This is a genomic window from Thermoactinomyces sp. DSM 45891, assembly GCF_900119485.1.
Taxonomy (GTDB): Bacteria; Bacillota; Bacilli; order Thermoactinomycetales; family Thermoactinomycetaceae; genus Baia.
Genome location: NZ_FPJZ01000001.1, coordinates 461,067 through 576,409, shown reverse-complemented (window position 1 = coordinate 576,409; position 115,343 = coordinate 461,067). Strand labels below are relative to the sequence as shown.

The window sequence follows — 115,343 nt, the reverse complement described above, 5'->3', positions numbered from 1 at the left end:
TGATATTGTTTTACCCATAGTTATTCACCTCACAATATAAAATGTAACACACATATATATGTCTGTCAAAGTAATTTTCCTATCCAAGTTTAGATAAGATGAATATAAATTCATTCCCCTTTCGATTCAGTTCAGATAAAATAATAAATAAATCTACCAAAGGAGCGGGTCGAATGAATAAGGCGATCATATTCCACGACATTATTGATGCGGTCGAACGACTCCGTGGAGTAGCAAATCGTACACCAGTATTAACTTCTAGAGTTCTAAATGAATTGTCTAGGCAACAAGTCTATTTAAAATGTGAAAATTTCCAACGGGGTGGAGCTTTTAAATTTCGGGGTGCTTATAATGCGTTAAGTAAATTGTCAGAGGAGGAAAGAAAGCGGGGTGTAATTGCGTTTTCTTCAGGGAATCATGCCCAAGGACTAGCTCTTGCATGTAAGATCCTGGATGTACAAGCCACCATTGTGATGCCAGATGATACCCCAGAGGTAAAGATTGAGGCTGTGCAAAATTATGGAGGGAATGTACTTTTTTATGATCGACATAAGGAAAGTCGAGAAATGATTGCCGCTAGGTATTCGGAGGAACACGGAATGGCCATTATTCCACCGTTTGATCATCCTGATATTATTGCAGGCGCTGGAACAGCGGCATATGAGTTGATGCAAGAGCATCCATTTCTGGAGCATTTGGTTACTCCAGTAGGGGGAGGAGGGCTTATATCGGGAACAGCTCTTGCAGGAAAAGGCATGAATCCACGTGTGAAGATTTATGGTGTGGAGCCTGAAGGAGCTGATGATGTAAGGAGATCGATACTGCAAGGGGAAAGAGTTCGAATTGATCCGCCGGATACGATCGCAGATGGACTGAGAACCCAGCAGGTAGGGGAGAGGAATTTTCCGATTATCCAGCAAATGGTTCACGAAGTGGTGACAGTATCGGAAGAAGAGATTGAAGTTGCCATGCGATTTGCAATGGTTCGCTTAAAGATCGTAATTGAGCCATCAAGTGCAGTTGCTCTAGCGGCTGTTATGTTCCGCAAATTTCAAATTGAGAAAGGAAGTTGTATTGGGGTCATTCTCAGTGGTGGGAATGTGGAATTATAAGAGTAGGAATGGAACCAATATAAAAAAGACGTACTCTCTAAATGAATGGATATTCCCCTAGGTAGGCTACCTTTTGGGGTCATATCATATCACAGGAGTTCGTCTTTTTATTTTTAGATGGACGATCTTTTTACGATTCGGCGGTAGAGAAGTTAATGGAGATGTTGTTGATTGTATTAAGTAGCACAGCTTGGAAAGCAAAAGCGGCTACATTGTTATAGTTATTGTAGTAATCGGATAAATCGTCATTGGGAAATTGGACTATTTCTGGTTCAAAAATAGGAAAGACAGCAACAGGACCTAATGGAGGTGTAATGGAGCGAACTCGGACAAGGGAGAAGAGATTGTTTGTAGAAAAAGCTCGTCGATACAGACGTGCGATTTGTTGAGGGGTGATGGCAATAGTACTATTTGGTGTTACTGTTTGTCCGTTGTTTGTTTGAATCTGGATGGTTACGGTAGTCCCTCCAAATTGCACATTATTTTGGATAAGAGTAGCGATAGCCCTTGCTCTTCCTAAGTTACGAACGACAATAGGTAAGGTATAGTTCGATCCATTAGCGCGTAGATTACGAACTCGGACATTTGGATCTGCCCCTACTGTATTTTGAACAAGGTTAGCGAAAGTTATCCAAGGAGGGGAAAGGGCGATTTGATACGATGGTGACTTTTTCTTTGTTTTCAAATCATAAACCCCCTATAACATGTATTCTCTATAAGATATGAAGATAGGTTATCAGAAGTGTGGGTATTCAAAATAGAAATGCCTGATGGAGTGATAATCCATCAGGCGAGGTAGGTGTTCTATTCAATCGAAGGTACCAAGTGCAACTGATTGGTGTAACGAAGATCGACATCTGCCCTCATAGAATGAATCGAATCTTTGTTTAGGGGGACTTTTCCATTCCGTGCAATTCTTTTCCATGATTTTACATCTGATCGATACAGTTTTTCAGAAAGTCGATAAATATCTGTATCTTGCTTGATCGATTCATTGTAGGTAAGCATTACTTCTTCTTCTATCTTTTTAGAGATCTCTTTATTTAGAAACGCGAGATCTATTTTTTGATAGAGTGCACTTACAACAGCAGATCCCTTGATTTTAATATCAAATTGGACCTTATTTCCTTGAACCGATGGAACAATATCAGTGTTCAACTTTTGGACGATAATGGATGCGGCTGGTTTTCCATCTTTGTGTATGGAAATTTGTCCACGTTTTGTTTTATCTGTTAACCATCTAAGGCCAACTCCTTCCGACTCTGTTAAGAATCCTTTATACGCATGATTGGTGATGATAGTAACTCCGTGAAGGCGGATACCCGATGTAACTTCTTCTTTCTCTTCAATCCGATTAGGTGTAATACTAACGGTTGGGATAACTGCTTCATGCCCAGGTTCATCTAGTTTAATAATCACTTCTCTCATCGTAACGGGTTTCACAAATGAACCCTGCTCGAAGATCGTTTTAGGATTATCTAAACTAGATGGATAGTTAGATGCTACGAGAAGGTCCCTAAGCGGTGCATGGCTAACATAAAACCAAAGGTGGTAGCGAATTTCTACGAAACGATCCAACATATCTAAAATCTGCTGTTGCCCTCCATTCTTGATAGCCGCTTCTGTCATAATGACAAAAGAGAGATGACCCCAAAATATTTTTCGATCACTTGATTTATAGACATTAAAAACGGCTTCATCCACATCCCGTCCCTCCCCCCAGATGATTTCCCCGTGAGGGCTGGTGGGGCGGCCTTGTTCAGATTTTCCAGATGTTCCGAGATCAAACAGTTGAGAGTAGACTGTATAAACACCATCTTTAAAATCAACACCGAGTCCATTTGCATACACCATTTGTTCAGGTTCATTCAGATCCCAACAACCCGTAATCGTTAGTGGGAACAGTAAGAGGAGGACTATTGTGAGCCATAATTTCTTTTTCATCCTTTGTCGCTTCCTTTTCTTGTCGGGTCTTTGGGATGAAATTCCTGTGGACGACTAATGTATCTATTGGTAGGGAGACGGAATAACGATTTCATGAAATGGGAAAAGCTCGCTCTAGTAGCAATTTCCAAATAAGGGTAGCCAAACGTATGTAGACTGGCTAAGTAAATCAAAATGAAGAAGAACGAGAGACAAAAGCCAAATAGACCGAAAATGGATGCCAAGATGAGAGACAGGAAGCGCAGAATACTGATCGCACCGATGATGGACTGATTAACAAGGGTAAAGGTAGCAATAGTGGAAACGGCAATGACCACGACTGTTACCGGACTTGTTAGCCCTGCTTGAATAGCGGCATCCCCGATGATGAGTCCACCTACTACACTTAATGTTTGACCAATCGCAATCGGAAGTCGTAAGCCGGCCTCTCGAAATAGTTCAAACAGAACTAACATCAAGAGAGCTTCTAGAGGGATCGGTAAAGGAACGCCCATTCGCGATTCAATAACGGTAGTCAATAGAGCAAAAGGGATTTGATTTTGATGGAATCCAGTAACAGCCACCCAAAATGCCGGGAGGAGCGTGGCTATGAAGACCCCTATAAATCGAAGAAATCTTGCTAAGGAGCTGTAGATTGCTGTGTATTCACTATCCTCTGCCGCCTTTAACTGTAATAAGATATTAGAAGGAATAATGATGGCATACGCAACCCCATCGAGAAGAATTGTAATTCTCCCGCTCAAAAGAGATTGAACGACAAAGTCAGGTCTACCTGTGTAGTTATGCAGGGGGAAGAGGTTCCCATTTTCTTCGATTAACTCCATGAGCTGGTTTCCACCATATATGGCATCAATGTCGATTGCTTCGATTTTTTTTCGGGCTTTTTCGAGTAAGTCTGGATTAGCGATATCATCCATGTATAGAAGAGAAATGGTTGTTTTACTACGTCTTCCAACCTCGAAAAATTCGACACACATCGAATTTGTTTTGAGGCGTTTGCGAATGAGTGAGATATTGGTCGTGAGATCTTCAATAAAGTTATCACGGGGCCCCTTAATCGTAACTTCCATCTTGCTTTCTTCGGGGGTTCGTTGCGGTCGCTTAGATAGATTGGTCGAAACAAGGTAACCTGTATTTTCAAAGTAGATGAGTGTTTTTCCAGAAAATACATCAGATATGACTTCATTTGCAAGATGGACTTCTTGAACATTCGGTAGGTGTAACTGTTCTTGTATAAGGGAGTACGTCATTTCATCGCAAGGATCTAGGGCATCTAAAAATTGATGGATGCGGTCTTGCAGTAGACGATTCATTGTATCTTGATCGACCATGCCTGAACAAAAGATGAATAGAACTCGCTGGACTGGATCCCCAGATTGGTATTCTTGAAAGTAAACATCGGGGCATTTTTGAAACAAATTACGTAAAATGCCTTCATTTAGGGGCTCCTGTTTTGGATGGGAGTACGTTAATTCATCGCTAAGGGCTTTATTTTTCATTTTCTTTTTTCTAAGGCTAAATTTCATACGAAATCACCCCTGCGCTTTGTTCGCTTTTTTCTTAGACTTTTTACTACCAAACCACACACATATGGCCAATATGATAGAGATGGAGGAAAATATATAGGCTGTAAGTGGTAAAAACAAGATTTTTTCCCATTTATAAAATATGGTATCGCTTGCCCCTATACAAACTAAAATAGTAGAGAGTGTGATGATACCAAGCATGATATATTTTCTTGTAGCTTTTTTCTGCAATGGGAAAAGCTCGCCAATGATGATTAAATATAATGAGATTCGGATAAACGCCCCTGATAGCCACTGATAAATAGATAAAAAATCAAGATGCCCGACGAATTCAGAAAGCTGAACAAGTCCCCATTCCTCAAATGCTGGATAGCGTTGTCGTGCGGCTTCTTTCGGACCAAATTCAATAATGGCTCCCAGAAGAGGGCCTAGTGCTAAGGAGGACAAGATGAGGATATTCCAAGCAAGATGTTTGTATTTTAAGGGTTTTTTGACCTTGTGTTGAAGCAGAATAAAGATAACCATTTCGACTATGCCAGAAGCTGGATAGATGGACCCTTGTATAACAGGTTTCATGCCATTTTCTAAAAAAGGCAGAAGTAATGAGTAGTTTTTTACTTGTAGATTACTAATACCGGCAAAAAAGCCAAATGCGACAATGGCAAAGATCAACACAAAATTAACGATAGCCAGAGTTCGGAGGCCCTTGAGAGCTAAGTAAAAGGCGGTACTAGCTAGTATCACGGTAATAAAATATTTAGGTGTGGACGGAAGGTAGGATATACTAGTCCAAACAATCGTATCGTTTAAAGCAAAAGAAACAATGGCTGTACATTCTAGAAGAATCAGGAACGAAATAATGTAGGTAGGAGTTTTTCCGATATGATCTCTAAGCCAAAGGATCAACGATTGGTTCTCCTCTTGCGTTTTTTTATTTATATAAATTAATAGAGGGGCCCATAGTAAGGCGACAATCAGGATAATGATAGGAGTCATCCAGGAGTCTCTGCCTGCTGTTTGAATAAGGGGTGGGATTACAAGGACATGACTTTTGAATCCGATTGCAACCATACCGATCATGGAAATATGAATGATAGAAATGGATTTTGTATGATTCATGTGTGACATCTCCTAATTGATGATGCCCTTATCATTTGTTAAAATGGTAAATTTTATTTATATGTAAAAAAACCTTCGCTTTCGGATTTGCCGAACGAAGGTTTTGTGTATGTATGGTCTTATTTTGGTTCATCTACTAATTTTTGAATGTCACGTAGCTCTTGCTCAATGTAAAGTAATTGTTTCATTAGATCCTTGTTTCCTGTTTCATCTTTTACATATAATTGTACACTTGTTCCAAAGCTTTGATCGATGAGAGCTAAGGCATGCTTAATCTTTTCATGGATCTTCTCTTTTGTATCACCCTTGGATAGAAGTTCTACGGATTGATTGGGCTTCATCACCATCTCCTCCTCAGGCTCATCTTGTAGAAGAGTGAGCTCTAGATCTACTGTTTCAAAGTTAGATGTGGGTTTGTTAGATGTGCGTTTGATAGAAATTACTCCTTTTCAACTAAATTATCTACTTAGTTCATATACATTCATTATACTACTAAGTTAAAGGTTTCAGAGTGAAAATTTTTCGAAATTCGACTAAGAAACCATCTGTTACTCTGCCTTCTCAGGGCTTAGTTTCTGTAGTAGAATAGATTCACTATGAGAGAGTAAGGGGATGGCCATCAGATTCTGTTGCAAAAAAGGGCTCTCGTGCCATATAATATAGTGGTTGCGTTGCATACAGAAGCGGCATGCCAAGGAAAAAGTGATTCCTTACTTAATAGATTGCAGGAGGTTGCTAATAATGAAAGCAAGTTTTGAAAAAGTAGAAGCCAATAAGGTAGTGCTTACAGTAGAAGTAGATTCTACAAAGGTTGCAGAAGGTCTTGACCAAGCTTTTAAAAAAGTAGTAAAGAAAGTAAATGTACCTGGATTCCGTAAGGGAAAGGTACCTCGTGCCATTTTCGAACAACGTTTTGGTGTAGAATCTCTCTATCAAGATGCTCTTGATATTTTATTGCCAGAAGCATATGAAGCAGCAGTAGCAGAAACAGGAATTGAACCAGTAGATCGTCCAGAAGTGGATATCGAACAATTGGAACAAGGCCAAGTTCTTATCTTTAAAGCAACCGTTGTTGTGAAACCAGAAGTAAAGCTAGGAGACTATAAAGGTCTTGAAATAGCAGAAAAAGACTTCTCTGTAAAAGCAGAAGCTATATCAGAAGAATTGACTCGTATGCAAAAACAACAAGCGGTTTGGGAGCCAGTTGAAGAAGGCTCTGTAGGACAAGGAGACCGTACTGTCATTGATTTTGAAGGTTTTGTAGATGGTGTTGCTTTCGAAGGCGGTAAAGGAGAGCAGTACTCTCTTGATATCGGTTCAAACTCTTTCATCCCAGGATTCGAAGATCAAGTTGTGGGCATGAGTGTAGGCGAGGAAAAAGATGTTGAAGTTACGTTCCCAGAAGAGTACCATGCTGTTGATTTAGCTGGAAAAGCGGCTACTTTCCGTGTGAAACTACACGAAATCAAACGCCAAAACTTACCAGCACTTGATGATGACTTTGCACAAGATGTAAGCGACTTCGAAACACTTGCTGAACTACAAGCAGATGTAGAGAAAAACATGGCGGAGCGTGCGGAGAAGGATAAAGAAAACTATATCCGTACTTCTGTAGTAGACTTAGCTTCTGAAAAAGCAGAAGTAGAAGTTCCATCTGTTATGGTTGATGGTGAAGTGGAACAAATGCTTCGTAACTTCGAACAAAATCTTTCCTATCAAGGGTTGAATTTGGAGCTTTACACTCAGTTCACTGGACAATCAGTAGAGACGTTGAAAGAGCAATTTAAAGCGGATGCTGAGAAGAAAGTGCGTGCTGATCTCGTTGTAGAAGCAGTAGCAAAAGCGGAGAATGTCGAAGTAAGTGAAGAAGATATCGATCAAGAGATTGCAATCATGGCGGAAGAAATGAAGCGTGATGCAGCAGAAATCCGTACACTTTTAGAAGCTCAAGGTAGCATCGAACAAGTTCGCTCACAGTTGCGTTTGAAGAAAGCTGTGGACCTACTTGTATTGAACAGCAAAGTTACGGCATAATGGAGTTAGGGAGAGAAAAACAAGGCGCGGTGCATACGTGCCTTGTTTTCTAAATAAGAATACATATAAGAGAGGTGGACACTGTGCCTGTCGTACCGATGGTTGTAGAGCAATCGAACCGTGGTGAACGTTCTTATGACATATACTCTCGTCTCCTCAAAGATCGAATTGTCTTTTTGGGTACGGAGATTGACGACGATGTATCAAATCTGGTAGTAGCTCAACTCCTATTTTTAGCAGCAGAAGATCCAGACAAAGACATTCATTTGTACATAAACTCTCCTGGTGGTTCGATAACCGCTGGAATGGCAATTTTTGACACAATGAACTTCATCAAGCCCGATGTATCTACTATGTGCATTGGACTCGCGGCAAGTATGGGTGCATTTCTTCTCACAGCCGGGGCGAAGGGAAAACGTTTTGCTCTCCCGAATAGTGAAGTCATGATTCATCAGCCTCTTGGTGGAGCGCGTGGTCAAGCTTCAGACATAAAGATTCATGCAGACTGGATTATGCGGTCACGGAGGCAAATTAACCAGATCTTGTCGGTTCAAACCGGACAACCAATCGAACGAATCGCACGGGATACCGACCGCGATTACTTCATGGATGCTAGGGAAGCCAAAGAATATGGCTTGGTAGACGAGGTAATCACCCGGTAATCATCAGAAAGGGGTGATCTGGATGTTTAAGTTTAACGAAGAAAAAGGACAGTTAAAGTGTTCCTTTTGTGGGAAATCTCAAGATCAAGTGCGTAAGCTGGTAGCAGGTCCAGGTGTTTATATCTGCGACGAGTGTATCGAACTTTGCAATGAGATCGTAGAGGAAGAGCTTGGAAGTGAAGAAGAAGTTGACCTGAAGAATCTTCCTAAGCCCCTAGAAATTCGTGAGATTCTAGATCAATACGTAATTGGGCAAGATCAAGCGAAAAAAGCTCTCTCTGTAGCGGTTTATAACCATTACAAGCGAGTAAATAGTTCTCAGAAGTCAGATGATGTAGAGCTATCGAAGAGTAACATTTTGATGATCGGACCTACAGGAAGCGGCAAAACCTTGCTAGCTCAAACATTGGCTCGTATTCTCAATGTGCCTTTTGCGATTGCGGATGCAACTTCACTTACGGAAGCGGGATATGTTGGGGAAGATGTGGAAAATATCTTGCTCAAGTTAATTCAGGCTGCCGATTATGATGTGGAGAAGGCAGAACGGGGTATTATCTACATAGATGAGATTGATAAAGTGGCTCGTAAGTCTGAGAATCCTTCTATTACACGAGATGTATCAGGTGAAGGTGTTCAGCAGGCACTTTTGAAAATTTTAGAAGGTACAGTTGCTAGCGTACCTCCTCAAGGAGGCCGGAAGCATCCTCATCAGGAGTTCATCCAGATTGATACAAGCAATGTATTATTTATTTGTGGTGGTGCTTTTGATGGCTTAGAGCAGATTATTAAACGTCGGATCGGGAAGAAAGTAATTGGCTTTGGAACAGATCAAGAGAAAGTAGAAGATTTGAAGCCAGGCGAATACTTGCGTTTATCCCTTCCGGAGGATCTGCTAAAGTTCGGACTCATTCCTGAGTTTGTAGGTCGCTTGCCCATGATCTCTACCTTAGAGCCGTTAGACGAGGGTGCTTTGGTTCAAATTTTAACAGAGCCTAAAAATGCTTTAGTGAAGCAGTATTCGAAGTTACTAGAGCTGGATCAGGTGAAATTAGAGTTTGATCAAGATGCACTTCAAGCGATCGCGGAAGAAGCGATTAAGCGGAAAACAGGTGCGCGGGGTCTTCGAGCTATCATTGAGTCGATCATGCTTGATGTGATGTTCGAATTACCGTCTCGTGAGGATGTTGAGAAGTGTACCATCACCAAAGAGACGGTTATCAATAAGACAAAACCTACCTTATACACACTTAAGGATGGGAAGTCTAGCAAGAAGAAAGAAGAAAGTGCATAATAAGTGATGAAAAGCATCTACCTCTGGGTGGGTGCTTTCTTTCTGACATCTTTCTTTTTATTTATGTTAAAATAGTTTACATAAATAAATATAGTTCACTAATTTGGCAAATGAATCTATAAAAGTTACTATTCTTTGAAAGGACGGTACCTCGTGTTATTAAAGATTTCGTTAGTCGATCGGAAGCGATTTGTGACGTTTGCAGATAGACATCCATATCGAAACTTTTTGCAGTACCCGTCATGGGCTGATTTAAAGACAGAGATGAGATGGTCCAGCGAATTGTTAGGATGGTATTCGCAAGACGCGCACATGGTAGGCGCTACTGTTGTTTTGTATCGTAAAGTTCCTGGAATCAATAAGTATTTAGCATACATACCTCGCGGGCCACTCATTGATTGGTTCTCACAGGATTATAAGTTAGAGGATTGGTTCACTCCTTTATTTGCCCATTTAAAAAATCGGCATGTTTTTAGTGTGAAGATGGACCCTCCTTTGATTAAGCGAACCTGGTCAAGTCATTCCATTAAAGAAGGAATATTCGAGTACCAAACTCATGGCATAAAAAATAAGCGACTTACAGACTTGGTTTCAGATACCACTTTTAACAGTGTTGAATTTATCCAACAAGAGCTAAGTGAAATGGGATGGCACCAAAATGCTGTGGTGGATAGTTTTGATTCGGTTCAACCGCAGTATGTATTTCGTTTGCGGCTGTCTGGCAAATCATTGGACGACCTGTTTTCTGAATTTGATCCCATTTGGCAGAAAAAGATTAACCAAGCTGAGTGGGAGGGGGTAGAAGTACGGATTGGAACGGAGCAAGATTTTGATGATTTTTATCACCTTTTGGCACATACTGCACAACAAGAACAAACGCAAGCAAGGGAAAGTACATACTTCGAAAAAATGTTTCGAACGCTGAGGCAAGAGGGACCAGAACGTATTCGCTTGTATCTGGCAGTTCAAGACAAACAATTATTGGCCGCCTGTTTAGCAATTCATGTAAAGGGTCATACGGAAGAGTTATACAGTGCTAAGTTAGGTAAATCAGATCATCCAGCTAGTTATTTATTACGTTGGAAGATGATTGCAGATAGCTATGAGCGAGGCGATCAAATGTATGATTTCCGCGGGGTTAGCACGACGCTCAACGATAAAGATCCTCTATTTGAAATGTTACGTTTCCGATTAGGCTATGCAGGTGACGTATGTGAGCTGATGGGTGAGTGGGATTATCCAGTAATTCCAATGCTTCACTGGGCTTTTGATATGTATATGAAAAAAAGGTAAATATCCCTTTCCTTCCACGGTCATACTAGCTATATGCAAATAGGGAAGGAATGGACGAGTATGAGTTTTACTGCTTTGTTGATGGTATTACAAATTGTCTTTTCGATTATTATTGGTGTTTACTTTTGGAACTTGTTACGGAATCAGCAAACGAGTAAAAGTGCGGTTGATCGTGAGTCGCGAAAGGAACTGGAGAAGCTGTCAAAGTTACGTAGAATGAAGCTTACGGTTCCTCTAGCAGAGAAAACAAGACCTGCTAATTTGGAAGAGATTGTGGGGCAAACAGATGGAGTAAAAGCACTAAAAGCGGCTATTTGTGGACCGAATCCCCAACATGTTATTATTTATGGCCCCCCAGGGGTAGGAAAGACGGCTGCCGCCCGTGTGATATTGGAAGCAGCGAAGGGAATCGCCTGCTCCCCTTTTGGAGAACAATCTAAATTTGTTGAGATTGATGCAACAACCGCCCGTTTCGATGAGAGAGGAATTGCGGATCCACTCATCGGCAGTGTTCATGATCCGATTTATCAAGGCGCAGGAGCCATGGGAATGGCGGGGATTCCTCAGCCTAAACCGGGTGCTGTAACCAAGGCACATGGTGGACTGTTGTTTATTGATGAGATCGGGGAGCTTCATCCTGTTCAGATGAATAAGCTATTAAAGGTGTTAGAAGATCGCAAGGTGTTTTTAGAGAGTGCATACTATAGCTCAGAAGATTCTAACACGCCGAGTCATATTCATGATATCTTTCAAAATGGACTGCCAGCTGATTTTCGATTAATTGGTGCAACAACTCGTACCCCACAAGAGATTCCGGCTGCGATTCGCTCTCGTTGTGTGGAAATATTTTTCCGACCTCTGCTCGCAGGTGAGATTGAAAGGGTGGCAACTCAAGCATTAGAACGTGTTCACTTCTCATATCATCCAGATGCCGTTCATGTTATTACTCGTTATGCCATGAACGGTCGTGATGCTGTCAATCTGGTGCAAACAGCAGTTAGTGTCGCGATGACAGAAGGACGTGGTATGATAACAAAAGCGGATGTGGAGTGGGTCGTTCACAGTAGTCAATTAAGTCCACGCCCAGATGGTCGGATGCCCGAAAGTTCAAAAGTGGGTCTTGCGACGGGTCTTGCGGTACATGGACCGAATATGGGGTTGACTCTAGAAGTAGAAGTTACCTCAACTCCAGTAGCTCTGGGGGAAAAGGGCTCTCTTCAAATTACGGGTGTAGTGGATGAAGAGGAAATGGGCGGTGGCGGAAGAACGATAAGGCGTAAAAGTATGGCTCGGGGATCTGTGGAGAATGTGATTACGGTTTTACGAGGTACAGATGTTAATCCGGATGAATATCACCTCCATATTAACTTTCCAGGTGGAACGCCTATTGATGGGCCATCGGCAGGTATTACCATCGCAACTGCCATATACTCGGCCATAAAGGAAATTCCTATTAGTAATGAAGTAGCCATGACAGGAGAGATCTCCATTCATGGGAAGGTAAAACCGATTGGCGGTGTGATTGCGAAGGTAGAGGCAGCGATGCATGCAGGGGCGAAAAAAGTAATCATTCCTTTGGAGAATATGCAGGATATTTTAGAGAATATGGAAGGGGTTGAGGTAATCCCTGTCCAACTCTTAGAAGAGGTATTCCAGCATGCACTTGTGCCTGCTGCTCAAGAAAAAACAGAACCCTTGATTCTGCCCAATTCTCAAGGGGTTTGGACAACGTCTGCCTTTTAGAATCAATGGGGTATAAAGTCGGTGCTAAGAAATACTTGCGAGTACCGGCTTTTGCTTTGTCATAGACAAAAGAAATCGAATAGGATAAAATCGTACAAAGTTTGGTTCCTTGTACAGACAGCAAGTGGAGGTGCATTTATGGCTGGAAAAGAAGAGGAACGTAACCTGCCGCTTCTACCACTCCGGGGATTACTTGTATATCCAAGTATGGTAATTCATTTGGATGTGGGAAGGGAGAAATCAATCCAAGCTTTAGAGCAGGCTATGGTGGAAGATAGTCAAATCCTCCTTATTACCCAAAAAGATGCTCAATTAGAGGACCCTACTCGTGAGGATCTTTATGATATTGGTACGGTTGCCAAAGTTAGACAGATGTTAAAGCTACCCAATGGTACCATTCGTGTGTTAGTTGAGGGATTAGAACGGGCTCGCCTCATGAGCTTCGAAGATGGAGATGAGTATTTAGAGGCATCTGTCATCACTGTAAAAGACGAGGTAGAAGAGAGTGTGGATTTACAGGCTCTCATGAGATCGGTGCTCGATTATTTTGAACAATACTTACGTTTAACAAAGAAAATATCCGCTGAGACCCATTCGGTTGTGTCGGATATTGAAGAACCAGGCCGCTTGGCTGATCTGGTTGCTTCGCATCTTCCGATTCGAATGGCTGATAAACAAGAAATTTTACAAGAAGCCAATGTAAAAGCTCGTTTAGAGAAATTACTTGGGTTCCTTCATAATGAAAAAGAAGTTCTGGAATTAGAGAAGAAAATAAGTAGTCGCGTAAAACGTCAAATGGAGAAAACGCAAAAAGAATACTATCTCCGTGAGCAGATGAAAGCCATCCAGAAAGAGTTAGGTGAAAAAGAGGGCCGCGCTGGGGAGATTGAAGGGCTTCGTGACCAGATGGAAGAAGTCGATCTTCCTCCTGACGTTTTAGAAAAAGTGGAGAAGGAATTAGATCGGCTTGAAAAAGTTCCTACTTCTTCTGCAGAAGGCGGTGTGATCCGCACTTATATCGAATGGTTATTAGACGTCCCGTGGAATTCATTCACAGAAGATGATTTGGATTTGTTAAAAGCAGAAAAAGTGTTAGATGAAGATCATTATGGATTAGAAAAAGTGAAGGAACGTGTTTTAGAGTACCTAGCTGTTCAGAAGATGGTAAATGAGATGAAGGGGCCGATTCTTTGTCTAGTTGGACCACCTGGGGTAGGGAAAACATCACTTGCTAGATCCGTAGCGAGAGCTCTAGATCGCAAATTTGTCCGTATTTCCTTAGGAGGAGTTCGCGACGAAGCTGAGATCCGTGGACATCGTCGCACCTATGTAGGAGCAATGCCGGGCAGGATCATTCAAGGGATGAAGACTGCAGGTTCGAGCAACCCTGTGTTTCTCCTGGATGAAATTGATAAGATGGCCATGGACTTCCGTGGAGACCCAGGAGCCGCTTTATTGGAGGTTCTTGATCCAAACCAAAATTCTACTTTTAGTGATCACTATTTGGAAGTTCCTTATGACTTATCAAAAGTCATGTTTATCACAACTGCCAATTCGATCAGCACTATTCCCAGGCCTTTATTAGATCGGATGGAGCTTCTCACTATATCGGGCTACACGGAAGTAGAAAAGGAACAAATAGCAAAAAAATATTTGTATCCAAAGCAATTGAAAGAACACGGACTATCTAGGGAGAAGATGCAGCTCCATGGTGATACGATTCTAAAACTGATTCGTAATTATACGAGAGAAGCCGGTGTACGTAGTTTAGAGCGGACAGTGGGTACGCTTTGTCGTAAGGCTGCGAAGCAACTTGTAGCAGGTGAGAAGAAAAAAGTGATCGTTACACCCAAAAACTTAGAACAGTATTTGGGAACAGAGAAGTTCCGCTTCGGGCGAGCAGAGGATACGAACCAAGTTGGAGTGGTAACGGGTCTTGCGTGGACAGAAGTAGGCGGAGACACATTAGCAGTAGAGGTTTCTTTGTTCCCCGGAAAAGGTCGTCTCACTCTGACTGGTCAATTAGGTGATGTGATGAAAGAGTCCGCTCAAGCTGCATTTAGCTACATCCGCTCACGGTCGAGCGAGCTAGGTGTGGAAGCTGATTTTCATGAGAAAAATGATATCCATATCCATGTGCCTGAAGGAGCGATTCCCAAAGACGGTCCGTCTGCTGGGATTACGATGGCGACTGCTTTGGTGTCCGCATTAACCAACATCCCTGTGTCACGATTTGTAGCAATGACGGGTGAAGTAACCTTACGTGGTCGGGTGCTACCGATTGGTGGTTTAAAAGAGAAGGCCTTAGGTGCACACCGAGCAGGAATTACCCATATCGTCATTCCTAAAGATAATGAAAAAGATATTGCCGAAATACCAGAGAGCGTTAAGAAGGGTTTAACGTTTACTGCGGTTTCACACATGGATGAAGTGTTGGAAATCGCGCTTGTGAGGGATCCTAATGAAGATAACTGAAGTTAATTTTATAACAAGTGGAGTTAAATTAAGTCAATATCCAGAAGACGCCCTGCCAGAAATTGCTCTGGCTGGGCGTTCCAACGTGGGCAAATCATCTCTGATTAATGCCATGATTAATCGAAAGAAACTGGCTCATACCAGCTCGAGGCCAGGAAAAACACAAACGATTAACTTTTTCTCTGTGAATAATAAGGTGATGTTTGCAGATGTACCTGGCTATGGATATGCAAAAGTTTCCAAGGTACAACGTGCCGCGTGGGGACGAATGTTGGAGGCTTATTTCACGAACCGGGAGCCGCTACGATCGGTCATCCAGATCGTTGATTTGCGCCATGCCCCATCGCAAGATGATGTCTCGATGTATCGATTTTTAAAGCATCATAATATACCAGTGATCATCGTTGCGACGAAAGCAGATAAGATTACGAAGGGGCATTGGCAAAGGCATTTAAAAGTGGTTAAGCAAACGTTACATGTTTTGCCAAGTGATCCGGTTATTCTTTTCTCTTCGGAGACGAAGGTGGGAAGGGACGAGCTTTGGGGAGAGATCATGCGGCGTGTGGATGATGGTTCGGTTGAGGGTGTAGATGGTGCAGATAGATAAATGAAGGCTATCAGAAAGGCTGGGGAATGATGCAGAAGAAGCTACGTGTTGCTGTCATCTACGGCGGTAAATCTGGAGAACACGAGGTGTCGTTGATCAGTGCGGCTTCCGTGATGAAGGCGATGGACCTGGAGAAATACGAAGTTCTGCCTATCGGGATTACGAAAGAAGGAGAATGGCAAGTGGGTACGCAGTCGTTCCCTGCGCTAGAAGGAAGTCTAGGTGCTGAGAAACTGGATCAGCTTCAATCTCAACTACCATCTGTTAGTAATGTGACAAACGGAAAACAACTCCCCGCATTAACAAGTGAGTTTGTGGATGTTGTATTTCCCGTTTTACACGGTACATACGGAGAAGATGGAACCATTCAAGGGATGTTTGAGATGGCAAATGTGCCTTATGTAGGAGCAGGTGTGCTCGCATCAGCGGTGGCGATGGATAAGGTAATGGCGAAGATGGTTTGTGCTTCAGCGGGTTTGCCGCAAGGTGAGTTTGTACATTATCTACGTGCTCACTTCTTTAATCAGAAGGAAGAAGTACTTGATGATGTAGAAGAGAAACTAGGATATCCATGTTTTGTAAAGCCTGCAAATTTGGGTTCGAGTGTAGGGATCTCGAAAGCAAATCATCGTAGCGAATTAGAGCAAGCGATGGATTTGGCTTATCGTTATGACCGTAAGGTACTAGTCGAAGAGTTTATCCCTGCTCGTGAAATCGAAGTAGCTGTTCTTGGAAATGATGATCCGCAAGCCTCTCTCCCAGGCGAAATCATCTCATCTAGCGATTTCTATGACTATCAAGCAAAGTACGTAGATGGTAAGTCTGCGATGGAGGTTCCAGCGAAACTGACTCAAGAGCAGACGAAGCAAGTTCGAGAAATGGCGATTAAATCATACCAAGCGTTAGATTGCACAGGTTTAGCTCGTGTAGATTTCTTCCTGAGGAAAGATAACGAGAAAATTCTAATCAACGAGGTGAATACGCTACCCGGATTTACACCATTTAGTATGTATCCCGTGATGTGGAAAGAGACAGGCCTTCCATACTCAGAGTTAATAGACCGTTTGATTCGATTAGCGATTGAGCGTTATGATGAGAAGCAATCTTTGATAACCAGTCTGGAAAGTTAAAATGATAAAAAGGCGATAAAGATGAACGTCGTTCGTCTTTATCGCCTTTGTCTTTAGCCTTGATCTGTTAAAATAATAGGCCCATTAGCCGTAATAGCAAGGGTGTGCTCATACTGAGCAGATAAACTACCATCTACGGTTTTAGCTGTCCAGCCATCACTCATGAGCTGTACATGATGTTTCCCTAAATTCAGCATAGGTTCAATCGTAAAGGTCATGCCTTCTTGGATGATGGGGCCTTTTCCAGCAGGACCAAAGTGTGGAACTTCGGGTGCCTCGTGCATCTTACTTCCGATTCCATGGCCGATAAAAGGACGTACTACAGATAAACCATTTGCTTCCGCGAATGTTTGGATGGCATGGGAGATGTCCCCGATTCGATTGCCAATTTGTGCTTTTTCAATTCCTTGATAAAGGGATTCCTTTGTCAACTTAAGAAGTCGCTTTGCATCCGGTGAAATTTTACCTACTGCATAGGACCAAGCCGAGTCGGCAAGCCATCCGTTAAGGTTTACCACCATATCAATGGTAACAATGTCCCCTTCTAGAAGCTGTGCTTTTCGTGGAAATCCATGACACACTTCATCGTTTATGGATGCGCAGGTAGCGTATTTGTAACCCATATATCCCTTTTGTTCAGGAATAGCACTGTGTTCAGCGAGGTATTGTTCTACAAATTCATCGATCTCCCAAGTGCTAATTCCTGGCTTGATTAATTTAGCAATCTCTCTATGGCAAGAGGCAAGTATGACGCCCGCGCGCCGCATTCGCTCAATTTGCTCAGGATTTTTTATTTTGATGAGTTGGTTCAATATCAATCACATCCTTATCTCTTCATGATAAACGTGAGTCCCAATCCCACGATCAGTATCGGCCAGTATGTATTTAGTGTATGCGCAATCGGCGTAAATAGAGAAATATCGGCAACAACAGGATTAGCAAAGAAACCTGCTAAACATAGGACCAAGGAAATAATGAGCGTCATATTATTCTTATTCTGCATGTATTGTAAAAAAACCACAACCCCGATCATCAACATCAAAATGCTCCAATGTCTGGGCCAGCTTGGAATATATCGGAATCCCCATACGGATAAGCCGATTGCAGCAATAATTCCGCCAATTACAGTTAATTGGGATTGTTTCTGCAAAAAAGAAATAAATACCAAGATGGAACCTAGAAGGAATAAAAGAAAAGGCCATGTAATCAAGGTGTTAAGCGTAGCTGTTCTCGTTTCGATGACGAGTGATAACCCGCCAGCTAAAACCAAGACGAACCCAATGGCTTTTTTTTGCATGAAAAAACTCTCCTCTGAAGTATTAGAATTTATCTTTCCTATTTTATCACAAATTTTTACTTGCTAGAGTATAAGAGGAGGCTTCGCGCTCAGAGATTGCATAGAATTAGTATTTATTGGAAAAATAAGCGATAGCAAGGATGGATATCAAAAAGGCAAAAGAGGGTATCTACCCTATTGCAAGGGGTTTGTAAGACTACTTGTTGTTATGCTTCAAAATGTGTTCACAGGAAATGAAGAGAGATTTAAAGCGCTGTATGTTATAATATGTCTTGGTTTTTATGAACGTTTTGAATGGTTTTATGATCTCTTCTTCCGTTAAATGGGAAGTTGTAGAGATTGGGGTGAAATAGATCATGCATATACTGACAATTGGATTTAGTCATAAGACAGCTTCTGTGGAGTTACGAGAGCGACTCGTTTTTCAGGAAGATCGTCTTGCTATGGCTTTAAGAAGCTTGCGAGATATGAAAAGTATTCTAGAATGTGTGATCGTTAGTACATGTAACCGCATGGAGTTATATGTAGTAGTGGATCAACTTCATACGGGTGAGTACTACTCCAAGGCGTTTTTGGAGAGCTGGTTTCGCATACCGAAAGAAGAATTTCAAGAACATCTATATATAAAACAAGATCAAGAGGCTGTACATCATCTATTTCGCGTTGTGTGTGGATTAGATTCTCTCGTGATTGGTGAAACACAGATCTTAGGTCAAACGAAAACAGCTTTTCTACAAGCTCAAGAGATAGGTACGACAGGTACGGTATTTAATATGCTCTTTAAACAAGCAGTTACATTTGGCAAGAAAGTGCACTCTGAAACCGAAATAGGCCAAAATGCAGTTTCGGTTAGCTATGCAGCAGTAGAATTAGGTAAAAAATTATTTTCCTCTTTTCAAAATCAGACGATTTTATTAATAGGTGCTGGAAAGATGACCGAACTAACTGCAAAGCATTTTGCTTCCAATGGAGCCGCACGTGTAATTGTGATTAATCGCACGTTAGCAAAAGCGGAGGAGCTGGCGAGTCGGTTCCACGGTGAGGCACGTTCGTGGGAACAACTTCTTCCCTCTTTAGCAGAGGCGGATATCGTTGTCTCTTCCACAGGAGCTAAGCAGGCTGTCATTACGAAGGAGTTAATCGCGCCTGTGTTAGAGAATCGGCGCACTCCTGTATTTATCATCGATATCGCGGTTCCACGTGATATTGAACCGAGTGTTCATGAGTTAGATCAAGTCTTCCTCTACGACATTGATGATTTACATGGTATTGTGGAGGCAAATATGAAATTACGCCATCAAGAAGCTGAAAAAGTGTTGGAATGGATTCAGCACGAGTGTGATAAATTTCACGAATGGTTACAAACACTTGGCGTTGTTCCACTCATTACAGCCTTGCGTGAAAAAGCGATTTCTATTCAAGAAGAGGCTTTGTTACGGATTGAACGGAAGCTTCCTGAGTTGACAGAGCATCAGCGTCGAGTGCTGAATAAGCACACCAAAAGCATTATTAATCAGATGCTACGGGATCCCATTGTGAGAATGAAAGAACTAGCAGCAAGTCCTCAGAAAGAAGAGGCGTTAGACTTGTTTGTACATCTCTTTGCATTAGAAAATGAGCTTCAAAAAACAGGGGATACATGCGAGAAAAAGGCAGAAACGGATGTAGCGAAGACTCTCAAAACAACGATTTCGATCTCCTGATAGACAGGAAAGGGGATGAGGGGATTTGCTTGCTGAACGTTGGTTATACGACTTTCTGATCTATGCCTATATGCTCAGTTTGCTATTTGGATTTGCGGGGTTAATTAAGCCGAATCCAAGGGCAACGATCGCTTCATCTGTGCTGTTATTTATGGTTTGGGGGATTGAGTTGTCCCTGATTGGGATGGAAATGTGGCGGACATGGCCACAGATTTCGGAGATTGATCCGATTCTTCTCTATACGTGGGCTCTCATTTCCTTCGCCTTATATTATCAACACATCGTAAAACTCGATATATTTTTTATGGCGATTAGCTCTGTCGGTCTGATCGTATTAGCGATTCAGTTGTTTTTTGTACGAGGTGTGCCATTTCAAAAAGAAGTGATCATGGTTTCTGAACTGATTTTTGTCCATATATCACTTGCGATCATTGGCTATGTTGCCTTTTCACTATCAAGTATTAGTGCATTTTTATACTATATAGCAAGTTTTTTATTGAAGAAGAAACAATGGAATCGTTTCCTTACGCAACTACCGAGTCTAGGAAGTTTACAGCGTTTTTCAACAGGTTCTCTTATTGTAGGGCTTCCTTGCCTTGCTGTTTCGCTTCTACTCGGTGGAATTTGGGCTATTCAGATCATCCAGCCATCTGTATGGATAGACCCTAAAATGATCTCTTCCCTTCTGACTTTGGTTGTATATAGCCTGATTTTATGGCAGTGGCGTCGGATTGGCTGGCAGGGAAAACGATTGGCTTGGTGGAATGTAGTTGCCATACTGGTTATGATCGGGAATGTATTACTCTCTAGATGGAGTTTTCACCATTGGGTATAGAGGGTTTGAAACAGGAGGCTTGCGCGTTATGAGAACCATCGTGGTCGGAACAAGAAAAAGTAAACTTGCGATGACCCAGACTAACTGGGTGATGGATCGTTTAAAAGAGATGGAACCGAATCTTACTGTTGAATTAGAAACAATCGTTACTAAAGGGGATAAAATCCTCGATGTGACCCTATCCAAAGTAGGCGGGAAGGGTCTATTTGTCAAGGAGATCGAAAGTGCTCTTCTAAGCGGTGAGATTGACTTAGCTGTACATAGTATGAAGGACTTACCTGCTGAAATGCCAAAAGGATTACTGATTGGAGCGATTCCAATTCGAGAAGATGTGAGGGACTGCTTCTTATCCCGGGATGGATCAACACTAGAAGAATTGCCTTCGGGAGCTGTAGTTGGGACGAGCAGTTTGCGTAGACAAGCCCAAATTTTAGCGATTCGTCCTGACCTGCGAGTAGAGCCGATTCGTGGCAATATTGATACTCGCGTACAGAAGATGAACGACGGTCAGTTTGATGCGATTATCCTAGCGACGGCTGGTTTGAATCGAATTTCTTGGCAGGAGGACATCGCGGAATTGATTTCCGTTAAGACGATGTTACCAGCAGTGGGTCAGGGAGCACTTGCGATTCAATGTCGAGAAGATGATCGTGAAATTCGAGCCTTATTAGCGAAAATCAATCATGAAGAGACGGCTAGAGCAGTACGTGCAGAGAGGGCATTCCTACAAGCTTTCCATGGTGGTTGTCATTTGCCGATTGCAGCATATGCCCAGATTTGCGAGGATCAAATACATTTAAAAGGATTAGTAGGCGATCCTAGCGGTAAGCAGATGATCGCTGATACCATTATTGGAAAAAATGAAATCAAGATGGGTCAAGAGCTTGCAAATCGATTAATTGAATTAGGGGCAGATGAATTATTGGCTTCCGTTTCTGTGTGAGAGGGGTAGCTCACGGTGAATGATTCGATTCAAAAATATCTATCTCAGCTGGAGCAGAAACCACTCTTTGGACATCGAGTTCTCGTAACACGTGCTCGTAGTCAGAGTAGCGAGCTGGTGAAAAGATTAGCTGACTTGGGGGGTGAACCCATCGAGATGCCGGTGATTCGAACCGTCATGCCCTCCGATTTAAGTCAAATTGATACTGCTTTGCAGGAAATCGCTCATTTTGATTGGATTGTACTGACCAGTGTGAATGGAGCCGAGTTTTTCTTCCAACGACTTGGCGAGTTACAACTGGATATTGGAGAGATTGAACAGGTGAAAATCGCCGCAGTTGGTCCTAAAACCGTTCAAGTTATTGAAGCCAAAGGAGTTCAAGTGGATCTAGTACCCCTTTCGTTTCGAGCGGAAGACTTGATAGAGCAACTATTGCGGATGGTGGAGCCTGGCCAGAAGGTGTTACTACCACGAAGCAACCTTGCCCGGGAAATACTACCGATTGCGCTTAGACAAGTGGGATGTATAGTCGTAGAGGTCGATTTGTACGAGACTCAGTTAGACACTGGAGATGCTGAGAGAGTTGCTCATTATCTTGAACAAGGAACACTCGATATGATCACATTCACTAGCTCCTCCACCGTCCAAAACTTCGTCAAAGTCATGAAGTCCATACATCCAGATATACAAGCTTTACTATCTACTACCCAACTTGTCTGTATCGGCCCCGTTACAGCAGATGCAGCGATAAAACGAGGGCTAAACGTTGCTGCCATTGCGGACCCATATACGATGGAAGGGTTAATTCAAGCAGTGTTGAGAGTGGCAAAACAATCTAGCAAAAAGCTTTAGCCAGTCTAACAGATTAGGTTTGTGAAAGAATGATAAAAATGCCACGGGAGGATCCACATATGAATACCTTTTTACGTCACCGTCGTCTTCGTACGAGCCGACAAATTCGCCGCATGATCCGCGAAAACCATGTACATACAAGCGACCTAATCTATCCGATCTTTATCGTAGAAGGCGAAAACATTAAACAAGAAATTCCTTCTATGCCTGGTGTATTTCACTTTTCTCTCGATCAATTGAAAAATGAATTAAACGAAATCGTTGAATTGGGTCTCCCTTCTGTGATCGTCTTTGGAGTGCCTGGTACAAAAGATTCTTGTGGGAGCCAGGCCTATCATGAACATGGAATCGTACAAAAAGCGATCCGCTTGATTAAACGAGAAGCTCCAGAACTGTATGTGATTGCCGATACTTGTTTATGCCAATATACAGATCATGGTCATTGTGGACCAGTGGAAGATGGCGAGATCGTAAATGATAAAGCACTGGAACTATTAGTGCAAACAGCAGTTTCCCAAGCAGAAGCGGGTGCTGATATGATTGCCCCATCTAATATGATGGATGGTTTTGTGGCGGCGATTCGTCAAGGGTTAGATGAAACAGGTCTTTCTCATATTCCGATTCTGTCTTATGCGGTAAAATATGCTTCTAGTTTTTACGGCCCATTCCGAGATGCGGCCCACTCTACTCCTTCTTTTGGAGATCGCCACACCTATCAAATGGACCCTGCCAATGCACGTGAAGCGATGAGAGAAGCTACGTCCGATGTGATGGAGGGCGCAGATTTATTAATGGTGAAACCAGGGCTTGCCTACTTGGATGTGATTTATCGGGTAAAAGAAAACTTTGATCTACCTGTAGTTGCTTACAATGTAAGTGGGGAATACTCCATGATTAAGGCTGCCTCACAAAATGGCTGGATTGACGAGCAAAAAGTGGTAATGGAGATGTTAGTCGGTTTTAAACGTGCTGGAGCTGAAATGATTCTAACGTACCATGCTAAGGATGTAGCGCGTTGGATTAAAGAAGGAAGCTATACCGTCTAGGTGTTCTCGTAATGAGAAGAAGCCCCGAGGTCAATACCTTGGGGCTTCGTTTTATGCGAAAAATCTTTTTTTCATGTGCAGGATATCTGTATCATGTGAAAATATTTTCTGAGCGAGCATCTGTTGGCTTACTTCGTGGCGTTCTAGTCGAACTTGGTGCTCGTTAAAATCATTTTTGAGACCTGATACACTTTCTTCCACATTCGTCAAGCGTATCCCGAGTCCGTCAATTTTGCCCTCCATCCTAGCCATGCGAAGCTCTAAACTATCGAACTTCGCATGGTGAATTTGCACAGCTTCTAAGATTCTATTTGATATGGATTCGTACTCATCCATCGTTGTTGACTCCTTCCAATCTGCTGTAACGTGCTAAATTCGACTCAAAAACAAAATAACCTCCTATTGAATTCCAATTTATTACAAAAAACTTGGGCAAAATGACGAAATCATAGTGAATAGGTGTGTTTTTATTCTATTTGCGTTACAATACTAAAGAAGTAAGGTTCGACATAAGACAACAAGAGAGGGAGTGAAGAAGATAAAGAAGAAATTTGAACGCTCCATCCGTCACTTTCAGGAAGCAGTTACGATTATCCCAGGTGGTGTAAACAGTCCTGTTCGTGCCTTTAAATCAGTGAAGATGAATCCTGTATACATTGGACAAGGAAAAGGGTCAAGGGTTACTGATGTAGATGGAAATGAGTATATCGATTACATCTGCTCTTGGGGTCCGCTCATCTTAGGACATGCTAATCCCACTGTTGTACAAGCCATTAAAGATACAGCAGAAAAAGGGACTAGTTTCGGTGCTCCGACGGAACTAGAGACTCAGATGGCTCAGATGGTTGTCGAACGGATGCCTTCTGTAGAAGTGGTTCGTATGGTGAATTCGGGTACAGAAGCAACCATGAGTGCCTTGCGTCTGGCTCGTGCTTATACGAAACGAAGTAAGATCTTGAAGTTTGAAGGTAGTTACCATGGACATTCAGATAGTTTGCTTATTAAGGCTGGATCTGGAGTAGCCACACTGGGTCTTCCAGATAGCCCAGGCGTGCTGGAGCAAACGGCTGAACATACACTTACGGTGCCTTATAATGACTTAGAGAGCGTAGCATTGGCTTGTGAAAAATTTGGTGATGATATTGCGGCCATTATTTTAGAGCCGATTGCAGGTAATATGGGTGTAGTTCCACCTGCTCCGGGTTTTTTAGAGGGGCTACGTTCCTTGAGTGATCAATACGGCATCGTACTGATTTTTGATGAAGTGATGACGGGATTCCGGGTAGGATACCATTCTGCACAAGGACTCTACCAAATCACCCCTGATCTAACCACGATGGGGAAAGTGATTGGCGGTGGCTTGCCAGTTGGTGCATATGGTGGGAAGCGCGAGATCATGGAGATGGTGGCTCCAGTAGGTCCTGTCTATCAAGCGGGAACGCTGTCTGGAAATCCTCTTGCAATGGCAGCAGGGGTCGCTACACTTGAGCAGATGACACCAGAAGCATACGATGAGCTAGATAAAAAGGGAGCTCGCCTAGCGGAAGGAATCCGTAAAAATGCAGAAGAGATCGGCATCCCGTACCATATTAACCGCGTTGGTTCCATGGTATGTCTGTTCTTTACAGGAGAAAAAGTAACCTCTTATGATCAAGCGAAGATGGCTGATACGGAGCGATTTGCCAAGTACTTCCGCTTGATGTTAGAGGAAGGTGTATTTTTACCACCTTCCCAGTTTGAAGGGATGTTTGTCTCTACAGCTCACTCGGATGAAGAAATTGCCCGTACTATTGAGGCAAATCGCAATGCGTTAAAACAACTCTAGTTAAAATAGAAAAGCAAGTTGTCATAGACTAGGAACCCAATCCTAGTCTATTTTCTATGAAAATAACTCCCCATCCGAAAATCGGTATATAGCAAAGAGTGTCGCATATAGATACAGTAACATTCCATTCTTGGTATGGACAGATCGTTTGGGGAGGGAATTTAGAAAAGTGGAAAATCAATATAACCAACTTCGTTTTGATATCTCAGAAAAGGTGAGCCTTCATCCACAACAACTCGGCATTGTTCGTGTACTTGAATTGGACTTATTTCCAGATGTACAGATATTAGATGAAGGTCATCATGTTAGGATCCAAGGCTATCTGCGTTTAAACGGAAGTTATGTAGGAGAGTTAGGTGATTCGGAAGTCTCGATGGCTGATGAACCAGAGGGTATCTCGTATGTGATTCCTGTGGAAATTACGTTACCGGCAGATCGAGCTGATATTAGCAATGTATCAGCAGAAGTAGAATCATTTGATTACCAATTAGTCTCTCCATTTGAATTGCAGATTGAAGCGATTCTATTCATTGACGGAGTCGCATCCGGAAAACATTCAACGCAATCGCTTGAAGAAGATTCGATGGTAGAAGATAGCCAACCGTTCTTCCAGGCACAACCTGGACAATCAGAGAGTGAATTGTCAGAGGAAGGTGATCATTTCTCTGCACAAGAATTATTTACCCACTATCATCCAGACATAGAAGAGCATCAAGAACCATATGAACTAGAAAGAGAAGTATCGAGATCGAGATATAGTAATGAAAGACGATCGATGCAATCAGAATATGAACCAGAAGAAGAGTACGTTTATCCTTTTCCGGATGAAGCAAGACAGCCAGAAATGGAGCGGAGATTTTCTGCAAATGATCTTGAAATGATGGATGGAAGAGGAGACCCAGATCTGGGGCCAGATGATTATGATTTAGATGAGCCTGAAAAAGGTGTAAATGAATGGTCTTATTGGTTAGTCGGAAAGAAGCCTGAAACCTTTACAGCGATGCGCCTCGTTATTGTTCAAAAGGAAGAATCGGTTGACTCTCTTGCGGATCGATATCAAGTATCTTCTTCTCGTATTAAACATTGTAATCACCTAAACTCCGAACAACTAGAAGAAGGTCAGATTGTTTGTATCCCAAGTATAGATTAGGAAATTTTGTTTGTAACCTCCTAAGAAGGAGAGGGAAGATGTGAATAAAGAAACAGATAATCGGGATGAACGTTCCGTCATTAAACAGGTATGTAAACAGTTTCGTTTCAAACCACAACATGTTCAAAAAGGACCACGTAATGTCTGGCAGGTATTTGATGGTGAGAGATGGTTTGCTCTTAAATCGACTTCTCAATCAGCAGATACACTTGCTTTGATTCATGATATTACGGATCAGATTCATGATGCAGGTTATCCAAATCTACTTTCGTGTAAGAAGACGGAACAGAATGAAACCTTTATCGAGCAAGAGGGGAAATGTTGGTATCTAACCCCTTGGATACAACCACAAGAACCGCAAGAATTTGATTATAATCCAGAAGCACTTGTGCGGTCATTAGGAATATTCCACAAACAAGCAGAACCCCTGGTATGCGAGCATGTGGATCGAACGAAGCAGGTAGAGCAGGAGCAAGTTGAGAAATGGAAAGGCTATCAAACTAAATTAAGCGAATATCAAGAAGTTGTTCAAAATCGGGAATATAAGTCTCCATTTGATAAAGTATATGTGGGACAAATTGATTTGGTGGACCGATTGTTTACATTTGCGATTAAGGGATTGGAACGCTTTGTAGAAGCTGAATCAGGTGTGCCTCCTAGATATACCTTATGCCACGGACGCCTACATCCTTCCAATGTAGTTCGTGATGATGAGCAATTTTATTGGATTGATTTTGACGATGCGGAAATTGATTCCCCCGTCCGCGATCTGGCAGTGTTTTTACGCCGGTTCCAACATAGAAATTTGGATCCAGAAGAAATTCAGCACTTAATAGAAGTGTATGAGTCTGAAAATCCACTCAGTCCGAAAGAAAAGAAACTGCTTGCTATCTATCTCTCTTATCCTGAGAACGTATTGCGTCTCGCTCACAAGTATTATGATAGGCCAAGAATCATGAGTGAAAGTGATGCTGTGGTACAGCTAGAGAGCAAAATCCAACAGATGCATGCATTGTTTGATGTGGTGAAGCGTTTATGGAAGACGGAATCCCAAACAGTACGTACGAAACCAGCTAAAAAATCAACCAAGGCAGCGGCAAAAACAGCGTTAAAGGCAACGAAGGGAACGAAGTTAACCAAGGCAACAAAACCAACAAAGACAATAAAAGAAACAAAGGCACCAAAGGAAATGAAACCATCTTCACAAGGTGAAAGTGAGCCGGATTTGGACCTAGAAGACAATGATAGAGACTGAACCTTGGGAATCCCCGGGGTTTTTCTTTTCCTTCAACCCTATTTCTCTTTTGATCTGCGATCTACTGCACGACGGATAAATTTGGCGGGTAGCGAGAGGGAGAGAGCTAGAAAAAGTGCTTCCCACATCATATCTCCTCCTGTTCTATATTTATGGTAAAATAATCTTTTAGCCGTACTATTTGTGGTCTCTGCTTACAATGTTTCCTTAGGGAAACTTTGCTTGTATACCCGATAAGATATGCAGTTTGTCATAAAATGTACTGGTTGAATACCATGTGCGCCAATATTATGTAGATTTTGTGGTGTATCTAGACATAGACACGGAAAACGTAGAGAATAAGAAATATGTTAAAATGTAGGTACTAGTTTGTTATGGGAGGAGATTCCATTTTGAGTTTTGTTAAGACGGTTGCTTCCAAATTTTATCGTGGGGCCTTATTTATCGGCTTTCTAGCATTTATGCTATTAAGTGTGATGTTATTGTTCACCTTTTTAGCAAATCCGGAAGGCATGATTGAACATGTGAAGCATACCTTTGGAATAGGTGGATAATATAAAAATAGATAGATATATCATTTGACTCACTCTTTTCTTCACGTTAGAATATTGTACAAAGATTATATCGATAAGCTATGATCGGGAAGAGTAGACCTAGCACTACCTATCAGAGAGGGAAATCCATCGGCTGAGAGATTTCCTAAGGAACCTAGATCGAACGTCGCCCGAAAGCTGTCTTCCTGAACAGATGGTAGTTTGTATAGCCATAGTAAGGTAGACCGGAAGCCAATCCGTTAACAGGCCCTAAGTGCATGAGCTGGATACGAATGTTTGCTGATGAATAAAGGTGGTACCGCGAAAACAACTCTTTCGTCCTTTGATGGATGAAGGGTTTTATTTATTTTAAGGAGATGAACGCATGGGTAAAGAAACGCAGATGTCTACGAAGTATGATCCGAAGTCCGTAGAACAAAAAAGATATCAATTTTGGCTAAATCATGAATTATTTCGACCTTCAGGGGATAAAAGTAGACCCTCTTATAGCATTGTTTTACCTCCTCCTAATGTTACGGGAATGCTACACATGGGACATGCTCTAGACTTTACGCTACAAGATGTACTGATTCGGATGAAGCGGATGCAAGGGTATGACACACTATGGCTACCAGGCATGGATCACGCAGGCATTGCGACGCAAGCAAAGGTGGAGGCGAAACTTCGAGAAGAAGGTATTAGCCGCCACGACCTCGGACGGGAAGCTTTTTTAGAAAAGTCTTGGGAGTGGAAGGATCACTACTCAAAAACGATTCGTGAGCAATGGAGCAAAATGGGATTCTCCATGGACTATTCAAGAGAGCGTTTTACCTTGGACGAAGGTTTATCTCAAGCGGTTCGCAAAGTGTTCGTTGATATGTTTAACAAAGGATTAATTTATCGTGGTAAACGAATCATTAACTGGGACCCAGCACAACGTACAGCACTCTCCGATGTAGAAGTGATCCATAAAGAGATTAAAGGTGCACTACACCATATGCGCTATCAGTTGAAGGATGGTTCTGGTTATATTCAAGTAGCAACCACAAGGCCTGAGACGATGTTGGGAGATACCGCAGTGGCTGTTCACCCTGCGGATGAGCGTTACCAAGATATGATCGGGAAAATGTTGATTTTACCAATCACAGGGCGTGAGATCCCTATTATCGCGGATGAATATGTGGATCAAGAGTTTGGAACAGGTGCTGTGAAAATTACACCAGCTCATGATCCAAATGATTTTGAAATGGGACTACGACATGACTTGCCGCAGATCGTGGTGATGGATGAATCGGGAGCCATGAATGAAAACGCAGGAAGATATCAAGGCATGGACCGTTTTGTATGTCGAAAGCAACTCACGAAAGATCTACAAGAATCAGGTGTGATGGTAGAAATAGAGGAGCATATTCATTCGGTTGGACATAGTGAGCGCTCCGATGCGATTGTTGAACCGTATCTATCTACCCAGTGGTTCGTGAAGATGAAACCTCTTGCGCAGCAAGCGATTCAGCTTCAGCAGAGTGAAGATAAGGTAACATTTGTTCCAGAACGCTTTGAGCACCAGTATGTTCGATGGATTGAAAACATTCATGATTGGTGTATCTCTCGTCAGTTATGGTGGGGACATCGTATTCCAGTTTGGTACTGTGATAGCTGTGGAAGGATGACAGTAACGTATGAAGACCCAACACATTGTCAGTCTTGTCAGTGTACTGATATCCGTCAGGACGATGATGTGCTTGATACCTGGTTTAGTTCAGCGCTCTGGCCATTCTCCACGATGGGTTGGCCTGAAAAAACGGCTGATGTAGAACGCTATTTCCCTAATAGTGTCTTAGTTACGGGTCATGATATTCTCTACCTTTGGGTATCACGTATGATTTTCAGTGCCCTTGAGTTTACAGGGCAAAAACCATTCCAAGATGTACTCATTCACGGATTAGTTCGCGATGCAAATGGTGTGAAGATGTCCAAGTCCTTAGGGAATGGTGTTGATCCGCTTGAAGTAATCGAGCAATATGGTGCGGATGCTATGCGCTTTATGGTATCTACAGGTTCCACTCCAGGACAAGATTTGCGCTTCCGTATCGAACGGGTGGAACAAGCCAGAAACTTCATCAATAAAATTTGGAATGCAAGCCGCTTTGTGCTTATGAATCTAGGAGATTTCAAGATTCAGGATATCGATCTATCAGGCAATCTAGGTACTGCAGATAAATGGATTTTAACTCGTCTTCAGGAAACCATTAGTCAAGTGACTGGTTATCTAGAATCGTACCAATTAAATGAATCAGGTCGTGCTTTATATGAATTTGTTTGGGATGACTTCTGTGATTGGTACATCGAACTAGCAAAGTTGCATTTATATGGTGATGACGAACTAGCCAAGAAAACAGCTCAATCTGTTCTCTGTCACGTCCTGGATCAGATTCTCCGTCTCATGCATCCGATGATCCCGTTTGTTACCGAAGAAATTTGGCAGCAAATTCCTCATGAGGGGCAAAGCATCGTCACTGCGAAGTGGCCAGAAGAACAAGCAGAGCTACGATTCCCTGAGGCGAAAGAGGAAATCGCTTTGTTGATCGAGGTAATCCGAAATGTACGAAATATCCGTGCTGAGGCAAATGTGGCACTGAGCAAGATGATCGAATTGATTATTCGCCCAAGCGATGAGGCAACCGAAAAACTCCTTTTACAAGGGGAAGCGTTCATTCGCCATTTCTGTAAGACAGAGGAATTAACGATTTCTATGACAGCCGAGACAACGGAGAAAACGATGAGTGCGGTGGTATCGGGAGCGGAAATCTTTATTCCGCTTGCAGGTCTTATCGATATCGATCAAGAAATCGATCGCTTGAAAAAAGAGTTAACCACACTGAATTCCGAAGTGGATCGAGTTCGGAAGAAGTTATCTAATCAGGGATTTGTAAGCAAAGCTCCTGATCATGTAGTAGAGGAAGAAAAAAGAAAAGAGAAAGACTACCTCGAAAAACGTGAGAAAGTGCAAGTGCGATTAAACGAATTACAACAATAGTAATGGGTAAACAAAGTTCATTTGTGATAAGGAAAGAAGGGTAGGGTCCGTTCCCTACCCTGTTCCTTCTGTTGACGAAACGAGTATTCCATAGCAAAATGGACAGAGTATAGATCGATGCTGAGTGTGCAAAGATCGAAGGAAGGAAGCGAGCTAAGTTGTTTATAGCAGCCAGAGAAGTCCATGACTGGATGGATCAGCATTGTGTAATGGGGATTCAGCCTGGTCTGGATCGTATGAAATGGGTGTTGGCTAGACTCGGACATCCAGAACGCCGATGCAAATGGATTCATCTCGCAGGTACGAACGGAAAAGGTTCCACAGGTGCTATGATTACTTCCATCTTACGAGAAGCTGACTACTCGGTTGGAGTATTTTTATCTCCACATATTTTAGAGTGGAACGAACGAATTCAAGTAGATGGAGTGGGCATTTCAGAGGAATCGTTTGTCCAGTGGAGCAATACGTTGCTCCCTCACCTAGAAGAACTAGTTGCACAAGGAAATGCTCCGTCACCTTTTGAAGTTTGGACGCTTGTTGCGATCTGCTACTTTGCATTAGATGCTTGTCCATGGTTCGTCGTTTGGGAGACAGGACTTGGTGGGCGCTGGGATTCTACCAATGTGGTCCATCCACTTGTATCGGTCATTACAAATATTGGATACGATCATCAGAAGTTCTTAGGTTCTGCGCTACCCGATATCGCTCGCGAAAAGGCAGGGATCATCAAGCGGGGAGTTCCTCTCGTAAGTAGTGTAGAAGAGGGAGATGCCCAATCCGTGATTCATCAGGTTGCAAAAAGTGAGTCGGCTACCGTTTACCAATTACATAAACAGTTTTCCTATGAAATAGAAGAATGTACAACCAATGAGCAAATTTTCTCCTTTACGAGTCCGTATGAAAGACTGACGAATCTTTCTATCGGTTTACAAGGGATTCACCAGTTTCAAAATGCAGCAACAGCACTCATGACGATCGATATTCTTCGTCATAGGTACATAACCGTAGTGGAAGAAGCCCACATTAGAGCAGGACTTGAAAAGGTTCGTTGGGCTGGTCGCATGGAGAAAGTACAGGATCAACCGTTGGTGATACTAGACGGTGCCCATAATCAAGATGGGTTGTTGTCATTAGCAAAATCACTTGCACAGTGGTACCCGCACCAAAAAATCTGTTTTGTGTTGGCTTCCCTACAAGATAAAGAAATAGACATACTACAACCCATTGTAGAACTAGCACACGAAATCATCGTAACGGAAATCCCCAGCTTTCCACGTTCACGTAAAGTAAATGAGCTAGCTACCTTGTTAAAGCCTCATTTCTCTGGCACGATTCAAGCATTCGAAAAGCCAGAGGATGCTGTTCAGATAGCGGTAAATCAAGCAAGCCCGGACGATGTGATCGTCATTACAGGTTCTTTATATCTCGTTTCAGCGGTACGTTCTTATTTTATAAAATCGATTTAAATGTAGAGGTTGGTGATCTAAGTGGAGAAAAAAAGAGTACATTTTATAGGAATCGGTGGGTATGGGATGAGTGCCATTGCACGCGTCCTACTCGATATGGGCTTTCCTGTATCGGGCTCTGATGTAGCGGTGAACTCTTTGGTTGAGCGTTTAATAAAGCGTGGTGCCAAAGTAACAATGGGGCATCAAGCAGAAAATGTACATGGTGCAGATCTAATCGTATACTCTACCAGCATCTCTCAAGATAATGCAGAGATTGAAGAAGCAAAGCGACGAGGCATTGAAGTGATCCATCGCGCACAGATGTTGGCACGACTGTTAAATGATCAAACAGGGATTGCCGTGGCTGGAGCGCATGGCAAGACCACTACATCTTCCTTGATCGCTCAAACACTTGAGATCTGTGGCCAAGACCCGACATACATCATCGGTGGAGAAGTAGTCGGATTAAAAAGTAATGCTAAGGCCGGCGAAAGTAAATTTGTCGTAGCAGAAGCGGATGAAAGTGATGGCTCTTTTCTCGAATACTTCCCGCATATTGCTGTCGTGACCAATATTGAACCCGATCATCTTGAACATTACCAAGGTGACTTTGAAAACTTAAAACAAGCATATCGAGAGTTTTTGAGTCAGGTGCGTCCAGAAGGAGCAGCGATCTTATGCTGGGATGATGAGCATGTAAGAAGTATGGCTGAGCGCGTAAAAGGAAAGTACATTACCTATGGAATTGACCATCCAGATGCCGAGTATCGCGCTGTAAATATTCGTGAGAAGTTTTGTGCGATCACCTTTACCGTGGTTCATCGTGGTCATGAGTTAGGTGATGTGACGATTCGTGTTCCCGGACGTCATAATATCGCCAATGCACTTGCGGTTATGATTACAGCACTCGAACTGGGAGTACAGTTCGAACAAGCAGCGGCGGCTCTATCTGAGTGTCAGGGAGCTAAACGACGTTTTCAGATAATTGATGAGGTAAATGATGTGCTAGTCGTGGATGATTATGCCCATCATCCAACCGAAATCATCACAACACTCAAAGGCGCGAAAGCATCGGGTAAGCGAATTGTTTGTGTATTTCAACCACAACGATATTCTCGTACCTATCATCTGATGCAGGAATTTAGCGAAGCCTTTGGAGAGGCAGATGAGGTTATTATTCATACGCTATATGCACCAGTAGGTGAAAAGCCGATTCCAGGCGTATCGGCAGAGCGTTTAGCGAAGCTGATTGTCGAAAACAGCAATCCAAATACTCGGTTTATAGCCTCCATTCATGGTATTATCAGCTATCTTGCGGAATCAGTGCAGCGAGAAACCTTAGTGATCACCATGGGTGCGGGTGATATTTGGCGAGTGTCCCATGGCTTAGCACCTGAGCTACGTAAGCGATTTGAACAGTAATAGAAATCTACGAAAGTACTATCCATGGGGTAGTGCTTCTTTTCTATAAAAAATAATTGAATATTCATTAGACAGTATTATATTTCTACATTTGCTATGCTATAATTAGTTAAGTAAGTAAAATAAATGTAGGAGGGTTTCTTATGGAAGCATCATTACGTAAAGCCATCCTTTTACACGACATAGCTAAATTAAAATCGAAGGAAGAACAATGGGAACCTTACGCATGGTACAAAGAAATGCGCGAAAAGAGTCCCGTTTTTTATGACTCAGAACAAGATGTATGGAACGTTTTTTTATATGATCATGTAAAGCGTGTTTTATTTGACCACGAATTATTTTCCAGTAGGAGAGAACGTAGCTTAATTCCCGTTCCTCGAAGTGACCAGGACAATGATCGAAATAATGTAAATAATTGTGATCCTCCGCAACACCGCAGTCGTCGTGCGTTGCTCTCAAAAGCGTTCACACCTCGAAGCCTGAATGAATGGAAGCCTCGAATTCAAGCCCTGGCAGACGAACTAGTTGCCGGGTTAGAAGATCAGACAACAGTTGATATCGTACAAAAGCTTGCTGTTCCATTACCGATCATTGTCATTGCCGATTTGCTCGGAGTCCCCTCAAAAGATCGAGGATTATTTAAAGATTGGTCTAACATTTTATTTCTCCCCTATGCCAAGGATTTATATGATGATATAGCGGCCAAAAAAGCACAAACGATGAAGGAGTTTCGAGAATATCTACACCCCATTGTGTTAGAAAAACGACGTAACCCAGCGAGTGACATTCTTTCTGACTTAGTCCAAGCTGAGCTAGAAGGTGAGAAACTAACTGATGAAGAGGTAGTCATGTCGGGGATCGGATTGTTAGGTGCTGGGAATGAAACGACGACCACACTGATTTCAAATACATTTTACGCCATGTTATTTGATAAACCAGAGATTTACCAAGAGTTACGGAAAGACGTGTCACTCACTCCTAAGCTAGTAGAGGAAGCTCTTCGTTTTCGATTTTTAGTCTCCATGGATCGGAGAGTGGCTCAAGATACCACTGTATTTGGGCATGAGATGAAAGAAGGACAGATGGTTGTCGCTTGGATTGCTTCAGCAAACCGAGATGAATCCCAATTTACCCATGCGGAAGAATTTGATATCCATCGATCTGGGAATCAGCACCACCTCACCTTTGGAGCAGGCGCTCATTTTTGCCTAGGTGCACCACTGGCACGCTTGGAAGCGACTCTATTATTTACTTCCTTTGTAAAGCGTTTCTCCAAGATCAGCCCGATAGACGGGATGAAACTAACCGACCATCTAACGGCTTCGGTCACAGGTCAATCTCTGAAGAGCTTACCTATTCACATAGAGAGATAGAGAGTTCACGAACGTAAAGGGCAGCCAAATGAGGTTGCTCTTTTTTAAACCGTTGGGGAGGCCTACGAATATACATGTAGTAGAAATCATACTTCTACACAGAAGTATACAAAGAGGTGAAATAGTGAGGATTCAATGGATCAAGAAAACAAACAATTTCCTTCTCCTACCCCGAAATCCCTATGCACAAAGAAGCTCGCTTCCTGTTACGGTGTCACTTCATTTTGGTTCGTATCGCGACGAGCAATTGGGCTTTTTTTAGTGAAGGAAAAAGAACAAAAATACCATTTAATTGATCGAGATCAGAATGAAAACGTCCTTACGCAAGCCGAGCTACATCCACTATTAGAAAAACTACAAACCATGGATTATATTATCCAACAAGACATCCTTCCAGCTCGCAAAAATTTTTCCGTTGATTTCCGTGTCATTATGCAGAAGGGGAAGCTAAAACAATGGACATGTATTGGGATTCTCGCCCGAATAGGATCGAGAGGAAGTATCACGTCTAACTTCCGAGAAAAGGGTCAATTAAGAAAGGGAGCCGTAGCATTGAAAAAAATGTTCTCCGCTTCGAATCAAGAAATCAAGGTGATGGAAGAAAAGATAAAAGAGGTTTGTAAACAAGCGTGCCAAGTAATTGACGAGCACGGTTTGTTTGGAGACGTGGGTCTGGACATTTCTGTGGATAGCGAGAAGCGAATCTGGCTTCTAGAGATTAATAAGTACCATGATCTTTATATGCCTTTGTATATTAAGAATAATCATCAAATGTTTGATCAAGTGATGACGAATCCTCTTGAATATGCAAAGTCGTTGGCTGGATTTGATACTAGAGAAAAGAAGTAGCCCTTCAGTGAAGAGTCTACTTCTTTTGTATGAATGAAAGGATGAGTTCTAATGAATATCTCGTTTCTTAAAGTTTCCACCTTGGATATCATGAATATTCCCAACAGCGAGGAATGCTTGTGGATCAATATCTTCCACGATTGATTTCAGTTTCGCTTCTTCTAGACGAGTAATGACACAGAAGATGACTTTTTTCTCTTCTCCTGTAAAGGCGCCTTCGCCATTTAGGTACGTAACGCCTCTCCCTAATCGGTTCAAGATTGCATCCCCAAGTAATTTTGGGTTATCGCTAATAATCCAAATAGACTTCGTTTCATTGAAACCCTCGATGGTGACATCAATTGCTTTATAGGCAATAAAGTAAGCCATCAATGAGTACATAGCACGATCCCATGAAAAGACGAATCCAGCACTCCCTAGAATAAATAGATTGATAAACATTACGGTTTGGCCAACGGATAAAGGAATCCGTTTGTTAAACACAATGGCTAAGATCTCTGTTCCATCCAAAGATCCACCATATCGAATGACTAGCCCCACACCTACACCTAAGATCATTCCACCAAATACAGCAGCGAGTAACGGATCTGAAGTTAAAGGTTGTACAGGATGCAACAAATTTGTGCCAATAGACATTACGATGACACCAAAGATTGAAGAGATGGTAAACGTTTTTCCAATTTGTTTGTAGCCGAGGAAAAAGAACGGAATATTTAATACAAACAGAAGAATCCCTAAGTTTAGACCAGATAAGTGCGACAACATGATTGAGATTCCGACAACGCCACCATCAATAACTTGGTTTGGCACTAAAAAGATCTCCAAACCAACAGCCATCAAAACAGCACCTAAGAAAATTAAGATACCTCGTTTACATAAAGCTAATGTAGATAGTTTTTTATGGTCTTTGGGTGTTGCCTCCGGAGTTGGTTGTGGTTGTTTCAATACAGCTTCCATTTATCTACTCCTCTCTAATCGGTGTTATGGGAGAGATCACCTTGTACCATCTGAACTTTATCGATGAAAACTCTTCCATCTTCAATCCCAAAAGTGATGTAATCACCTTCTTTTAATTTCAAGCACTCTCGAACTTCTTTAGGTACAGTCACTTGGCCCTTTGAGCTGATGCGATATACATGCATAAAATCACCTTCAGGATTGATTTTTTTATTTCTTTACTTCCTTACATTTATTATAACATAAAATAGAAAGGAGTCATTCTCGTATTTTACGTAGAATGACTCCTAAGTTTTTCCTTCTATATTCACAATCGTATTCAAGTTAGATCCCACCTCTTTCTTTTCCAATCCATACATTAAATACAACTTCGAATACCGTTTTTAGCACTGTCATCCAGTTCATCAAGCTCACCTCCGTTTTGTTTTTGTTTATATTGATATTTTAATCCATCCTCCTATTTCCTCCCATTTGTTTTCCTTTCACTTGTATTACTCTTTTGTAAGAGAAATACAGGTTGGATGAAAGATTGTCCATCAAAAATGGAATCTTACTAACGAGTAAGATTCCTGCGAGCAAATGTAAGATAGCAGTCATTCAGATATGGTGAAATGGTATCTATACTTGAGATAACAAGGGAATAATGAATAGCAGAAAAGGAGTATGAAAATGAAGAAAAAGATGATCTGGTTCTTAGTAGTTACGATTGCTTTTGTAGGTGTTGGATTTGGAGTGAAACGGTATATAGAGGGACCTCCACAATCGGTAAATGGAATTTTGGTATCAGGTACGAAAGAAAACATAGATGCGGTAAAGAAATTGTACAAGTCTGAAACGAAGCAAACAGCTGATTATCAATATAAAGTAGTGAAGGTTGAAGAGAGACAAGCGGATCCTAACAAGGGACAACCTTTTTATGTAGTCATTAGTAAATCGACTGCGAAAAAGTTCATAGAAAAAGGAATTATGAGGAAGCGACAAGATCCAGATAGCGGCATGATTGTATCAGATCCATTAAGTGAACTGAAAGAATTATCTAGTTCGGACAACTTGTTATTCAAGAGAATAGCAACAGATCAAAATATCAAGCTAAATGACCTAGAGGTATCCGTCAAACATATAAAACATCAGGCTTGGATTGGATATAGCCCAGAGAATGTCATTATTTTAGGGGATGATCTTTACAATAAAGTACAAGCAAAAGAAATGGACATGTCACTCGTTCAGTTTTCAAAGGAGAAGTTTGACTACAAAAATAAGGAAGATGTTAAGAATTTATTAAAAGACATAGCAAAGGTTTATAAAAATGGTTATGTCTATGGTGTTGACAGTTTTAAAGATAGTCCGGATAAAGATGGTCTGGATATGATTGATTTTGTAGATGTGCCTAAATAGGTGATTCATTTCAATGGGGAGAGGATGAGAAGATGGAAATCGTTCGGTTGGAGCAAGTGATGAAAAAATACGGGGATGGGGATGCTGAGGTTACGGCATTAAAAGAGATTAATCTTTCCATTCATAAAGGTGAATTTGTCACGATAGTCGGGGCATCAGGATCTGGTAAGAGTACGTTGCTTCATATATTGGGCGGTCTCGATCGTCCTACCTCGGGTAAGGTGTTTATCGGAGAACAAAACATCTATGATTATAGCGATCAAGAACTTTCCATCTTTCGTAGAAGAAAAGTCGGCTTTATCTTCCAATTCTTTAATCTTGTTCCCGTATTAGACGTGCAGGAAAATATCGCTTTGCCTGCTTTACTGGATGAGCAACATGTAAATGACTCATATCTAGATGAACTAATTCGGCTCTTAGGATTAGAGGAACGTCGAAATCACCTTCCCTCTGAATTATCGGGTGGACAACAACAGCGTGCATCTATTGGCAGAGCACTAATGAATAAACCAAGTATCATTTTAGCCGATGAGCCAACCGGAAATTTGGACACCCAAAACACGAAAGAAGTGCTCGATTTACTGAAGATAACGGCAAAAAAATATAACCAAACCGTGATTTTAATTACCCATGACCCTACTATCGCGGCAAATTCAGATCGCATTATTACGATGGAGGATGGGATGATTATTTCCGATCAACTACTGGTTCATCCATCGTCCTAGGTTTGGAGGGAGAAACGATTTGATTCGAAGTTATAAGAAGTTAAGCCAAAAATATATCAGAAGCTATTGGAAACGAACCAACTTAACGTTGTTAGGAATTGTGCTAGCAGTCGCTTTAATTACGACGATTGGATTATTTTTTAATGGTGCATATTATACACAAATTGAAAGTGCAAAGGATCAAGCGGGAGTCTCCTACCATGTGGATATATCTCACTATGATCAAGTGATCTTAGATAAAGTTAGCCATAACCCGAACGTCGCTTCTTATGGAACGATGTCCCAAGGAGAGATTTTTCAAGTAGGAAAGGATTTTGTCTCGTATCGTTATGCAGATTCTCGTGCGTTAGAGTTACTGAAGCCGGGTTTGTTGCAAGGAAATATGCCTGCTAATTCACAGGAAGCGGCGATCGAAAGCTGGATTCTCTCCTCTATTCAACCTGATTTGAAATTAGGGGATACCTTTTCCTTTAAAAAGAAAACATATAAATTAGTGGGAATCCTAGCTAACCAAGAATTTACCCAAGAAGAGCGAAAGGGCACTTTATTAACGATGCAAGATCAGTTTAAAGTAGGTGAAGGAAATCTACTGATTGAACTGCACTCGAAATCGAATATCAGACAAGTCGCGAACCAGTTTCAAAATCTAGCAGGCGAGGAAAATACGAAGGTTAATGAGACTCTCATTCAAGCCTTGCAACCAGATAAAGCTTTAATGGTCGTACCTGCAATTGCAATTGGAATTGTTATGATTTCAACGATTGTCGTGATCTATAATGCTTTTCAGATCAGTATTACGGAGCGTCTGAAACAGTTTGGATTACTTAGGAGTATAGGAGCGACTCAAAAACAGATTCGGAAGATAGTATTGCGAGAGGCAACATTCTTTTCCATCATAGCGATCCCAATTGGGGTCTTCCTCAGCATCTGTTCTGTCGTTGTGTTCAGATGGATATTGACTAGCCTAGGGCAAAATATGAAAATCGTCATTCCGATTGAAGGATGGATTATCGGACTTTGTTCATTCATCTCACTGTTGACGGTTTATCTTGCTAGCTTTTGGCCCGCCTTTCTGGCAGGAAGAATTTCACCGCTTCTCGCGATTAGTAGTAGGCAAGCGATCAAAAAAGAGACCATCAAACGAAATAAAAAAACCACGGTAAGGAATTTTTTCTCAGTTCCTTTAAGTATGGCGTTAAAAAATAGTAAGAGAAGCCCAGGTAGGTATTCGGTTACGATCTTATCTATCATTATTAGTAGCATTCTATTTATTACCTTTTCCTCACTGATGGGAATTGCTTTTCAGTCTAAACAAACGGAAATGTCCGCTTTAAGAATGGATGTAGCAGTAGAATCAAAGACTTATTCACCTATGGACATGGAACCCATATTACAGAAGTTAAACCAAGTCAGTAACATAACAAAGATTTATAAGCAGTATAAGAAACAAGCTTTTTATACAGAAATGCCGAGTGACAAGCAAATTAAATCATTACAAGGTGGTTCCTTATATACAGAAGTGAATCATAAAGGAAAACGCATGGACATGATTCATTCATCAGTCAAGGCATACGATGATTTGTCATTACAAGAATTGAAAAAATCTGTGATCTCGGGTCATATTGATGTGAACCAATTAAAGCGGGATAAAGCAGTGATTTTAGTGGAACAGGCAGCTATTCGCAATACGAAAACACAGAAGCCTTATCTCGGACCTCTCAGCAAATATAAAGTAGGGGATTCCATCCGTGTACAAAAACCATCACAGCAGGAAGAGGATCGTGATGAATTAACCTACGATGAAAAAAAGATGGAAACAGTAGAGATTGTGGCAATCGTCAAAGCTGATATATTGGATAAAGAACGATCTGAATCGTTCACCTTGATTAGCAGTGAGCAAGGAATGACTTCATTAGCAAAAACGCCTGTCAAACCAATTGGTTTGGGAGTCGAGCTAAAAGATCAATCGAAAAATCTAGTAACCGTTACGAAAATGAAAGAAGCTCTATCAGGTGAAGGATTACAATCAGTTAAAGTGGTTGACAATATTGATCAAAATCAAAAGCAAGAAGCCTATATCGTAACGATCAAAGTACTGGTATACGGTTTTATCGCAGTTATCACCCTAATTGGGAGTGTAAATATCCTAAATACGGTTACCATCAGTGTTATGATGAGGAGAAAGGAGTTAGCTGCTCTAAAATCGATTGGTATGTCGCAACGAGATATGAAAAAGATGGTGACCTATGAAGGACTTGTGTATGGCTTCTTTGGGGGACTTCAAGGAATCTTTTTCGGTTGTCTACTTAGCTATATTATCTATATCGCTTTAGCAAATAGGGTCGAGATGGGCTGGACCATTCCTTATCGGGATTGCATTATCGTATTTGTCGCAGCGCTTGTCATTAGCTATTTATCCATCTTGGGACCACTGAGAAAAATTTCAAAAGATAATCTTATTGATGTGATTCGAGAAGAATAACATCGGAGACATGGCTTATGAAGAGTGAGTCATGTCTTTTCTTTTACATTTGTTTTTTCTTTTTTCATCGGGTATAGTGGCTTTACTCAAGTGTTGAAATAGTGAGGGTGAAAGATGGATAAAATCCTATTTGTTGAAGATGATGAATCTCTTGGTCTGGCGATTGAATTTTCGTTAAAAAGTGAAGGATTTGATGTGACAAGAGTAACAACTGTAGCCGAATCTAAACTTCATTTTCAAAAAGAGTCCTTTGATGTAGCGATTTTAGATATAGGATTGCCAGATGGCAACGGTTATGATTTGTGTACCTATCTGAAATCTCAAAGTAACATCCCTATTATTTTTTTGACTGCTCTAGACGAAGAGGCAAATGTAGTGATGGGCCTAGAAATGGGTGGTGATGACTACGTTACGAAGCCATTTCGATTACAAGAGTTACTATCTCGAGTAAGAGTACAATTGCGGAAGAAATTAACTACTTCCGTAACGGAGTTAATATCGAGCAGTATTAAGGTGGAGGTGGAGTCAACAAAGGTTTTTAAAGATGCGACCCCTGTGTCCTTAACTAATTTAGAGTACAAGCTTCTTCTTACATTGATGTCAAATGCTCATAGAACGATGCAAAGAGATGAAATACTAGAGAAGATTACGACTGGTGACGAGGTTTTTTTCGATGAAAATACGCTTTCTGTATACATCAGACGATTAAGGAGCAAAATCGAGGATGATCCTAAAAATCCAGCTTGTATTGTTACCCAAAGAGGTCTTGGCTATCGTTGGGATCAAGATGTCATAGAGTCTGTACGAAGCATTCCTAGCTAGAAAGAGGATAGAAATGAAAAATTCGGAGATAAAGACGAGTCTTGGTTTTCTAACCGTGATCTTGCTCTTATTTGTAGTGTATCAAACGATTATGTTGCAATCATTTTATAGCGATTTAAAGCGCGATTATATCAATACTTGGAGTGGGATTACGGGGAAGCTTGTAGAGAAAAACCCAGAAAATGAAAGTGAAATCATGCATATTCTATCAGGGAAAGAAAAGGAGTTTAACCCATATATCACTATTGGGAAAGACTTATTAAATCAGTATGGTATATCTGAAGATGTACCTTTGGATCTATTTCCCTACTTAAATCAACATATTTCAGACTATAACCAACTTATTTTTTGGGGTCTAGGACTCCTTTGTATCACACTCCTGCTGGTTAACTTGATACAATACAAATCCTTTTTCGATAAGATCAAGCAATTTATTTCGGCTGCTGATCAGATCGTGGAAGGGAATTATGAAGTAGTGATGAATGAAAATAGAGAAGGGGACTTAGCTAGATTAGCGGTGTCGTTTCAATCGATGAAAGAAGTAATACGAAAGAATATGCATGATTTATTTGCTGAGAAAACATTTCTCGTTCAGACTCTCCACGATCTCTCACATCAACTAAAAACACCCCTCTCCACACTAATGGTGAATAATGATATCTTGCTACATGGAAAATGCTCTCTTGAACAATGTCAAACGTTTATTCAGAGTAATCAAGTTCAGCTTTCTAGAATGAATGACCTGATCCACAATGTACTAAAGGTAGCGAAAGTAGATGCTAGAGCGATTGCTTTTGATAAAGAGAAAATCAATCTTGTTGAGACGATTTATGAAACAATTGATATCTTACAAAGTAAATGTCGTGAGAAAAACATCACGATCGATTTAGATGCGGCGGACGAGATCGTTGTTTCCCATGATCGAATTTGGATTCAAGAAGCACTGATCAATATCTTAAAAAACTCCATCGAACATTCTAATCTAGATAGCCAAATTTGTGTTCAGGTGAGAGATACTCCTATTCACACAGAGGTTATGATTCAAGATTTTGGAGAAGGAATTGAGCGTGACGACCTACCTCATATATTTGAGAGGTTTTATAAAGTAAAGCACTTCAAGAAGCGTGATTCGATTGGAATCGGATTAGCACTTGCTAAGTCAGTCATCGAAGCTCATGATGGATTTATTCGAGTGGAGAGTAGGCGGTTTGAGTTTACTAGATTTACGATTACCTTTTTGAAGTATTGACCCTCGTGAATCGAGGGATTTTTTATGTGATTATGTGGAAAATATATTTAGGCAGTCCGAGAAAGATATCTACTAAAAAATAACTTCTTTGAAAAAACTTTACAACAGATCTAAATAATCGATATAATATAAAGTAGGTTATGAAAATATAGAATAGGGTGAAAAAAATGAAAGAAGCATGCAAGAAGCTATGGTTGAAAAGTGGGATCTTAGTGGTGTCTGGGTTGATGGCTATGTCTGGTTTTCATATCATTCCACAAGCATTTGCTGCATCCGATTCAGGGGAATCTGTGGTTACGAAAGGTTCTGGAAAACATGTTCGGTATATGATTACTCAATTCAAGAGAGATGTGACGGGAGATAGAGTAAAGGATGTAATCACACTAATCGGTCAAAAAGAGTTTCCACAGGATGGCTGGAATGAAAAGCTATATCTTCGAGTGGTTGATGGGAAAAGTCACAAAAGGACACAAGTAGAAGTGGGGAATGGCGGATATGAGCCAAGTTTGAGATTTGGAGACTTCAATGGTGATCGTATAACAGATATCCGGGTACATATTTTCTCTGGAGCAACAGGCCACAGCCCTATTGAAAATTATTACTACACAGTCGATAAGGGCAGTTTATCTGAAATAAAATGATGTTAGTTAGACAAGCTCTTCTGAAGCACGATCAGAAGAGCTTGTTTTAGCTTGCTCTAATGCAGAGGGAGCTTTTTTAAATTATATCCAGGTTAGAAGTCATTTCGATACACCAAACTGGGGATGTTGTGTACACCAGTACCCCTTTTTGCTCATATGTAAAATGTATTTGACATATGAAAGTACATGTATTTTAATAGAATATGTAAAACATAATTTACATTTTAAGGACTGAGGTAGAGGAGATGAAAAACCGCATTCATGAACTGAGAAAGGCTAGACAAATTTCACAAGAACAGTTAGCTAAACTGTGTGGTGTTAGTAGACAAACAATTAATGCTATTGAAAATGACAAATATGATCCAAGTCTTGAGTTAGCCTTTAAACTAGCAAATAAGTTAGATGTTTCAGTAGATGAGCTTTTCATCTATAAAAAGGGGAGATAAATTTGGTATACATAGTTTTGATTATCGTTTTTATGGTTGCTTCTTTTTTAATTAATTATCTTTCAACGGAGAGTTCCCCGATTAAGGGCGGAGATGAAAGGCAAAAATTCATTCGTCAAAAGGCTACTGCTGGTAGTTGGAACACTATAATGATTTGTTGTTTATTGAAGTATGTATCGAGTTTACCTTATATGAGAGACTGGATGGGTATCGATGTTAACACAAAGCCTGTATTGTCTGAATTCTATTTAGACAAGGGGTTAGACATTATCATAATCGGTCTAATCTCATATGCAATAAACTATCAGCTTACGAAAAAAATCGTAAGTTAAGGTAACAAGATTCACAAATAGGAGAGAGCAATGATACGTTGCCTGGATCGGCTACAGTAAGTTAGACAGAAAAAATAAGGTCAGTTTCAACAGGTGAAACGAGGAGAATGATCTATGTCCAGAAAGGCAAGACGTACTTTTACACCCAAGTTTAAAGAACAAATGATGCAACTATATCAAAATGGCAAGCCAAGAAAAGATATTATTGAGGAGTATGAACTAACTCCCTCTTCTTTGGATAAGTGGATTCATCAGAGCCAAAATAGCGGTTCCTTTCCGAGAGAAGGACAATCGAACCAATGAAGAAAATGAACTGATTCAAATGCGTAAAGAACTCCAACGCTTATGAATGGAAAATGATATTTTAAAGCAAGCAGCGCTGATCATGGGACGAAAGTAAGAGTGATCAGGGAAAACCGGCACAAATACTCAGTATCATCAATGTGTGACGTCCTACAAATCCCTAGAAGTACTTATTACTATGAAAAGAAGCACCAGATATCTAAGGATCATGCGATCACGCACGTGATCGTTGAAATCTTTCAAAAGAGCAGACAAACCTATGGAACACGTAAAATAAAAGTTGAGCTCAAGAAGCAGGGATTCATCGTTTCCATACTGACCGTGGGAGTGAATTCAATAATCGACTGATTGATGAAGCTTTGACAACTTTCCAGATTCAACGGTCGTTGAGCCTGAAAGGCTCACCACATGATAATGCTGTTGCCGAAGCAACGTTTAAGCTCATCAAAACAGAGTTTGTCAATGGTGCAAGCTTTAAATGCCTACAGCATCTATCTCGGGAATTACTTGATGATGTTCACTGGTTTAACAACATCCGTATTCATGGCACTCTAGACTATTTAACTCCTGTTGAGTATAAATCCAAACACCTTAAAAAATTGTCTAGTTTTCTGTTGACAGTCCAGGACTTGTATAGCGATGAATGAGATTGATATAGTACAAACATAGTCTTGAATAAAATCACTACTTATTTAGTAGGCAATTCTTCCCCTTTGAGGAGGTCATCTTTTTGATGGAAGAGATGTTTTTGATTAGAGTTGGAGATAGTTTTAATGCTACAGATGATGATAATATCTGGGACTTCATTTTAGACTCGTACAAAGGTCCTGATACGCAAGAAGAGTATGTAGATTGGAATATTATTGATTTTGCAGAGATCACAGAACAAGATAAAGAGAAGTACAGAATTGATACCAACTCGGATGAGATCCTTACAATTTTGGCATCGGTTCATGACGAAGCAGAGGAATTGATTGGCTCGACAATCTTTAAAATTGAGAGAAGAAAGAGGGTTTCTCCTGAAATATGGACGATCTTGGATGTACAGCAGGGGAGTGAGGAGACGGAAAATCTAGTCCCGATTGATAAAGAATGGTTAGATTCGCTCAATGATGCTTCAAATTGAACGTTCGACTGTAAGTTGGATTCATTTTCGTACATTGGGGTAATGGTTTGGATCGAAGTTAGAAGGTGATTCAATATGAAGAAGAGGTTTAAGAATCGAAACAAATCATTACAACAATTTGGATATGAATTTTTGGTTGTGTGTCCATCCTGCCGCCAATGTGCAAAGATCATCACTCTAGAAGATACGGATCCACGTTCACTAGGAGCGAAACGAAGGTTATTTTGTACTCATTGTGGTCACAACAAAGAGCTAGTTCCAAAGGGAAATCATTATCGCTATGATATTGGAATTAGCACCCCACGTCATTGGAGAGGGGATAATAGGGAATTCAAAAAAACATGTTCTATGCATCCACGCCGTTGGCTAAAGGGTACAGGTCGGATAGGGGAGACCTTTGATATACAAATAGGTGGCCCATTTGATTGGTATTTTGGTATTCCTGTATACCTTCAAGCTAATTGTTGCGGTCACAAGTTATGGGCGTATAATCTCGAACATCTAGAGTACATAGAAAGGTATGTCGAAGCTGAGTTAAGGGATTCCAATTCTGCTAATCGAAGCATAGAGAGTAGATTACCAAAGTGGATCAAGAGTGCTAGAAATCGAGAACGTATTCTTACATGTATTGAACAAATGAGGCGCTCTTTAGTCGCAGGATCAAAATAAGGTAACAGTGGGGTATTGATATCTTCATCTGGATCGAAGGGAGGATGGGCTGAATGTGTCGCTGGTCTCAATCAAAAGACCGTTGATGAGTGTATGTATAGAGCTAAAATCTAAATGACCGAATATGAACGAGATAAAGCTTACCGTAAACGATCCACCAGATGACTAGTAAATGCAGGGATAATCGTAACCACTCGTTTAATCACAAACCTTAGCCCACTAATCAAATTTGTAAATAGTATTTGTTCGCCCCTCTAGCTTATTAATGCAGAGGGAGCTTTTTTAAATTATGTTCACTCATGATTTAACTCTATATGTCTTTTTGGTTAATATATGATTTTGAAATATCTTATCATGTCATACCCTAATACAAAGTAATCATATATGTATTATAAGCATTTGTATCGAATGGAGGGATGATATGAATCGTTTGATTACCTTTATTATCGTGGGGTTCTTTGCTCAGCTTGTGGATGGTGCGCTAGGGATGGCGTATGGGGTGACGTCGAGTTCATTATTATTGCTGTTCGGGATTGCGCCAGCGATTGCATCTGCATCTGTGCATATGTCTGAAGTGGTGACAACGGCGGCTTCTGGGGTTTCGCATATCCGTTTTGGAAATGTAGATAAGAAAACGGTTCTTCGTTTGATTTTGCCGGGTTCAATTGGGGCGTTTATGGGTGCCTGCTTTTTAAGTAATCTACCTGGCGAATTGGTGAAACCGTATGTTGCGATGTTTTTATTTTTACTAGGTGCCTATGTTCTATTTCGGTTTTCATTTGTTCGTTTTAAGCAGAATATGAACCTGTCAAACCGAACTCCTAGTAAAAAACTACTCGTCCCCCTAGGGTTTATCGCAGGATTTGCAGATTCTACAGGTGGTGGTGGCTGGGGCCCGCTTGCTACGCCTGTCTTGATGGCGCGAACGGAACTGGAACCACGAAAAGTAGTAGGTTCCGTAGATACCAGCGAATTTGCCATAGCTTTCTCTGCTACATTAGGCTTTTTGATCTCACTCGGATGGGAGCAGTTTCACTGGGAGTGGGTGTTAGCCCTGATGATTGGAGGAGTCATGGCAGCCCCCATTGCCGCTTGGTTAGTACGACTCATCCCTGCCCCTATATTAGGAGTCCTAGTAGGTGGACTCATTATCATGACCAATCTAAAAACGTTATTCAGTGTTTTTAGCATCAGTTCATCTAATATTCAAAACTATACCTACTCGCTTTTTGGTGTGGTCTGGCTTGTTGCTGGGTTTTATACGATTCTGCGTTATCGGAAATATAGGAAACAAGTACTGGATGAAGAACAAAAAAGTCATCCAACAAATGGATGACTTTGTACAATGAAATCCGATCTTCTGTCGGAATCTACTATACAGACAAATCCTTCGTCCACAAGCTCATGTCCTCAAATTTGTCATGTATATTGCAATTTTTTGTTAATCTACCCGTATACTCGTAGCCAAGTTGATGAAATGCCATATTCATTCCAAACGAAAGAGATCTTGCTAATGAGTATACGCAAAAAATACTTCTTTTTTTTAGCTCACTTTCAAGTGAAAGAATTAAATTCTTGATAAATCCATGCCGACGATGTTCTGATAATGTAGCGCAATCCGTTATCTCTGCATTGTTATAGGTCGTATTTAATTCTGCAGAAGCGGCACTTACAATTTGATCTTCGCTTTCAACCACATAAAAAATGGTGCCGTTTTTAATCGCATTTCGAACGTATGTTTCATCATTCATTGGAGTTGGATAAAATTGAAAAATAGTGTTGTACAAGTCTGCTAGTTGCTCTGCATCCTCTTCTATTGCTAAACGCATGTGATAGTTACTTGAAAACTCTTTGGGATCCGATGTCATGGGGTGGGTTTGCACTTTTTGTAGGATCTCATTTTCTTTTATCCAATGGTCACTGGTTCGCCTCTCAAGACTAAAATAAAGGGCTACGCTATATGCATCACTTCCGTTAAAGTATCCTTTAAAGATCCCTTCTAACATGTAACCTCTGGACACAAAGGATTGCCAGTCCTCACTTCTTGCTTTCACAAAAACTTTAGTAAAGTGGTATTGCTTGGCAATTTCTTCAATACGTTTCATGATTGAGAAAACATTTCCCCTGTAATCATCTACACGAAGTCGATCACCCGCTGGGTCAACATAAATTTGTACTGTAAAATCTAAGCCTGTCTCAACTCGATTTTCGACATGCATAGGTGTATCGATCATGACTCTCACTTCCTTCCTTTATTGGACCATATCTTTGTTCATCACATTACCCGCTTCCAACTTTTCTGCTAATGAAAATGCAGTATCTTGCCCAACGCTCCGAATGAGGCTAAGAGGAATTTTCTTGCCAAATATGAACCGCATCCTATATTTAGGTTAATACACCTTTTCGGGGGCTTGGGCAAAAACTGCCGTGATGGAACCAAATCAAAAACTGAAAAAAAAGACCTGTTGGCTTCAGGTCACATGCTACTAACAATGCAAACACTTTTTAATAGCATGTGTTTACAGATATGATATTATATTCAGAAATATTATATCTTATTTCAATGTGGCAGTCAATATTTAGTTTACCTTTTATTCTTCACAACACTAAAACCTTTGTTCCCAACTAATTAAGCTTTCATTAAGAGACAATTGTAGAGTTCCTACCATTCTGATATACTCAACTGGAACCAATGTAAACTTAATATAAGTAGATAGTTTACATTGGATTGGGAGGTAGGAGCATGTCACAGAGCTATCAAGAACTACTAGAGAAAAATGAGAAGTATCTTTGGAATCCATTCACGCAAATGAAGGAATATTTACATGATAACCCAATCATTATTGAACGTGGCCAAGGGGTCAAGCTAATCGATGTACGAGGAAACGAATACTACGATGGAAATGCTTCCGTCTGGCTAAATGTGTTCGGTCATAATCGAAAAGAGCTAAATGAAGCGATTCAACAGCAACTAGAGCACATTGCTCACTCTACCCTATTGGGAATGGCAAATGTACCATCTATTTTATTAGCAGAGCGACTTGTTCAGCTTGCTCCGGATCGCTTACAAAAAGTTTTTTACTCGGATAGTGGAGCAGAGGCGGTTGAAATCGGATTAAAGATGGCGTTTCTCTATTGGAAGCATCGCGGGAGACCCGAGAAGCAGACGTTTCTCAGTATGAAAAATGCGTACCATGGTGATACCGTGGGGGCGGTCAGTGTAGGGGGAATTAGCACGTTTCATCAAGCCTTTGATCGATTGCTGTTCCCAACTGAAAAGGTTTCGTATCCATATCCGTATCGTTTTTCTGGAACCGTGGAGGAATGTAAACAGAGTTGTCTAGATGAATTAGAGCAGGTACTAGAAGATAAATCAGATCAGATTGCAGGTCTAATTGTAGAGCCTATGGTGCAAGGGGCAAGTGGGATTATCGTGATGCCAGATGGTTTTCTCGCTGAGGTAGAAAAGTTGTGCCGTCAATATGATGTTCTCCTTTTAGTAGATGAAGTGGCTACCGGATTCGGCCGGACAGGGAAGATGTTTGCCTGTGAACACGAAGGAATTCAGCCCGACATCATGATGGTAGGAAAGAAACTAACGGGTGGATATCTTCCTGTCGCGGCGACTCTTACTTCGGATGAAATCTATGATGCCTTTTACGGGGATCATGCAGAAGGAAAAACCTTTTTCCATGGCCATTCCTATACAGGAAATCAGCTTGGATGTTCGGTAGCGCTTGCGAGCCTCGAACTTTATGAGCGTGAGCATATGGTTGAGCATGTTCAAGAAGTAAGTAAGTCGTTATCGATTTGGTTAAAAGAGTTTGAAGGGCTTTCTCATGTGGGAGATGTTCGACAATTGGGACTGATCGTAGGTATAGAGTTAGTGCGAAATAAGGAAAGCAAAGAGCCGTATGACTTTGAAGAGGCGATCGGGGTACGGGTTTGTAGACGAGCGAAGGAATTAGGATTAATCACTCGTCCACTTGATGCCGTGATTACTTTAATCCCACCGCTCATCACGACAAAGGAAGAGTTAAGAGAGATGCTTACGATTTTATATCAGGCTATTTCTGAGGTTACAGAGGGGTGAGCAAAGGAATCTTTATTACGGCGACAGGAACAGGGATCGGGAAGACTGTGATCACAGCTGGTTTGGCGCTTGCACTACGGGATTATGGCTTTGATGTAGGGGTACTAAAACCTGTGCAAAGCGGACATGCCCTCGATTCTCCCGAAAGTGATGGGATGGTGCTAAAAAAATTAGCTGAGATAACAGCTCCCATTGAAGAAATCGTTACCTATAGCTTTCGTGAACCAGTAGCACCCCAATTAGCGGCAGAGATAGTGGAGATCGAAATAGATCGTATGCGAATTCTGCAACATGTCGAACGGCTAAGAGCAAGGCATGATGTGGTATTGGTTGAAGGTGCTGGTGGACTAATGGTTCCAATACGACATGATTACAGTGTTGCAGACTTAGCGAAAGAGATCGGCTGGCCACTTCTGATTATAGCGCATCCGCTTCTCGGTACAGTGAATCATACCGTGCTAACGACCCTTGTTGCCAGACAGATGGGGCTACATCCGATGGGTGTCATCTTAAATGGTCTCCGAGAAACCGACGAAGATCCAAGTGTTGCGCACAATTCCCGTTTTATTGAACAGATGGCCCAGATCCCCGTTTTAGGAACGGTTCCATGGCTAGGAGCGGATCTATCATCTCATACGATAAGGCAAGCCATGAGACAGAATGTGAATATGACAGAATTGATCGAGTGGATTGATTCATGAGGAGGAGCAAATATGTTAACGATCACATCTACAAATTGGGAACGATACGCTGATAAAGCACTACAGGGAGAACTTCTAACTATGGAAGAAGCATTATCCATCCTAGATGCAGAGGATTCTCAGCTACTTCCCTTACTACAAGCCGCTTTTCGAGTTCGGTATCATACCTTTGGCAGAAAGGTAAAACTGAACATGATTATTAACGCTAAGAGTGGATTTTGTCCAGAAGATTGTGGCTATTGTTCCCAATCGATCGTTTCCGATGCGCCGATTGAGAAATATACGATGATGAAAAGAGATGTTCTCGTCGCTGGTGCGAAAGAAGCGTTGGCTCGAAAGGCAGGAACCTATTGTATCGTAGCAAGTGGCCGTGGCCCTACTGAACACGAGCTAGAGGAAGTGATTGAAGCAGTAAAAGAGATTAAACAAGATTTAAAGATGAAAGTGTGCGCTTGCTTAGGAATCTTACGAAATGATCAAGCGGAGAGACTGAAAGCGGCAGGCGTCGATCGTTATAATCACAACTTGAATACAAGTAAAGATCATTTCTCTAATATCACGACCACTCACAACTATGATCATCGGGTGCAAACCATCGAACAAGCAAAAACAGTTGGAATGTCTCCGTGTTCGGGTTGTATCGTGGGGATGGGAGAGACTCGGGAGCAAGTGGTTCAGATAGCTTATGCTCTGAGGGAGCTTGATGCAGATTCCATCCCTGTAAACTTTCTTCATTCGATTAAAGGAACGCCGCTAGAAGATACACAAGATTTAGATCCACGTTACTGTTTGAAGGTGTTAGCTCTAATGAGATTTATCAATCCAAGTAAAGAAATCCGGGTTTCTGGGGGCAGAGAAGTGAATCTGCGCCATTTGCAACCACTCTCCCTCTATCCTGCAAATGCGATCTTTGTGGGGGACTACCTGACGACGGAAGGACAAGCCTCTTTAATAGATCATCAGATTATTGAAGATTTGGGATTTGAGATTGAAGAATGCGCGCTGTAAACCATTGGGACCATTGGATTGAAGAAGAATTGGGGCGTATGGCGGAACAGGATTTAACACGTGAATTGAGAGTAGTCACGGAATCTGCGCAACCGGTATGTTTGCATGAAGGGAAATCATTGCTTAATCTTTCTTCCAATAATTATCTAGGCTTAGCAGGTCACCCTCAATTGGCTGATGCGATTAGGCAAGCGATAGAACGGGGGGCGGGTGCAGGGGCTCCTTCTTCCCGTTTAATTGTGGGGCATGAGGAAGAGACAGCTCGACTAGAATCGGAATTAGCGAACTGGCAAGAGTCCGAAGCTACATTGGTTTTCGGCAATGGTTATATGGCAAATCTGGGTGTTTTGTCTTCGTTATTAGGGAGAGGAGATGCGGTATTTAGCGATCGGTTTAATCATGCTAGTATCGTGGATGGGATTCGTCTTAGTGGTGCGACCCACTATCGGTATCGTCATCGAGATGTGGACCATTTGGAGACCCATTTGAAAAAGGCGGATCAAAAAGGGATCGGGCGAAAGGTAATCGTAACAGATGCGGTGTTTAGTATGGATGGAGATCTCGCACCCCTTCAGGAAATCGTTTATCTAAAAGAGCGCTATGGTGCGGCCTTATTTGTGGATGAGGCTCATAGTGTGGGAGTGATTGGGGCACAAGGGAGAGGTTTGGCTCACGAGCTAGGTATTGCCGAGCAAGTGGATTTGCACATGGGGACATTTAGTAAAGCGTTTGGCGTATATGGAGCTTATGTGGCGGGAAGAAGGGAATGGATTCGCTATCTCATTCATACGGCTCGTAGTTTTATCTATACGACAGCGCTTTCCCCAGTGATCATTTCAGCCATCCGTCGCTCTTTGCAACTGGTGCAACAGGGGGATTTACTACGTCAAGACCTGGCGAGAAAGTGTCTCTATTTTCGTGAAGAGCTTTCTCAATGTGGATTTAGGCTCACCCACTCTATGACACCGATCATTCCGATTGTGCTAGGGGAGAGTTCGACTACACTTCAGTTTAGCCGCCGATTAGTCGAGTGCGGAATACTGGCTGTGGCGATCAGACCACCGACTGTTCTTCGAGGAGAAGCACGGGTTCGGTTTTCCTTGATGGCAAGTCATCGAGACGGGGATGTACAAGAAGCGATTCGTAAGATTGGTCAAATTGGACATGAATGTAAGGTGATTACATGAGTAGAAAAGAGCATGCATTTTTATGGATCTCGGGCTGGTCGGTTCCGGAAGGGATTTGGGAGCCATTTCATGGGGAGTGGCCTGATTATCATCATGTTACGCTCTCATTTTGTCATTGTGAACAGGTAGAGCACGTGATGGAACAGGCGATCCAAACATTGGGGAAGATGGAAGAAGATGAAGTAACAGTGGTGGGGTGGTCTTTAGGAGCGATGGTTGCTTTGGAGCTGACTCTTCGTTTTCCTGGGCGGATCAATTGCCTTTTTCTCATCGGTGGTGTGGCTGATTTTATGAAGCAGGGTCATGATGATATAGGATGGGATGAACGTGTACTTAGAAGGATGAAAAAGCAACTATGTTCGAATAGACAGGAAGTGATTCGTTCATTTGATCAAAAAATGTTTTCGTTGCTTGAACATGAGGATGGATGGGGAAAGAGATGGCAGGAGGTGTTTCGGAAGCATCTGCCTTCCCTCGCCTCTTTACAAGCAGGGCTTGATTTTTTACGAGAATTTTCACTTCGCGGTCGAGGGAAGGAGATTTTGACCCCTGTTTTTCTATTGACGGGATCGAAAGATGATATCTGTCCTACCACGGCGACATTGAATCTAGCAAAACAACTTCCTAACGCGGATTGTACGATTTGGACTGAGAGCGGCCATGCTTGTTTTTGGACGCAAAAGGAGCGTTTTCAGCAGTGGATAAAGGAGTGTCTACATGGAGAGCATTCGTAAAGCCAAAGTAGCGAATCGTTTCAATCGTTCCGTTTTGACATATGATCAACAGGCAAAGGTGCAGAAGCAGATGGCCCATCAATTGATTAAACTTCTCTCGTATAGGAGAAATCCAGTAGAGAGAATCTGTGAAATTGGTTGTGGCACGGGGTATTTAACTAGTCTCCTTATTGATCGATATCCATATGCAGAGATCGTGGCCATCGATCTAGCTCCTAGAATGATGGAAGTGGCAAAAGAAAAAGTGAAAAGCCCTCATGTTCATTGGATCGCAGGGGATGCAGAAGAGTTTAAACAGCTAGTTTCTGGCTCCTTTGATCTCATTATCTCCAATGCGACGATTCAATGGTTAACGAATCCAAAGAGTACTGTGCATTCGTGGGCAGAAGCGCTTAAACCTACTGGATGGCTAGTCTCTTCTACATTCGGGCAAGACACTTTTCGAGAGTTAGCGACTACCTTCCAAAAAATAGAAAAAGAACTCCTGATTGAATCAAGTCAGCATCGTCTACTGATGCATTCATTGGAGAAATGGCAAGAGGTATGGAAACAAGCTGAGCTGACGATGTTAGAGGGAATAGAGGATTGGAAACGGATTCCGTATTCTAGTTGTCGGGATTTTTTACAAAGTATTAAGGAGACCGGAGCCAATTATAGTGAAACGAAACCATCATTATCCGTATATCGAAAACTACTCCCACGAGTGATGGACCAATATGATCAAATCTATCAAATGGGATCAGGTGTATATGCAACGTATCATTTGATGTATCTAGTAGGGCAAAAGATAGGATAGTGTAGACCGAGATACGGATAAGTGGATGAGCAGAGAATTGCTGAAAGTGGTAGAATGATTCATGTGAGCTATTGCACAATGAGTTTTTCTGGAATAATATAGAAGGAAAATGATAGAGTAGGTAGGCGAGGAAAATGAAACGTTTCTTAATAGTAGGAGCAGTAGCAGTTGGTGTTATGAGTATGGTAATGGGATGCTCTAAATCGAACGATCATGCTGGGCATAAAGAAATGGCAAATCAGCAAGCAGCAAGCACTTCTACAAATGATGTAACGAGAGATAATTGGCTGGTTCCAGAGTTTACATATACGGATCAAGATGGGAAGAAATTCGGAAGTCAGGATTTAAAAGGAAAAGTATATTTAAGTAATTTTATTTTTACTAGTTGCCCAGATGTTTGTCCTCCTATGACCGCGAATATGAGGAAAATCCAAGAAGATTTGAAGGCAGATGGATTAAATGTAGAGATTGTCTCTTTTAGTGTTGATCCAGAGACAGATAAGCCTGCGGTGTTGAAGGCGTTCGGAGAGAAGCATAAAGCTGATTTTTCTAATTGGCATTTCTTAACGGGATATGCGCTCTCTGATATGGAGAAATTAGCGCGTGAGACTTTCAAGGGGACAGTGGAGAAGCAAGAGAGCCAAGTTCAGGGCGGAAAACCACTCTTCCAACATCCAGTTCAATTTTACTTAGTGGATGGAACGGGTAAAGTTCGTAAGTTTTATAACGGAATGAATCCAGATCAAGCTTTAATTAAAAAAGATGTGAAAGAAGTGTTGGGTAGTAAGTAGATAAGAAAAAGCATGATGGGAAGCGATAGTTTCTTTCCATCATGCTTTTTTGTGTTGTTTGTTGATAAATCGGCTATTGAAAGCATTCGTAAGCTTGATTCAACCTTTTCGATAACCTCTGTAAGCTCTTTATTATCTCTACTAATTCACTTGATTGGAATGAGACAACTTCCGTTTATTCCAACCTATAATCACAAATCCTATCGCCCAGGTGATAAGTAGCAGAATCATCGCTTCGATATAACTCACCCGTTTCATTACAAGGGGCATGATAACAAGTAGGAGGCCAAGTAGAGCTGTGAGGATTCGGGTGATGGTAGCCCAGCTATGAACGGCTCGCCGGGCAGATACGGGATACAGTTTTACCCAGAGTGGATACGTTTGCTGAGTGATTAATCTAGGCATTTGAAGAACGAAGAGACCGATTGCAAGGGGAGTAATCGCCCAAGATACCCATGCATAAGGAAGGCTGACGACGAAGAGGGCTGCCCAGATCCAAATCCGATAAAAACTAGCAAACAAGTCACTTCGCCTGATCAAGGTGCGCCAGTATAAATAGGTAAATGGCTCCTTTTTTGTTGTAAAGCGATGGATGATAGCGATAAGCCATGTTCTTTTTTTAATCGGTGGCTCGACTCCTCGCAACTCTACAAACCAACTAGCAAGTGATTGCCAACGATGTCGTATGATCGATTCTCTTTTTTGCCAGATCATCCACGGCATTTGGCTGGTTTTGGTCGTTTTATATAGCCAAATAGAATGAGCGATTGGAAGAAATAGAGCTAGCACGGTGTAGATTTGATAGGGATGGAGTGACCAAAATACGAGAAATGCCGTAATTCCCCAAAGGCAAGCCTGATCCAATATGTTCGAAAATCCTTGGAGCTTGCGATGGTCTTCCATCACCCGTACCCACAAAGTCCAAACTTGTAGAGCGAGTAACATACTAATTGCCGTCCACCATTCTAACGAAGTACCGATCCGAACTCGATAAAGGGGATAAAGCAGGAAAAGAACGATGGTAAGACGAAGCATAGCCATACCTGCTGAGTATAAAAAGGCCGTTTTTCTCCAAGCGGGCATCGTGTGCTCGAGAGGAAGTAAAAAAACTAAATCCGCTTTTTCGATCCACGGACGGAATTCTACGCTTGAGAGGATATATGTAAGAATCCCCCATACAACCCAATCAAATGGGAAAGTAGCAGGTAGCTCCGTGAGTAGGGTTTGATATGCTACGTAAAAACCAATTAAGAGAATGCCTAGAACCAGAGGCGTCCCTCCGCCGCTTGCGATCAGAGTGATGATTCGCGTGGCCTTCGTCCATGTTATATGGATACGTTGTTGTAGTAAGGGTTTATTCTGTTTCATCGATGATCCCCTTTTACAACCGATATAAAGAGTTCGTGCAAGGTGGCATGTGGACGCTTGGCCTGGCTTCGCATCTCTTGGATCGTCCCCGCAAGGGCAATATTTCCTTGATGAATACAAACATATCGATCACAAAGTTTCTCAGCCATATCAAGTATGTGAGTCGAGATTAAGATACCGGTTCCCTTCTCTTTACGTTGTTGTAAGAGCATCGCTAATTCATCGATAGCAATGGGATCGAGTCCCACAAATGGCTCATCTACGATCAGATACTTACATTCCGTGAGAAAGGTACAGAGAATCATAATTTTTTGTTGCATTCCTTTGGAAAATGTATCGGGGAACCAGTTACGAGCCCGTTCCATTTGAAACTGCTGTAAGAGTTGCTCGGCTCGTTTATGAAAGATTTCGTCTGATAGTCCATAGGCAGAAGCGGTTAATTCAAGGTGTTCCCATAATGTTAACTCTGGATAAAACAAAGGCATTTCTGGTATGTAGCCGATCTTGGACCGAAAATCTTCTGGTTGATCAGATAGTGTGGACCCATCAATCGTGATCGAGCCACTATGTGCGTTTAGTAGACCTAGGATATGTTTCATCGTGGTACTTTTACCAGCCCCATTTAGCCCAATGAGACCAACTGTTTCACCGGGGTTTACTTGAAAAGTAAGGTTATGAATAACGGGGCTTGTACGTGAATAACCACCGGTTATATTTTGAATGGAAAGCAATGTAGTTCACCTCTTGTTTGTGGAAAATGACTAACCCTTATTTACAGAAAATGATTAACTCCATTGTACAGAAATAGGGTTAGTTGGTCGACTACAATAATCTAGGAAGTAGGAACCCACATTGAATACATGGCAATGGATTATATGCATTCTCGTTTTCGGGCTATTACCCAATATTACACACTTATATTTAACCGGTAGACAGAAGCGAAACCAACTGCATAGTAGCTGGAAAGATGATTTGCCTAAAAAGGTCACATGGTGGATGAATGGGATCTCATTGTTGTATGGGATCATTCTACTTTCTATCAATTCCTTCCCTCATTACACTGAATGGTTCATCATTACTGGGATCTTATGGATCATGGGGATGATTGTGTGGTCGGATCTATGGGTGGGGATGATTCCGAATCTATGTGTGATTGTGATGTGTGGATTAGGGATTGTGGAGCAGATTCGGAGTGAATCCTATCAGGAGTATTTGCATACGGAATGGTTGATTGGAGTGGGGATTCTTTTCCTGTTCATCGTTTTGGCCTTGCTTACTCGTTCTATGGGCTGGGGAGATATCAAGCTATTAACCGCTCTTTTTATTTGGTTAGGTACATGGAATTGGGTTATTCACCTATGGATCGCATGTGTGAGTGCATGTGGGTTGGTGTTGCTACGAGCGTTCACAACCAAACAAATGGCTCGAAAACAAAAAATAGCTTTTGGTCCACATATTGTACTCGGGGCGATCATTGCTTGGATGGCAGGAGAAACGATGTGGGCAGGCTATCTAGAATGGTTTCTCTCATTCTAGTAAAATTGGCTAGTACGCAGTTCTAGTTTGGGTATTTGTCCATATACTGTGATAGAAAGTTTCTGGAGGGAGGATCTATTATGGTAAAAGTAAATGTAAAGCCCAAACGAGAAAAGTCTGCTGTAAACGATTCTCGGGATGATCATTTGGTAAAAGTCGCTACACATCCCCCTTCAACGGGACCTACGTCTGTGACCGTTGAACTGATTCAGAATGAGGAAGAAAAGAGAACTCCAGACATAGAGCCAGTGGAATCGAAATCGCCCGCTCAGGGACGTACCTTTCTAGATGCATTAAGTGCGTATCGCTTTCGAAAAGTTTTCTCGATCGAAGATGATCGGGAGGCAGAGATCATCGAGTGGAGTTCCCCTCATACTCCCCCTCGAAACTCGAAAAAACGAAAGTTTAACTGGAAAAAAACATGGCTACAGGTCGTGTTATCGATAGTAGGTGCAACGATCTTAGGTTCGATTATGGGGGTATCCGTTCTATCTCTGTTTTTTTCGGGTGATTCACAAAAGCGACCAACGAACTCCATTGATTCACATCTCACACCGAAAAGTGATTCGAAACAAGAAACCCCTGTTCAGGGCGATCCCAACCATTTTCCAGAGATGCCTTTTATTTTGATGGAAACAGGAGGCTACGGTGACGCATCCGCTGCACAAAAAGCTGTTTTTGAGCTTCGTTCAAAGGGATTTGCTTCAGTATTATCGTTTACGAATCCAGATCGAATCCTCGTAGGAATGACAATCGATGAGAAACAAGCAGGACAGTTGTCTCATTTTCTAAAACAAAAAGGGATTCCGGTAAGTTCAAAAAAGATACAGTCGTCTCAAAAAGAAACCAAGAAACAGATTGATTCATCATTGCAGTCGTTTATCCATCTAGGAAATGAAATGGTACAGGAGATGACACCCTTAACCGTAGCACAACTTACCAGTTCTAAAGAACCGCCGCCCCCCTTTCCATTTAAAGCAGAGTATCTAGAAAAGCATCGAAAGCTCCTCACGGATGGACAGGCAATCGCCAGCTCTTTACCACAAACATCTAAAAATTATTTATCGGAGATGATTAGAGGCATTGATCAGTCGGTACAAGCAGCCGAGGAAGCCCAGAAGAATCCAAATCCAGCATTGCTATGGATGATTCAAGAAGGGCTAGTCCGTTATAGTACTTCGTACCAGCAACTAATTGAATCATTTCAATAGTCAGTTTGGTTAGATTCTTGTTGAATAATGCCAAGTTTGCTAAACTAAAATTACCATAATTTTGACTGCACCTTTTTGATGAGGTGCTTTTTTGTACATATGAGGATTTTGGACGAAAGAAGGCGCTTATGTGGAGATTGTTTTAGCATCTAGCTCACCCAGACGACGTGAATTATTAGCCCATCTAAAAGTGGATTTTCGTGTGCAGACGAGTGAGGTTAGCGAAGAGATAGAAGGTTTGATAGAACCAGGTGAAGTAGTAGAAATATTATCTTTGCGTAAAGCGGCGAAAGTGGCTGAGGAAGAGAAAAATGCTTGGGTAATTGGTGCGGATACGATTGTGGTGCAAGGCGGACGGATTCTCGGAAAGCCGAGTGATCCAGCTGATGCGTTTGCGATGCTATCACGCCTTCAAGGAACTCGGCATCAAGTATTTAGCGGCATTAGTTTGATCGAAGTTAGGGATGGTGAGGTAAAGCGTTCGTTATCGAGGCATGCGATCACAGATGTGTGGATGAACCCGTTATCGGATCAAAGAATGAACTGGTATATCGAGACTGGAGAACCCATGGATAAGGCTGGTTCTTATGGGATTCAAGGATATGGGGCTAGTTTTATTAAAAAGATTGAGGGTTGCTATTTTAATGTAGTGGGGATCTCGCTATCCTTGCTGGTGGATATGTTAGAAGCCTGTTCTTGCCCACTGTTTGAGAAGTCAAAGTTGTAATGTGTAATGCATCAAGATGGACACCTAATCAATTCGAAATGTTTGGGAGAGGATTCTAGTGGAATGTAGTCGTTCTCAATTACTGATGAGAGATGTTCCAGCAGAGGAGAGACCTCGAGAGAGAATGATTCAACTTGGTGCAGAACACTTATCAAATGCGGAATTAATTGCTTTACTTCTTCGAACAGGCAGCCGCGGGGAGTCTGTTCTAGCACTAGCCCAGCGCTTGCTTACGGGGACGAATGGACTGCGAAACCTACACGGATCTTCTCTTCAAGAGTTGACGAAGATCCGGGGAATTGGGGAGGCGAAAGCGATTCAGATTTTGGCTGGGATTGAAATTGGAAAGCGTCTTGTCAAACATAGACGAGAAGAGCTAATATCCATTCAAAATCCAGAGACTGTGGCTGAATACTTGATGGAGGATCTTCGTTATCTCCCGCAAGAGCATTTTGTCTGTCTCTATCTTAATATAAAGAATAAAATTATACATAAAAAAGATATTTTTGTCGGAGGATTAAATTCTTCCATCGTACATCCTCGAGATATTTTTCGAGAGGGAATTCGGTACAATGCAGCTTCCATCATATGTGCTCATAATCATCCGAGTGGTGATCCTACACCTAGTCCAGAAGATGTAATGGTTACCCAGCGTCTAATGGAGGCTGGGGAGTTAGTGGGGATTGAAGTCGTGGATCATATCATTATTGGAGATGGTCGTTTTTGTAGCTTGCGAAATGAAGGCTTGATGTTTGAGCCGAGTTAAAACGGTTTTTTGACAATAAGAAGGAAAATGATGGAATTTAGCGAAAAAATAGAGTTGAGGCGGGGTGACGTGAATGGGGAAAGTGATGAAGCCTTACGTAACGATCAAAGGAACCAAGGATGGCCTATTGTTTTATTTTGATGATTCATGTCCCTATTCGGAGATTTTAGAAGAGTTAACCCATAAATTGGAGCATAATCAAGCGCTTTGGGAGGGACCAGATACAAAGATTCGAATTAAGTTGGGATCACGTCAAATTACACATGAAGAAGAACAGTTGTTACGTGATATATTTGCCCAAAAAAAGAATCTAGTGATCTATGGTATTGAATCAGAAGGAAGACCGCATCTAATTGAGTCTGAAATGGGGATTACGACTCTTTCGGGAACGGTTCGTTCTGGACAAGTCCTCACTCATATAGGAGATTTGCTATTTCTAGGTGATGTAAATCCGGGTGGCAGTATTCAAGCTTCTGGAAGCATCTATGTAATGGGAGCGCTACGGGGATTAGCTCATGCAGGGATGCATGGAGATGAGAGGGCAATCATTTCGGCATCGGTTTTTAAGCCAACACAGCTTCGTGTGGCCGATGTTATTTCTAGACCTCCCGATGAGTGGACTGAATTTGATAGCACGATGCGATTTGCTCATGTAGTGGATGGACAGATTTCGGTAGAACGTATGAATCATTTTTGTCAGATCCGCCCCGACCGAGAGTGGAAAGAAGTACAGAGAAGTTATCGATCGTTATAGAGAGGAAGGGGAGTCAAGTGGGAGAAAGCATTGTTGTTACTTCTGGTAAGGGTGGAGTAGGAAAGTCGACTACCACCGCAAATGTGGGTACAGCGCTGGCATTAGCAGGGAAGAAAGTGGTTATGATTGATACAGATATCGGGTTGCGTAATCTAGACGTCCTGATGGGTTTAGAGAATCGAATTGTATATGATATAGTTGACGTTATTGAGAAGAAATGTAGAGTGCAACAAGCACTTATAAAAGATAAGCGTTGTGACGAATTATATCTATTGCCCGCTGCGCAGACGAAGGATAAGAGTGCGCTTACATCGAATCATTTGCGCTGGTTGGTAAGTGAATTAAAAGAAGAATTTGATTATGTCATCATCGATTGCCCAGCAGGGATTGAATCAGGATTTCAAAATGCCATTGCTGGAGCTGACCAAGCGATTGTGGTTACCACCCCAGAAAATGCGTCGATTCGAGACGCTGACCGAGTGATCGGATTACTCGAAAAAGAGGATATGCCTACTCCTAAGTTAGTGATTAATCGACTCAAGACCCAAATGGTAAAGGAGGGCGGGATGATGGCGATTGATGAAGTCGTCTCGGTCCTCGCGATTGATCTACTAGGAGTCGTCCCTGATGATGAACAAGTGATTCGAGCTGGCAACGATGGCGAGCCAATCGTGTGGGAACGTAGTAGCTTATCCGGCAAAGCATATCGTAATATCTCGAAGCGAATTATGGGGGAAATGGTTCCATTACTCGTCCTAGAACCAGATTCCAGTATCTTGGTCAAAATGAAACGATGGTTAGGGTTTGCATAAACAGCTTTGGAGGAAGAAGGGGAAATGCCTTTCTTCCCTTTGCTATTTTTTAAGAAGGACAGAAGGAATGATACAAGATGAAGTTAAAAGGAAGTGCGTGGATCGCTTGGATATTTTTACTCCCTTCACTGCTCGTAATCGGGCTAGTGCTCTTTTATCCCTTAGCAACAGAGATTCGTTATAGTTTCATCGATCATCATGGTCAGATGACCTTTCAACACTACATAGAGTTATTTAGCTCATTTTTCTCATCTAATTCGATTTTTCGTGATGTCATATTCCAGACCATAGCGTGGACGGTTATCAATCTCTTTCTCCAGTTTACAATCGGTCTGGTACTGGCCCTGCTCTTAAATCGAATTCGGAAAGGGCGAGCGATTTATCAGACCCTGCTTATGATTCCGTGGGTCGTTCCGTCTTTTGTCGGGGCCTATGCATGGTTATGGTTGTTTCACGATCGGTTTGGCTTTATGAATCAAGTCCTACATAAAGTAAAGCTTCCGATTTTCCATTGGTTAGATGATGGTACGATTACGATGCTGGTCGTCATCATGGTAAATGTGTGGATCGGCGTTCCTTTTATGATGATCACGTTTCTCGGTGGGCTTCGAAGTATTCCAAGATCTTTATATGAAGTAGCTCGAATCGAAGGTGCCTCTTCATGGCAACAACTTACTCATATCACACTCCCTTTGCTCCGTCCAGTTGCCGTAACGGCTACGGCGCTAGGGATGATCTGGACCTTTAATATGTTTAATGTGATTTATATCGTATCAGGTGGTGGCCCTGCGAATTCGACTGAGACCCTCATAACCTATACATATCAGGAAGCGTTTCAAAATGGCAATATCGGCATAGCTTCTACTTATGGAGTCGTGATTCTTAGCTTTTTAATAGCATTCACCCTATATTATCAGCGTGTACTGAAAGCAAATCAGAACGAAGGGATGTACTATTAAAATGCGTAAATCAAATAAATGGGTTCACATTTTACTAGGAATTGCTTCGTTCGTCTCCCTATTTCCCATTCTGTGGCTGTTACTGACAAGCTTGAAGCCCGTATCCGAGATCTATAGTGACACGTTTCGCATATTGCCTAAGACGTTTACGATCGAGAACTATGTAGATGTAGTAACGAGGTCAGATGGAGTGTTTTGGACGTGGTTTTTAAACAGTATCATCATCTCGCTTTTGACAACGGTGATTGGATTGATTTTGTCCACTACTGCCGCCTATGCGATTTCTCGCTTTCGGTTCCGAGGGCGAAAAGGGATCACGATGAGCTTCCTATTTACACAAATGTTTCCGGGGATTTTACTCCTTGTTCCGCTTTCTATCATGATTGATCAGCTAGATTTGCTTAATACATACGTAGGCGTGATTCTCGCGTACTTAGCTATTACCGTTCCTTTTTGTGTGATGGTGTTAAAGAGCTTTTTTGATGCCATTCCCATCGAAATAGAAGAAGCGGCTCGAATGGATGGATGTTCGCAGTTTGGGATCTTCTGGCGAATGGTTCTTCCGCTTACGCTACCAGGCTTAGCCATTACTGCATTTTATTCTTTCCTAACAACGTGGAATGAGTTTATTATTGCTCTTACTTTCTTGAAATCGGAAGACATGTACACATTACCTGTCGGCTTACAGCATTTTGTAAACCAATTTAACACTCAGTATCACTTAATGGCTGCTGCGGCTATGATCATAACGGTGCCTACTTTGCTATTTTTCTTTTTCGCTCAGCGTTTGGTGTCAAATCGATATTTCTATAAAAAAGGGTGATCGTTTCCGTCTACGATCACCCTTTTTTATGACTATGAGCTCTTTTTCGTACCCATCCATTTCGAAATCTTATCTAACATACGCTCAAAAAATTTGCGCATCTTCATCCCCTCCTTCTTTACCACAAGCATATGAGCGAGGGACAAGACATATGATTGTACAAACAAAATCCTTTGTAAGGAATGGAAAGGAGGATCAGATTTTGAAAGAATGGGGTGTATATAATAAATCGCGTAGACAAGAACAAATTCGTCTGATCCGCCAAGGATCACATAAAATAAATTCGGCCCAGCCTGATCAAATGGAAATTTCTTCGGAAGACAGAGCGCCCGTTGCCTTGCTCACTACACAAGAAGGCGAGTATCCGAGCTGGGTGGCACCTCCTTTAACAGCTTCTAGTTATGCGATGGGAGGGATGCAACCTTGGGGAAAGGCGAAACCATGGAATAAGAAAGAGAAAAAACGAAATAAACCTGTGAAATTTCTTGTTCAGATGGTGATAGCGGCTACTTTGTTCCTTGGTACTACACTTGCTGTTCAACATCAAACCAAAGTAGGTCAGATGCTCACAAGTGCATTACAACATAATATGGATGTTTCTACTATTGCTAAATTGATAGATCAGGTGGTAGGGGAAAATGCTACCGTGCTACCTGCTTTTGTGGGAACGTTTCTAGAGCAGGCTAAGCCCGGAGATCAATTAGGTACGAGTTGGCAAGTACCCAGTAAAGGGAGAGTGTTTCTTCCCTATACATCTGAGCGAAAAGGAATGGTATTACAATTAGTCCAAAATGAACAAGTTCATGTAGCAAGAGATGGCTGGGTTTCCTTTGTCGGGACGAAAGAAGGATTAGGACAAACCGTTATCGTGGAGCATGAAGACGGGAGTGAGAGTTGGTATGGCTTTCTGGATAGGCCAACTATAAAAGCCAAAGCTGCCATGAAAAAGGGAGATGTAATAGGCAAAGCGGAAGACAAACAAGGTCAATCATTCCTTTATTTCGCTATCCAAAAACAAAATACTTGGCTAGATCCAACGAAGGTGATTTCATTTGGCTCCCCGAACTAGTTCGCCATGGAAAGGGATGAAGATTCGAATTCATCCCCTTTTTTGGCTGGTGATCCTGCTATCCCTTTGGACAGGGCACTGGATTGAAATACTTACCCTTTTTGTCGTGATCGTGATTCATGAGTTAGGCCATATAACCGCCGCCTGGTCATTTGGCTGGCGCATTCGTTCCATGGAGATTCTTCCCTTTGGTGGCGTTGCCAAGATGGATGAATGGGGGACTGTGCCGAATCGTGAGGAGATTGTCGTCGCGTTAGCAGGCCCGTTTCACCATGTATGGATGGTTTTAATCAGTGTCCTTTTTTATCAAGCAGGATGGTGGACAAAAGAGTGGACCTTGTATTTCATCGAAGGGAATCTATGGATCGCTACTTTTAACCTTCTCCCCATTTATCCGTTAGATGGGGGCAGGGTTCTTCAAGTATGGCTAACCTATCTACTTCCGTACCGGAACGCCGTTTCCGTTACCCTCTGGTGGAGCTTACTGGCCGCATCTCTGCTTGTAATCCTGTCCTTTTTCATTCCAGGAAGTCTCGTTCACGTCCCACTATTTTCGATTTCTGTCTTCCTTCTTTATAGCAATGTGATTTCGTATAGGCAAAGAGAATATCAATTTATCCGCTTTCTCTTGCATCGATTGGAGAAGGGGATCGATCCAAAGTGGAGGTCTGTTCAGATTAGACATGCTGGTGGAGCGACCCTACGTCAGATTGTGAAGTCTTGGTATAAAGAGAAGGAACACATTGTGGAAGTAATGGGTGAGGATGGTGGGGTACTAGGTGTGTTGACAGAGGAGCAGTTATTAAAGAGGTATTTCTCTAGCCCAGTTGTACCGAAGAAGCCGCCGCATCAGCGGATAAGTTAAGTAGGATAAGTCAAATTAAGAAATTAGCTATTTGTTAGTAAAAAGTGTAATCGGATTTAACTCCACGATTACACTTTTTGTATGAAAAAATGATAGAAGCATTCCAAAGAAAATCTAGGGGAAATAGCTTTTAATCAACATATTTATACATGCCATTAAGAAGGTTGTCACTTACTGCGACAGGTCCGCCTTGAACAAAAATCTGGTCAATCTTTTTTCCCGCTGTTTTCTGAGCATTTAGGTACTCCACTGCATAGGTACTTAATTCAGTTGGATGAGTAAGCAATATAGCTCCGTTATGTTTCGCCGCAAGAGGAGCACCTACTACGACATCAGAGTATATTTTCCCATGACTCGATGTGTATTCATTACCGCTTCCAATGACAACCGTTTTGATATCAAGACCGAATTTCTCGATGAGTTTGATATTGGTTTCATATTTCCCACCTAGAGTAGCAATTCGCTCCACTTTGTTTTGGGAAGAATAGGATTTTAATTTATTTGCAATAGTCTCTGAGACTTGCCCCGTACCACCTAGAATCACGAAGTTTTTATACTGTGGATATTTCTTCAGGAAGGAATCGACTGAGCTTGAAATCTCATCTTTATTTACATATAAAGTTGGATACCCTTTCGAAATCGAAACACTGAGTGCTGATGCGAAATAATCACCTTTCTTATCACTGGGTCGACTCTACGGGGAAAGAAGTAAGCACTTCAGCGAATCAAGCGAAAACGACCTTCCGCCCTATTGATGAAAATGGAATAGAATATCCAGATCCAGTGGATATCAAGCCGGGTCAAAGCATCAAAGTGAGGGCAAAGGTAATCGCACCAACGCTTAGCTCTTCGAATCTACGTGAAGAATTTACTTTGAGATGGGATATCTTGCAGGATTCAAAGAATTGGTTATCTCAAAGTGAGAAGCCAGTGGCTACGTTGAATCAGAAGGTGGCTGTTGAGAAGGATAAAACGGAGAAGAACCTTGGAGAAGCAGCGACCCATATTAAAGAAAATTCGGGTCCCAATAGTGTAGTGGGAGCCAACCTATTTAAGGGGAATTTTGCTTATAGCTTTACACCGTTTAAACATGCTACTAAAGGTTTTACTACTTACGCAACTCTTACCTATAACAGCTTGAATGATCAGTCCACCATTATGGGCAAAGGTTGGTCACTTGATACTAACTCGATGATGAGTATAGGTGCACCGATGAGTAACGTGGCTCAGATTGAGACGAAAACGGATAAAATCGTCTCTGGATCTGTTGTCTTGATCGATGATGAAGGAAGTAGCCATACTTTTACCTACGATAAAAATAAGAAAAAGTTTGTGCCTCCATCTGGAACCAATCTAACGCTACAATACCAGAGCGGTAAAGGTGGGAGTATCGAACAACGGAAGTGGATTGTTTCTGGATCGGATCAGCAAAAATATTACTTTAACCGGGATGGATACGTAACGGAAGTAGTAGATCGGAATGGAAATAAATCAACTTTCACCTATGAAAAGAAAAAGATTGATAATAAAGATACACATGTATTGAAATATATGACTGACACATCTGGTCGCCAAGTCTTAACGTTTACCTACACATCCAAGAATCAGCTTCAATATATCGATGATTTAGTAGGGGGACGAACAGCTCTTCACTATGATAGTGATGGCCGTCTCGTGAAAATCGTAGATGGTATTGATAAAAGCAATGGTTCCGAGTCACTTGCGAGAACCTATCAGTTTACCTATCATGCTACCAAGAAAAATATGATGACAGGCGTTATTGATCCAAGAGGAAATAAAACCTCTGTGCAATACATCGAATCGGGTACTGATGCCAATAAAATCGGCGAGTGGATCAATCGGGATGGAAAGTCGACTTACTTCAACTATAATGGCAATGAAGTAAATGTTACCGATGCGAAAGATCGGAAAACTCGATATCTATTTGATAGTCGCGGACGGAACACTTCCTTTACGAATGCGATGAATCAGACTACGAAATATGCTTATGACGACGATGATAACCTCATCCGGACTGAGGAGCCAAACGGTGCAGTTTCGACTACGACCTACGATCCTCATAATCATGGACTACCTGTTACCAAGATGGATCAAGTGAATAATGCTCTAACAGATTCATCTGCACGGAAAGCATCGAAAAATGAATATAAGTATTCGGATGACTACACATCTGCATTGCTGACCAAGGCTACTTCGCCAGAAGGAAAAACGATTACCTATACCCATGATAAAAATGGGAATGTCATCTCTGAGAAAGATAGTATGGGGAATGAAACCAAAATCTCCTACTACATCACAGATGCAAAAGGAAAAGCAATCGATACCACCGATCCAAATGCAGCTGGGACGAATACAGGACTTCTTAAAACGAAGACCGATGCAAATGGAAAAGTAACCACCTATGGAGATCCAAATGCAACCGATCTAGGCTATGATCCAAACGGGAAACCAAAGAAAGTGAAAGACCCATTGGGGAATGTCACTACCTTTACCTATGGACCTCTTGGAGAAGTTCTTACTACAACAGATGCTAAAGGGAATACTACAACCGTTACCTATAATCTCTTAGGAGATGTAATCAAGACAGTAGCACCAAAGGATCAGTTAAATAGAGAGTTCATTACAACACCAGGTCCCGTCTTAGATAAAAATGGAAACGTCTTGTCTCAAACGACACCGACAGGCGCGGAAACAAAGTCTGAGTACGACAAGATGGATCGCGTGATCAAAACCATATTGCCGAAAGATGATAACTCGACTACTGAACGCGTAAAGACCTTTACCTATAATGAAGTAGGAAAGCTGGTGAAAGAAACAGAGCCTAACGGCAATGTAACGCCAGATAACGCAGACGACTTTTCCACCTCGTATGAACATAACGCATTGGACCAAGTTACTACGATTACCAATGCCAAAGGGGATCAGATTAAGCAGGAGTATGACAACGTTGGGAACTTGATAAAAGTAACCCAACCACTCGGTGTACTTACAGCTGACCCAGATGATTACTCTGTGAAGAAAGAATACGACCTGAATCATCGTGTGATCAAAGAAACCGATGCGAAAGGGAAGTATGTTCTAACTGAATATGGTGCAGATGGTCAGGTGACACGTACTCGCGATAAGGAAGGAAACTTCAAGTACAACTACTATGATGCGAGAGGATTACTTACCGAGAGTCGCTATCAACACGATAAAGATAAGGTTCGGATTACCAAGTATCGCTATGATAAAATGGGGAATCAAACGGAAGTAGAGACTCCACGTGGAGTGGAAACGCCAAACGAAGGAGACTTCGTACTCAAAAAATCATACGATGCGTTGAACCGAGTCTCTGAAACATTCTTCTCCTATGATCCAACGAGCGTAAATACGCGCTTCCGAGAGCAACACAGCATCCGATATAAGTATGATTCAACAGGCAATGTGGTCGAAGTAAGTACGCCACCGACAGAAGGAAGCAACACACGTAACACCGCAACTTTTACTTACTACGACAATGGCTTGATCAAGCAAATACAAGACCCTTGGAAGACAAAGACTAATTATCAATACAACGATATTGGCCTTGAAACCGAACGTCTCGTACAAAGTGCCGACGCGAAAATGCAACGGAAAATGACATGGGATTACCATCCAGATGGAAAAGTGAAGAAAACCTACGATGCAGGACTACGTACACCCGACTCACAAGTGTTTGATTATAAGCGCTTAGAGTATGCTTACGATGCAAATGGTAACTTGGTTGAGACGAAGGACCAGAGCACAGGAGCCAAACTGGATACGTACCGCATGTCCTACACATCCATGAACCAAGTAGCCATAATCGAAGATATCTCAAAAGGCGTCGTCAAGAATAAGCGAGAGTTTGAATACGACCGAAATGGAAACATCGACTCGCAAGAAGATCCGCTCACTCGTTCCATGTTCTACTATGACACCATGAACCAAGTCGAGCAACTTGCGAGTAGAGAGGCCGGTACAAAAGAGTATCAATGGACGAAGTACGAGCGTACGCCAAATGGTCAGATCTCCAAAGTAACGAAACCAAACGAGATGACCACGAGCTATACGTACTATCTCGATGCTCTACTTAAAGAGATGGAGACCAAGAAGAAAGACGGTACCACCATCCAAAAGCATGCTTTAGAATATAATGCAAACGGACACCGTACCAAGGACATCTATACCGGAATTGATGCAGATAAGAAAGCTTTTAACTATACCTATACGTATCAGTATGATCCACGAGATCGCCTAGTTGAGTACAACAAAACAGGAACATCTTCTTCCAAGGAACAGTATGTACTTGATGCCAACAGCAATATTATTTCCAAGACCATAGATGGTGTAGCGACCAATTATCAATATGATAGAGACCGACTCATCTCGGAAACGACATCTGGTAAGACCAAGAAATACGAGTACGACTCCATAGGTCGTGTCTCTCAAATCAAGGCTGACGATGTTACCCAAGAAGAATACAAATACGACGTATTTGATAACAGGTGGACAAGTCATCTCGGAAGAAGTAGATGATATCATCGCTCGTTCGTACACCTACTCTCCATGGGGTGAACGACTCTCGATGACCAAAAAGGTGGCTCAAGGTAGTGAAACATCCTACTATCTCAACAACACCGATGTCGATGTAGAGATGCTCCTAGATGAACAAGGTGACGTCCGCGCCACATATGGGTACACCCCTTATGGTGAAAACGATGACGCTCTCTTCTCAGGAGTAGACAAGCCTGATCCGAAGAATCCGAATAAGGAAATGTACAACGCGTACCGTTACTCCGGTAAGCCATGGGATCCGAATACGAAATCCTATGACCTCGGATTCCGTAACTACTTCCCAGAAGTAGGAAGATATCTGACAGCAGATTCCTACACTGATTCTGAGAAGTACAGAGGACTCCTCATGGATACAGCGAATTACAATGTGTACGGATTTACCGATGGGAACCCAGTATCCAATCATGATCCAGATGGACATGCAGGGGAGTTTTTTCTACCATATGACTTAACCTATCTTTTGCCATCCAAGAAGCATTTAATTGATAAACCTTTAGGAGCACCCTACGATCCCTCTGCTCGAAGAGTAGCTGGTCGTTGGATTGGTGGAAAACCTAAGCCAAAGCCAAAACCTAATCCTAGTCCTAGTAATAGGAATAAGAATGCTTACAAGCATTGGAAACAAACCCTCTACTCTGGAAAATATCGAGGTAAGTTTGGTGCTGAAAGAGCGTATGTAGAGGAAATGCGATCTAGTCTAACTTTGGAAGAGAAGTACGCAGCCCAAAATATATTTGATGGTGTGCTATTTGGAATTGGGCTCTTTTTAGCCCCAGAATATGAAGCATCTAGTGGCTTTCGTTTTTGGTTATCCACTACTCGCGTAGGGAGAAGTGCTGGTAAATACATTGATAAGGCTACGGCTTCTATTGCAGGATTTTTCACAGGGAAATCTTCTACACCAACTCCTAAGCCAATTAGCTGCTTTACTGCGGGAACCCTGATTGCGACATCGGTTGGAGAAAAGCCAATTGAAGAAATACAAATTGGAGATAAAGTTCTCGCCAAAGATGAAAAAACAGGGAACCTAGACTATAAAAAAGTAGTCCATCTCTTTGAAAGAGAAGTAGACGAGATTTATGAAGTCTATGTTTCCGATCAAAAGATTGAAACCACTGCCGAACATCCTTTCTGGGTCGAGGGCAAAGGCTGGACCAAGGTAAAAGACCTACGTGAAGGTGATAATCTCTTTACCTCAAAAAGAAAGCGACTTCCTATTGATAAAATTGTAGTGAAGAAGAAACATACTACGGTTTACAATATTACAGTTGAGGGGTATCATACGTACTTTGTGACTGATTTGAACATTTTTGTTCATAATAAGTTGCCGTTAAATTTGCAGGCTTTTGGTAAATATAAAACTACATCCGAGGCTACGAAAGCTGCAAAAGAGTTGAGTTATGTAAAAACAAATTTTCAATCTCACGGACAACCAGTCTTTAAGCATAAAAAGAAAAATTTATATATTACGCCAGATGTAGATTCACACAATGGTGGAGCTTGGAAGATGGCTGACTCTGTCAGAAACTTGGGGAGCAAGAAAACGAGAATGGGAACCTTTGATGAAGATCTAAATAAAATCGGTGACTAAGACTTGCAAACCAGCAGAGACCGTCTTTAGAAGACTGAGAAGATAATCTGAAAAACCTAGTGATATAAAAATCTCTGGGTTTTTCTTCCATAGGGAGATGTATTATGTACAGCTATCGGGTGACGAAGTATAATCCAGAATACAGGGTAAATGGTGCTTATACAAGAGATGAATGGACATCAGTTGCTGATGTTGGAAAAGCAGTAAATTGGAATGAATATCTTTCAGTAGAAAATAATTACGTGAATGCCGTAATTGCATTTATGGAAAAGGTAAGAGTGTCTGTTCTTGAAGTTAGTAATTTGGAGAAATACGATACTCTACAACTATATGCGGATCAAGATATATATCTATCAAAAGATATGGATGAATTGTATAGAAAGATAAAAAATGGTGTCTATTTGAAGAAGAACGATATAGAACATCTAGTAAGAATAGTGTTGAGAGAGTATCTATGGTGTAAATTAGTCCATACACCAGATGTTTTTGTTCATTTTGGTTATGATTACTATATGTATTTTGGTTGTTCTTTTCAGTTGGATGATGAGTTTATACAACAATTACATTTATTAGGATTATTCGTGGAAGAAATGATTTCACCATACAATGATAATAACATTTAGTGGATGGGAAGACGTTCTTTTCGCTGTAAAGCCAGCATAAACATATTCTTCTTTTTAATAAAAAAGGAGAGGATTTGTTGTAAGACTTGGAGTGCCTACCTGTTGTATGCGTAAATAGGTAGGTACTCTTATTCCTTATGAATATAGATATAGATACTTAGGTATTTTTACCAGTAGGAAATCTAGTTGTACTTTGTGAATCATCTAGTGGCTTTCGTTTTTGGTTATCCACTACTCGCGTAGGGAGAAGTGCTGGTAAATATATTGATAAGGCTGCTGCTTCTATTGCAGGATTTTTCGGAGGGAAATCTACCACTCCAACTCCTAAGCCTACACCGAAACCAAGTAGTTGTTTTACTGCTGGAACTCTGATTGCGACATCAGCTGGTGATAAACCGATTGAAGAAATACAAATTGGAGACAAAGTTCTAGCCAAAGATGAAAAAACAGGGAACCTAGACTATAAAAAAGTAGTCCATCTCTTTGAAAGAGAAGTAGACGAGATTTATGAAGTCTATGTTTCCGATCAAAAGATTGAAACCACTGCCGAACATCCTTTCTGGGTCGAGGGCAAAGGCTGGACCAAGGTAAAAGACCTACGTGAAGGTGATAAACTCCAGACTTCAGAAGGCAAACGGATTCCTATTGATAAAATCGTAGTGAAGAAGAAACATGCTACAGTTTATAATATTGAGGTTGAGGGGTATCACACGTACTTTGTGTCTAATTTGAACATTTTTGTTCATAACAAGGCAATGAAGAGCCCAGCATGGGTAGCAGACAACAGGATTCCTTTGGATAAAGAAACAGCATTGTCTAGTCTCAAGAAAACTAAGATTCCCCCTGTGAAAGGGGCTCAAGTATACAAGGATGGGGATAGATACCTCCATCGTGATACGTTCCATAAAGGCCCAGGAGCTCATTTGGAAGTGTATGACAAAAGGGGAAGACATCTTGGAGAAGCTGACCCAACAACTGGAGAACTAATTTCGGGAACAATTGACCCTACAAAAAGAATAAATGTGAAATAAAAGTAACAACTATGGGATTTGTCAAAATCAAATCCCATAGTTGTTAAAATGATCAAACGTAAGAAAATAGGAGAGATTGATTCTATGCGAGTAGCGTTACTACATGAACTAGAAGCCAAGGATAATGATGTATATTTATTTGAATGTGTTTTAGATAATGTTGTCATAAACAATAATTATATAGGTGTTAAAGTCATGGACACCAATTTTAATAAAGTGAGGTGTATAGACCTTTTTGAGGGAGTTATTATACATTCACTATACAAACATTATTACAACAATGAAGTATTGTTGTATTGTCCAGATAATGAGTGTATGATCTATACCAATTTGGATTCTGGAGATTTTCAAATAATAGAATTGAAAAATGAATTCGCAGATATTGTTTTCTCTTCAATATATATTTGGAAAGAGCAAGATGTCTTATTTACAGACTATCAAGGTCGCTTCTATAAGTTGTGTATCGAAAGAAAGAGATTAGAAGCTGTGGACTTAAATACGATTATGAAATCTCATATGCCTTTTTATGATTTGTGGAGCAAAATATCTAAATATAAGATGATTAGTTTACATGAGAATGGTACTGGAGATTATATGTTATTTGAAGATAAAGATCATAATCGAATTGGTGTGTTGAACTATCAAACAAATCAGGAAAGCTATATAACATATCCTAGTTATCGTGCACATGAAATTATCTTTCGTAATGGTCTATTTGCTTTTGTACAAGAAGATAGTATTTGTCTTCTAAAAAATGGGCGAAAAATAGATAAAATCAAACCACAGTCTTTATTTTCTTTTCTTAGAGGAAGATTTGTATACGATAATGGGAAGAGCAAATTATTTACCTTGAGTAGTAATCGATCTGATGCTACGAACAGTATTTTATCTAGTTATGATGTATCTAGTTGGATGTAGGTAATTGAAAATTTTATTCATTCAGGTATGGTAGATTGTGAGGCAACTTTGTTAATGACCAAACATTTATTAGCTGGTATTTAAATAAACAATAGTGGCTTAAAACTCGCTTCTAATCTAAACTAGAAGCGAGTTTTTCTCTTAGCAAAAGGACGAATCTGGATCGAAAAAGCTACTCATTCTTCTTCGAGAGGGAAGAATGAGTAGCTTTTTCCGACTTAACCCCCTAAATATTGAGTGGATCTCTCTTATTCTCTGTAAATCGCAGATTTAGATATTATTCATTCAGTGTATTATACATTCACGATGAGTGATGAAATTTGCTTTTTAAGCGTAGCTTGAAAAAACTCGTGAGGTGCAAGATCAAATAATCTCCCATGGATCCGACGTTTATTGTAGAAATCTATATAATTGATTACAGTCTCATATGCCTCTTGATAGTTTTTAAACTCATGACGAATCAAACACTCACGCTCCAAAGCGCTGTGAAACGATTCGATATGGGCATTTTTATTGGGCGTACGAGGTGGGATACGCTCGTGTTCCAGATAGTTTGACCGCAGAAACCTCCGAATAAACGTGAGATAAACTGCGGTCCGTTGTCTGTGCGGAGCACAGGCAACTTCTTCTGTTCATATTGCTGACGCTTCAGTAAAGCCCTTTGAATGGTCTGAGTTGCATGTCTGCTTTCACAAGAGAGCCCTATATGATAATCCACGATGCTTCGATCGTACACGTCAAGTATTGATAACAGAAAGAAGAAGCGCTGTTCGCCTGTTACGAAACCATATTTGATATCGATCTCCCATAATTGATTCGAAGCCGTTAAGACACGATTGCAAGCAATCTTTCTTGGGAATACAGGATTTGCTTTTCGTTGAGGTTGAAGTAAATTCATTGCCTTCGAAGTAAAACCGTTAACTTCCGATATCCATATACTGCTTCCTCGCCAGAGGATAATTCGCCCAGCCATTCCTGTATTTGAAGGTCACTAATTGCTTCATCTTGCTTATTCAAAGAGAACCCAGGAATAGGACGTCCTCCGTTAGAAGTTCTCTTTTTTCTATGACGATGCTTTTGGCGATAATAATATATTTGCTCGCTTATCCCGACTATTTTCAGCACCTTGCGTGCTGTATAACCCTGCTTAATCCATTTGTCGGCTACTTCCACTTTTATTTCATTAGTAGAAAGGAATTTAGAAATGAGAGATATTGTAATTGATGGAAAAGACATCATGACGATAAGTCACTTACATAAATTACTGAAGGAGAAGCTGGGCTTTCCTGATTACTATGGAGAAAATTTGGATGCTCTTTGGGATTGCTTAACAGGATATATTGAACCAACAGCTTTACAATGGTTAAATTTTCAAGATTCTTTTGAAAATCTATCTGATGAGGTTGAGGAAGTTGTAGTGGTGATGAGAGAAGCAGAAAAAGAGTTTGGAGAGTGTTTTAGGCTTACATTAATGTAGCTAGGTTTGATCTATCTCCTTTACTAGTTATCTATACAATGTAATTAACAGCAGGAGGGGATGAACTGACCTGGTCAAGCAAGCAAAATTGTAACACTCCATTGAAGAAATCAAATCAACTATACCTCCATTGGAGTTTTTCCATTTAAGGCACTGTGAGGTCGTATATGGTGATAATAACGAAAAATATAGTCGTCAATCAATTGGTTTAAATGGTCAAAATCTTTAATCACGTAGTGATTCAAGTGCTCGTTCTTCAGTTTTCCAAAGAACGATTCCATTGGAGCATTGTCATAGGGGCATCCTGATGCACTCATGCTTTGTATAATCCCGTTCTTCGAACAGAATTCAGTAAAGGATTTCGAAGTGAACTGAACACCTTGATCACTGTGCACAATCACTCCTTTTTTAGGTGAACATTTGTGGAGCGCCATTTGGAGTGTCTTAATAGCTAGATCAGCAGTTATGTATGATGCCGTTTTGGTGGAAACAATTCTGCGGTTGTTCAGATCCAAAATAGAACAATTGTAATAAATTTGTCCACTGGCCAGATGAATATATGTAAAATCAATACACCATCGTTGATTGGGGTATTCAGCAGTGAATTCTCTAGCTAAAACATTAGGAAACACTCTGTGTTTCTTACTCTTTACATAAGGTGGTTTTCGTTTGAACACAATGGATCGCAAACCCAGTTCTTTCATATATTTATAGACTGTTACCTGGCTACATAAATGCCCTTCGTGAGCCAGCCTTCTCTGGATCATCCGGTAACCCATTTTCCCACCATAACGATGGTAAATTTCCTTTTGGTTTGATTGATCCATTCGATTGGTTTGTTTGTATTCTTCGCGGTATTTCTTGCCCCAGCTGTTAAGACTTCCTGCTCCCAGTCCGTATTCCTTTGTCAGGCTGTTTACACTTCTTCCCTCTTCGAGGTGCATACGCACTAGCTTCTCTTTAAAAATGGGATCATAATTCTTTCTTTTCACTTTGCAACACCACTTTCTATGTCTTTATTATATCTCGTCTAATTCTTTGTGGTGTTACAATTTCACTATAGCAGGTCACTTTTAGAGGGGAGGGACGATAGGAGGAAAATGTGGTTCTGAGCATTCATTTAGAAAAAGATTTCGGATCACGTTACGATTTCTTCACGAGGTCTCCTATCGGTTGAATCATGAATGATGAGTCATTAACTAAAGATCTGTATAATCAGATAATAAAAGAAAATGGTTCATATTATCGAGAAGTGTTTTTAAACAAAAGTGAGACGGATGCTAAAGATCAGTATTGGAAAGAATTAAAAAGGATGTTTGCTGATCTTTCAGATGAAAATAGGGAGACTCTCTTTAAGTTGGTTAAACATATACAAGTGGATACAATAGCTGAGATGCTAGGAGTCCTTGATGGAATAGTGTCGGTAGGTAATAATGGGTTTCTTGAGTTTAATGTTACATTAGACGGTAACGATGAGCCGATTAACGGGTGTTTACAAGATTTTTTCTTATCGTATGTTGAAGAGAATGAGTGATATATACATAGGCTTATGTCTATTTACAGGGAATTTACTAAAATCGCCCCTAGGCCTCGGTCTGGAGGCGATTTTGTTTAAGTTGATAGTTACAAAGATCGCTATAATTAGTACACTACATCTGTATTTGTTAATCAACAAAGTAATGAAGTTGTAGGAGTTTGGCCAAGTAGCTTTAAAAGATAGGATTTAATAGTATAGAAGTCTTGCATAGAGGCTTCTATACTATTTCACGGGAAGGAGCAGATTTCTATATGATAAAACTTACGAATCTTAGAAATGTCAGTAGTGAGATCAATGGCAGTTATACACCAGAAGTGAACACTTACAATATTGTTTCTGGGTTTATGTCAGATAATTCTAGGCCTTTTAGAGTTTCCCAGAGTATAATGTTCTGGATAAATGAAAGTGGATTTCTTGGTGAAATTGAATGTATTTATCCGGCTATCGTGAACGAATGGGCTTGCAATTATGCCGATAGGTGTATTAAGGAAATTGGCTTTCCGCAACTTGAGATAATTACTCCTTCTAACCAAGCTTATGTTCAGTCCTTAGAGGAAGGGTTCATTATTTGGTTTAGCAAAGGGGAGCTAATTGATTTGGAAATTGCGTTCAGTAATGCAGTTTTCTTATTTTCAGGCAATGAATTAGTTGGTTTAAAAATAAGTCCCATTTTAATAGTAGAATGAAACTATGATCGAGCAAATGAAAAAAGAACTTTTAAAAGGTAATATGGAAGAGGCTAGAGAGCTTGCTTTTCAGGTTGATTTTGACGATTTACATGAATGTCTCATAGGACTGTCTCACGAAACTGGAAGTATGTTTATATATACCTTCGGATATAGCCTACTCTTGAAACAGGAAAGTGCGAAATTACATGAGCTTTTGTACGTCATGTTATCTATATCTCTCCCTTATATTGAAGGTGCTTATGAGAGCTCACTTTACCATGCGAGGAGAGCAGCTGCACTAGATCCTGATGATGTAGAGTACAAATCCTGTATCCTGCTATTTCACGAGATTCCTGATCAGCTTGTTTCCAAAGAAGAGGCTGTGGAGATAGCGAAAGAGATCATAACCGTTGATCCTACAAATTCTGCTGCTACAAAGATATTATTAAGGTATGGCATAGCGTAGATTTGCGTATCCGGTCTTCATATAAAAATGTCGTGATACACCTGACGTAAGTGCATATATATTAGGAATGCAACTACCCCAATATCTCCTTAGGGTGGTTGCATTTTTATATCCTAAAATTGCTTGAAAGGGTCATGGAAGCATACGGGCAGATCTAGAAGAGGGCAATAACCAAGTTCGACATTTGAAGCAGTGATGGCGTGGGTTGGGAAAGATTACAAATTTACTCTTGATCCGAAAGGAAACTTTATTTATTCTAGTGCAGATAAGATGAGGGCCATTCGTATGGGGTATAAGCCAAAAGAAGAGATGATCAGAGCTAACTTCACAGAAAATACTGGATCGCCTTCAGGGAGAAGAACTGAGGTGATTGTATGATTAAAATACTTTCTTTGATTAGGGATTATGAAGATTGGGGCGAGGGAGAAGATGATTTTGTAGTGCAGTATGAGTTGCAAATCGGGCTGGAGAATTCGGCGGATTATTCAAACTTTTCCTTTGATGTGATTAGCCCTAAAAGGTTAGAGAGAAGTATTAGTGACAAAGATATTGAAATTGGTTATGGACTTTTGATCATGACTGATTTTAATACTAAATTGGTTGAGAATACTGTGGAGAGGCTAGTTCATATGTCTTGTGGAAAAGATTATGACGAAACCGTATGTCAATTGTCTAGGTATTTTAGAAGAAGGATGGATAGGGGCGATTAATGCAGGTATACAGGAGATACGGTGGAGGAAGTCTGACCAAGTAATGCGCCGCGCCGATAAATATAGCTGCATAAGCTAAATCGAGAGCCTATTTTAGCTATAGAAGACGAGCTTCTCACTTTATATATATGGTTATGTTAAGGGAAGTTAATCTAACTTTGTGGACAATGACAAGGTTGCTAACAAAACTGCTAATGACTTTGCTAACAAACCATAGAAAATGAGGTTGGTTGAGGTAAACCTATATTTCATGAAACCGCGGTTTGTTTAGGACTATTACCCCTTATTGCATTGTATATGGTAGATTCCGTGGACTTGAAAACTACTGACGTTGCAAGGAGTCTGTGGGCGTGAATCCTACCTCCTGCGAAATTAATAATCTAGCTATTTGTTAGTAAAAAGTGTAATCGGATTTAACTCCACGATTACACTTTTTTGATGTATATTAGCTTGAGTGATGAGAAGTTGAGGGGGAAGAGGAGACTATCCGATGTATGAGTACAAAGTGATCAAGGTACCTACCTTTGCTAATCCAGAAGATTATGAGGCAGTGATGAATCGTATGGCGGAAGATGGCTGGCGTTTTACTCAGATGTCTATTAATCAAATATTGGGAAGCGATCAGACATTTTAGACTTACTATTCTATTTTATCTAAATAATATAAAAAATATGCCCTAGCAAAAAATGAGAAGTTGAATAATCTAGTAAATACAGTTCTATCTTTACTAGTAGATAGGGATACGACGTAACCACAACACTGAGAATCGCCTCTATTTGGATGACATCGAGAAAAAACATGAGAAGGAAGAGATAGATCGATGACATGGACATATGGGAAGATTGTAACGGTGGATGAGTTAATCGAGTATATTACCGAAAATGATCGATCGAAGCATCCAGAAATCCATATTCATCACACATGGAAACCCGATCATTCCAGCTTTAACGGGGCAAACTATATTACCTTGCAAAACGGTATGAGATCTGCCCATTTAGGGAGAGGGTTTATTACGATTGCACAACACGTTTCTTTGTTTCCTGATGGGAAGTTCGTTCTAGGTAGAGATATTAATCTCCCTCCAGCTAGTGCTACGGGCTATAATGATTCAGACTCAGATGGTGTTCACCCATTCATGGTCGAAACAGTGGGGAATTTTGATGTGGGCCACGATCCTTTTCAACATCCACAAAGCACGTCCTTGTTTCAATTAACTGCCTACTTCGTGAAGTATAGAGGTGCGAGAATCAAGTTTCATAACGAGATGAGCAGTAAAACTTGTCCAGGGAGCTCTATTAATAAACAGTGGTTTGTCGGTGAAGTGCAGAAGGTTATAGACGGTGGGGGTGGTAGTAATCCAGAAATTCCAGAACCCGGTTACACCGAAATCGCTTATCCTGGTTACCTCATTCGGAAGGGAGCAAGAGGCCCTGTTGTGGGGCGTATTCAGCAGAAATTAGGCGTAAAAGTAGATCAAATATTCGGCTCTGTGACAGAGAAGGCCGTGAGAGATTGGCAGAAAATCCATGGATTACAAGTGGATGGAGTGGTAGGGCCTAACACTTGGAAATCGATGTTCCATAATCCGAATGTATATCCAGGGAATTTGATTCGAAGGGGATCGAAGGGTGACATAGTGAGAGCGATCCAGCGGAAATTGGGTGGGCTGGTAGTGGACGGTGTGTTTGGCGTTAAGACAGAGGGAGCAGTGAAGGCGTTTCAAAAACGAAACGGGCTTAAACAAGATGGAGTTGTAGGCCCAACGACATGGCGAGCATTGTTTGGATAAGGAGAACCCCCCTTTATTTCTTTGTGTAAAGGGGGCTCTTTTCATCACTGAACCGTGAGCGCTCGTTTTTATCACATTGCCTGTGATTGCACTACTTGTTGTTTCGGCCTCATTTGTGTGATTAAAAATATGCTATATCGAATGGCTACATACATAACCATGGCACTTGCGATAATGGTTTCCATGATGCTCAGCGTATGTCCGGCTGTGCCGTTATAACCTAAATATTTTAATGTATTGGTAAGGGCTGTTGCACAAATGACGAGTGGAAATGTAAATGCTGCATAACTGGGATAAAATGATAGACGTAATAACTTAGGTAGTTGCCATAATACACTTACGTATAGAGCTTGTGAAAGAATAAGAAGTGCCCAAACAAAGTTTACTGATTTCGTTTCAAAATGCGCTAAATATGCCGCTAATAACAGCGATCCGGGTGCACATAAAATCGTAATAAGCGGTAGCGCAGCCATTTCTAAATCACGCATCACAAAAATGCGAATGAATACGAGTGGTAGTAAAATAAGATAGAACACTATAGATATCCAAAAGATAACGGTTGATATCAACGGTACTAGGCTACCTGCGGTGAGCGGAATAATCGCCATCCCAATATACGTAATAAACCAACTTGGATAGATATGAATCATGGTTACCTTGCTTTGTAAAACAAAGCGATAGATAAAATAAACCATTAATGAAATGTGAACGATCGCGGCAATCCCCCAAATGATGCTCCAAAAGATGCTTTGCTCCATAAAAAAGCTACAAAATACCATTGTAGCCATTGGAAATGTGGGAGATACAGCAGCGATCATCGGATTTTGTAAGTCATGAAATATGTGACTTGGTGTGAAAAAGATTTTGCAAAGCATGCCTACTAAAAAGATAGATCCAAGTGTGATCATCATGTAGGCCAGCCAATCAACGTGAAAGCTAAATTGCAATTTTGCTACTGAAAATAACGCTAAAATCAAACCATTGATTGGAATCGGGATGTATTGTAACTTGTTAATCATCAAATATTTCTCCTCTAGGATTCCTTCATAGTCATGATATAGACTCCAGCCCTGACTTACATGAGCGTCTCATCAACAAACTCATTCTACTACAGGTTATCAAAGTTGTGTTACAAAAAAGCAACCATGAAAAATTCCAGTATCTCATCATGATAGACAATAATAAGATACTGGAATCGCTCATTGTTTTTTGTTGTTCTTTACTACTTTTCCATTGAACTAATTCGATCGCGAATAATATGTGTTGCAGCGACCATATTTTTTAATGAAGCAACGACTTCTTCTTTATTCCTTGTCTTTAATCCACAATCGGGGTTAATCCAGAATTGGTTTGGTTCAAGTACTTGCAAAGCTAGTTCGATCGTGCTGACGATTTCATCAACGGAAGGAATCCGTGGACTATGAATGTCGTATACACCAAGGCCAATTTCTTTGTTATAAGCATGACTCCGGAAGGAGTACATTAATTCTCCGTGACTACGAGAGGCTTCGATTGAGATGACGTCTGCATCTAGATCGCTAATGGAATCAATGAAATCGTGGAATTCGCTATAGCACATGTGTGTATGGATTTGTGTGGTGTCTTGAACAGAAGAGGTGGCGAGACGGAAGGATGCAACAGCCCAAGCTAAATAGGCGGACCATTCTGTTTTCTTGAGCGGGAACCCTTCACGTAGGGCGGGTTCATCCACTTGAATGACGCGAATTCCAGCAGATTCCAATGCTTCTACCTCTTTTCGCAGGGCGAGAGCGATTTGATCGGATACTTGATTTCTGGAGAGATCGTCGCGTACAAATGACCAGTTCAAGATGGTTACAGGGCCGGTTATCATTCCTTTTACGGGTTTTTCTGTAAGGGATTGAGCGTACATACTTTCTTTTACTGTCATCGGCTCTAGAAATTCCACATCTCCATAAATAACAGGTGGTCGTACACAACGTGATCCGTATGATTGGACCCAGCCGTTCTGTGTAAAAGCAAACCCACCTAGCTTTTCGCCAAAAAACTCTACCATGTCTGTCCGTTCAAACTCGCCATGGACCAAAACGTCTAAGTCGATTTCTTCTTGGATGTCGATCCATTGCTTAATTTGACCTTGTATAAAACCATCGTATTGCTTAGTAGACCATTCTTGTTTTCTCCACTTTTGTCTAGCTTGGCGAACTTCTGAGGTTTGCGGAAAGCTTCCAATGGTCGTAGTAGGAAGTACAGGGAGCTTTAAGGATTCCTGTTGTTTCGGTTGTCTTTGTTCAAAGGCAGATTGACGAGTGATATCCTGTGACTTTACACTTGCTACCGCTGCATGGACAGGGGTGCAGTTTCGGACTGGAGACCTGGCTAAACGATCAAGTGCTATCTGGTTTTCTCTTAGGGCATCAGCAACCGTATTTTCTCCATCTTGCAATCCCTTCAGTAAGCACAAAACTTCATCTAGCTTTTCGTCAGCAAACGCTAATACGTCCTTCACAAGCGGATCTAAGTTTTGCTCTTGATCGAGGGAAACTGGGACATGAAGTAAGCTACTTGAAGGCTGAAGCCATAGTCGATCTTTCGGTACAGCGCCCATAATGGTGTTCAGCAGTTGTAACTTGCTATCTAGATCAGAGCGCCAAATATTTCGTCCATCGACTAGCCCAACACCTAACACTTTGTCATCTGGGAATCCGACTTTTACAAGGGACTGGATATTTTTTTCTAAGCCGTGTACAAAGTCTAATCCAATCCCTTGTACAGGTAGATCTGTTAATTCGGAGTAGAATTCAACCGAATCAAAATAAGTTTGTAACATGATTTTCAGCTCAGGAGCCGCCTCATGAAGTTGATTATAGATATATTTGACCGTTTCCATCTCTTCTGTGGTGATAGACGTGACAAGAATCGGTTCATCAAACTGGACCCATTCCACGCCCTCTGCTGCTAACTCCTGCAAGATTTGTGAATACAGCGGCACAAGTTGCAGAATAATGGCTGGCAACTGAGTCTCTGTATATCCTTTTGAAAGCTTTATAAATGTATAGGGGCCCACTAAAACAGGCTTCCCTGTAACGCCAAGCTTTTCTTTCGCTTCTCGGTACGCAATAAGTGGCTTGTTTTCGGTTAAGGTGGGTGCGATATCACTTAATTCAGGAACAATGTAATGATAATTTGTGTTAAACCATTTCGTCATCTCACAGGCTACAGCGGCTTGACAACCACGAGCCATAGCGAAGTAAGTTTGAAGAGAAACCGCGCCACCTTGATAAGAAAATCGCTCTGGCACAATTCCAAACATAACTGCGGTGTCGAGCATGTGATCATATAGTGTAAAATCGCCAACGGGGATGTAGTCAATCCCTTTGTTGTTTTGCTTTTGAATATGGTGAAGACGAATTTGCTCCATCTGTTCTTCGAAATCGGATCCTTCTAACTTTCCAGCCCAAAATGCTTCTAAAGCCTTTTTCCACTCCCGATTTTGGCCGATACGTGGGTATCCTAGATTACTGCTTTTCACTCTACTCATCTCAATGTCCCCCATATGATACGTATTTCCTAGCGCACGCAAAAAACATCTCTAACAGTTGAAATGAAACGTTAGAGATGCCTAGTGAGGGCAGAGATGCACAGAGTCTCCACCTAATAGTCATTCTAACACCTCCCTATCTCCCGTAGGTCTTGCAGTGTTGTCAAAACAGGCAGGTCTCCTGACTTAGGATCTTCATCAGAACACACCTTCCCAATCCTGACGGATCAGTGGTGGTTGTTTGTGTCTGACTCCCCTTTTACAGTGGCGGGACCGTGTCGGATTTGCACCGAGCTTCCCTTTTCATCCTTGAACATACATGATTCAAGGAACCTGTTTTCACTTATTCAATTGTTGTAGAGATATTATGGATTATGCGAGCAGATTCGATATTATGTTGATTCGAGAATTATCAGTTTTTTATACTGAGGCGAATCTGCTCCATTCCATTGTATAATAAACGTGTAATATTTTAATAGATAATTGATTATAAATGTTTAAAATATAAATAAAAGATGGCTTTTAACCATTCAATGAAACGGATCCCTAAAGATGTGGAAATGTTGAAGGAGGAAAATGATGTTCGTTAGAAAGCTATTTGTTTCGCTGCTTCTATCGCTTGTTACGGTGTTGGTTATAACTAGTCCAGGAAGCTATTTTTCTTCTCTTGATTCGATCTTCTTTTTATCCCTGTATGTATACCCATTTTACTTTATCTATGCGTTACCAGTATCATTACTAGCCGATTGGATAGCAAGTAAGACAAGGAGATACTCGCGGATTGCATCTTATGTCTTACATGCTATAGGAGGTGTTTTATCGGCGTGCATAATCGGGCAATGGGATTTTGCCATTACGGGACTTATTTGTTCGGTTGCTTATGCATTCGTAAACCATCTGGCTTCATTAGCTAGATTTAGCTCTTGGATGACGAAAGGAACGATCATTTTGCTTACTGTCAGTATCGCTTTGTTCATTGTTTCCTATAGTATATCTATGAGTTGACTCCAGTATAAGACCGTTTGACACTAAGGACCAGCTGTGGTAAGATATCGCTTGTATGTTAAGCGTTCGATTTGTGTAACGCTAACGATACCGCGCAGGATCGGATTGTAAATAGGGCGTATACCCTTTCCGTACCTTGGCGAGTCCTGATAAAGAGGAGGGTAAACTATGTACGCTTTGATCGAAACTGGTGGTAAACAATATCGTGTGGAGAAAGACGGAGTTCTATTCATCGAGAAGTTGGAAGCAGCTGAAGGTGAAGTAGTAACTTTTGACAAAGTTCTTCTCGTTAACAAAAACGGTGAAACGGTTGTCGGTTCTCCAATCGTTGCAAATGCAAAAGTAACCGGTAAAGTGGTAAAACACGGTCGTGGTAAAAAAATCACGGTGTTCAAATACAAGCCGAAGAAAAATTATAAGAAAAAACAAGGCCATCGTCAGCCATTTACTAAAGTCGTAATCGAAAACATTGAAGCTTAATGATTCGAATACGGATTGAACGAGATAACCATGGCGGGGCTAAGCGAGTACTTGTAACCGGTCACGCTAGATTTGCAGAGCAAGGGTCTGATATTGTTTGTGCAGCCGTTTCAGGCATTGTGTATGGACAGGTAAATGCCATCGAGATCTTAACAGGTGTGAGGGTACATCAACCGCATGATGGTCGTGGAAGAGTAGATCTTCAGGTTCCAGAAGGACTTGCTCTTGAAGTGGAACAGAAGATTGACTTGCTTGTCGAAGCTATGGTGATTTCGCTCAAAGATATTGCTGATTCGTATCCACAATACGTGAGATGGATTAACAAATAAACTCATAATCGAAAAGAGGTGGAATACATGCTTAAACTAAATCTACAAGCCTTCGCATCGAAAAAAGGGGTAGGTTCTACAAAGAACGGTCGTGACAGTAGATCCAAGCGTCTTGGTGTGAAGCGTGCTGATGGTCAGTTCGTACTTGCTGGGAACATCTTAGTTCGTCAACGTGGTACCAAGATCTATCCAGGTCAAAACGTTGGACGTGGTGGAGATGATACCTTGTTTGCAACAGCAAGCGGCGTTGTGAAGTTTGAGCGTTTGGGTCGTGACCGCAAACGTGTAAGCATTTATCCAACAGTTGAGCAAGAAGTAGTTGCTACTCAAGCTTAATGGTTCGGAATATTACCCTGGCCTAGAACGGTCAGGGTTTTTCATTTCTCTTGATTCTTCTCGACAAAATCTAACTCTCCTTGCTATATTTCGATTTATTTGCTTTGTATTGTGGCGAATATTGTAAATTTAGAGTACAATTTTTTACATGTACAAGCTTTGAGAGTATAGAGTAGTTGAGAGGAGACGGGCGATCTTGGTAGAGCGAATGAAAGAGATCATTTTGCCTTTTTTACCATTGGGTATAGTATTCATAAGTTGGACGATCGTAACTTGGGAGAGTTGGGTGGATTTAGTGTACCTTACCCTGGCACTCTTAAGCTGGCTTTTGGGTGCTTTTATGATTCGATATAAGCTCGAAACCAAGAGAGAGACGGCCCAAGCAGAGAAACTGAAAAAAATTTTGAGTCGAATTCGCCATGATTGGGCAAATCATATACAGATGATGATCTTTTTTCTCCAGATGAAGAAAGAAGAAGAACATTATAGATATCTAAAAAAATTAGCAGAAGACGTAAATAAAGAGAAGCACATTGGTGTGTTTCAGTCCCCTTTATTAGCGACTTTTCTTTTGACCATCGGGGTCGAGCATACTAACTGGAAGTGGCATGTAGATATCAGCAAAGATATTCGCATCTCCTTACCCGAAGAAGAGGATTTGCTACAGATGATTAAAAGTGTAGCGGATTGGTTCGATCAGGTTGGACAAGGTAAGTATGATTGGGCGCAAATACAGCTTACTTTATCGGAAGAGGAGCAAGTTGTATATGTGACATTTGAAGTATTCGATTATGATCATAAGAGGATTGTGCTTCCTGTAACGGATGCTTGGGATCGTTTAGAAGAACGAGTTAGTAAATTAGGAGGGAAAATTTCCCTTTCTAGAAAAAAACAGAGAATGATGATCCAGCATATTTGGTGACACTGTACATAGGACGGTGAAGAAAGTGTTTGTAGATCAGGTCAAGATTTATGTAAAAGGCGGAGATGGCGGTCGTGGGCAAGTTGCCTTTCGTCGTGAAAAATATGTCCCGAATGGTGGACCAGCTGGTGGCGACGGAGGTAACGGTGGCGATATCATCTTCCGAGTAGACGAAGGTCTGCGTACATTGATGGATTTTCGTTACCAACGTCACTTTAAGGCCGAACCAGGCGAACCAGGACGTAGTAAGGCACAGCATGGGGCAAGTGCAGATGATAAAATTGTAAGGGTGCCTCCAGGTACTGTAGTGCGAGATGCCGAAACAGGAGAGTTGATTGCTGACTTAGTGGCACACGGTCAAGAAGCGGTCATCGTAAAAGGTGGGCGTGGCGGAAAAGGAAATATGCGATTTGCTACGCCAGTCAACCCAGCCCCTGCGATATCGGAAAACGGTGAGCCAGGAGTAGAGCGTTGGATTGAATTAGAATTGAAGCTACTTGCTGATATTGGACTAGTTGGCTACCCAAGTGTTGGGAAATCCACGATGCTTTCTGTCGTTTCTGCCGCTCGTCCGAAAATTGGAGCTTATCACTTTACCACGATTGCTCCTAACTTAGGAGTGGTTCAGGTAGAAGATGGTCGTAGTTTTGTCATGGCAGACCTCCCGGGTTTGATCGAAGGGGCTCATGAGGGAGTTGGACTCGGACACCAATTCTTACGCCATGTGGAGCGTACGAAAGTGATCATCCATGTGATTGATATGGCAGGCTCAGAAGGTAGAGATCCATACGAAGATTACCTGCAAATTAATAAAGAGCTAGTTCTATATAATCAGGATCTGGAAAAGCGCCCACAGATCATCGCGGCGAATAAGATGGATCTTCCAGATGCGGAGGAGCAGTTGGAGTTTTTCAAGGAGCAGTTAGGCAAAGATGTGCCTATTTTCCCTATTTCTTCTGTGACAAAGAAGGGACTCCGTGAGCTATTGTTTGCCGCTGCTAATCTGTTAGACAAAGTCGAAGAAGAGATTGCCAATCAACCGGAGGAAGTTTCAACTGGACCAGTAGGGCGTAAACTGTATAAATCTGAAGCACCAGAAGTTCCATTTACGATCCGAAGAGAAAATGAAGTTTTTGTTATAGAGGGAACCCAGATTGAAAAATTAATCCTGATGACAAACTTTAATTATCATGACGGACTGATGCGTTTTAGTAAAATTATGAAAGATATGGGTGTGGAAGCCGAGTTGCGGCAACGTGGTGCGGAAGAAGGAAGCACGATTCGAATCGGTGAGATGGAGTTTGAGTTTACGGAAAACCTGGACTACGTTGATTGATTCATAAGGAGATGGGCTATTCCAATGTGGGATAGCCCTTTTTTATCCCCTCTAATCAGAACTATAAACTGCTAATTCTAAAATAATGATATCTTCTGTTAATTATAGCGTTCATTTAGTGTAAAATAGATGTATAGTGTGTGCCTGAATCTCCCTTCAATAGGAAACATATCAAGTGAATAAACTGTTTCCTTTATTCTTTGTACCTTTTGATCAAAGCTAGTAGTAGGGTTTATGGTTGAATTAATCAACTAAAAACTGAATAGTATGGTTATAGCGATTATTATGTTTGATCGGAGGGAGAGCGGATGAACGAGTTACCCCTTTTAATGGATTTTTATGATAAGAAAGCGGTCTCTATGGGCGTTCATGATAAAGGAGCGTTATCTAGAGGCGAAGGTGCGATCTATGAAGGAGTAACTCATTGGTTAATTGCACTTATTTGGTGTGAAAGAAAGCAGGAACGAGGATGGAAGGTATCTGTTTATCCAACTTGCCCTGAGAAACCGTTTTGGTACCGGAGCCCTTTTTTTGAGACGGATGTTCTTCACCCGTTTGAGGTTGCGTTCAAAATATCACAAGTTTTAGTAACTCACTCAAAGCGTGATGTATTAACGAAGAAGTTGTTTGTCCAGGAGATGAATCGTTTATCTCGTATGCAACGAGCCTGATTTCATCCACTCATACCCAATGCGTAAATTGGAGGTAGCCAAATGCTACATATCGTTGTTTGCATCAAGCAGGTTCCAGACAGTAGAGAGATCCGGATCGATCCAGTTACGAATACCTTAATCCGCCAAGGTGTTCCAAGTATCGTAAACTTCTATGATTTACACGGATTAGAGGAAGCGTTGCGGATTAAAGATGAACTAGGAGCACGAGTTACAGTGGTCACAATGGGGCCTCCTCCTGCAGAAAAATCTCTCAAAGAATGTATTTCGCTAGGGGCTGATGAGGCTGTACTGGTCACCGATCGTAAATTTGCAGGAGCAGATACTCTTGCAACATCGTATGTGTTAGCAAAAACATTAGAAAAAGTAGCGGACGAGTGGGGACCCATCGACATGGTGTTCTGTGGAAAGCAGACACTAGATGGTGATACGGGTCAGGTGGGTCCAGGGATTGCATGTCGCTTAGATCTAGAGCAACTTACTTATGTAGGAAAAGTGATCCATGTGGATCCAGAGAAGCGCCGTGTTCGTGTGGAGCGTAAGTTAGAAGACGGGATTGAAGTGGTTGAGACTTCCTTTCCAGTACTGATAACAGCGTTAAAGGAGTTAAACAAAGTTCGAAGAGCTCCTATGCCGGGAATGATTCGGGCGGCGAGATTCAAGCCCACAGTCTGGACAACCAATGACTTTCCTGACATTGAAATCAGCAAGATCGGTTTAAAAGGATCCCCTACCATTGTAAGTAAGACATGGGTTCCGGAGGTTCGGAAAATTGATGGAGAGAAGATCGCAGGTGTTGCTCCCGAGCAAATAGCAGAGCAGCTGATGGAGAAGTTGTGGGGTAGTGAATTAGCTCAGAAACTAGGTTGGGCTTGAAGGAGGAGAAACGATGTCAACAGAGCAAAACAATGAGCAGATGCCGGATTGGTCTCAGTATCGTGGAGTTCTTGTTTTTGTAGAGCAACGAAATGGAATTGCGAAGAAAGTATCTTGGCAGTTGCTTGGTGCTGGAAAAAAATTAGCAGACAAGTTGGAAGTTCCTTTAATGGCATTTGTCATTGGCGATGAAGTGGGGCACCTAGCAGAGGAGGCTATCTATTACGGAGCAGATCGTGTTTTCCTTTGCCAAGGTTCCGAACTTCGGGACTATCGTACTAGGCCTTATAGCCGCATTACCCTAAAGCTGATCGAAGAGCATAAGCCTGAGATTTGCCTATTTGGAGCTACAGGAACTGGGAGAGATTTGGCTGGAGCGATCGCTACTCATCTTCCGACTGGATTAACTGCTGATACGACTGAATTGGATGTGGAGCCGCATCCATCCCGGCTTCTATTGGCAAGTCGTCCGGCTTTTTCAGAGAAAATGATGGCTACGATTCTGTGTAAACAATATCGACCTCAGATGGCAACAGCTCGGGCAGGAGTCTTTCAATCCTTACCACGTGATCCGGAAAGGAAGGGGGAGATTGTCCTCATTGCCAACCCAACAGAAGGAGAGCAGATTGCGACAGAAGTCGTTAACTTTATTGAGCAAACTGGCACTGTTAACTTAGAAGAAGCAGAGATCATCGTGGCAGGAGGACGTGGGCTGGGAGGGGTTGAACCATTCCGTCTATTGAAAGAGCTGGCTGATGAGTTAGGCGGGCAGGTGGGAGCGAGTCGTGCTTGTGTGGATGCGGGTTGGATTGCTCATGAACATCAAGTTGGCCAGACGGGATATACCGTGCGACCGAAGTTATACTTCGCGATTGGAATCTCCGGAGCAGTGCAACATACAGTAGGAATGGCTGGGTCGGATGTGATCATTGCGATTAACAAGGATGAAAATGCACCTATTTTTCAATTTGCTCACTATGGCATCGTTGGGGATTTGTTTCAAATGGTTCCTGCGATCACCGCAGAGGTAAAAAAGAGAAAAGCGGCAAAAGAAGATCCCACTATGGCTTTCAAAGTCTAATCAGAATCAGAAGTAGTAGGATTTCGAGATAAGAAGCGGAGGAGTGGTCGCAAGTGAACGAAAAATTTGATGCGATTGTAGTGGGGGCGGGGCCAGGAGGTACAGCAGCAGCTCTTACGATGGCGAGAGCTGGGCTTAGTGTTGTGTTGCTCGAACGTGGTGAATTCCCAGGGGCTAAGAATATTTTTGGTGGCGTTTTATATCGGAAACAGGTTGAAGAGTTGGTTCCAGAATTTTGGAAAGAACGAAATTTCCCTATGGAGCGTAATATTATTGAGCAACGAATTTGGATGATGGGCAAAGAGTCTATGGTTACTTTTGGTCACCGAAATGAGGCATATAAAGATCCGTATAATTGCTTTACAGGATTACGGGTTAAATTTGACCAATGGTTTGCTAATAAAGCAGTAGAGGCAGGAGCTCTGCCGATCTATCAAACTGTGGCATTGGATGTGATTCGAGAGGGAAACCGAGTGATTGGAGTAAAGACGGACAGGGATGATGGAGATTTATATGCGGATGTAGTCGTCATCGCAGATGGAGTAAATTCCTTACTAGGAAAAGCCTTAGGTGTCCATAGGGAGTGGAAAACAGACGAAGTCTCCCTTGCTGTAAAAGAAATTATCGCGCTTCCGAGTGAGAAGATTCAAGATCGCTTTCAGGTTGAGGGAAACGAAGGGGTTACCATCGAGTTTATGGGCGAAACATCACTGGGGATGGCTGGGATGGGTTTCTTGTATACCAACAAAGAAACCATTTCGCTTGGCGTAGGGGTGATGGTAGATCATCTGCGTGATAAGCGAATGAAACCCTATCAAATCTTGGAATCCGTCAAGCAACATCCGATGATTCGAAAGTTGATTCAAGGTGGAGAGACGTTGGAATACTCAGGTCACTTGATCCCAGAAGGAGGTTATTACTCTGTACCCCCATTGTCGGGAGATGGATGGTGTTTGGTAGGGGATGCTGCCCAATTGGTTAACTTTGTTCACCGCGAAGGTACGAACTTAGCTATGTCGTCAGGTCGTTTGGCAGGAGAAGCCATTATAGCCGCCAAGACAAGAGAGGATTTCTCAGCTAGTAGTCTTCGTATGTACGATGAGTCAGTAAAGTCATCATTCATCATGAAGGATTTACAGAAGTATAAGGGGATGCATCAGCTTTTAAAAGAGGAAGACCCCGAATTGTTATTTAGCAGGTTGCCGAGGGCACTAAATGATGCGGCATATAATATGTTTTTAGTAGATGGAGTACCGAAAGCGGAGAAGCAGAAGTATGCGGTTCGGAGAGTAAAGGAAGCGGCTGGTGGGATGATCAATTTATTAAAATTAGGATATAAGGGCTGGAGGTCGATGAACGGATGAGTCAAAATCTTTCGGATAAATTGTATACGATTCGTTTTAAATGCGATGATGTTTCGCATCTGACAATCAAAGAAACTGATGTTTGTGTCGACTGCACGACGAAGGATTGCAACTTTTTTTGTCCGGCTGATGTGTATGACTGGGACCCTAGTCAGAAGATCACGACGGTTGCTTATGAGAACTGTATTGAGTGTGGGACGTGTCGGATTGCTTGTCCAGCTTATAATATTGAGTGGGTGTATCCGCAGGGTGGATATGGGATGAGTTATAAGTTAGGATAGGGCAGTGTTAGGGGACCAAGCTCTTGTTATTTTGAGGGCTTGGTTTATTTAGATGGAGTGAGATAGGGACATGTATCTGACCACAGCTCCAATAGTGAGCCTGCGAGTGAAGTGGAGCTGCATTCTCCGATTCACTCGCAAAAAACGCTTAGACGATCCTATTGTCACAGGACTATGCTAAACGGGCTCTACTCTTAATCGCAGTGATTGATTAGATGTAAAAAGAGCATTCGGAAGGCCTATTTATTGCTTAATCCTTGCTTTGTGACAATCTCGTTTAGCAAGTTCTTACACCCTTGTTGGACGAGGTCATAAGTTTCTTGGAAGTTGCCTGTGTACCAAGGATCTGGGACTCCTTCGTAGGTGGTGCCGGGAATGAATTGGATAAATGGATACACGTGTGAATGGGTGGTTTGGGCGATTTTATGTAGGTTCTCTACATTAGATGTGTCCATGCCGATGATCCATTGGAATTGATCGAAATCAATTTTTTTTACTTGGCGCGCGTAGATTCCTTCTGACGAGACACCATATTCCTTTAGTTTCAACATCGTTCCTTGATGGGGTGGTTCACCGATGTGCCAGTCGCCGGTGCCAGCAGAATCGATGTGAATTTTATTTTCGAGGCCTGCTTCGATTACATAATGACGAAATACTGCTTCTGCCATTGGAGAACGACATATGTTTCCCAAGCAGACGAATAGTACAGATACCATAATCTATTGCTCCTTTGATGTGAGAATCGTATGCTTTTATATTACCAAAAAGATTGCCTAGAGCTAAGAGAAACGATAAAATATGTCGAGATAAATTGAATTTGAATAAAATAAACTATCTGGAAAAATGGATGATGATGCTTTTCTAGATTACAATGCATACAAAAATGTAATAAAAGAGGTTATCTTGTGAATAAGAGAGATGATGAAGAGCGCTTTGTATTGGTACGCTATAATCAATTACCTGAAGCGATCCAGAAGACATTGGAAGCAAAACAGCTGGTAGAGACAGGTGAAGCGGATACGGTTCAACAAGCAGTAGCCAGAGTCGAGCTGAGCCGTAGTTCCTACTATAAATATCGAGACTCTATCTTTCCCTTTCAAAGCTTAAACCAAAGCAAGATGGTGACTCTTGTCTTTCTACTAAAAGATCAAGCAGGTGTGTTATCTAATGTATTGAGTTTCCTAGCTGGTACTGGGGTAAACATTCTCACCATCCACCAAACCATTCCTCTTCAAGGGGAAGCGTCAGTTTCGATGTCGGTAGATCTAACTAATTTGGTTTCCGAATTAGAGGATTTAGTGGATCAGCTTCGTGGATTAAAGGGTGTACAGCGGGTGAGTGTCATTGGGGTGGAGTAGGATTTTGAGATCGGTAGTATATTGTCTCTGTCTCGTAAGCATGGGTTCTAGAGGATCTGATATTGCGTAATTCGGCAATTGATTCAATGTTCTAGATGTTCCTTACCCCCTGTGATAGAATGAGAACTGACCAAATTCCTTACATAAAATGGATTCGTTTCACGAATGATTGATCACAACCCTTTGCCATGTTGAATGATGGTAATCGTAATAAAACGATAGATGAGCGCGATGATGCGTTGTAGAAAGAATAGTTAGTCAAGGAGGAGAACGTGTGGAAGCAACCTTAGAGATGATTCTCAATAGTTTTCAGGATATGAAAAGAAGTATTGATAAGCGCTTTGATGAAGTGGAGACTCGTCTAGATAAGATGGAGACTCGTCTAGATAAGATGGACACTCGTCTAGATAAGATGGGCACTCGATTGGATCGCCTAGAAGAAAAGGTCGATACCATTGCTAAGGTAAGTTACATCATTCAAGAACAAGTTATCCGAAACAGTGAAGACATTTCCGCATTGAAACTAAATATGAAAGAGGATTTTACTGTTATGAAGGATGATCTCGATTTCTTAAAGGATCTGCATTATGAGAAATCGAAGGAGATTGATCGGAGATTTTGGGCATTGCAATCGAGGAAAAAGCAGGAGGAAGCTAGTTCGAATAGTTGAACAAGCATGTCCTATGGTTTATGAATTTCACCCTTGTTAAAAAGGAGTCGGCTAGATTATCTACCGCTCCTTTTACTTTCATTAAGAATTAGTTCAATTTATTAATGACATGAATATGTCCGTCTACCTCATTAATCTTATATTTTGAGTTATCGAATGATATCACTTCATACTCTGGGCTTGCTACATATTTATAAGCGGCCATTTTTGCCTGGGCAGTGATGAAAAGCTTCCCTTTTGTGATAACTGCAGAGTTCACGTTAAAATGATATAACGCACCTTGGGTACCAAGTGATAGGTATACATATGTTTTTTTGTCGTGATTCACCATGGTGATAGCCTTGCTTGTTACGTCTACTTGGCTTGTAACTTCTTGAGGTAGAGTGGAGATGTTCTCTACTTGAAACGAAGCATCTTCCCATCCACCTTGAATATTTTTTTCGAATCCAGCGGCTACAGTAGTAGTTGGAGCGACAAATCCTGTCCCTATGATGAAAGCACTACAAGTAATGATCCCAGCTACGAAACGTTTCCCTTTCATTCTTGACAACCCCTTATTCTGTTCCTAATATACAAACAATCTCATTGTAACACAAATACATTTATTGTAAACATTTGTAATAAATTTTTTGTATTAAGTTAATAATTTAATTATGAATATTAAATCAATAATGGGTTTGGGATAGAGTATACTAGGAAGTGAGTAGGCAGTGGTATAATATTTTATAAAAATGTGCCATGGTATAAAAGGAGAAATAGTGGATGAAGAAAGTACTGATTTTGGGTGCGAGTGGACTTGTAGGGCGAGCTCTCATGAATGAGTTAGTGGATGGATTTGATGTATACGGTACATATACTTCTAACGTTACGAGCCTTCCTCAAGATAAACAATTCTCATTAGAAGTTCAGCATATCGATAAGATGCGGGAGGTCATAGGTACGGTTAAACCGGACATTGTGATTTCCTGTTTACGAGGTGATTATGATCATCAACTTACGTTTCACGAGGAATTGGCTAAGAGTATAAGAAATCAACAAACGAAAGTGTACTACTTTTCAACAACCAATGTATTTGATGGAGATTTTTCGAGACCTTATACAGAAGCAGATACCCCGATAGCTGAATCGGAGTATGGGAAGTTCAAAATGAAATGTGAGAGTATGCTTCAAGAAATGTTGGGTGAGAGGACTATTACGATTCGAATTCCGATGATATGGGGGAAGGACTCACCAAGGCTGAATCAAATTAAGGAGAGTTTGAAAGATCAAAAAGGCATGGAAGTATTTAGTAATCTGGTTTGTAATCATCATCTAGATGTTTTATTGGCTAAGCAAGTGCGATTTATGATCGAACATGACTTGAGAGGGGTATTCCACTTAGCCTCTATAGATCGAATGACGCAAAGTCAGTTTTATGAGCAGATCTTAGATCAGTTAGAAGGTGAGAAGAGTACATTGCAGAATCGTCTATTTCTAGATAAAGAGAACATGGCTTACTTTCAGATAGAATCTAATCGTGAGGATATTCCTAAATCACTACAATATACAAATCAAGATATTATTTGGTCCTTATTTCAATAAAAATGAAAAGTTAACAGGATCTCATCCATAAAGAGGTCCTGTTAACTAGCAAATACATGCCCAGAAAGTTATTTAATAATAGGCTTGTCTAGTAAGAAATCGTTGTGAGTAAATCATACAGCTACTTCACCGCGTGTTGCTGAGCAAGTGATTGCAGTAGATCCGCCGTCTGCTGAACTGGATTTGCTTCTTGCATCGATTGACTCATTGCTAGAAGGTTTACTCGAACAGTCTCTGACTGACTTACTCTATCTACAGACTCTCTCAATTGTTCTGGGGTAACTTGATCAGGTTGGATGGACTCGCCGAGGCCCAGTTGGGTAAGACGTTCGGCAACAAGTGGCTGATCGGATGATTGCGGAATAGCAACCGTAGGAACACCAAACCATAGAGCCTCCATGATCGAATTCATCCCTCCGTGAGATATGAAGACGTCAGCATGTTTAAGGACTTCTAGCTGGGGAACAAAGGGCCGAATCATGAAGTTTTGAGGGGTGGAACCTAGTTCTTCTATACTGGTTCTAGGTCCGACATTTAAGATCACTTGCCAATGCGTGTCTCCAAAGGCTTCAAAACAGTTTTGATAAAAATCGACATTACTTAAGATCGTTCCGAGTGAGATGTAGAGTATAGGTCGCGAGCTAAGACTCTCTAAGGGAATGTCGGATGGAACATGTCGATTGGAGATGAGAGGCCCAACAAATGCATAACGATGGTCGAAGAGCTCTGCATCATATTGAAACTGTTTTGGGGTCGATACGATATTTAGCTTTTCGGCAACAGTAAACAAATGCAAGATTTGCTTTTCTTCTGGCAGAAAATATTGATCAACCCATTTTTGTAGGGTGGTGGCTTCTTTGTGAAATGCAAAGCTGCTATAAAAGGTCGCCGCAGGTAGATCGAGGGTGTAAATAATCTCTTTTCCCCAAACACACATCGGATCGTAGACCGCTACATCGGCTTTTTCGGCCTTTACTTGATCTATTAATTCGTGGGCTTTCAGTCGGGCTTCGTTCATATATTGGGTCATCAAGTGGATAGGGGGTTTCGTAATAGACTGAAGTGCTTCCGGGTGCTCTTTTTGGAAGTAGTGTAAGGGATTGAAAATAGGGTCAACTACTTGGATCTCTGCCCCTGATTTCTTGACCCCATCTGTAAAGTCAGCGGTTGTATAATAAACTACCTCATCACCACGTCTCACCAATTCCTCAGCTACTGTTAGTGTAGGATTCATATGTCCAAATGCTGGCATTATAAAGAATAGATATTTCATATGCATTTCCCCATTCTGTTTATAAAAATTTTCATTCAATTTAATTTTACTAAAACCCTGATACAACATCTACATTTAGAGAAAATCTACTATATATTTATATTTACAAGAAAATATATACATAAACAAAAAAATATAGTATTATTGAAAATGCTGTTTTTATAACATATATAAAGAGGAATGATGATTTTGAAGAATAAAATTCTAGTTATTTTATTTGCACTAACTGTTATGAGTGGCTGTTCTTTCGTCAAAGATAAAGTGAACGAAACGAAAATTCTTGATGATATGAACAAAACGGTTGCTAATCAAAATAAAAATATTGATTTATCAATTAAAGCAGCTGAACAAATTGAACAGCTTGCTACTAACATGGAAAGCTCTCCTAACGGATTATCTGATGCAAAACGTAAAGAGGCATTGTCGCTTTTGGAAAATGCTGTTAAGGATGTAAAAGCCTATAGCGAAGGTGCGAAGAAGATTCATGATGGAATGCCTCAGTTGAAGGAGTTAGCTACCAAATTTCAAGACGCGGAGACCAAAAAATTAGCAGAGCAATTTGTTGTTGATTTTGAGAAAGGCATGAAAACAGAAATCGAAGTCAGTGCGGCGCAAGGACAGTTTGTAGGAGTGTTTGGTAAGTTTCTAAAGGACTCAACTGATAAGAATGCAACAGAACTTGAAAATGCTGAGTCGAAATTCAACAATGCCCTTAAACAACAAGAAAAAGACATAACACAATTCAATCAATCTTGGAAAAAATTTGTAGAAAAAGCTGGTAGTAAAGTGGAGGAAAGTAAATAAAACTGTAGCTCAAATCCATAACCCACTACAATATAAAACAGTCCTGTTTGATCTAGATAATAGACCAAACAGGACTGTTTTGTTTACACTCACAACCGTACACCCATCACGCCAGTACATCACGTCTCGAAAACGTTACAAATGCGATAATCAGTGCTACCACGGACCAGGCCCCGAGCACGCCGATGGAGAGTGGTAGTGTCATTCCCTCGATGAGAATAGGGCGACCGGAGAGATAGTCGGTTAAACGGAGTTGGGTGAAGGCAAAGTATTTAATAGCTCCCCATGTAGGAGAGAGTTGCATGAGTAAATTTCCTGAGATGACGGCCGCGAGCATAATGCCCATACCAGATGCGGTGCTTCGTACCAAAACGGATACCATGAAGGAAACGGTTGCAACGGTTATGCAAGCGAGCCAAGAGAGACCATATGCCATCAGGAGATACTTCCATTGTGGGATGAGATGGACGAACTCTGTTAATAACGCTCCGTTTTTCTCTTGGAATCCCGATAGTACTGGGAGATCCCAACCCCCATATCCAAAGATAACCCCAGAGAGCAGGTAGCTTAATATGGCTGTACTAAGTACGATGAAGGAAGTGGCAAAGAGTAGGGAGATGTATTTGCTCAGTAGTACTTTCCAGCGCCGAACCGGTCTTGTAAGGAGTAGTTTGATCGTTCCGCTAGAGTGTTCAGAAGAAACCAGATCGGCTGCAATGATAACGACCAGTAACGGGAGAAAGAGAGAGACAGATTCCTCGACGAATTTTCGCATAAACGTAGGAGCGCCGGGAGCAGTTGGGTTGATATCATTTTTTAGATAATACTCTTGTTGCTGGATATTCAGTTTGATAAATGCTTTCCATTCTTCGGGTAATCGGCTGGATGTTAAGCGATTTTGTTGATCGATGATCTGCTGCTTTAGGACAACTTTCCAGTCGCTTGTTCCAATTTGCTTAGCCGCTCTTTCAAGTGTCTGTGCCTGAGCATATGTAAAAATCGGAATCAGGATCACTAAGATCCCTAGAATGACCCAAAGTCGCTTTTTCCGAACCATTTTTAACATTTCATTATAGACGAGTCCAATCATGGTTTGGTTCCGCCCCCTGTCAGTTGTAAAAATAAGTCCTCCAGTGTAGCTTGTACAGGACGAATTCCCGTTACTTTTATCTGCTTCGCTGTAAGTTGCTCATTCGCTTCAGCAATGCGGTCTATAGGCATATACACATACAGGTATTCTTCTGTCTGTTCGATGGGACGGACAAAGGGTAGTTCTTGTAGGGCGTCTGCACCTGAGGGAAGTGGGTCTAATTTCCACTCGATGCGGGTTTCTTCTTCATGGACAAGTTCATGTACAGGTCCGGTGTACACGATTTTCCCTTTGTTGATAATAGCTACTCGATCACACATTAGCTGTATTTCATGCAAGATATGGCTGGAGATAAAGACACTAATTCCTTGTTCGTGGACTAGCTTGCGAATAAAAGCCCGTAATTCACGAATGCCAGCAGGATCAAGCCCGTTAGTGGGTTCATCGAGAATGAGGATCTTAGGGGAACCCAGTAATGCTTGTGCGATTCCAAGGCGTTGCCGCATTCCGAGTGAATACGTTTTTACCAGTTCATCAATCCGCTCATCTAATTCTACGAGGTGAACAATCTCGTTGATCCGATTGGCTGTAATGCCAGTCATCATACGGGCAAAGTGCTCTAGGTTTTCACGGCCTGTAAGATACGGGTAAAGCTCCGGGTTTTCCACGATACAGCCTATCTGGGAGATGGCTTCGATAAATTGGTCTTGCAAGGGGTATCCTCCGATTCGGATCGTTCCCTCTGTTGGGCGGATGAGCCCAACTAACATACGGATGGTTGTGGTTTTCCCCGCGCCATTTGGCCCTAGAAATCCAAAAATTTCTCCTTTTTCGACCTCAAATGTAATGTCCTCCACGATTTTTCGTTTTCCAATGCGCTTGCTTAGCTTCTTGACTTCGAGTACTGGGGAAGTTTGGTTCATTTTGTCTCCATCCCTTCTTGGTCGATTACCAGCTGAGTGAGGCGATTTGCTATGCGCTGATATCCGTATTGATTTGGATGAAAGTGATCTGTGAAAAGATATCGTTTTGGTTCTAATTGAAATAAATCGTATGTAGGAATAAAAACAACGCGATCATACTTTGCGATTACTTGTTGTGCCGTTTGGTTCCATTGCGCAACGAATTCATTGGTTTGCTTGGCTTCGGATAAATCTCCGAACGGATTGTATAAACCAAAAACGAAGATCGTTGCTTTGGAATTCTGTTTGCGAATATCCTTCAAAATGAAGTCAATGTTTTCCTGATACGTAAGGCGTGCTTTTTCGACCGTTTCAGGATCGGTATTTTCAAGGCGACCACTTCCTCGAAACAGATCGTTTCCACCAATGGTGAGGGGGATGATCTCGGCACTTTTTAGCAAGTTAGCTGTTTCGGGTTGTGAGATCTGTTTACGAAGATCGGTCGAAGTGGCACCACTAACGCTTAAATTGACAAGGCTGACTTCAGATTTGCTTGATTTTTGTAGTTGCTCTCGAAAAAGTTGGATGTACCCTTTTCCGCTATCGTCCCCAATTCCTCGAGTAAGAGAATCGCCTAGGCTGACGATTCGTCCGACAGTAGGACTGCTTGGAGAGACTGCTTTTTGTGAAGCAGACTGTTGCAGATTAGATGTTTGAGGCCTAAAAAGCTCAATGAGAGACATGATGGAACCAATCAATAGGATGGAGAATGAGGCGATTGCGACGGCAAAGATACTAATCCACCTCAGGCGATGATTAGAATGCATACGTTATCCTCCTAAATATAGATTCGTTACTAACTTTAGTTTTACATATTATCCTTGAAAAATGAATATATTTTCTTGAATGATTGTCTGTCAATGTTGTATGGCAACTAATAGCCCATAGGCGCATAGGATAGAATAATCCATTTGCAATAGAGGAGGTACCGGGTTTGAAAATTCATATTGTACGTCCTGGAGAACAGTTATGGGACTTGGTACAAAAGTATAATGTTCCGTTAGAGCGAGTACTAGAAGCAAACCCCAACATTATGGAGCCAGAACAGTTAGAAGTAGGTAGTAAGGTACGAATCCCATCTGGGCGAGTGCCCGTTTCCCCTGTAAAGAGAGATTATCTAAAAGAAAAAACGGGTCGCGAATCATTTAAACCCCAAAAGCCGATTGATCCTCAGTGGCCACTCACAGAACAACCAGTTGGTTCGCCACAAGATCTACAACTAACGATTGCTAAGCCCATTCGAGTTGAGGATGCCCAATTTTACGACCAATATCAAAATGAACCTGCTCGTTATGATGAGTATGACGATTATGATGAATCAAGTGAAGTTCCATTAGATGAATGGGAGTCCTCTTCTATTTATTCCTATCAACCTTCTCACCCTACTCAGTTTGCACCATTTTATCCAACTGAACCCGGATTTTATTCCTATCCGCACCTTTCGCATGCATCTACACCGTATCCAAATTATCCTTGTACTGATTGTGGATCAACTCCGTCTTATCCGCCTCAAGCAGCCATGTCGACACCACCGTATCCGTTTTGGACTCCATACGGAAATCATCAGCCAGCGTACTGGCAACCTGAAATGATGATGAATCAAGTACCTGAGTATGGAAATGAGGCTTTTGAGAGCTCTTCTGCCGAGTTTTAATTCAGATAAAGGAAGGGTTAATATGTCCCAGCCAAGCTTGCGAAAAATGGAACGAGCTCTTCAGACTCGAGTAATCGATATGGAAGAAGGGCAAAAAATATGGCTGATTTATACAAGGGAACAAACATGGGTAGCGAAGCAATGTCGTTCTGCTTATCATCAAGAGTGGTGGAGTCAAGTTGATCGAGAGCTCAGGCATCGTGGGTTTGTTGATATGCCTACGTTTATACACGCTGGAGATGGATTGACTCTAACCACATACATTAACGGAGAAACATGTAGATATCGATATCGCAGAGAAAGTAAGCTCGCATTAGAGCAGTTAGCTCGGTTTCATCAAGCGGGACGTGGATGTACTACGCCGTCTACTCGTCGGACGGCGTTCCTTTTATGGGAGAGACTAGGACAACGTTTAAAGAAGTTTGAAAAGTATCTGCATCAATACGATCGATCGACTAGTAAGACTGATAAATGGATGCGCCTAGCTGGTTACGAGATGTACCAGATGGGCATAAATGCGTGGAATCAGTTATATACTCCTACATTCTATGAGATGAATGAACAATCTCATCTTCATCATCATCTATGCCATCGCGATTTAGCAAGTCATAATTGGATGATGGAAGGGGATCGGGCGTGGTTGATCGATTTCGATACAGCTAGCTATGATGCCCAGTGGGGAGATCTTTGGCAGATTAGCACCCGGATCTTAACAGAGAACCATTGGGATAAAGCGTTATGGATTGAAATGATGGAATGTTATGAACATCATCAACCTTTATCAGATTGGGAGAAATATTTTATCAAATTGATGTATGGCTTTCCTAATGAATTTTTTCGTGAGTCGATAGGAGTGCTGGAAAAGAAGCCTGGTTATCGCCTCGATTATACTGGACCTTACTTGGAAAGAATTATTGATGATATCGAGCGATGGAGGGAGTTTCTCTCGCAATTGCGTTATTGGTAATGGTATGATAAAGGCCAAATCACCCATACATAGTTCGCCTTAGGGAGGCATCTTAGAATGAAAGTTGGATTAGCTCAAATTCGACCACATTTGGGTAATGTGGCCAAAAACATTGAAATTCACAAACAGATGATAAAGCAGGCAAAAGAAGAAGGAGTCGAGTTGCTTATATTTCCGGAGTTAAGCTTAATGGGATATAATCTTCTCGACTTAACTTACGATGTGGCTTGCACTGTGGATAGTGAAGAAGTACAGGAGATTATCTCCGAGTCGAAGGGAATCGATATCGCCTTTGGGATCGTAGAGCGTTCACCCGATCACATCTTGTACAATTCAGCGATTTATGCAAGCTATGGCAATATTCAATACGTACATCGCAAAGTATATCTACCTACATATGGAATGTTTGATGAGGCACGTTATTTTGGCCGAGGCGAAAAGATTCGAGCATTTGACACGAGATTTGGCCGTGTGGGGATGCTGGTCTGTGAAGATATGTGGCATCCATCGGCTCCGTATCTCCTTGCTCAGGATCGAGCAGAGCTTCTGATTGTACTTGCTAATTCTCCAGCACGTGGAGTACACGCTAAAGGGCTGGGAACACAGGACTCGTGGGACTTGATTCTAACGAGCCAAGCTCAATTTTATGGAATGTGTATCGCTTGTACACAGCGTGTAGGAACGGAGGATGGGGTCACCTTTTTTGGTAATTCAACAGCAGTGGATCCATTCGGAGATACATTGGTTCAGGGGCCTCTTTTTGAAGAATCTCTGGTGACGTTTGATGTAGATCTTGATATGGTTCAACGTGCCCGTTTTACGACCCCTATTTTACGTGATGAAAATACAGATCTCGTGGTTCGAGAACTTACTCGAATTCAACAACATCGTAGAGGAGAGTAGGACATGTCTACACAATGGTTAACAGATCAATTAACAGAAGCTCCGTATCTATCCCTCAATGAAGAACTAACCACCCAGATATTGACTACAGCTTTACGTGAAGAAGTGAACAAAGTAGGCTTTCGCCGCGTGATCTTAGGGTTATCAGGAGGAATTGACTCTGCACTCTCGCTTTATTTGGCAGTCAGGGCTTTTGGAGCCGAAAATGTAATTGCAGTGCGGATGCCTTATAAACAGAGTAGCCAAAATAGCTTAGATGATGCTGCGGAAGCGATTCAAGATACAGGAGTACAGTCACTCACTGTGGATATCACACCTCAGATTGATGCTTACTTTGAGAGCTTTCCTGATGCGAGCCCTCTTCGTAGAGGAAATAAAATGGCCCGGGAAAGAATGACGATTCTATATGATTTATCAGCTTACTATGAAGCCCTTGTGGTTGGTACAAGCAATCGCACGGAACTATTGCTTGGGTACGGTACCCAGTATGGAGATTCGGCTTCTGCGATTAACCCGATTGGCGATTTATATAAGACTCAGGTTCGTCAACTTTCTCGCTATTTGGGGGTTCCTAACTCCATCTTATCGAAGCCTCCTAGTGCGGATCTATGGGAAAACCAGACGGATGAAGGGGAGATCGGCTTTTCTTACTTTGACATGGATCGTGTTTTATATCACATGTTAGATTTAAAGTGGGATCGCAAAGCACTTCATAAGCAAGGTTTTTCCGATACCCTCATCAATGCGGTCAACAAGCGAATCATCCGTAACCAATTCAAACGAGTGATGCCCGTTATCCTAAAGGTATCCAATCGCACAGTGGGGATTGATTTCCGTTATCTTCGTGATTGGGGAATGTAATAACGAAAAAACGCCATTCTTTCATACTTGACAGGAATGGCGTTTTTTTTATGGGCAAATTCAAAAAGGATTATGATAGTTGGAATACATCGATTGTACTGTTCGATTGAAATTGCATTGAACCAGTTGGGATTGAGAGTAAAAGTCAAACCTAATTTCGGAATTTGGTTCATTTGGAGTAGTCACGATGAATCCATACGCAGGTATACCCCGCCATGATTCTGTGGAACAAAGTGCGGACACGGTTTCGTCAGCACTTTGTTCCTTTTTTGTTCTTTTTTTAATAAAAAGGCCTATTAAATTTGGTTGTATAATGAAATTACTTGAATGAATAGACGTCAGGATGATTCTGTATATATACAAACTTCACGTAGTATCTGGTGTTCTCAGTGAAAAGGAGGTTAGTGGGTTGTTAAAGAAATTGCTTGCCAGTATACGCGTCGGTGGAATAAAGGTTGATACTACCTTAGAAAAAGGAGAATATCGCCAAGGAGAAATCATCCACGGTCGAGTCCTAATCCAAGGTGGCTCCGTACAACAGGAAATCAATCGTATCCTGTTTCAGCTTAAAGTTCGACTGAGAGCTAGGGGAGCAGGAGTAAGTGGATTTCGGGACTTCTTGTGGCACACACATGAAATAGCAGGCAAAATTACGGTATTACCCAGAGAAATAAAGGAAATTCCGTTTTCCTTTACTCTGCCAGATGTAACACCGATTTCGTTTCCCTACGAAGGCCATTTTTTGTTCGCTAAACCCAAAGCCTCCCCGTATCGTTTTCAGGTATACTTGCAAACAGGAATCGATATCGAAAATTCCATCGATCCGAGTGATCATGATGAAATTCAGATAGCCCCTCATCCGTTTTTGGAAGAAGTACTAAAATCTATGAGTCGTTTAGGGTTTTCAGTGACATCTGTAGAGCCAAATAGCATGGATTATCCAATGGATCGGACGTTTTACCAAGAGTTTCTTTTTGCACAGCATGATATGAAGAATTGGCTTAGTGAAGCATCACTTGTACATCTTGGAAATGGGCATTTTGTATTACGAATTGAAACGCAGAAGCCAGATTATCGCTCCATTATGGAGATGCTAGATGTAAATGAGCGGAAAATCCGCTTCGTGGTTCATGAAGAAGACATAGAAGATAAGGGGATCCACCTGACGGAGTACTTAGCAGAACAAATTCAGTTGATCCAAGATAAGGTAACGAAAGAGTTTTCGTCAAGCGAATGAAAACAGTTCGATTCGGTTACTCTATTCATGCAAGGGGTTCTCATCCAATGTTCTATGAGGGGAGCTGATTGCGATGTCAAGAAGCAATAAACTCGTAGTGCCTGGATCGGCTGCTGCCTTAGGGCAGATGAAACAGTCAATCGCACAGGAATTTGGAGTAGAACTAGGCGCTGATACCACCGCCAGAGCTAATGGTTCTGTAGGTGGAGAGATGACCAAGCGACTCGTCGCCTTGGCTCAGCAACAACTTGCTCGGAATAAATAAAAGCAAAACCCCCCATTACTCGATTTGTAGTGGGGGGTTGCTTTTTAATATTTAAAATTGAGCCCGTAACTTCTTGCGAACCCACCAACGGGTAACCACGCCTTGCTGAGGAGAGAACAGGAAAGCAAGCGCGAACAATCCACCTGCAATCATCGTCATACATCCAGCGATTGACGCATCTAACATGACGGATAGTAAGTAACCACAGATCGAGCAGATGGTACCGATAAGCACACTTAGTCCAAGCATGACTCTAAGACGTTCCGTTAGTAGATAGGCAGTGGCGGCGGGGACGATAAGCATCGCTACCACGAGGATTGCACCCACACTTTCAAAGGAAGCAACGGTTGTGATTGAAACAAGTCCCATGAGCAGGTAATGGAAAAATGCTACGGGTATACCGATAGCCATCGCTAAGGCTGGATCAAAGGATGTAAGTTTAAACTGTTTGTAAAATAATCTAACAATGATCAGGCTAAGCAAGAAGGCTGATCCTGCTCCCCACATCGCTCGTGGCCCCATATCGACTCCATTCCAAGTCCATGTATCATAAGGGACATATGCAATCTCACCGTAGAGCACACAATCTAAATCTAAGTCCACTTGTTGTGTAAAGAGGGAGATCAAGATGATCCCGATAGCGAAGAGTGCCGTAAAACTAACCGACATCGCGGCATCAGCCTGTACGCCTTGATTTCGCAAAAGTTGAATGATAATGGTACAAAGGAGTCCGAAGACTGCTGCACCGATAAACATTGGGAAGGGATCCCGGCTTCCTGAGACAAGAAACGCGATGACGATTCCTGGAAGAATGGAGTGACTAATGGCATCCCCTAACATCGCCATGCGACGTAGGATTAAGAAACAACCTAGAAACGCACAGGAAGAAGCGATGAGGGCGCCAGTCAGGATAATCCATATACTACTCATAACTCCATCCCTGCCCCTCTGGTTGAATGATAGATTTTAGCTTGATCTTCTTTTGAAATGTGTTTTTGTAGGTAGGACTGAAGTTGTGCTCGAAGGGATTCAGGTAAGTCAGATAATCGCTCGATATCCTGAATGAAACAGTCCGTCTCAATATCCTCATACATATGCCACATCTCCATATAAAGTCTAAGCAAGGCTGTGTCACTTGCTTCTTTCCAGCTAGCACTCGAAAGAGTGAAAGTATCTGGAGAGCTCTCTGTGACTTGCCCGCCTCGCTTTTTCCGTTTGATCCAGCGGCGGATTTGGGCGGTAGATAGGTTGGATTGATCCGATAAAGCAGTTAGAGTAACGGTTTGATTTCCTAGTTGATTCCATGCTACATAGATCTGCTCTTGGCGTACTTTTTGCCGAGTTTGAATGAGACGCAACCACTTTGCAATCATGCCTCTTTTCGGTGCGCATAGCATTGAGACAAAGAACAAAAGGGTGACCGCCAAGACAATAAGGGGTCCAGTAGATAACTTAGTTGCAACTGAACTAAGGATCGTTCCGACTAATCCAGATAGGGCCCCTGTGCAGGCAGAGATGAGTATCATGTGATCTAATCGTTCCGTCCAATACCTAGCTGTTGCGGCAGGCGTAATCAAAAGAGATGCCATTAATACCACTCCTGCCGCCTGTAGGCCAATTACCACGGCAACTACTAGGAGCAACATCAGGAAGAAATCAAGTCCTACCATAGGGAACCCTAGACTTTTTCCGTAGTTTGCATCAAAACATAAGAGCTTTAATTCCTTGAAAAATAGAGAAGATAAAAGGATTAAAACCAAGGCAATGGAACCCATCATCGCTACGTCTGCTCCAACTAAAGATGCAGATTGACCAAACAAAAACTTATCTAGTCCAGCTTGGTTACCAAAATCACTGTGTTGAATTTGTGTTAACAAGACGATGCCAAATCCAAAAAAGGTAGATAAGACCAATCCTAAGGCAGTATCTTCTTTAATCTTAGAAAATCGGGTAATCCAGCTAAGAAAGAGAGAAGCTAATAGGCCTGTTAATGTGGCTCCGATCAAAAGCCAAAATGGATTTTTCGATCCAGTAAACAAGAATGCCAAACAGATTCCAGGAAGTGCTGCGTGGGCAAGTACATCGCCCATCAATCCACGCTTTCGTAAAAAGGCAAAACTTCCTAATACGCCGCTACTTATTCCAAGTAAGGTCGTTCCAGCAAGAACCCATAAAGCATTGGCATCACGAAAAAGTTCTAACACCCGTTAGCCCCCCTTATTTGGTAGATAGCAAATCATTTGTTTGTGGTAGGATGGCGAGGCGTCCTCCATATGTTTTTTGTAGGTTTGCGGTTGTAAACACTTCGCTGGTAGGACCTGATTCAATCAGGCGAAGATTTAACAACATCACAGAGTCGAAGTACTCGGAGACGGTCTGGAGGTCATGGTGTACCACGAAAACGGTTTTTTTCTGCCCTTTTAATTCGTGTAAGACTTGAACAATTGCTTTTTCTGTTGCCGCATCGACTCCTACAAATGGTTCGTCCATAAAATAGATCTGAGCTTCTTGAGCAAGAGCACGAGCGAGAAAAACGCGTTGTTGCTGTCCGCCGGATAGTTGGCTAATTTGTCGCTTCGCAAACGACTCCATTCCTACTTTTCGCAGTGCTTCTAATGCACGATCTTTATGCTCGGACTTCGGTCTGCGGAACCATCCAAGCTGTCCATATAACCCCATCAATACGACATCTAACGCATTGGTAGGAAAGTCCCAATCAACGGACTCTCTTTGTGGGACGTATCCTACTAATTTTCGTTGCTGTGTATAGGGCTTTCCATAAATAGAAACTTCTCCTCCTGCTAGTGGAAGGAGTCCAAGCGCCGCCTTAATCAAGGTTGATTTACCCGCGCCGTTTGGTCCGATAATGCCAATACATTCTCCCTCTGGAGACTGGTAGGTAATATTGCGTAAAACGGGCTTCCGATGATAGGCGACTGATACATTTTCGATCGAAAGAGGCGGAGTTTTATTTGTCATAGTATTCCCTCCTAGGTGCTATTTTAAAGAATTCACTATTTTTGCGACATTGGCTTGCACCATTCCGATATAGGTTCCTTCTGGTGTACCTGCTTTACCCATCGCATCTGAGTAGAGTTCGCCGCCAATTTTTACTTCATGTCCTTTTTGTTTGGAGCCTTCAACCACTGCTTCAATCGATTTTTTAGGAACACTTGATTCAACGAACACGGCTTTAATCTTTCGTTTGGAAATGAGATCAACCATGTTTTGAACATCTTTCAATCCATATTCAGCTGCAGTACTAATCCCCTGTAAGCCAACCACTTCGATTCCGTATGCTTTTCCAAAGTAACTAAATGCATCGTGTGCGGTGACAAGCACGCGTTGTTCCTTAGGTACGCTGTTTACTTGTTTCTTCACGTCTTCATCCAGCTGCTTTAGCTTAGCTAGGTAATCAGCGGCTTGTTTTTCATAGTCTGCTTTATGACTAGGGTCTTGTTTGATCAAGGTATCACGAACTACTTCGGTAGCAGACATCCATAGTTGTACGTCAAACCAGATGTGTGGGTCGTGTAAGTTTGCACCAATCTCGAGAAGTTTCGCTCGATCGATCTTATCGGATATAGCCGTTACAGGCTTGTTTTTACCAATTTTGCTTAAAACATCGGTCATTTTTCCTTCAAGATGAAGTCCATTATAGAAGATGAGATGGGATTGATCTAGTTTCCGAATATCGCCTTGTGACGCTTTATAGAGATGGGGATCTACCCCAGTACCCATCAATGCAGATACTTCGGTATGGGTTCCTCCCACATTTTTTACGATATCGGCGATCATGCCGGTAGTCGTGGTAACTTGTATTTTGTTGCTCTCTGATTTTGAAAGTGATTGATTACATCCTACTAATAAAGTGAAGCATAGGGCACTAATAAGTAGGATACGAAAAAATTTGTGAATCATGGGAGTTCCTCCTAATTCATTTGGTTACATATGTTTGCTCAACCTATAAAAAATGCTAGTCCTCAAATCTATTTGATATAGTCATAAATTTTTCCCTAAGGCAAAATTTAATTAGCTCTATTCTGTCATCTCCATATGCTTCTGTCAATGATCATTGCATACATTTATCAAAGAATTGTCGAATTCAATGCTGTAGAAAGAAAGGATATATGTTAGGATGGACGATATTATAGAAGCTAAATGAACTAAGCGGAAATCATGGACTTAGAGATTTAGAGAGGGGTGAAAGGGTGAAAATAGCACGCTCGATAGGGGCCATCCTGCTAGGTGGAGTATTTTTAACAGGTTGTACGAATTTTGTAGGGGCAGCAGAATCCAATCTGATTCCCGTGAAGGACTTATCTCATGAAAAATTACTAGCCGTGTCGGAGAGAACATTACCAGCGGTGAAAATGACGACAAATGACAAGTTACTTGCTGAAATGAATACGCTTCGTTCTAAATTAGTGATTAGTCAGGGCTCATCTTTGCATAAGCAAGTTGCCTTTACGTTTGATGATGGTCCGGATACTCATTTTACGAATCAAGTTTTGGATATCTTAAAAAAAGAAAAGGTACCTGCTACCTTTTTTGTCTGTGGAAACAATGTAAAAGCACATCCAGATGTAGTGAAGCGAATAGATGAAGAAGGTCATTCTGTTGGAAATCACTCGTGGAACCATCCACAGTTAACGAAAAAAGATCAAGCGACCATTAATCAACAGATTACGAGTACGAATGATGCTATTAAAAGCGCCATTGGGAAAACACCTACTTTATTCCGCCCTCCGTACGGTGCATTTAATCTAGGCGTTCGGGATAAGGTGCAACAGTTAAATATGAAAGTGATTTTGTGGAGCGTGGATACATTAGATTGGAATCATAAATCAAAAGATCAAATAATGGAAGCTTATCATAAAGAGTTCAAGCCTGGTGGAATCATTCTTCAACATAGCTCTGGAAATGAAGGTCTCAAGGAAACGGTAAAAGCTTTGCCAGAAATGATTCGTGACCTAAAGAGTAAAGGCTATAGTTTTGTGACAGTAGATAAGCTTATCGGTGTAGAGGCATATCAATAGTGTATAATCCCAACGCCTTTTTAAAAAACGCAATTCACTTCAGGATACCTTGAAGGATTGCGTTTTTTAAATTTTTCATGCGTCTTTTCTAGAAAAATATAATGACTTTTTTATTAAATTCATGTAAGAAATCGCTCTTACTGTCTCATACTACATGAGGATAGGAGTGGTACGATGAAGAAATGGAGATGTTTATTAGGAGTCCTCGTAATCAGTCTTGTGTGGGGTTTGTTGCTTGATTTCACTATTTATACCACTCATGCAGAGGGGAGACCTTATCCCAAAAAGCCTACAAATACAAATATTTCAGCTCGCGGTTGTGTTAATCAACATCCTGTTTACTATTCGATCAACCTTCCTAAGGATCAGAGGAAGGTAGTGATTACATTTGACGATGGTCCAGATGGCATATATACCCCTAAAGTATTAGATATCTTACAACGATATAAAGTGAAAGCTACTTTTTTTGTCATGGGAAAAAGCGCGGTGAATCATCCGGAACAGCTAAAGAGGATCGTGAAAGATGGACATACGATAGGAAATCATACATGGCACCATAGTGATTTTCAGCTTGTTTCTGAAAGCGAAATTGAGAAGGACCTTTTGAAAAACGAGAAATACATACAAGAAGAGCTAGGCCTTAAACCACTCTACGTTCGTCCTCCTTTTGGGAGGATTAACGATAAAATTTGTCGTGTAGCATCCCGGCATAACTATACATTAGTCCACTGGGATGTCGATCCAAAAGATTGGGACGGTAGAAGTGCAGATCGCATTGTTAGCTGGGTAAAGGAGAAAGTGAAGCCAGGTTCTATTATTTTGTTGCATTCGGGTGGGGGAGAACCTTATCTAGATGGTTCAATTAAAGCTCTACCCCAGATTATTGAATATCTCCGCAGTGAAAAGTATCAGATTGTCCCACTACAAGAGCTACTAAAGATATCGCCTTATGAGAAAGGTAAGAAGAAGTGAGTACGGTTTGGTATGATGATGTATCCCAAAAAAGAGGATTAATCTATTTTTATCATAGATTAATCCTCTTTTTTGATCATTTTTATGCCTTTTAGAATGAAACGTTGCATATGTTTTCATATAATCCCATTTTGAAGATCGTGAGGTTACATTAAAATGGGTGTATAGAATAAATGACCTTGGTGATGATCATTCATTAAGTGAAAGGAAGTTTTCTCATGACAAATATAGGTATGGCTGAGCTAA

118 protein-coding genes, 1 pseudogene, 1 riboswitch and 1 other annotated feature (2 of these 121 cut by a window edge) are annotated in these 115,343 nt (G+C 41.5%); of the genes and pseudogenes, 87 read left to right on the top strand and 32 right to left on the bottom strand.

From position 1 onward, the window contains the following. Window positions 1–18 carry the start of a PadR family transcriptional regulator gene (locus BT147_RS02895; protein ID WP_072330702.1) on the bottom strand. Its footprint begins 330 nt before the window's first position, so only the first 18 of its 348 coding nucleotides appear in the window; it begins with the start codon at window positions 16–18; its stop codon lies off the left edge, out of view. A gap of 155 nt (window positions 19–173) precedes the next feature. On the opposite strand from BT147_RS02895, the gene BT147_RS02890 reads away from it, so the two are divergent. Further along, window positions 174–1,112 carry a pyridoxal-phosphate dependent enzyme gene (locus BT147_RS02890; RefSeq protein ID WP_072330700.1) on the top strand — a complete coding sequence of 313 codons (939 nt, stop codon included), beginning with the start codon at window positions 174–176 and terminating at the stop codon, window positions 1,110–1,112. Between the two features lie 130 nt (window positions 1,113–1,242). Here BT147_RS02890 and BT147_RS02885 read toward each other — a convergent pair whose 3' ends face one another. The 5 genes from BT147_RS02885 to BT147_RS02865 form a co-directional block, all read right to left on the bottom strand. Further along, window positions 1,243–1,797 carry a hypothetical protein gene (locus BT147_RS02885; RefSeq protein ID WP_072330698.1) on the bottom strand — a complete coding sequence of 185 codons (555 nt, stop codon included), beginning with the start codon at window positions 1,795–1,797 and terminating at the stop codon, window positions 1,243–1,245. A gap of 119 nt (window positions 1,798–1,916) precedes the next feature. Further along, window positions 1,917–3,056 carry a Ger(x)C family spore germination protein gene (locus BT147_RS02880; protein ID WP_072330696.1) on the bottom strand — a complete coding sequence of 380 codons (1,140 nt, stop codon included), beginning with the start codon at window positions 3,054–3,056 and terminating at the stop codon, window positions 1,917–1,919. Next, complete coding sequence (locus BT147_RS02875; protein ID WP_083426313.1) at window positions 3,053–4,582, bottom strand: spore germination protein; 1,530 nt, start codon at window positions 4,580–4,582, stop codon at window positions 3,053–3,055. The genes BT147_RS02880 and BT147_RS02875 overlap by 4 nt, the downstream gene beginning before the upstream one ends. A gap of 6 nt (window positions 4,583–4,588) precedes the next feature. Further along, window positions 4,589–5,701 (bottom strand): endospore germination permease, encoded by a 1,113-nt coding sequence (locus BT147_RS02870; protein ID WP_177239642.1) that lies wholly within the window; start codon window positions 5,699–5,701, stop codon window positions 4,589–4,591. A gap of 119 nt (window positions 5,702–5,820) precedes the next feature. Beyond that, entirely contained in the window at window positions 5,821–6,042 is a 222-nt protein-coding gene (locus BT147_RS02865; protein WP_072330692.1) for a hypothetical protein, read from the bottom strand. 400 nt (window positions 6,043–6,442) lie between these two features. Between BT147_RS02865 and tig the strand changes: the two genes are divergently transcribed. The 8 genes from tig (at window position 6,443) to BT147_RS02825 (ending at window position 16,936) form a co-directional block, all read left to right on the top strand. Beyond that, entirely contained in the window at window positions 6,443–7,735 is a 1,293-nt protein-coding gene (gene tig, locus BT147_RS02860; protein WP_072330690.1) for a trigger factor, read from the top strand. An 83-nt stretch (window positions 7,736–7,818) separates the two neighbouring features. Further along, window positions 7,819–8,397, top strand: a complete 579-nt coding sequence (clpP, locus tag BT147_RS02855) for an ATP-dependent Clp endopeptidase proteolytic subunit ClpP (protein WP_072330688.1) — start codon at window positions 7,819–7,821, stop codon at window positions 8,395–8,397. Window positions 8,398–8,419: 22 nt separating this feature from the next. Next, the gene (gene clpX / locus BT147_RS02850) at window positions 8,420–9,688 is read left to right on the top strand and encodes an ATP-dependent protease ATP-binding subunit ClpX (protein ID WP_072330686.1); all 1,269 of its coding nucleotides are present in this window, start codon (window positions 8,420–8,422) and stop codon (window positions 9,686–9,688) included. Window positions 9,689–9,841: 153 nt separating this feature from the next. Next, complete coding sequence (locus BT147_RS02845) at window positions 9,842–10,981, top strand: lipid II:glycine glycyltransferase FemX (RefSeq protein ID WP_072330684.1); 1,140 nt, start codon at window positions 9,842–9,844, stop codon at window positions 10,979–10,981. Between the two features lie 60 nt (window positions 10,982–11,041). Further along, window positions 11,042–12,724, top strand: a complete 1,683-nt coding sequence (gene lonB / locus BT147_RS02840; RefSeq protein ID WP_083426311.1) for an ATP-dependent protease LonB — start codon at window positions 11,042–11,044, stop codon at window positions 12,722–12,724. 138 nt (window positions 12,725–12,862) lie between these two features. Continuing rightward, the gene (gene lon / locus BT147_RS02835) at window positions 12,863–15,199 is read left to right on the top strand and encodes an endopeptidase La (protein WP_072330680.1); all 2,337 of its coding nucleotides are present in this window, start codon (window positions 12,863–12,865) and stop codon (window positions 15,197–15,199) included. Then, on the top strand, window positions 15,186–15,806 hold the full coding sequence (yihA, locus tag BT147_RS02830; protein ID WP_072330678.1) for a ribosome biogenesis GTP-binding protein YihA/YsxC: 621 nt from the start codon (window positions 15,186–15,188) through the stop codon (window positions 15,804–15,806). Before lon ends, yihA begins: the two co-directional genes overlap by 14 nt. 29 nt (window positions 15,807–15,835) lie before the next feature. Then, window positions 15,836–16,936, top strand: a complete 1,101-nt coding sequence (locus BT147_RS02825; RefSeq protein ID WP_072330901.1) for a D-alanine--D-alanine ligase — start codon at window positions 15,836–15,838, stop codon at window positions 16,934–16,936. A 53-nt stretch (window positions 16,937–16,989) separates the two neighbouring features. Here BT147_RS02825 and map read toward each other — a convergent pair whose 3' ends face one another. Then, window positions 16,990–17,748: a type I methionyl aminopeptidase gene (map, locus tag BT147_RS02820; protein WP_286118952.1), complete on the bottom strand. Its 759-nt coding sequence runs from the start codon at window positions 17,746–17,748 to the stop codon at window positions 16,990–16,992. Window positions 17,749–17,762: 14 nt separating this feature from the next. Then, on the bottom strand, window positions 17,763–18,233 hold the full coding sequence (locus BT147_RS02815; RefSeq protein ID WP_072330677.1) for a hypothetical protein: 471 nt from the start codon (window positions 18,231–18,233) through the stop codon (window positions 17,763–17,765). Between the two features lie 356 nt (window positions 18,234–18,589). On the opposite strand from BT147_RS02815, the gene hemA reads away from it, so the two are divergent. The 5 genes from hemA to hemB are packed head-to-tail and all read left to right on the top strand — an operon-like array spanning window position 18,590 to window position 23,612. Next, window positions 18,590–19,936 (top strand): glutamyl-tRNA reductase, encoded by a 1,347-nt coding sequence (gene hemA, locus BT147_RS02810; protein WP_072330675.1) that lies wholly within the window; start codon window positions 18,590–18,592, stop codon window positions 19,934–19,936. Window positions 19,937–19,961: 25 nt separating this feature from the next. Beyond that, complete coding sequence (gene ccsA / locus BT147_RS02805) at window positions 19,962–20,771, top strand: cytochrome c biogenesis protein CcsA (protein WP_072330673.1); 810 nt, start codon at window positions 19,962–19,964, stop codon at window positions 20,769–20,771. Window positions 20,772–20,799: 28 nt separating this feature from the next. Further along, window positions 20,800–21,714 carry a hydroxymethylbilane synthase gene (gene hemC / locus BT147_RS02800; protein WP_072330671.1) on the top strand — a complete coding sequence of 305 codons (915 nt, stop codon included), beginning with the start codon at window positions 20,800–20,802 and terminating at the stop codon, window positions 21,712–21,714. A gap of 15 nt (window positions 21,715–21,729) precedes the next feature. Then, a complete protein-coding gene (locus BT147_RS02795; protein WP_072330669.1) occupies window positions 21,730–22,566 on the top strand; it encodes a uroporphyrinogen-III synthase in 837 nt (278 codons plus the stop codon). A 59-nt stretch (window positions 22,567–22,625) separates the two neighbouring features. Further along, complete coding sequence (hemB, locus tag BT147_RS02790; protein WP_072330667.1) at window positions 22,626–23,612, top strand: porphobilinogen synthase; 987 nt, start codon at window positions 22,626–22,628, stop codon at window positions 23,610–23,612. Between the two features lie 51 nt (window positions 23,613–23,663). Here the strand turns inward: hemB and BT147_RS02785 are convergent, their stop codons facing one another. Continuing rightward, a complete protein-coding gene (locus BT147_RS02785; protein WP_072330665.1) occupies window positions 23,664–23,948 on the bottom strand; it encodes a hypothetical protein in 285 nt (94 codons plus the stop codon). Window positions 23,949–24,150: 202 nt separating this feature from the next. Here BT147_RS02785 and hemL point away from each other — a divergent pair, with 202 nt between their 5' ends. The 9 genes from hemL (at window position 24,151) to BT147_RS02745 (ending at window position 36,504) form a co-directional block, all read left to right on the top strand. Beyond that, window positions 24,151–25,437, top strand: coding sequence for a glutamate-1-semialdehyde 2,1-aminomutase (gene hemL / locus BT147_RS02780; protein ID WP_072330897.1), 1,287 nt, complete (start codon window positions 24,151–24,153; stop codon window positions 25,435–25,437). Between the two features lie 169 nt (window positions 25,438–25,606). Beyond that, entirely contained in the window at window positions 25,607–26,587 is a 981-nt protein-coding gene (locus tag BT147_RS02775) for a LysM peptidoglycan-binding domain-containing protein (protein WP_072330663.1), read from the top strand. Between the two features lie 40 nt (window positions 26,588–26,627). Beyond that, window positions 26,628–27,842, top strand: a complete 1,215-nt coding sequence (locus BT147_RS02770; RefSeq protein WP_072330661.1) for a YutH/CotS family kinase-like spore coat protein — start codon at window positions 26,628–26,630, stop codon at window positions 27,840–27,842. 392 nt (window positions 27,843–28,234) lie between these two features. Beyond that, window positions 28,235–28,396 (top strand): hypothetical protein, encoded by a 162-nt coding sequence (locus tag BT147_RS15385; RefSeq protein WP_177239640.1) that lies wholly within the window; start codon window positions 28,235–28,237, stop codon window positions 28,394–28,396. A 71-nt stretch (window positions 28,397–28,467) separates the two neighbouring features. Further along, window positions 28,468–28,722 (top strand) — a binding site (T-box leader). A 38-nt stretch (window positions 28,723–28,760) separates the two neighbouring features. After that, the gene (locus BT147_RS02765) at window positions 28,761–31,412 is read left to right on the top strand and encodes a valine--tRNA ligase (protein ID WP_072330659.1); all 2,652 of its coding nucleotides are present in this window, start codon (window positions 28,761–28,763) and stop codon (window positions 31,410–31,412) included. Window positions 31,413–31,570: 158 nt separating this feature from the next. Then, the gene (locus BT147_RS02760) at window positions 31,571–32,878 is read left to right on the top strand and encodes a bifunctional folylpolyglutamate synthase/dihydrofolate synthase (protein ID WP_083426310.1); all 1,308 of its coding nucleotides are present in this window, start codon (window positions 31,571–31,573) and stop codon (window positions 32,876–32,878) included. A 21-nt stretch (window positions 32,879–32,899) separates the two neighbouring features. Then, the gene (gene murC / locus BT147_RS02755; protein ID WP_072330654.1) at window positions 32,900–34,282 is read left to right on the top strand and encodes a UDP-N-acetylmuramate--L-alanine ligase; all 1,383 of its coding nucleotides are present in this window, start codon (window positions 32,900–32,902) and stop codon (window positions 34,280–34,282) included. 143 nt (window positions 34,283–34,425) lie between these two features. After that, a complete protein-coding gene (locus BT147_RS02750; RefSeq protein ID WP_072330652.1) occupies window positions 34,426–35,655 on the top strand; it encodes a cytochrome P450 in 1,230 nt (409 codons plus the stop codon). A 135-nt stretch (window positions 35,656–35,790) separates the two neighbouring features. Then, the gene (locus BT147_RS02745; RefSeq protein WP_072330650.1) at window positions 35,791–36,504 is read left to right on the top strand and encodes a YheC/YheD family protein; all 714 of its coding nucleotides are present in this window, start codon (window positions 35,791–35,793) and stop codon (window positions 36,502–36,504) included. A gap of 48 nt (window positions 36,505–36,552) precedes the next feature. Here BT147_RS02745 and BT147_RS02740 read toward each other — a convergent pair whose 3' ends face one another. Both BT147_RS02740 and BT147_RS02735 read right to left on the bottom strand, forming a co-directional pair. Further along, entirely contained in the window at window positions 36,553–37,461 is a 909-nt protein-coding gene (locus tag BT147_RS02740) for a YitT family protein (protein WP_072330648.1), read from the bottom strand. 14 nt (window positions 37,462–37,475) lie between these two features. Further along, entirely contained in the window at window positions 37,476–37,646 is a 171-nt protein-coding gene (locus BT147_RS02735) for an AbrB/MazE/SpoVT family DNA-binding domain-containing protein (protein WP_072330646.1), read from the bottom strand. Window positions 37,647–38,130: 484 nt separating this feature from the next. Here BT147_RS02735 and BT147_RS02730 point away from each other — a divergent pair, with 484 nt between their 5' ends. The 11 genes and pseudogenes from BT147_RS02730 (at window position 38,131) to BT147_RS02670 (ending at window position 48,987) form a co-directional block, all read left to right on the top strand. Further along, window positions 38,131–38,856, top strand: a complete 726-nt coding sequence (locus BT147_RS02730) for a lipoprotein BA_5634 family protein (RefSeq protein WP_072330644.1) — start codon at window positions 38,131–38,133, stop codon at window positions 38,854–38,856. A 32-nt stretch (window positions 38,857–38,888) separates the two neighbouring features. Further along, window positions 38,889–39,581, top strand: coding sequence for an ABC transporter ATP-binding protein (locus BT147_RS02725; RefSeq protein WP_072330642.1), 693 nt, complete (start codon window positions 38,889–38,891; stop codon window positions 39,579–39,581). Window positions 39,582–39,600: 19 nt separating this feature from the next. Next, window positions 39,601–42,063, top strand: coding sequence for an ABC transporter permease (locus tag BT147_RS02720; protein WP_072330640.1), 2,463 nt, complete (start codon window positions 39,601–39,603; stop codon window positions 42,061–42,063). 114 nt (window positions 42,064–42,177) lie between these two features. Beyond that, on the top strand, window positions 42,178–42,885 hold the full coding sequence (locus tag BT147_RS02715) for a response regulator transcription factor (RefSeq protein ID WP_072330638.1): 708 nt from the start codon (window positions 42,178–42,180) through the stop codon (window positions 42,883–42,885). A 13-nt stretch (window positions 42,886–42,898) separates the two neighbouring features. Next, window positions 42,899–44,134 (top strand): sensor histidine kinase, encoded by a 1,236-nt coding sequence (locus tag BT147_RS02710; RefSeq protein ID WP_072330636.1) that lies wholly within the window; start codon window positions 42,899–42,901, stop codon window positions 44,132–44,134. A 167-nt stretch (window positions 44,135–44,301) separates the two neighbouring features. Then, a complete protein-coding gene (locus BT147_RS02705) occupies window positions 44,302–44,775 on the top strand; it encodes an FG-GAP repeat domain-containing protein (protein ID WP_072330634.1) in 474 nt (157 codons plus the stop codon). A 245-nt stretch (window positions 44,776–45,020) separates the two neighbouring features. Further along, the gene (locus BT147_RS02700) at window positions 45,021–45,221 is read left to right on the top strand and encodes a helix-turn-helix transcriptional regulator (RefSeq protein WP_072330632.1); all 201 of its coding nucleotides are present in this window, start codon (window positions 45,021–45,023) and stop codon (window positions 45,219–45,221) included. Between the two features lie 446 nt (window positions 45,222–45,667). Beyond that, window positions 45,668–46,503: pseudogene (locus tag BT147_RS02685) on the top strand (IS3 family transposase). A gap of 86 nt (window positions 46,504–46,589) precedes the next feature. Continuing rightward, the gene (locus BT147_RS02680) at window positions 46,590–46,982 is read left to right on the top strand and encodes a hypothetical protein (protein WP_072330627.1); all 393 of its coding nucleotides are present in this window, start codon (window positions 46,590–46,592) and stop codon (window positions 46,980–46,982) included. Between the two features lie 75 nt (window positions 46,983–47,057). Then, window positions 47,058–47,651 (top strand): hypothetical protein, encoded by a 594-nt coding sequence (locus BT147_RS02675; RefSeq protein ID WP_072330626.1) that lies wholly within the window; start codon window positions 47,058–47,060, stop codon window positions 47,649–47,651. 421 nt (window positions 47,652–48,072) lie between these two features. After that, the gene (locus tag BT147_RS02670) at window positions 48,073–48,987 is read left to right on the top strand and encodes a sulfite exporter TauE/SafE family protein (protein ID WP_072330624.1); all 915 of its coding nucleotides are present in this window, start codon (window positions 48,073–48,075) and stop codon (window positions 48,985–48,987) included. Between the two features lie 37 nt (window positions 48,988–49,024). Here BT147_RS02670 and ablB read toward each other — a convergent pair whose 3' ends face one another. Then, a complete protein-coding gene (gene ablB, locus BT147_RS02665; RefSeq protein WP_072330622.1) occupies window positions 49,025–49,885 on the bottom strand; it encodes a putative beta-lysine N-acetyltransferase in 861 nt (286 codons plus the stop codon). Between the two features lie 509 nt (window positions 49,886–50,394). Between ablB and bioA the strand changes: the two genes are divergently transcribed. The 7 genes from bioA (at window position 50,395) to BT147_RS02630 (ending at window position 56,961) form a co-directional block, all read left to right on the top strand. Continuing rightward, window positions 50,395–51,744, top strand: coding sequence for an adenosylmethionine--8-amino-7-oxononanoate transaminase (gene bioA, locus BT147_RS02660; protein WP_083426309.1), 1,350 nt, complete (start codon window positions 50,395–50,397; stop codon window positions 51,742–51,744). After that, entirely contained in the window at window positions 51,741–52,445 is a 705-nt protein-coding gene (bioD, locus tag BT147_RS02655; protein WP_072330610.1) for a dethiobiotin synthase, read from the top strand. Before bioA ends, bioD begins: the two co-directional genes overlap by 4 nt. 12 nt (window positions 52,446–52,457) lie before the next feature. Further along, window positions 52,458–53,453 (top strand): biotin synthase BioB, encoded by a 996-nt coding sequence (bioB, locus tag BT147_RS02650; protein WP_072330608.1) that lies wholly within the window; start codon window positions 52,458–52,460, stop codon window positions 53,451–53,453. Continuing rightward, window positions 53,441–54,640 carry an 8-amino-7-oxononanoate synthase gene (gene bioF, locus BT147_RS02645; RefSeq protein ID WP_072330606.1) on the top strand — a complete coding sequence of 400 codons (1,200 nt, stop codon included), beginning with the start codon at window positions 53,441–53,443 and terminating at the stop codon, window positions 54,638–54,640. Before bioB ends, bioF begins: the two co-directional genes overlap by 13 nt. Then, entirely contained in the window at window positions 54,637–55,374 is a 738-nt protein-coding gene (locus BT147_RS02640; protein WP_072330604.1) for an alpha/beta fold hydrolase, read from the top strand. Before bioF ends, BT147_RS02640 begins: the two co-directional genes overlap by 4 nt. Next, the gene (gene bioC / locus BT147_RS02635) at window positions 55,358–56,170 is read left to right on the top strand and encodes a malonyl-ACP O-methyltransferase BioC (RefSeq protein WP_072330602.1); all 813 of its coding nucleotides are present in this window, start codon (window positions 55,358–55,360) and stop codon (window positions 56,168–56,170) included. Before BT147_RS02640 ends, bioC begins: the two co-directional genes overlap by 17 nt. Window positions 56,171–56,304: 134 nt before the next feature. Beyond that, complete coding sequence (locus BT147_RS02630) at window positions 56,305–56,961, top strand: SCO family protein (protein ID WP_072330600.1); 657 nt, start codon at window positions 56,305–56,307, stop codon at window positions 56,959–56,961. 141 nt (window positions 56,962–57,102) lie between these two features. On the opposite strand, the gene BT147_RS02625 is transcribed toward BT147_RS02630, so the two are convergent. Beyond that, window positions 57,103–58,329: an ABC transporter permease gene (locus BT147_RS02625; RefSeq protein WP_072330598.1), complete on the bottom strand. Its 1,227-nt coding sequence runs from the start codon at window positions 58,327–58,329 to the stop codon at window positions 57,103–57,105. After that, window positions 58,326–59,060, bottom strand: coding sequence for an ABC transporter ATP-binding protein (locus tag BT147_RS02620; protein ID WP_072330596.1), 735 nt, complete (start codon window positions 59,058–59,060; stop codon window positions 58,326–58,328). Before BT147_RS02620 ends, BT147_RS02625 begins: the two co-directional genes overlap by 4 nt. Before the next feature lie 121 nt (window positions 59,061–59,181). On the opposite strand from BT147_RS02620, the gene BT147_RS02615 reads away from it, so the two are divergent. The 10 genes from BT147_RS02615 (at window position 59,182) to BT147_RS02570 (ending at window position 67,851) form a co-directional block, all read left to right on the top strand. Beyond that, window positions 59,182–59,865, top strand: coding sequence for a prepilin peptidase (locus BT147_RS02615; protein ID WP_143187887.1), 684 nt, complete (start codon window positions 59,182–59,184; stop codon window positions 59,863–59,865). Between the two features lie 80 nt (window positions 59,866–59,945). Further along, on the top strand, window positions 59,946–61,076 hold the full coding sequence (locus BT147_RS02610) for a hypothetical protein (protein ID WP_072330592.1): 1,131 nt from the start codon (window positions 59,946–59,948) through the stop codon (window positions 61,074–61,076). Window positions 61,077–61,206: 130 nt separating this feature from the next. Next, window positions 61,207–61,803, top strand: a complete 597-nt coding sequence (locus BT147_RS02605) for a Maf family protein (protein WP_072330590.1) — start codon at window positions 61,207–61,209, stop codon at window positions 61,801–61,803. A gap of 58 nt (window positions 61,804–61,861) precedes the next feature. Beyond that, window positions 61,862–62,569, top strand: coding sequence for a RadC family protein (gene radC, locus BT147_RS02600; protein WP_286118946.1), 708 nt, complete (start codon window positions 61,862–61,864; stop codon window positions 62,567–62,569). Between the two features lie 73 nt (window positions 62,570–62,642). Beyond that, window positions 62,643–63,323: a septum site-determining protein MinC gene (gene minC / locus BT147_RS02595; RefSeq protein WP_083426308.1), complete on the top strand. Its 681-nt coding sequence runs from the start codon at window positions 62,643–62,645 to the stop codon at window positions 63,321–63,323. 17 nt (window positions 63,324–63,340) lie between these two features. Beyond that, the gene (minD, locus tag BT147_RS02590; protein ID WP_072330588.1) at window positions 63,341–64,135 is read left to right on the top strand and encodes a septum site-determining protein MinD; all 795 of its coding nucleotides are present in this window, start codon (window positions 63,341–63,343) and stop codon (window positions 64,133–64,135) included. A 77-nt stretch (window positions 64,136–64,212) separates the two neighbouring features. Beyond that, a complete protein-coding gene (locus BT147_RS02585) occupies window positions 64,213–65,094 on the top strand; it encodes a carbohydrate ABC transporter permease (protein ID WP_072330586.1) in 882 nt (293 codons plus the stop codon). 1 nt (window position 65,095) lies between these two features. Continuing rightward, window positions 65,096–65,917: a carbohydrate ABC transporter permease gene (locus BT147_RS02580; RefSeq protein ID WP_072330584.1), complete on the top strand. Its 822-nt coding sequence runs from the start codon at window positions 65,096–65,098 to the stop codon at window positions 65,915–65,917. 202 nt (window positions 65,918–66,119) lie between these two features. After that, window positions 66,120–66,986 carry a M23 family metallopeptidase gene (locus tag BT147_RS02575; RefSeq protein WP_177239638.1) on the top strand — a complete coding sequence of 289 codons (867 nt, stop codon included), beginning with the start codon at window positions 66,120–66,122 and terminating at the stop codon, window positions 66,984–66,986. Continuing rightward, complete coding sequence (locus BT147_RS02570; protein WP_083426306.1) at window positions 66,970–67,851, top strand: M50 family metallopeptidase; 882 nt, start codon at window positions 66,970–66,972, stop codon at window positions 67,849–67,851. The genes BT147_RS02575 and BT147_RS02570 overlap by 17 nt, the downstream gene beginning before the upstream one ends. A gap of 130 nt (window positions 67,852–67,981) precedes the next feature. Here BT147_RS02570 and BT147_RS02565 read toward each other — a convergent pair whose 3' ends face one another. Next, window positions 67,982–68,395 (bottom strand): cell wall-binding repeat-containing protein, encoded by a 414-nt coding sequence (locus BT147_RS02565; protein ID WP_072330580.1) that lies wholly within the window; start codon window positions 68,393–68,395, stop codon window positions 67,982–67,984. A 113-nt stretch (window positions 68,396–68,508) separates the two neighbouring features. Between BT147_RS02565 and BT147_RS02560 the strand changes: the two genes are divergently transcribed. The 3 genes from BT147_RS02560 (at window position 68,509) to BT147_RS02550 (ending at window position 74,664) form a co-directional block, all read left to right on the top strand. After that, a complete protein-coding gene (locus tag BT147_RS02560) occupies window positions 68,509–72,411 on the top strand; it encodes an RHS repeat protein (RefSeq protein WP_072330578.1) in 3,903 nt (1,300 codons plus the stop codon). Next, window positions 72,338–74,041, top strand: a complete 1,704-nt coding sequence (locus BT147_RS02555; RefSeq protein WP_083426304.1) for a toxin C-terminal domain-containing protein — start codon at window positions 72,338–72,340, stop codon at window positions 74,039–74,041. Before BT147_RS02560 ends, BT147_RS02555 begins: the two co-directional genes overlap by 74 nt. A 104-nt stretch (window positions 74,042–74,145) precedes the next feature. After that, window positions 74,146–74,664, top strand: coding sequence for a hypothetical protein (locus tag BT147_RS02550; protein ID WP_072330574.1), 519 nt, complete (start codon window positions 74,146–74,148; stop codon window positions 74,662–74,664). 157 nt (window positions 74,665–74,821) lie between these two features. Here BT147_RS02550 and BT147_RS15795 read toward each other — a convergent pair whose 3' ends face one another. After that, window positions 74,822–75,088, bottom strand: a complete 267-nt coding sequence (locus BT147_RS15795; protein ID WP_286118940.1) for a hypothetical protein — start codon at window positions 75,086–75,088, stop codon at window positions 74,822–74,824. Between BT147_RS15795 and BT147_RS14975 the strand changes: the two genes are divergently transcribed. Both BT147_RS14975 and BT147_RS02540 read left to right on the top strand, forming a co-directional pair. Beyond that, the gene (locus tag BT147_RS14975; protein ID WP_353640697.1) at window positions 75,033–75,695 is read left to right on the top strand and encodes a polymorphic toxin-type HINT domain-containing protein; all 663 of its coding nucleotides are present in this window, start codon (window positions 75,033–75,035) and stop codon (window positions 75,693–75,695) included. The two genes, BT147_RS15795 and BT147_RS14975, sit on opposite strands and share 56 nt — an antisense overlap. A gap of 84 nt (window positions 75,696–75,779) precedes the next feature. Then, window positions 75,780–76,613 carry a hypothetical protein gene (locus BT147_RS02540; protein WP_072330570.1) on the top strand — a complete coding sequence of 278 codons (834 nt, stop codon included), beginning with the start codon at window positions 75,780–75,782 and terminating at the stop codon, window positions 76,611–76,613. A 293-nt stretch (window positions 76,614–76,906) separates the two neighbouring features. On the opposite strand, the gene BT147_RS15945 is transcribed toward BT147_RS02540, so the two are convergent. Genes BT147_RS15945 through BT147_RS15380 form a run of 3 tightly spaced genes read right to left on the bottom strand, consistent with a single transcriptional unit; the run spans window position 76,907 to window position 77,786 of the window. After that, the gene (locus BT147_RS15945) at window positions 76,907–77,113 is read right to left on the bottom strand and encodes an IS3 family transposase (RefSeq protein WP_353640696.1); all 207 of its coding nucleotides are present in this window, start codon (window positions 77,111–77,113) and stop codon (window positions 76,907–76,909) included. Continuing rightward, the gene (locus BT147_RS15190) at window positions 77,074–77,511 is read right to left on the bottom strand and encodes a DDE-type integrase/transposase/recombinase (RefSeq protein ID WP_177239636.1); all 438 of its coding nucleotides are present in this window, start codon (window positions 77,509–77,511) and stop codon (window positions 77,074–77,076) included. The genes BT147_RS15945 and BT147_RS15190 overlap by 40 nt, the downstream gene beginning before the upstream one ends. Continuing rightward, complete coding sequence (locus BT147_RS15380; RefSeq protein ID WP_177239634.1) at window positions 77,508–77,786, bottom strand: hypothetical protein; 279 nt, start codon at window positions 77,784–77,786, stop codon at window positions 77,508–77,510. Before BT147_RS15380 ends, BT147_RS15190 begins: the two co-directional genes overlap by 4 nt. A 31-nt stretch (window positions 77,787–77,817) precedes the next feature. On the opposite strand from BT147_RS15380, the gene BT147_RS02530 reads away from it, so the two are divergent. Continuing rightward, a complete protein-coding gene (locus BT147_RS02530) occupies window positions 77,818–78,090 on the top strand; it encodes a barstar family protein (protein WP_072330568.1) in 273 nt (90 codons plus the stop codon). Window positions 78,091–78,209: 119 nt separating this feature from the next. Here the strand turns inward: BT147_RS02530 and BT147_RS02525 are convergent, their stop codons facing one another. Then, on the bottom strand, window positions 78,210–79,082 hold the full coding sequence (locus BT147_RS02525) for an IS3 family transposase (protein WP_083426301.1): 873 nt from the start codon (window positions 79,080–79,082) through the stop codon (window positions 78,210–78,212). Between the two features lie 188 nt (window positions 79,083–79,270). Between BT147_RS02525 and BT147_RS02520 the strand changes: the two genes are divergently transcribed. The 6 genes from BT147_RS02520 (at window position 79,271) to BT147_RS02490 (ending at window position 83,260) form a co-directional block, all read left to right on the top strand. After that, on the top strand, window positions 79,271–79,624 hold the full coding sequence (locus BT147_RS02520) for a transposase (protein WP_072330566.1): 354 nt from the start codon (window positions 79,271–79,273) through the stop codon (window positions 79,622–79,624). 254 nt (window positions 79,625–79,878) lie between these two features. Next, window positions 79,879–80,313 carry a hypothetical protein gene (locus BT147_RS02515; protein ID WP_072330564.1) on the top strand — a complete coding sequence of 145 codons (435 nt, stop codon included), beginning with the start codon at window positions 79,879–79,881 and terminating at the stop codon, window positions 80,311–80,313. Between the two features lie 16 nt (window positions 80,314–80,329). After that, window positions 80,330–80,761 (top strand): hypothetical protein, encoded by a 432-nt coding sequence (locus BT147_RS02510; protein WP_143187885.1) that lies wholly within the window; start codon window positions 80,330–80,332, stop codon window positions 80,759–80,761. A 374-nt stretch (window positions 80,762–81,135) separates the two neighbouring features. Then, complete coding sequence (locus tag BT147_RS02500; RefSeq protein WP_072330553.1) at window positions 81,136–81,471, top strand: Imm8 family immunity protein; 336 nt, start codon at window positions 81,136–81,138, stop codon at window positions 81,469–81,471. A 490-nt stretch (window positions 81,472–81,961) separates the two neighbouring features. Next, complete coding sequence (locus BT147_RS02495) at window positions 81,962–82,105, top strand: DUF4177 domain-containing protein (RefSeq protein ID WP_083426300.1); 144 nt, start codon at window positions 81,962–81,964, stop codon at window positions 82,103–82,105. Between the two features lie 186 nt (window positions 82,106–82,291). Further along, entirely contained in the window at window positions 82,292–83,260 is a 969-nt protein-coding gene (locus BT147_RS02490) for a peptidoglycan recognition protein family protein (RefSeq protein WP_072330551.1), read from the top strand. Window positions 83,261–83,331: 71 nt separating this feature from the next. Here the strand turns inward: BT147_RS02490 and BT147_RS02485 are convergent, their stop codons facing one another. Both BT147_RS02485 and metE read right to left on the bottom strand, forming a co-directional pair. Further along, a complete protein-coding gene (locus BT147_RS02485; RefSeq protein WP_072330549.1) occupies window positions 83,332–84,279 on the bottom strand; it encodes a TDT family transporter in 948 nt (315 codons plus the stop codon). Window positions 84,280–84,482: 203 nt separating this feature from the next. After that, a complete protein-coding gene (gene metE, locus BT147_RS02480) occupies window positions 84,483–86,780 on the bottom strand; it encodes a 5-methyltetrahydropteroyltriglutamate--homocysteine S-methyltransferase (protein WP_143187884.1) in 2,298 nt (765 codons plus the stop codon). Window positions 86,781–86,934: 154 nt separating this feature from the next. Next, window positions 86,935–87,132, bottom strand: a riboswitch (cobalamin riboswitch). Between the two features lie 227 nt (window positions 87,133–87,359). Here metE and BT147_RS02475 point away from each other — a divergent pair. From BT147_RS02475 to BT147_RS02425, 11 genes are all read left to right on the top strand, one after another. Next, window positions 87,360–87,785, top strand: a complete 426-nt coding sequence (locus BT147_RS02475; RefSeq protein ID WP_072330547.1) for a hypothetical protein — start codon at window positions 87,360–87,362, stop codon at window positions 87,783–87,785. Between the two features lie 168 nt (window positions 87,786–87,953). Next, window positions 87,954–88,265, top strand: a complete 312-nt coding sequence (rplU, locus tag BT147_RS02470) for a 50S ribosomal protein L21 (protein ID WP_072330545.1) — start codon at window positions 87,954–87,956, stop codon at window positions 88,263–88,265. Next, window positions 88,265–88,594 carry a ribosomal-processing cysteine protease Prp gene (locus BT147_RS02465; protein ID WP_072330543.1) on the top strand — a complete coding sequence of 110 codons (330 nt, stop codon included), beginning with the start codon at window positions 88,265–88,267 and terminating at the stop codon, window positions 88,592–88,594. The genes rplU and BT147_RS02465 overlap by 1 nt, the downstream gene beginning before the upstream one ends. 27 nt (window positions 88,595–88,621) lie before the next feature. Further along, window positions 88,622–88,930 carry a 50S ribosomal protein L27 gene (rpmA, locus tag BT147_RS02460; protein WP_072330541.1) on the top strand — a complete coding sequence of 103 codons (309 nt, stop codon included), beginning with the start codon at window positions 88,622–88,624 and terminating at the stop codon, window positions 88,928–88,930. A 196-nt stretch (window positions 88,931–89,126) separates the two neighbouring features. Then, window positions 89,127–89,852, top strand: coding sequence for a Spo0B domain-containing protein (locus tag BT147_RS02455; protein WP_072330539.1), 726 nt, complete (start codon window positions 89,127–89,129; stop codon window positions 89,850–89,852). A gap of 25 nt (window positions 89,853–89,877) precedes the next feature. Continuing rightward, window positions 89,878–91,188 carry a GTPase ObgE gene (gene obgE / locus BT147_RS02450; protein ID WP_072330537.1) on the top strand — a complete coding sequence of 437 codons (1,311 nt, stop codon included), beginning with the start codon at window positions 89,878–89,880 and terminating at the stop codon, window positions 91,186–91,188. Between the two features lie 308 nt (window positions 91,189–91,496). Beyond that, window positions 91,497–91,859, top strand: a complete 363-nt coding sequence (locus BT147_RS02445) for a hypothetical protein (RefSeq protein WP_072330535.1) — start codon at window positions 91,497–91,499, stop codon at window positions 91,857–91,859. A 42-nt stretch (window positions 91,860–91,901) separates the two neighbouring features. Further along, complete coding sequence (locus BT147_RS02440) at window positions 91,902–92,735, top strand: electron transfer flavoprotein subunit beta/FixA family protein (protein ID WP_072330533.1); 834 nt, start codon at window positions 91,902–91,904, stop codon at window positions 92,733–92,735. 13 nt (window positions 92,736–92,748) lie between these two features. Beyond that, a complete protein-coding gene (locus BT147_RS02435; protein ID WP_143187883.1) occupies window positions 92,749–93,816 on the top strand; it encodes an electron transfer flavoprotein subunit alpha/FixB family protein in 1,068 nt (355 codons plus the stop codon). A gap of 53 nt (window positions 93,817–93,869) precedes the next feature. Then, window positions 93,870–95,180 (top strand): FAD-dependent oxidoreductase, encoded by a 1,311-nt coding sequence (locus BT147_RS02430; protein ID WP_072330531.1) that lies wholly within the window; start codon window positions 93,870–93,872, stop codon window positions 95,178–95,180. Continuing rightward, entirely contained in the window at window positions 95,177–95,461 is a 285-nt protein-coding gene (locus BT147_RS02425; RefSeq protein WP_072330529.1) for a ferredoxin family protein, read from the top strand. Before BT147_RS02430 ends, BT147_RS02425 begins: the two co-directional genes overlap by 4 nt. A gap of 239 nt (window positions 95,462–95,700) precedes the next feature. On the opposite strand, the gene BT147_RS02420 is transcribed toward BT147_RS02425, so the two are convergent. Beyond that, complete coding sequence (locus BT147_RS02420) at window positions 95,701–96,177, bottom strand: low molecular weight protein-tyrosine-phosphatase (protein ID WP_072330527.1); 477 nt, start codon at window positions 96,175–96,177, stop codon at window positions 95,701–95,703. Between the two features lie 189 nt (window positions 96,178–96,366). Between BT147_RS02420 and BT147_RS02415 the strand changes: the two genes are divergently transcribed. Beyond that, on the top strand, window positions 96,367–96,819 hold the full coding sequence (locus tag BT147_RS02415) for an ACT domain-containing protein (RefSeq protein ID WP_072330525.1): 453 nt from the start codon (window positions 96,367–96,369) through the stop codon (window positions 96,817–96,819). 274 nt (window positions 96,820–97,093) lie between these two features. After that, window positions 97,094–97,489, top strand: a complete 396-nt coding sequence (locus BT147_RS02410; protein ID WP_072330523.1) for a DNA recombination RmuC family protein — start codon at window positions 97,094–97,096, stop codon at window positions 97,487–97,489. Between the two features lie 88 nt (window positions 97,490–97,577). Here the strand turns inward: BT147_RS02410 and BT147_RS02405 are convergent, their stop codons facing one another. Further along, window positions 97,578–98,030, bottom strand: a complete 453-nt coding sequence (locus BT147_RS02405) for a hypothetical protein (RefSeq protein WP_072330521.1) — start codon at window positions 98,028–98,030, stop codon at window positions 97,578–97,580. Window positions 98,031–98,251: 221 nt separating this feature from the next. Here BT147_RS02405 and BT147_RS02400 point away from each other — a divergent pair, with 221 nt between their 5' ends. After that, the gene (locus BT147_RS02400; protein WP_072330519.1) at window positions 98,252–99,070 is read left to right on the top strand and encodes a sugar nucleotide-binding protein; all 819 of its coding nucleotides are present in this window, start codon (window positions 98,252–98,254) and stop codon (window positions 99,068–99,070) included. A 121-nt stretch (window positions 99,071–99,191) separates the two neighbouring features. Here BT147_RS02400 and BT147_RS02395 read toward each other — a convergent pair whose 3' ends face one another. Further along, a complete protein-coding gene (locus tag BT147_RS02395) occupies window positions 99,192–100,343 on the bottom strand; it encodes a nucleotide disphospho-sugar-binding domain-containing protein (protein WP_072330517.1) in 1,152 nt (383 codons plus the stop codon). A gap of 189 nt (window positions 100,344–100,532) precedes the next feature. Between BT147_RS02395 and BT147_RS02390 the strand changes: the two genes are divergently transcribed. Then, a complete protein-coding gene (locus BT147_RS02390; protein WP_143187882.1) occupies window positions 100,533–101,147 on the top strand; it encodes a hypothetical protein in 615 nt (204 codons plus the stop codon). A 106-nt stretch (window positions 101,148–101,253) separates the two neighbouring features. Here BT147_RS02390 and BT147_RS02385 read toward each other — a convergent pair whose 3' ends face one another. Genes BT147_RS02385 through BT147_RS02375 form a run of 3 tightly spaced genes read right to left on the bottom strand, consistent with a single transcriptional unit; the run spans window position 101,254 to window position 103,966 of the window. After that, complete coding sequence (locus BT147_RS02385; protein WP_072330513.1) at window positions 101,254–102,237, bottom strand: DUF2705 family protein; 984 nt, start codon at window positions 102,235–102,237, stop codon at window positions 101,254–101,256. Beyond that, window positions 102,234–103,160: an ABC transporter ATP-binding protein gene (locus BT147_RS02380; RefSeq protein WP_072330511.1), complete on the bottom strand. Its 927-nt coding sequence runs from the start codon at window positions 103,158–103,160 to the stop codon at window positions 102,234–102,236. The genes BT147_RS02385 and BT147_RS02380 overlap by 4 nt, the downstream gene beginning before the upstream one ends. After that, entirely contained in the window at window positions 103,157–103,966 is an 810-nt protein-coding gene (locus BT147_RS02375) for an SGNH/GDSL hydrolase family protein (RefSeq protein WP_072330509.1), read from the bottom strand. The genes BT147_RS02380 and BT147_RS02375 overlap by 4 nt, the downstream gene beginning before the upstream one ends. Window positions 103,967–104,133: 167 nt before the next feature. Between BT147_RS02375 and BT147_RS02370 the strand changes: the two genes are divergently transcribed. The 6 genes from BT147_RS02370 to BT147_RS02345 all read left to right on the top strand — a co-directional run bounded on the left by BT147_RS02370 (window position 104,134) and on the right by BT147_RS02345 (window position 109,086). Then, complete coding sequence (locus tag BT147_RS02370; RefSeq protein WP_072330507.1) at window positions 104,134–104,853, top strand: LysM peptidoglycan-binding domain-containing protein; 720 nt, start codon at window positions 104,134–104,136, stop codon at window positions 104,851–104,853. 22 nt (window positions 104,854–104,875) lie between these two features. Then, on the top strand, window positions 104,876–105,820 hold the full coding sequence (locus BT147_RS02365) for a phosphotransferase (protein WP_072330505.1): 945 nt from the start codon (window positions 104,876–104,878) through the stop codon (window positions 105,818–105,820). A 57-nt stretch (window positions 105,821–105,877) separates the two neighbouring features. Beyond that, window positions 105,878–106,723 (top strand): nitrilase-related carbon-nitrogen hydrolase, encoded by an 846-nt coding sequence (locus BT147_RS02360; protein WP_072330503.1) that lies wholly within the window; start codon window positions 105,878–105,880, stop codon window positions 106,721–106,723. Window positions 106,724–106,726: 3 nt separating this feature from the next. After that, on the top strand, window positions 106,727–107,584 hold the full coding sequence (locus tag BT147_RS02355; RefSeq protein ID WP_072330501.1) for an NAD+ synthase: 858 nt from the start codon (window positions 106,727–106,729) through the stop codon (window positions 107,582–107,584). 409 nt (window positions 107,585–107,993) lie between these two features. Continuing rightward, window positions 107,994–108,821: a sporulation protein gene (locus tag BT147_RS02350; RefSeq protein ID WP_072330499.1), complete on the top strand. Its 828-nt coding sequence runs from the start codon at window positions 107,994–107,996 to the stop codon at window positions 108,819–108,821. A gap of 73 nt (window positions 108,822–108,894) precedes the next feature. After that, the gene (locus BT147_RS02345; RefSeq protein WP_072330497.1) at window positions 108,895–109,086 is read left to right on the top strand and encodes an alpha/beta-type small acid-soluble spore protein; all 192 of its coding nucleotides are present in this window, start codon (window positions 108,895–108,897) and stop codon (window positions 109,084–109,086) included. A 51-nt stretch (window positions 109,087–109,137) separates the two neighbouring features. Here the strand turns inward: BT147_RS02345 and BT147_RS02340 are convergent, their stop codons facing one another. Genes BT147_RS02340 through BT147_RS02325 form a run of 4 tightly spaced genes read right to left on the bottom strand, consistent with a single transcriptional unit; the run spans window position 109,138 to window position 113,007 of the window. After that, entirely contained in the window at window positions 109,138–110,016 is an 879-nt protein-coding gene (locus BT147_RS02340) for a metal ABC transporter permease (RefSeq protein ID WP_072330495.1), read from the bottom strand. Beyond that, window positions 110,013–111,290 carry a metal ABC transporter permease gene (locus BT147_RS02335; RefSeq protein ID WP_072330493.1) on the bottom strand — a complete coding sequence of 426 codons (1,278 nt, stop codon included), beginning with the start codon at window positions 111,288–111,290 and terminating at the stop codon, window positions 110,013–110,015. The genes BT147_RS02340 and BT147_RS02335 overlap by 4 nt, the downstream gene beginning before the upstream one ends. Before the next feature lie 13 nt (window positions 111,291–111,303). Then, window positions 111,304–112,065, bottom strand: a complete 762-nt coding sequence (locus BT147_RS02330; RefSeq protein WP_072330491.1) for a metal ABC transporter ATP-binding protein — start codon at window positions 112,063–112,065, stop codon at window positions 111,304–111,306. A gap of 18 nt (window positions 112,066–112,083) precedes the next feature. Continuing rightward, the gene (locus BT147_RS02325; protein WP_072330489.1) at window positions 112,084–113,007 is read right to left on the bottom strand and encodes a metal ABC transporter solute-binding protein, Zn/Mn family; all 924 of its coding nucleotides are present in this window, start codon (window positions 113,005–113,007) and stop codon (window positions 112,084–112,086) included. A 290-nt stretch (window positions 113,008–113,297) separates the two neighbouring features. Between BT147_RS02325 and BT147_RS02320 the strand changes: the two genes are divergently transcribed. From BT147_RS02320 to BT147_RS02310, 3 genes are all read left to right on the top strand, one after another. Further along, window positions 113,298–114,125 (top strand): polysaccharide deacetylase family protein, encoded by an 828-nt coding sequence (locus BT147_RS02320; protein WP_083426295.1) that lies wholly within the window; start codon window positions 113,298–113,300, stop codon window positions 114,123–114,125. A gap of 174 nt (window positions 114,126–114,299) precedes the next feature. Beyond that, window positions 114,300–115,097 carry a polysaccharide deacetylase family protein gene (locus BT147_RS02315; protein WP_072330487.1) on the top strand — a complete coding sequence of 266 codons (798 nt, stop codon included), beginning with the start codon at window positions 114,300–114,302 and terminating at the stop codon, window positions 115,095–115,097. A 218-nt stretch (window positions 115,098–115,315) separates the two neighbouring features. Continuing rightward, window positions 115,316–115,343 carry the 5' portion of a hypothetical protein gene (locus BT147_RS02310; RefSeq protein ID WP_072330485.1) on the top strand. 545 nt of this gene lie beyond the right edge of the window, so only the first 28 of its 573 coding nucleotides appear in the window; its start codon is at window positions 115,316–115,318; its stop codon lies off the right edge, out of view.

What these genes read in the sequence shown, in the direction of transcription:
- BT147_RS02400 (WP_072330519.1), top strand. Translation starts at nt 98,252, where the DNA reads ATGAAGAAAGTACTGATTTTGGGTGCGAGTGGACTTGTAGGGCGAGCT.
- BT147_RS02745 (WP_072330650.1), top strand. Translation starts at nt 35,791, where the DNA reads ATGGATCAAGAAAACAAACAATTTCCTTCTCCTACCCCGAAATCCCTA.
- BT147_RS02630 (WP_072330600.1), top strand. Translation starts at nt 56,305, where the DNA reads ATGAAACGTTTCTTAATAGTAGGAGCAGTAGCAGTTGGTGTTATGAGT.
- rplU (WP_072330545.1), top strand. Translation starts at nt 87,954, where the DNA reads ATGTACGCTTTGATCGAAACTGGTGGTAAACAATATCGTGTGGAGAAA.
- BT147_RS02355 (WP_072330501.1), top strand. Translation starts at nt 106,727, where the DNA reads ATGTCTACACAATGGTTAACAGATCAATTAACAGAAGCTCCGTATCTA.
- BT147_RS02715 (WP_072330638.1), top strand. Translation starts at nt 42,178, where the DNA reads ATGGATAAAATCCTATTTGTTGAAGATGATGAATCTCTTGGTCTGGCG.
- BT147_RS02445 (WP_072330535.1), top strand. Translation starts at nt 91,497, where the DNA reads ATGAACGAGTTACCCCTTTTAATGGATTTTTATGATAAGAAAGCGGTC.
- hemA (WP_072330675.1), top strand. Translation starts at nt 18,590, where the DNA reads ATGCATATACTGACAATTGGATTTAGTCATAAGACAGCTTCTGTGGAG.
- BT147_RS02670 (WP_072330624.1), top strand. Translation starts at nt 48,073, where the DNA reads ATGAATCGTTTGATTACCTTTATTATCGTGGGGTTCTTTGCTCAGCTT.
- hemB (WP_072330667.1), top strand. Translation starts at nt 22,626, where the DNA reads ATGAATACCTTTTTACGTCACCGTCGTCTTCGTACGAGCCGACAAATT.
- BT147_RS02875 (WP_083426313.1), bottom strand. Translation starts at nt 4,582, where the DNA reads ATGAAATTTAGCCTTAGAAAAAAGAAAATGAAAAATAAAGCCCTTAGC.
- clpX (WP_072330686.1), top strand. Translation starts at nt 8,420, where the DNA reads ATGTTTAAGTTTAACGAAGAAAAAGGACAGTTAAAGTGTTCCTTTTGT.
- BT147_RS02710 (WP_072330636.1), top strand. Translation starts at nt 42,899, where the DNA reads ATGAAAAATTCGGAGATAAAGACGAGTCTTGGTTTTCTAACCGTGATC.
- BT147_RS02735 (WP_072330646.1), bottom strand. Translation starts at nt 37,646, where the DNA reads ATGCATGTATATCGCATCAGCTCAAAGGGCCAAGTGACTGTACCTAAA.
- BT147_RS02890 (WP_072330700.1), top strand. Translation starts at nt 174, where the DNA reads ATGAATAAGGCGATCATATTCCACGACATTATTGATGCGGTCGAACGA.
- BT147_RS02585 (WP_072330586.1), top strand. Translation starts at nt 64,213, where the DNA reads ATGAAGTTAAAAGGAAGTGCGTGGATCGCTTGGATATTTTTACTCCCT.
- rpmA (WP_072330541.1), top strand. Translation starts at nt 88,622, where the DNA reads ATGCTTAAACTAAATCTACAAGCCTTCGCATCGAAAAAAGGGGTAGGT.
- BT147_RS02365 (WP_072330505.1), top strand. Translation starts at nt 104,876, where the DNA reads ATGTCCCAGCCAAGCTTGCGAAAAATGGAACGAGCTCTTCAGACTCGA.
- BT147_RS02325 (WP_072330489.1), bottom strand. Translation starts at nt 113,007, where the DNA reads ATGATTCACAAATTTTTTCGTATCCTACTTATTAGTGCCCTATGCTTC.
- BT147_RS02360 (WP_072330503.1), top strand. Translation starts at nt 105,878, where the DNA reads ATGAAAGTTGGATTAGCTCAAATTCGACCACATTTGGGTAATGTGGCC.
- BT147_RS02530 (WP_072330568.1), top strand. Translation starts at nt 77,818, where the DNA reads ATGAGAGATATTGTAATTGATGGAAAAGACATCATGACGATAAGTCAC.
- BT147_RS02815 (WP_072330677.1), bottom strand. Translation starts at nt 18,233, where the DNA reads ATGCAAAAAAAAGCCATTGGGTTCGTCTTGGTTTTAGCTGGCGGGTTA.
- BT147_RS02330 (WP_072330491.1), bottom strand. Translation starts at nt 112,065, where the DNA reads ATGACAAATAAAACTCCGCCTCTTTCGATCGAAAATGTATCAGTCGCC.
- BT147_RS02825 (WP_072330901.1), top strand. Translation starts at nt 15,836, where the DNA reads ATGCAGAAGAAGCTACGTGTTGCTGTCATCTACGGCGGTAAATCTGGA.
- BT147_RS02385 (WP_072330513.1), bottom strand. Translation starts at nt 102,237, where the DNA reads ATGATTGGACTCGTCTATAATGAAATGTTAAAAATGGTTCGGAAAAAG.
- lonB (WP_083426311.1), top strand. Translation starts at nt 11,042, where the DNA reads ATGAGTTTTACTGCTTTGTTGATGGTATTACAAATTGTCTTTTCGATT.
- BT147_RS02750 (WP_072330652.1), top strand. Translation starts at nt 34,426, where the DNA reads ATGGAAGCATCATTACGTAAAGCCATCCTTTTACACGACATAGCTAAA.
- BT147_RS02485 (WP_072330549.1), bottom strand. Translation starts at nt 84,279, where the DNA reads ATGATTAACAAGTTACAATACATCCCGATTCCAATCAATGGTTTGATT.
- BT147_RS02725 (WP_072330642.1), top strand. Translation starts at nt 38,889, where the DNA reads ATGGAAATCGTTCGGTTGGAGCAAGTGATGAAAAAATACGGGGATGGG.
- BT147_RS02340 (WP_072330495.1), bottom strand. Translation starts at nt 110,016, where the DNA reads ATGAGTAGTATATGGATTATCCTGACTGGCGCCCTCATCGCTTCTTCC.
- BT147_RS02700 (WP_072330632.1), top strand. Translation starts at nt 45,021, where the DNA reads ATGAAAAACCGCATTCATGAACTGAGAAAGGCTAGACAAATTTCACAA.
- BT147_RS02610 (WP_072330592.1), top strand. Translation starts at nt 59,946, where the DNA reads ATGGTAAAAGTAAATGTAAAGCCCAAACGAGAAAAGTCTGCTGTAAAC.
- BT147_RS02520 (WP_072330566.1), top strand. Translation starts at nt 79,271, where the DNA reads ATGAATGATGAGTCATTAACTAAAGATCTGTATAATCAGATAATAAAA.
- BT147_RS15190 (WP_177239636.1), bottom strand. Translation starts at nt 77,511, where the DNA reads ATGAATTTACTTCAACCTCAACGAAAAGCAAATCCTGTATTCCCAAGA.
- bioC (WP_072330602.1), top strand. Translation starts at nt 55,358, where the DNA reads ATGGAGAGCATTCGTAAAGCCAAAGTAGCGAATCGTTTCAATCGTTCC.
- BT147_RS02640 (WP_072330604.1), top strand. Translation starts at nt 54,637, where the DNA reads ATGAGTAGAAAAGAGCATGCATTTTTATGGATCTCGGGCTGGTCGGTT.
- BT147_RS02440 (WP_072330533.1), top strand. Translation starts at nt 91,902, where the DNA reads ATGCTACATATCGTTGTTTGCATCAAGCAGGTTCCAGACAGTAGAGAG.
- BT147_RS02705 (WP_072330634.1), top strand. Translation starts at nt 44,302, where the DNA reads ATGAAAGAAGCATGCAAGAAGCTATGGTTGAAAAGTGGGATCTTAGTG.
- BT147_RS02560 (WP_072330578.1), top strand. Translation starts at nt 68,509, where the DNA reads ATGCGAAATAATCACCTTTCTTATCACTGGGTCGACTCTACGGGGAAA.
- metE (WP_143187884.1), bottom strand. Translation starts at nt 86,780, where the DNA reads ATGAGTAGAGTGAAAAGCAGTAATCTAGGATACCCACGTATCGGCCAA.
- BT147_RS02555 (WP_083426304.1), top strand. Translation starts at nt 72,338, where the DNA reads ATGTTACCCAAGAAGAATACAAATACGACGTATTTGATAACAGGTGGA.
- BT147_RS02375 (WP_072330509.1), bottom strand. Translation starts at nt 103,966, where the DNA reads ATGCATTCTAATCATCGCCTGAGGTGGATTAGTATCTTTGCCGTCGCA.
- BT147_RS02680 (WP_072330627.1), top strand. Translation starts at nt 46,590, where the DNA reads ATGGAAGAGATGTTTTTGATTAGAGTTGGAGATAGTTTTAATGCTACA.
- ablB (WP_072330622.1), bottom strand. Translation starts at nt 49,885, where the DNA reads ATGATCGATACACCTATGCATGTCGAAAATCGAGTTGAGACAGGCTTA.
- BT147_RS02490 (WP_072330551.1), top strand. Translation starts at nt 82,292, where the DNA reads ATGACATGGACATATGGGAAGATTGTAACGGTGGATGAGTTAATCGAG.
- BT147_RS02675 (WP_072330626.1), top strand. Translation starts at nt 47,058, where the DNA reads ATGAAGAAGAGGTTTAAGAATCGAAACAAATCATTACAACAATTTGGA.
- BT147_RS02425 (WP_072330529.1), top strand. Translation starts at nt 95,177, where the DNA reads ATGAGTCAAAATCTTTCGGATAAATTGTATACGATTCGTTTTAAATGC.
- BT147_RS02405 (WP_072330521.1), bottom strand. Translation starts at nt 98,030, where the DNA reads ATGAAAGGGAAACGTTTCGTAGCTGGGATCATTACTTGTAGTGCTTTC.
- BT147_RS02465 (WP_072330543.1), top strand. Translation starts at nt 88,265, where the DNA reads ATGATTCGAATACGGATTGAACGAGATAACCATGGCGGGGCTAAGCGA.
- BT147_RS02765 (WP_072330659.1), top strand. Translation starts at nt 28,761, where the DNA reads ATGGGTAAAGAAACGCAGATGTCTACGAAGTATGATCCGAAGTCCGTA.
- BT147_RS02730 (WP_072330644.1), top strand. Translation starts at nt 38,131, where the DNA reads ATGAAGAAAAAGATGATCTGGTTCTTAGTAGTTACGATTGCTTTTGTA.
- BT147_RS02625 (WP_072330598.1), bottom strand. Translation starts at nt 58,329, where the DNA reads ATGAAACAGAATAAACCCTTACTACAACAACGTATCCATATAACATGG.
- BT147_RS02510 (WP_143187885.1), top strand. Translation starts at nt 80,330, where the DNA reads ATGAAAAAAGAACTTTTAAAAGGTAATATGGAAGAGGCTAGAGAGCTT.
- BT147_RS02475 (WP_072330547.1), top strand. Translation starts at nt 87,360, where the DNA reads ATGTTCGTTAGAAAGCTATTTGTTTCGCTGCTTCTATCGCTTGTTACG.
- bioF (WP_072330606.1), top strand. Translation starts at nt 53,441, where the DNA reads ATGCGCGCTGTAAACCATTGGGACCATTGGATTGAAGAAGAATTGGGG.
- BT147_RS02580 (WP_072330584.1), top strand. Translation starts at nt 65,096, where the DNA reads ATGCGTAAATCAAATAAATGGGTTCACATTTTACTAGGAATTGCTTCG.
- BT147_RS02740 (WP_072330648.1), bottom strand. Translation starts at nt 37,461, where the DNA reads ATGGAAGCTGTATTGAAACAACCACAACCAACTCCGGAGGCAACACCC.
- BT147_RS02420 (WP_072330527.1), bottom strand. Translation starts at nt 96,177, where the DNA reads ATGGTATCTGTACTATTCGTCTGCTTGGGAAACATATGTCGTTCTCCA.
- BT147_RS02495 (WP_083426300.1), top strand. Translation starts at nt 81,962, where the DNA reads ATGTATGAGTACAAAGTGATCAAGGTACCTACCTTTGCTAATCCAGAA.
- minC (WP_083426308.1), top strand. Translation starts at nt 62,643, where the DNA reads ATGGGGAAAGTGATGAAGCCTTACGTAACGATCAAAGGAACCAAGGAT.
- lon (WP_072330680.1), top strand. Translation starts at nt 12,863, where the DNA reads ATGGCTGGAAAAGAAGAGGAACGTAACCTGCCGCTTCTACCACTCCGG.
- BT147_RS02395 (WP_072330517.1), bottom strand. Translation starts at nt 100,343, where the DNA reads ATGAAATATCTATTCTTTATAATGCCAGCATTTGGACATATGAATCCT.
- BT147_RS02345 (WP_072330497.1), top strand. Translation starts at nt 108,895, where the DNA reads ATGTCAAGAAGCAATAAACTCGTAGTGCCTGGATCGGCTGCTGCCTTA.
- tig (WP_072330690.1), top strand. Translation starts at nt 6,443, where the DNA reads ATGAAAGCAAGTTTTGAAAAAGTAGAAGCCAATAAGGTAGTGCTTACA.
- BT147_RS02865 (WP_072330692.1), bottom strand. Translation starts at nt 6,042, where the DNA reads ATGAAGCCCAATCAATCCGTAGAACTTCTATCCAAGGGTGATACAAAA.
- BT147_RS02435 (WP_143187883.1), top strand. Translation starts at nt 92,749, where the DNA reads ATGTCAACAGAGCAAAACAATGAGCAGATGCCGGATTGGTCTCAGTAT.
- BT147_RS02785 (WP_072330665.1), bottom strand. Translation starts at nt 23,948, where the DNA reads ATGGATGAGTACGAATCCATATCAAATAGAATCTTAGAAGCTGTGCAA.
- BT147_RS02870 (WP_177239642.1), bottom strand. Translation starts at nt 5,701, where the DNA reads ATGAATCATACAAAATCCATTTCTATCATTCATATTTCCATGATCGGT.
- BT147_RS02315 (WP_072330487.1), top strand. Translation starts at nt 114,300, where the DNA reads ATGAAGAAATGGAGATGTTTATTAGGAGTCCTCGTAATCAGTCTTGTG.
- BT147_RS02380 (WP_072330511.1), bottom strand. Translation starts at nt 103,160, where the DNA reads ATGAACCAAACTTCCCCAGTACTCGAAGTCAAGAAGCTAAGCAAGCGC.
- BT147_RS02515 (WP_072330564.1), top strand. Translation starts at nt 79,879, where the DNA reads ATGATAAAACTTACGAATCTTAGAAATGTCAGTAGTGAGATCAATGGC.
- BT147_RS02540 (WP_072330570.1), top strand. Translation starts at nt 75,780, where the DNA reads ATGCGAGTAGCGTTACTACATGAACTAGAAGCCAAGGATAATGATGTA.
- BT147_RS02550 (WP_072330574.1), top strand. Translation starts at nt 74,146, where the DNA reads ATGTACAGCTATCGGGTGACGAAGTATAATCCAGAATACAGGGTAAAT.
- bioA (WP_083426309.1), top strand. Translation starts at nt 50,395, where the DNA reads ATGTCACAGAGCTATCAAGAACTACTAGAGAAAAATGAGAAGTATCTT.
- BT147_RS02880 (WP_072330696.1), bottom strand. Translation starts at nt 3,056, where the DNA reads ATGAAAAAGAAATTATGGCTCACAATAGTCCTCCTCTTACTGTTCCCA.
- bioB (WP_072330608.1), top strand. Translation starts at nt 52,458, where the DNA reads ATGTTAACGATCACATCTACAAATTGGGAACGATACGCTGATAAAGCA.
- hemC (WP_072330671.1), top strand. Translation starts at nt 20,800, where the DNA reads ATGAGAACCATCGTGGTCGGAACAAGAAAAAGTAAACTTGCGATGACC.
- BT147_RS02500 (WP_072330553.1), top strand. Translation starts at nt 81,136, where the DNA reads ATGATTAAAATACTTTCTTTGATTAGGGATTATGAAGATTGGGGCGAG.
- yihA (WP_072330678.1), top strand. Translation starts at nt 15,186, where the DNA reads ATGAAGATAACTGAAGTTAATTTTATAACAAGTGGAGTTAAATTAAGT.